Consider the following 115,343-nt stretch of genomic DNA (forward strand, 5'->3'; position numbering starts at 1 on the left):
TTGTATCTCGGGGAATTTCATTGGCTTGCCGTTATTCACAATAACATCAATGATCCCAACTCCAATTTGTAGCGATTGAATAGTAGTCCCTTTATTTGTGATTTCTATCATACTTCTCTTCTCCCTCTGTGATCTTCTATTGAGTATAGCAAAAAAGTTATCCTAAACTCAAAAAACACCGTTTAACAAAATTTCTAATAATTTAGTATTGACTTTAATTATCAGAATACTGTAAAGTATACTAATAGTAAACCTAGTTCACTATTAGTGGAATTGGTGGAAGTCGTTTTACTAGCTTATTGGGAAATACGAGAAAACAAAACCATAAAATATACTTATTTAGGAGGTTGTAACGATGAGTAATGATAAAAATAATCCAATCATTGTAATAGGCGGGGGTATTGGCGGGTTGGCGACTGCCTTGGGACTTGCGGAAAATAAGAAGTACGTCAAGGTATTGGAGCAAGCTCCAGAATTTTTGGAAATAGGGGCTGGAATCCAGCTTGCAGCAAATGCAACAAACGTTTTACAGCGTTTGGGAGTAATGGACAAAATCAATGAGATCGCTGTTTTTCCTAAAAGGCTAGTCCTGATGGATGCTTTTACGGGAAAAGAGCTTTCAGCACTCGAACTTGGAGATGTCTACAAAGAAAGATACGGAGCTCCTTACATCGTATTGCATCGTTCTGATCTTCATAAAGCTTTATATGATACATGTGAAGTAAGCCCTTACATCGATTTAATCACTGATCAATCAATCGTTCAGACAGAGGAAACAGAGGGCATAGTCACCGTCACTTCTGCTAATGGCGATGTACATACAGGTTCTGCGGCGATTGGAGCTGATGGTCTTTGGTCAAATGCTCGTAAGCTCTTTGTCGATGATCAACCGGTTTGTTCTGAATACGTTGCCTATCGTGGAGCAATCCCAATGGAAGATGTGAAAGAAGTGGAAAATCTTGATGATGTCTTTATGTGGATCGGTCCGAATTTTCACCTTGTTCAATATCCTGTACGACGCGGTGAACTATATAATCAGGTCGTTGTCTTCAAAAGTTCTGATTATCGTAAGGAAATTCAATTTACGGATGAATGGGGCACGCCGGAAGAAATGGACCGTGTTTTCGCAGGGACATGTGGCTTAGTACAAACTGCCCTTTCGTTCATTCAACGTCAAAAAAGATGGCCGATGTATGATCGCGAGCCAATTGAAAATTGGACAAAAGGACGTATTACATTAACGGGTGATGCAGCCCATCCGATGCTTCAATATTTGGCTCAAGGCGCGTGCCAAGCGTTTGAAGATGCAGCCTATTTGGCCGATATGGTTGAGAAGTACGATGAGGATATTGAGACGGCATTTCAGAAATACCAGGAAGAGCGTATTCCAAGAACAACCTATGTTCAAAACAATGCTCGGCTTTGGGGCGAAATTATTCACGCTGTCACGCTAGAAACGATTCTGCTACGCAATACAATTATGGAAGGCCGGACGTCACAGGACTTTACATTCATCGATAAATTCCATGGTTACAATAAAAGTAAGGTGACGAATTAATGAAGAGACTTTAGCTGAGTGCTACAGGTAGATGATTACAAAAAATATCAAAATGATTTAAAAAGGGAGATTCATATGAAACTTATTACTTTTACAAGTGCAGGTTTTTCACGAATTGGTGCACTTGTCGATGGAGAGAAAGTAGTCGATTTAAATTATGCTTACCAGGCACAACTTCAAAGTGAAGGGAAATATCGCTACGAAGCGATTGCAGAAGCGTATGTGCCTGCAAAAATGGAAGGTTTCCTGCAAGGTGGAAAGGAAAGTTTAGAAATTGCCAAGTCAGCGATTAACTATGCATTAGACCATCGAGATAGCTTCAAGCATAAGCTTGTTTACGATAAAAGCGATGTAAAAGTGGAAGCGCCTTTGACGCAGCCCGGAAAGATATTTTGTGTTGGGCATAACTACCGTGAGCATATATTGGAAATGGGGCGTGAAATTCCATCGCACCCGGTATTATTTGCCAAATTTGCGAATACAATTATTGGACCTGAGGATGATATTCCGTTTTATCCAATCTCAGAACAGCTTGATTACGAAGCAGAATTTACATTTGTCATTGGCAAGCAGGCACGCAATGTTTCCGAAGAGGAAGCGCTTGATTATGTAGCAGGCTACACGATTACCAATGATGTGACATACCGTGATATTCAGCGGCGTACGCTTCAGTGGTTGCAAGGGAAAACGGTTGATGGAAGTGCACCGATGGGCCCTTGGCTAATTACATCAGATGAATTGACGAATCCTTCGGGTCTTGACGTAGTGCTAACGGTTAATGGGGAAGTGCGACAAAAAACCAATACAGAAAATCTTGTTTTCTCTGTTCCGAAACTCGTCTCCTTCTTATCGAATCTTGTAACACTCGAGCCAGGTGATGTCATTTTAACGGGAACACCAGGTGGCGTAGGTGTTGCGATGAATCCGCCTTCATTTTTAAAAGATGGCGATGTCGTGAAAATTGAAATCGATAAAGTGGGGGTTCTTGAGAATAAAGTATCCCAACAAAAAGGAGGAAATTAAATTGACAGTAACAGCGGTTAACAAATCAATTCAAACGATCAATGACTCCATTGACGCAATTGTGAGCAGTGTAGAAGAACTACCAGAAAAGACTATTCGTTGGAATCCAACTGAAGAAGAATGGTCTATCTTGCAAATTGTTTCTCATTTGAATGAAGCAGTTCCCTATTGGCTCGGCGAAGTGGAGCGTGTCATTGCGCAACCGGGATCGAAATGGGGACGTGGTTTGCTAGATGTCGACCGGCTTGCAGCAGTTGCTAGTCCTGATGAATTGAACGTTAATGAAGAAATAACGGTGTTGAAAGGGCATAAACTGCAAGTGGCGAATCGTTTGGGGACTGTAAGCGAAGCCCAACTAGATGAGGAAAACCCTCACCGAAACTTTGAAAAGTTTGGCAGCAAGCCGGTCTCGTTCATCATTGATCACTTCATCGCAGAGCATTTAGAAAAACATGATGGTCAAATTCAACGAAATCTCAGTAAGCTCAATTGAAACGGATGAGGTCAATCACATACATGACAAAAGAAAAGGATGTGTTTTGAATGGCAGAAGCGAGGGAAGACGTCAAAAAATTCATGAGCAGTGATACGGTAAAGGACTTTACGAAAGATATCCAACAGTACAACCTCGGACCACTTTGGGAAGCAATTCCAGAAATTATGAACAAAACTCCGAAACCACAAGCGGAGGCTTATTTATGGAGCGGAGAGTTATTGAATAAAAAGCTGATGGAGGCAGCCGAAATTTTCACGCCCGACCGTGGTGGGGAACGACGTGCAATCTATTTTCAAAATCCTGGATTGACATATCGTCAGCCATGGGGCTGGGCGTCTACAACGCAGACATTATATGCGGCAGTTCAGCTATTGCTGCCAGGTGAGGAAGCTCCTTCACATCGCCATACGCAAAGTGCTCTTCGTTTTATATCGGAAGGCGAAGGTGCGTATACGATTGTTCAAGGTGAGCGGATTTACATGCAGGAAGGCGATTTCTTGACGACACCGAAAAATCTTTGGCATGGTCATGGTCACGTTGGCGAGAAACCGATGATCTGGATGGACGCATTGGATATTCCGACAATTTATTCGATCGGCGGAACCTTCTTTGAGCCATATGCAGATGGACTTCAGCAGCCTGATGTTCCCGATAATTTCTCGGAACTCCGTTATTCAGGTGGTATGGTCCGACCAATAGGTGACGGCAAATATACGGTGGCTCCTTTAGCTAACTTTAAATGGAATCGCACTGTGGATGCCATTAAGGGGCTTATGAATTTCGATCCGGATCCTTATGAAGGGTTTGCAATTGAGTACATTAATCCATCGACGGGTAAATCAGCCAATCCGACTATGGGAACACGGATGCAGCATCTTCCGAAAGGATTCCATACAAAGGCACATCGTCATACACATTCAGTTATCTATCATGCGCATAAAGGGTCAGGTTATACGGTTATTAACGGCGTACGCTTTGATTGGAAGAAAGGCGATTATTTCGTTGTACCAAACTGGGCATGGCATGAACATGTGGCGTCAGAAGATGCGTATCTGTTCTCTGTGAATGACCTGCCAATTATGGATCGCTTTGAACTAGAACAGGAGCAAGTTTATGACTCGAATAATGGGTATCAAGATATAACAGGAGAATTCAAGGCGGCATTCCGGTGAAATATTGAGTGATCACTCCCCCATTTAGTAAGGAAAGCGTAGTAATAGGATATGGCAGTGTTTTAAATATTTATTCAAAATAGAAGATTTAGAAACTTGATTGACTTTGGCATAACAATATAATAATATGTTGTTAATATTCTAGAGATTGTATGATCGAAAAAGAAAGCGATTACAAATGATGGGGGAGTTTATAATGCTAAATCATTTACAAGAGAAAAATTCAGGGGTTGTTCGTACGGTCCTTGGTCCGGTGCCAGCACATGAACTAGGTGTTGTGCTTATCAATGAATCGCTTCTTTCAGTTTATCCAGGGGCGGAATTAGCACCTGAAATTAATATGGATAAAAGCGAAATTTTTGAAGTGTTAAAACGTAAGTTAAATGATTTCCGTCGACAAGGCGGGAAAACAATCGTAGATGCCAGTGGGATGTTCCATGGTCGCGATGTATGGCTTTACCAATCACTATCAAAAGCTACAGGCATACATATTATTGCTACGACGGGCTTAGGACCTGAAAAGTTATTGGGTGGTTATTTCGTTACACCGCAAACAAATCCTCCTACTCCGTGGCAAGCAGAAAAATTTGCAGGTTTATTCACGAAAGAAGTTGTTGAGGGGGTTGTTGTCCCACGTGTTGAGCGTTCAACAGCTGCTGGCTTGGTCATTTCAATCGCTAGCAAAGAAGGTACTACGGAGAAAGAGCAGAGCCTTTTCCAAGGGTCTGCTCAAACAGCTCGTGATACAGGCGTCGCGGTTTCGGTACAATATGGCGCTGATGCAGTTGCAGATTTAGAACTTTTATTAGCTGAAGGTGTCGACCCAAGTCGAGTCATTATTGGAAGTATCGACCGTCAAGCCGCGGTGGCAAGTAAAGCGTATGTAGAAATTGCCCGTCGCGGTGCGTATGTAGCAATCGACCATATTGGTTGGGGTTCAGAGGACGGTTATGTGAGTGATGCAGAACGTGTGAAATTAGTTGTTGAATTAGTAGAAGCTGGTTTAGATGACCGGGTACTTTTATCAACAAGTGCGGTAGGTGTCGCAAAAGGCCATGAGGCAAAAGATCTTGCATTTGATTACGTACTTTCGACTTTTATTCCTTTATTACGTAAAGCGGGTGTGACGGACGAACAAGTGCGTACATTGTTAGAAGAAAATCCACAACGTGTATTGACTGTAGATACGTCAGCTGAGCTGAAAATTAGAGAGTTTTCTCCAACTGCTTGGAAAGAGTTATTCTCTCCTGTCGATCATTAAGTGAGGCATATGCATGTTGTTAAAAGTCTGAAACATTAAAAAATTATGCTTGCTTCATAAAAAGTGAAAACAAGGAGTGAATGGAATGGGTAAGGTTAATACAGTTCTAGTCCCGATTGCAACAGAAGATTTAGGGATTACATCATTGCATGAGCATATTGGGTTTGGTTTGCCAGGTTGCGACTTAGACACACAATGGTGGAAAAAACCGGATGAAGCGTTTGAAGTAACAATTGCGAAGTTACGTCGCTTCCGTGAACATGGTGGTAAAACATTTGTGGATTGTACAGGTATTGGCAACGGGCGTGATCTTGAGTATTTTCAAGTGTTATCACGCAGAACTGGCGTTCATATTGTTGCTGTAACTGGCTTCGTAGCCGGAGACTCCGCATTAGCTTACTTCCGTGAGAAATCAGTTGACTATTTAACAGATTTATTCGTCCAGGAAGTAACAGTTGGTATTGCGGGTACGAGTGCAAAAGCGGGTGCCATTAAAGTTGGCGTTAGTCGCGGCGGTAAGTTAAGCGAACTAGATAAAAAGATTTACCGAGCAGCTGCGCGTGCCGCAGTGAAAACAGGTGCTCCAATCATTACACATTTAACAACAGACCCAGACACAGCTATTGAAATTTTTGAATCGGAAAATCTTCCATTAAATCGAGTATTAATGGGGCATGCCGATGTAGGTCAAGACGTAGATGAAGTGCGTGATTCTGTCATCGCAAACCTGGGCGGCTATGTTGGTTTCGATACAATTGGTTATGACTTAGATATGGAGAATCCACCGTATTGGGGACGTTATCGTAAAGATCGTGTGGACCATTTCATGCGATTTCTTGAAAAAGGATTTTTAGAAAAAGCGGTAATCGCAGCTGATGCGAACTGCTGTGCATTAGGATGGCCGGGATTAAAAGGACATTCTGTAAATTATTTATTTGAAGAATTTTTACCAGATATTCGTAAAGCGGGTGTAACAGAAGAGCAAATTGAACAGCTTTTAGTCCACACACCTGCAACATTCTTAACGATGCAAGAACCTCGTTAATGCGAAAAGTCATCACGTTATATATGTTGAACTAAAGAATCCTACTAACAACGCTTGACTACCCCAGTTAGACGCCTTCGCTGGAGAGTCGATGGCATCATTAGTTCAAAATATATAGATGTCGATTGCAGAGGTAAGATAAGTGGTTGAACGAGATTAGCGAGGAGGTTAGGGCAGATGAGCATAAGAGGAATGGCTTATATTGCGGGTGCGTTTGAGCACCCATTACGTAAAGCTCCCGATACATCTGTTGCAGCGCTACATGCAGAATGTGCGAAAGGAGCACTAAAAGATGCGGGGCTCACATTTCAAGATGTAGATGGCTACTTTTGTGCGGGTGATGCTCCTGGCGGTGTCCTGTCTATGGTCGATTACTTGGGTCTGAACGTACGCCATCTAGATTCTACTGAAATTGGTGGTTCATCATACATTGCGCAAGTTTCACATGCCGCGCAGGCAATCGCGGCAGGTAAATGCAGAGTCGCCTTGATTACAATGGCAGGTCGTCCACGTTCAGAAGGCAGAAGTGGCGTTAAACAGAAGGTTGTTGGTGCGAATGTACCCGACGCACCGTTCGAGCTACCTTTTGGGCCGACTGCTGTGAATGAGTATGCGATGGCTGCGATGCGTCATATGCATGAATTCGGTACGACTAGTGAACAACTTGCATGGGTTAAAGTTGCAGCCTCACATCATGCACAATACAATCCAAACGCAATGCTACGAGATGTGGTAACAGTAGAAGATGTTCTTGCCTCTCCTATCATTGCGGATCCGTTACATCTTATGGATTGCTGTGTAGTGAGCGACGGGGGCGGCGCGTTAGTTGTAGTAAGCCCTGAGATTGCCAAAAGTCTGAAGCGTCCACTTGTCCGCGTAATGGGTGGTGGCGAAGCACCTAAGGGCCAGATGGGTGGCAAAGTGGATCTTACTTATACGGGAGCCGTTTGGTCAGGACCTGCGGCTTTTGAAGAAGCTGGGATTAAGCCGGATGATGTTAAATATGCCTCTATTTATGATAGCTTCACAATTACTGTGTTAATGCAACTTGAGGATTTAGGTTTTTGTAAGAAAGGCGAAGGTGGTAAGTTTGTCGCTGATGGGAACCTAATTTCAGGAGTTGGCAAGCTCCCTATCAATACGGATGGTGGCGGTTTGAATAACAATCATCCAGCGGGTCGGGGCGGCATCATAAAAGTAATAGAGGCAGTTCGCCAGTTGCGCGGGGAAGCAAACCCACAAGTACAGGTGGAAAATTGTGACATTGCATTAGTTCACGGTACTGGCGGCGGGCTCGGAAGCCGTCATGGTAGTGCAACACTTATCTTGGAGAGGGTGTAAAGCATGGCAACTCCGTATCAAGACAGAACGATGGCAGTCCCCGAAATTCATCCGGAATACAAGGAATATTGGGACGCCACCGCAGAAGGTAAACTATTGATAAAACAGTGTGATTCTTGTGAGGAATACCATTACTATCCACGCGTGCTATGCCCCTATTGCATGAGTGATAAGACGTCGTGGATCGAAGCGAAGGGTACTGGCAGTATTTACACGTACAGTGTCATGCGACGGGGTGTACCATATGCCATCGCCTACGTTACGCTCGATGAAGGTCCGAAAATGATGACAAATATTGTCGATTGCGACCTAGATGAGGTGCGCATAAATCAAAGGGCAAAAGTAGTATTCAAGCAAAGCGGAGATCAAGAAAATCCAGGTTCTTTTATACCGTGCTTCACACGAGTTGAGGAGTAGCGGGAATATTGTCAGAAGGATTTAAGGGAGGAGCAAATTTACATGATAATTACGAAGGATGAACGCATTGAAATGCGTGACGGTGTACATATTGCTGCAGATATTTACCGTCCTAAGGGCTCGGGAAAGGTACCTGCATTACTTGCGATTAGTCCATACGGTAAAGAACTACAAGCACAAGCACTTACGTTACCTCCACAAGCACGCCCAAGCCATCTTTGGAACGGCGCAATTGAAGCTGGGGATATTACGGAAGTAGTGTCGCGTGGTTATGCTCATATTATCGCAGATACGCGAGGTACAGGTGGCTCTGAAGGACAAATGTGTGGTAACTATAACTCTGGTGGTCATGGCGATGGCAAGGACATTTATGACCTCGTTGAATGGTTAGCAGAACAGGATTGGTGCGATGGCAATATTGGGATGATTGGTATTTCATATTTTGCTTCCGTTCAACTGTTAGGGGCAGCAGAAAAACCGCCACATTTGAAAGCGATTTTCGCAAATGGGGGTCACTTCGACCTTTATGAGCTTTGTTATCACGGCGGAATTATGTGGTTAATGCCACGTGCTTCTCGTGAGGGACGCGGCGGTGACAGTGGTAATGCATTTAATAACGTAGCAAGTAAGAGCTCGAAAGTATTCACGCCAGAAAAGCTTAAACAAAAAACGCAAGAACGTTTAAACGATCCAGATATTGCGCATTGGTCAGACTTTGTTCACCTCTTACATTATCAGGATCGTCACGAACTGTGGATGGATTACTTACTAAATCCACTAGATGGTCCGTTCTGGCAGGAAAACAGTGCAATTGAGGTAGCCCATAAAGTGGATATTCCGGTTTATTTCCAAGCGAAGTGGGGGCGTGGTTGGAATGTGGAGGGGACATTAGAAGGATTCCATAAAGTATCCGGTATTAAAAAGCTCGATATCCAAGCGCTTCCGCCGATGTTAGAGCGCCCATTCCATGAAAATCATGACGAAATGTTCCGTTGGTATGATTACTGGCTAAAAGGTATTGATACAGGCATTATGGATGAACCGTCCGTTCAGTTCTCGGTAGAGGGCTCCTACAAATGGCGCGGTGAAGATCAATGGCCGCTACCTTATGAAGAAAAGAAAGAGTTCTACTTACGTCCACGCCATAAAATGAGCGAGAAACCAGAGCCACTAGCTTCTCAATATGCACATCCGGATGGTTTCTATCAAGCTCCATTAACGGTCACAACTAAATCTGAAACGATTAAGTGGACGAGTGATAAATTCATAGAACCTGTAGAAATGACAGGTACAGGAGCATTATATATTCATGCAGAAATCGATACAGATGATACGAATTTCATCTCGAAGCTCTATGATGTAGATCCTAGTGGAAAACGGACATTAATGACATCGGGTTATTTAAAAGCATCCCACCGTGAACTAGACGAAGAAAAATCAACATACGGTGAGCCTTGGCATCCACACAACCGTGTGGTACCCGTAATTCCTGGTGAAATTAATGAGTATGCGATTCGCCTATATCCCTTCTCATTTTTAATCAAACCAGGGCATCGCATTGAATTGGAACTTGCCTGTAACGAACCACTGGATGGAGAAGATGCAAAATTATTACCACCGGATAGCTACCACTTACCAAGTGGACGTGCGACAATGCACAAAATTTATCGAGACAAGGATCATCCATCTCGTTTAGTGTTACCGGTTATTCCAAAAGAGTTCAACGTGCTGAATAAGGAGAATGAAAAGTAATAGCGTGCCGAGCTGGCTGAATCTCTTAAATTAAGCATTGTAGAAGCAACTTGATGAGAGGAGTGAACAACTTGACAAATTCAGTGCGCGTTATTCCGATTGAATGTAAATTTGGTCCGACCTCAGCGTATGCCTACTACATCGACGCGCCAGAGCCGGTACTGATTGATACAGGTATTGCATCATCAGCTTCACAAGAAATTGAGACAGTTCTTGCTGAAAATGGTTTAAGTATTGGAGCTATTCGTTGGATTCTTTTAACCCACGGTCACGTAGACCATCTTGGCGGCGCCAGAGCAGTTTGGGAGAAAACAAATGGCCGTGCTGAGGTTGTGATTCCCCAAAAGGAAGCCTATTTACTACGTAATCGAAGTGCACATCTAACAGACTACAAACAGCTTCAAGGAAAATATGTCGATGCCGAGATTCAGGAAAAGCATGTAGCGATGCTGATGAACGATATTGGAGAAGACCTCGTACCGACAGTTGAAGTGGTTGGTGGTGACCGTTTATCATTTGGTGGTGACGTATCGATGACTGTAGTGGAAACGCCAGGGCATTCAATTGGGTCAGTGACCTATGTTCTTGAAGGTGTTCAGTGGGCATTTGCAGCCGATGCTGTGCAAATGTATGGTGGTGCGCTGAGTGGGATTCCTGTAATTGAGCAACCAACGCTCTATCGCAAAAGTTTACAACATCTCCTAGAGGAAGTGCGTCCAAATCGTTTATATTTGGGACATCATTTTCGAGATGCAACGGGTGTGATTATTAGCCCAGAAGTTGAAGGGGATGCAGTTTCTGCTATGCTTCAAGCGAGTCTTGAGATGGATGCGAAGTTAGTGGATATTGTCGGGCGTCACCTATCCAAAGATGTACAGTCCACCGAAAGTGATAGCCTATATGGACCGTTTGGATCGATTGCTGATGAAATTGGCTATACAGGTGATCCACGGAACTTACCTTGTGCCTTCTTTGTAACGATGAATGCCTATAAAGAAGAACTTATTGGTGAAAAGGATAAATGAGAGGAGGGAAATCCAAATGATTCAGAAAAAGTTTGAAAGTACAGCTCAAGCTGTCGCCGATATGCAGGATGGCGCAACATTGCTCGTTGGCGGATTTGGCGGAAGCGGACTACCCTCACATCTCGTAGCTGCTCTAGTAGAGCAGGGAGCTAAGGATTTGACGGTTGTATCCAATAATATTGGTGCGGTTAGTGATGGTGTTGCGGCACTCATCAGCAATAATCAAGTACGAAAGATTATTTGTTCTTTCCCTGTTGGTCCACATGCTGATGAGCTAATCGAGCGTCTTCAGAATGGAACGATCGAGTTAGAAATCGCCCCACAAGGAACATTAGCGGAGCGTATTCGTGCAGGAGGAGCGGGCATACCGGCGTTTTACACGCCAACAGCAGCCCACACTGAGCTGGGAGAAGGCAAGGAAACACGAGCGTACAATGGCCGTTTACATGTCTTGGAAAATGCAATCACAGGTGATTACGCTTTTATCAAGGGACATCAGGCGGACCGCTGGGGGAATCTTGTTTACCGAAAAACACAGCGTAACTTTAACCCGGTGATGGCGACGGCTGCAAAAATAACAATCGCCGAAGTGGACGAAATCGTAGAAGTCGGGGAAATCGATCCCGAATCAATCGTAACACCGAGCATCTATGTACATCGTTTAGTACAAGTTGAGTCGCAGCACGAAGGGAGGATGTTAGTGAATGAGTAAAGACCAACAACAAGCTATTGGATGGGCAATGCCAGACTTAGCTTCAAGAGTAGCTCTTGACCTAGAAGATGGATGGTTCGTGAACCTGGGGATTGGCTTACCGACACTTGTAGCTGATTTTATTCCTGAAGGTCGGGAAATCATTTTGCATAGTGAGAACGGTCTGCTCGGACTAGGTCCGAAACCTGAACCGGGTGAAGAAGATCCAGACCTTGTCAATGCAGGAAAAGAACCCATTACATTAAAATCAGGCGGCTCCTACTTCTCACAATCAGAATCTTTTGCAATGATCCGTGGTGGACATCTCGATGCAACAGTGCTTGGCGCATTCCAAGTCTCGCAGTATGGTGATCTTGCCAGCTGGAAGCTGCCAAACGCCACCCTTGGACGTGTTGGGGGTGCAATGGACTTAACGGTAGGTAGTAAGCGCGTTTTCCTGTTTATGCAACACACGAGTAAGCAGGGACCAAAAATTGTAGATGAATGCACGTATCCGTTAACGGCTCCTCGTTGTGTGGATCGTATCTATACAAACCTTGCAATAATCGATGTAACAGATACTGGACTTGTTGTTCGTGAACTTGCTCCGGGTGTGACGTTTGAATACGTACAAGAACATACGGCGGCACCACTTAAGCTACATGCTGACGTACAAAAAGAAACTATAGGAGTAGAGCAATGACTAGACACGCACTAAAACATACCATTGATCGCCAATCGCCGATTCCATTATATAAACAAATCAAGGAAATATTGATTAGAGAGCTACAGGCCGCTGCAATTGAGACGGGTCGTCCCTTCAGCACCGAGCATGAGCTAGTTGAGCGTTTCCACGTGAGCCGGGCGCCTGTTCGTCAGGCACTAAAGGAGCTTGTCGATGAGGGCTATGTTTACAGAGAACGAGCAAAGGGCACCTTCCCTGTTCAAGAACTGCCGGTAAGACCTCTAGGGCTTGAGTTAGGAGGGCTAGTTGGTTTTCTACGCGAGCAAGGGATGGATTGTAAGTCAAAAATATTAAGTGTTGATCGGGTATTACCGACAGAAAATCTGTGTGAGATTCTCCATATTGATCCGAGTGAGGAAGTTTTGAGAATCTCTCGTTTAATTTTGCTCAAAGGGAAGCCGCTCGTATGGGCGCAGACCTACCTGCTCGTCTCAGAGGATTTTCAACCGACTACACGGGAGCTTGAGGAAGCTGAAAGTGTCTTTATGCTGCTTGAGAGGGAACAAGGTATTTTCATTTCTCGAGGTGATCACCAAATCCATGCATCTGGTGCAAGCCAGATGGAGGCAGAGGTTTTGGGTATTAAAGATAGAGGCCCCGTTCTTGTAACCGAAACCAAATTATATACCCGTAATGATAGGCTAATAGGCTGGAGAAAGGCTATCCATATAGCCGATGATTACAAGTTATCTTTTTCAGTGAATCGTTGAGATAGAGTGAGGTTTAGAAGTTCATAGTTATGTAAGCGCATTAAAACAAAACCAAACTGGGGGGAAATGTTTATGAAATCAAAAGGGGAATTAAGGATTGCAATTATTGGCGGGGGTATTGCAGGCGCATCAGTTGCCAACGCATTGAAAGCAAAAGGGATTCGAGCAGATGTCTATGAACAAGCAACGTCGTTTGGCGAGGTAGGCGCCGGTATTGGTGTCCGACCACCAAGTGTAAGATGCTTTAAAGAGTGGGGTCTTTACGAAGCACTAGAGAAAGTAACAACAAGAAGTAATCATATGGAAATCATTGCTGGAGATGACCATCTCCTCATTAAAGAAGCATGGCCAGTATTAACAGATGACAAAACAGAAGCATATGCCCGTTTGGTTCATCGTGCAGATTTATTAGATACGCTCATAAATGGTATTCCAGTTGATCAACTTCACCTAGATCATCGTTGTGAGTCTGTCATCGATCATGGTGATTATGCAGAAGTGAAGTTTGCGAACGGAAAAACAATCGAAGCTGATATCGTCGTTGCAGCAGACGGTATTCGTTCACCTATTCGTAATCAGGTATTCGAGTCTGTTGAACCGGTATACTCTGGTTATCTTGCACACCGTGTACTCATCGATTTCGATCAAGCCCTTGGTATGGCTTCAGATGAAAACATCCTACGTATTTACGTAGACGGCGACAATTCATGTTATTTCTTGCCACTTCAAGACCGTAACCAAGTATCTGTAGACATTACAGTGCCGGGTGAGTTCGCATGGCGTCCAGAATTAACGAAAGAAGAAATTATGGAGAGTATGAAAGGCTTCGGCCCAACAATTCAAAAGGTTGTTGACAATATCAAGTTAGAAGATATTGTAACTCGTCCTTTATGTGATCTTGATCCAATTAACAAGTGGACAACGAATACAGTAACGTTAATTGGTGATTCTGCTCACGCAATGCTTCACAACCAAGGCCAAGGTGCTAACATGGCAATGCAAGATGCTGAAGTGCTGGCAAAAGCAATCGTTGAGTCTGAAACAGTCGCTGAGGCTTTAAAAAAGTACGAAGAGCAGCGTAAGCCAATTACGAAGCTTTACCAAGAATTATCTCGTTTATTCCCATCAGATCAAGCAGAAACGGCCTTCCCAGAAAAAGCGCACTTGGAAGCTGGCAACATGTAAAAAAACAGCTTGAACTGCCAAAATTTTAAAAGGAATGAAAAAAGGAGGTTCTTACAGATGCCTGTGCATCCAGAGATAAAAAAGATTTTAGATTCGATTCCACCATATAACCCTAATCATAAAGTCATTCCAGAAGAGCATCGGAAAATGTTCGATGCACCGATTTTACCTGTTGAACAACGCGTGCAAGTTTATGCTGTTGAAGATAAAATCGTTTCTACACCTGAAGCGGATGTACCAGTGAGAATTTATACGCCAGGGGAAAGTGACTCGTATCCCGTTCTCCTCTTTTTCCACGGTGGTGCATTCTTCTCGGGAAGTTTAGAAAGTCATGACGAAGTGATTCGTCCGATTTGTATGGAGTCTGGCTATAAAGTAGTTTCAGTTGGTTTCCGCTTGGCGCCTGAGCATCCGTTCCCAGCGGCATTAAATGATTGCTACAATGTCACAAAATGGGTAACAGAACATAAGGGCGAATTACAATGGGATGGGCGGAACCTCGCTCTTGCAGGGGATAGCTCTGGCGGTAACTTAGTTGCTGCAGTTTCGCTAATGGCACGTGAAAAAAAAGAATTTACGCTCACGAAGCAGGTGCTGCTCTATCCGTCGTTAGATCTCGATTTCAGTAAATTCCGCTACCCATCATTAACAGAAAATGGAACTGGCTATTTCGTAGAAAGTGCCCAATTAGCTAAACTGAACGGCTTTTATTTACGGGGCAATGTGGATACGGATCATCCGCTTGTTTCACCAATTCGAGAGGATCGATTGGAAAATCTTCCGACAGCATTCGTCCTCACAGCGGAATACGATCCATTCCGAGATGAAGGTGAACTATTTGCCGAGAATTTATCAAAATGTGGCGTACACGTTGAAACAAAACGATACGAAGGGATTACGCATGGCTTCTTAGGTAAGTTTACGCATCTCGATGAATATAAAGATGTTTACAAGCGTATTGGTAACTTTTTGAAAAAAAGCGTTGTAAGAAGTTGAGGCTCATCTGAAAAAGAAATCGTTCGCCAAGATCTGTATAGAAATGCAAAGAGTTTTACGATAGGTCATTTGAAATGAAGTGAATGAAACTGTTTAAAATTCAATTGTCATAATAATATACAGATGTTGGACGGCGATTCTTTGGAGTCATTTAGGCTGTCGATACTTTTCGACAGCCTATTTGGCTACTAAACTAGTTGACGTAGTAATTATTGAAAGGGGGTGTTCACGTAGTTGTAAATAACTAAATATTCAGAGGAGGATGATATTATTGGAAGGTAAAAAATCGAGTCTTTTAGTATTCACGGTTGTTTTGTCGATGTTCTTTCTATTTGGTTGTGGCGGTGACAATGAAAAGACAACAGGAGAAGCATCAGGTCAAGATATTTCAAATGAACAAGAAGCAGTGGCTGGTACAGCGGACAAAACGGAAACGTACAGTCCCAAGGTAGCACCTGTAAGAGAAATTCCTGATGGATTTAGAGTGACTACAGTCGGGATAGGCTCTCCGTCAACTTATAATACAAAAACTTGGTCATCTACACTGGTTGAATACAAAGATAAAAAGTTCCTCGTTGATTGTGGCTCTGGGTGTACAAATGGACTGGCAAGAGCGGGTGTGCAACCTTCGGAAGTGAGTAATATTTTATTTACTCATCATCATGCGGATCATAATACAGATTTCTTAACGATTTTAATTGCTGGATGGGCAACGCATGCACCAAGACCCGAATTAAATTTGATCGGCACAGAGGGTACAAAAAAATTCTATGATTTCGCGATGGATTTTTATGGGGAGGATATTCAATACCGTATTGATGCTGGATTTACAAGTCCAAAAGGGATTATTGAAGACGTGGAGATCACGGAAGTATCCGGCGGAGAGGAATTTGAACTGGACGGCGTGAAAATTTCCACGCTGAATGTCCCTCATACAATCAAAACGGTAGCCTACAAATTTGAGGCTGATGGTAAGACGGTGGTTATTACATCAGACACTTTGTACAATGAACCTCTGATTGAATTCTCGAAAAATGCGGATCTTGTTGTCATGGATGGGATGCTTACGGAAGTAAAAGAAGGTGATCCGAATTATGGGATGTTTAATAAATTGAAGCCTAATTTGGAGAAAGGGCATTTAAGTTTGGAGGAGGTCGGTAAAACGGCAGCACAGGGAAATTATAAAAAGATGTTACTCGTTCATTTATTTAATGGGGAAATGGATGAAGAGCTTACTACTGAAATATTGCGAGAGCAAGGTTATGAGGGGGAAGTGATTATTGCGGAATCCCTAAAGTCATATGACATTGAATGAATCGAAGTTCAAAATTGTAAGCGCTATACTTCGGAGAAATCGATAAAAAGTATCCTGATTAAAAGGATAAACTTGAAGGGGTGTTGAGAGTATGGAAAAGAAAAAATTTTGGAATTATGAAAATAAGTTAGTCATCATTTTCTTCTTCACGATTGGGTTCGTATTCTTTGACCGTTTGGCGATTAACTATTTATTTCCAATGATTTCTGTAGACCTTGGATTAAACTATACGCATTTAGGTTTACTAGGAGCAGGTCTTGCATTAACTTGGTCAATTTCCGGTCCTTTGGGCGGATTCATCTCGGATAAAGTGAAAAGTAAAAAAACAATGCTTGCATTCTTAGTCATTGCATTCTCTATCATTTCGCTATTACATGGTTTTGCACAAACATTTGCGATGCTATTTGTGCTCCGTCTATTAATGGGTATCGTAGAAGGTCCAATGATTCCCCAAACACAATCCATTTTAGCAATGGAATCATCGGAAAATCGTCGCGGATTTAACCTAGGTTTCACGATGAACACAAGTAATGCTTTATTTGGTAGTATTTTAGCGCCTGTATTACTCGTTGCATTAGCCACAAAGTTTGACTGGCATATGGCATTCTATTTAACGATTATTCCAGGGATTATTCTAAGTTTATTCATCTTGAAAACAGTGAAAAATCCAGATTCAAAGAAATTCCATGCGATGCATGCTGTCAAATCCACTGAAAAAGTCAAAGTGAAAGATATTCTTAAACACCGAAATATTTGGCTATCAATTGTTGTTTTCAGCTTAGTAATGACAACACTTATGGCATTCCAAATTTTCGGTCCAACCTATTTAGTACAGGCAAAAGGTTTGTCTGGTACAACAATGAGTTTTGTAATGGCTTCTTTCGGTGTTGGTTATGCAATCTTTGGGTTCTTAATCCCAACTATTTCAGAGAGAACGGGGCGTAAACCCGCTTCTGCATTTTCGGGTTTGTTATTAATTCTTGTACCCTTATCAATCGTATTCGTGGATTCAATTCCATTAATGATGATTCTTTTATTCATCGGTTCGGCTGGTTCAGGTGTCATTGGTATGTCGATGTCAGTCATTCCGGTTGAATCTGTTCCATTACAATATTCCGGTCTTGCAATTGGTTTAACAATCGGTATTGGCGAGCTTGTCGGCGGCTTCTTAAATCCAATGATAAATGGTGCTTTAGCAGACATGTACGGCATACAAACACCTTTATTTGTTGCCGCGGGGGCTGCAGTGCTTGCATTTATCTTCACGTTATTCTTTAAAGAAACTGTACCAGCTAAGCTTGCAACGAGCCCAGAAGTAAATAATGAAGTAGAAAACCTTGCTTAAATGTATTTTGGTAGGAGTGTAATTAATTGAGGAAGGTGATGATTATCACCGTGTTTTCAAAAAGGATAGGTCAATCCGCTGAAAAAAAAGACGTCTTCTATAATGTATAACTGCGCTAACAGTCATACAGAAGACGCCCTTAAAAACAACCATGATAATTCTATCAGATTACAGACAGATTGAAAACAAAATAGCTGGGATTTTATAAATCTAGTTTGTAAGAAATGACTTAGTTCACCTCTCAAGTAGAGAAGTGGACTAAGGTATTTTATTTTGAAAACCAATTTTTATTAATAAAAAATAAAGAAGGTGCATTACATGTCAAAAAAGCTTCAAGAAATTATAAACAATGTAGAACTTATTCAAATGTCGTTTACCGAGCCCACTACTGTAAACATAACAGATACTGAGAAGTTTCTTGTCCAGCGATTAGCCAGTTTTGATACGTTAGAAATTCCTGTCGGTACCCCAATTGAAGGTTTTTTGACCCAGCCTATGGAAGAATCACTAAAAACGGGTAAGGTGAATAGTTTAGAATTTAAAACAGATGATGAAAAAAGTCCACCCTTAATTATTACCTGGAATCCAATTATAGAAAATCAACAAGTGGTCGGTTTACTCATTACAGCTACTTCTACGGAAAAAATAGATAACTTAAGAAAGATCGCATCGTATTTAACAGAGGCAGTTGGGAAAATGATTGATACGACAGAAGAGCTGGTAGAGGTTTCGAATGTCATCGCTGCTAAAACGCATGAAATCTCGAGTGATTCAGCCTTTGTCATGAACCTGATCAAGGAGGCCAATCAGGTCATCCAGTCCATTCAAAATACCGCCAACCACTCAAAGATTTTAGGTTTAAATGCATCTATTGAAGCAGCTAGAGCCGGAGAGTACGGGAAAGGTTTCTCGGTTGTTGCGCATGAAATTGGAAGGATGGCGGACCAAAGCAAAGTGTCGGCTGTCAATATCATCGACTATCTTGAAAATGTCACTGCTGCAATAAATAAAAACAATAATTCCATCCAAGAAATTGGTGCAACTGCCGAAGAGCATTCCGCAAGCGTTCAAGAGTTGAAAGATTCCTTTACGTTAATTGATACAACGGCTGAAGAACTGATGAATTCCACAAGGGTAGCAGCACTAAACTCGAACTAATTGACTCAATGACATTGGGAATCACAAAGTCCTCGAATCTCGTATGATCTGAGGACTTTTTATTTTTATAGAAGTGGAGAGACTTGAGGGGAGTCCATCGATGAGGATGCCTGAAATATGAAAGCAAGTATTTTCAGAAAGAAAAAGTGTTGACTTATAGAGATTTTTTTTGCTATTATGATAAACAGACCGGTTGGTATGGTGGAGGTGTGCTACGGAAATGGATACAAAATCGCTGATAATCGACATCGCGACAACGCTTTTTCAACAAAAAGGATATAGAGGCGTAGGACTAAACGAAATTATTAAAGCATGTGGGATTTCAAAAGGTGCGCTCTATCATCATTTTTCGAATGGAAAAGAAGAATTACTAATCGCTTGCCTTCAATCTCTGAATGAAGCGATTACTGAGGATATCGTGGAAATTTTTGAACGGTATCCGAGTACGCAAGAAGCTACACATGCAATGGTTTCAAAATTAATCGTTAATTTTGAAACAGAAGGAACGATTACGGGGTACACAATTAGCAGTATGGTTAGCGAAATGGCCTCGCTAAGTGATCCAGTTCGAATGGCATGCGCTCAGCTGTATCAAAAAATGCAAGATATTTATTTTCAAAAGTTAGTAGCGGACGGATTTTCAAAAGATGCGGCTTATTCAATAGCACTTATGATGACCGCTTCTATCGAAGGTGGAATAATGCTTTGTTTAACACAAAAAGCAAGCGAGCCACTAAAAACTATTTCGCATATGCTATCAAAATTATTGAAGGAGTTTTAATAAGTGAATACACAAACCAATACGGCAGCAAAAACGAAACAACCAATCAAAACAGGACCGATAATGGCGGCTCTTTTAGTAGCTGGCTTTGTCGGGCTTTTTAGTGAAACGGCATTAAATATCGCCTTTGTAGAATTAAGTCAAATTTTCACGATTGATTCTACAACGGTTCAATGGTTAGCGACAGGTTATTTTTTAACGTTGGGTATTTTAGTTCCCGTAACAGGGATTCTGATGCAAAAGTTCTCCACGCGTCAAATGTTTATAACCTCTGTATTGCTAATTCTTGTCGGTACAATTATAGCGGCAGTAGCGCCTGTATTTGGTGTACTACTCGCGGGACGAGTCGTTCAAGCGGCAGGGCTGGCGATTAGTTTACCTTTAACACAAAATGTTATTTTTACAATTTTCCCTCCCAATAAACGAGGCGCTGCAATGGGGGTTATGGGGTTAGTGATGTTGGCTGGTCCATCACTAGGTCCAACAATCGCAGGCCTTATTTTAGATACACTATCGTGGCATTGGATTTTCTGGGTTACAGTACCTTTCTTGCTGTTTTCTCTTATTTTCGGGCTTGTTTATTTACCGAATGTCAATGAGATTCGCAAGGTATCGATTGACGCATTATCTGTAATTCTTTCGACCATTGGTTTCGGGGGGATTGTCTACGGGTTTAGTGTATCTGGCGTCGCTGGCTGGACCAGTACAACTGTCCTTGGCACAATTATCGTTGGACTCATAGCACTCATCATTTTTGCGATTCGACAAATGAAAATGGAAGATCCTATGCTGAATTTACGAGCATTCCGCTACCCGCTTTTTGTTATTGGCGTCATTATGAGCTTCATAACGTTCTTTAATATGTTGTCGATGCTCGTTATTTTGCCAATGTATATGCAAATGGCATTAGTCATTGCCGCTTTTACAACAGGACTCATCCTACTACCAGGTAGCTTGTTGAACTGTATATTAGCACCAATTATTGGTCGTTTATTTGACAGGTATGGTCCGAAAGCAGTGATTACACCTGGCACAATTTTGGTGGCCATTGGTTACGTAATGTATGCACAATTTGGTACAGACACAGCTTTATGGGTGATTGTATTATCCTTTGTTATTATGATGTTAGGTGTAGGGGCGGTGCTCGCTTCTGTCCAAACAAACACGCTGAATTCTCTGCCAAGAAGGTTCTATCCAGATGGAATCGCTATCACTCAAACGATTCAGCAAGTAGCTGGTGCCGTTGGTATCGCAGTAATGGTGTCACTCTTAACTGCAAAACAAAATAGTTACCTAGAAACTGTTGCGAATGAGCCAGCGCAAGCCGCGGCTTCGGGATCATCATTGGTCTTTACAATCAGTTTAGCATTAGCGGTGATTAATATTGTACTGTCTTTATTTATGAAAAAGCCTGGCTCAAATATTAAGTGACTGTCATCGTCACCCTGTATAATGAAAAAGACATCAATCACTCAAAAAGTTTGAGTGGTTGATGTCTTTTACTTTTCTTCCACCTTAAAATCGAAAACTTTGTCTACTGGCTAATTGAGAAGAATTTGGCGAACACAACGTCTATCTCTTTTTGAAAACGTTCTTTTCGTTTGATTTGGTGACCTAATAAACCTGGAAATAATGAGATGGTAGCGCTACATATATTCTTTGTATTACTGCTTTCATAGTTAGGAAAGTTTCTAGAACTTTAAAGTACGGAAAAGTATGCGTACCAATGCGGATTGAAAACTCAGACAACTTTTGTGACCAAATTACATTCTAATTGAAAGCGATTTCAATTATAGTCTAAACAGAGGAGGCACTAAACATGTTGGAAAGTAGAAGCTCTAATACATTTCACCAATTAATGCAGTTACAGCCAGTACAACTTCCTTGGTTTATAAATAAATTGAATTTGTCTACACGTCAGTTTCAATATGATATTGATAAAATTAATGATTTTCTAATCGATAAGAAATTACCGCCGGTTCAAATTTCGAATGATCGTATTCGGATACCCTTAGAAGTTATTAATGATTGGAAGAATCATGGTGCAGAATTTGTGGCTAAACAATTTTCTTTCGACCAAGAAGAACGAGTAATCATTATTTTATTATATACATTTATCAGGCGCGAGCCACTTTCTAATTTTCATTTTCAAGACTTTTTCGGTATTAGCAAAAACACCGTAAGTGCTGACGTGAAACGAGTCAATCAGTTTAGTACAGATTTTCGCGTGGAGGTCGGTTATACGCGAGAACGAGGCTATCATTTAAAAGGGTCAGAAGAAGATAAGCGGAATTTGATACTCAAAGCAATTTCGGCGTTAAAGACGAAGCCGTATGCACACGAGAAACTGACGTTCATTTTTCATGAACAACGGTTTGAAAATCAGTTTGATATTTACCAACAGGTATTGAAGGAGCTTGAACAGCATTATTCACTCAAGTTCATCGAAGAGCGCTTGGTAGAATTCATCTATTTACTGCAAATGCTCCATATTCGCCAGCAACAAATGAAATGGGTACTCATTTACCCAGACACGGTGACTTATTTAGAAAAGAAACAAGCCTTTGAAATTTCTACGCGCATTCAGGAACGGTTAGGATATACAACCCGACCAGAAGAAATTGCTTTTCTTACGATTCAATTACTTGGTATATGTCAGGGTGAAGTTAACCCCAAAGGTACAGATGCATTGCTTGCGATTACGGAGCAAATTATTGAGGGCTTTGAACGTTACGCATATATTCAGTTGGCCGACAAAAGCAAGGCAGTTGAAACGTTATATTTACACTTTAAGCCAGCTTATTATCGAATGCTCTTTAAAATACCCATTACGAATTCTTTATTAGTTGAGATTAAAGAAGAGCATCAGGACTTGTTTACCGTAGTGACTGAAATATTAAAACCGATTGAAGAAATATTGAATATTACCATTCCGGAGGACGAAATTGGTTTCCTAACCCTTCATTTTGGTGGGTTACTTAAACAAGAAAATGAGAACCACAACAAGGTATTCAGAGCACTAATTGTTTGTCCAAATGGAATTAGCTCAAGTCTAATGTTGGAAAATCAATTGAAATCGCTTTTCCCGCAATTTCAGTGGACTTCATCATTGTCATCTTATGAATTTCAACAACTCGCTGAAGCAGAGTATGATCTTGTATTTTCCACGGTTTTATTAAAAACAAAAAAACCGCTATATATGATTAGACCGATTATGAGTGAAATGGAAAAAAAGGAACTTGTTCATACGGTCAAAGAGGCTGCATTTCAACGATCCTATCATTCGCCAACTTCAGATGAATTATTGAAGATTATCCGTCAATATGCCGATATCAAGCAACCAGAATTATTAAAGAGCGCATTGCAACGGGCTTTGTTTCAAAGTAATGCCTCGGTTTCAAGGAGGAATCAACCAGTGTTAAAAGATTTATTAATCGAAGAAAATATTCAATTTGTAGATGCCTGTGCTGACTGGAAAGAGGCAATTTCTAAAGTAGCGGAACCGTTACTTATAAATGATTCGATTACACAACAATATATCGATGTCATGATTGAGAATGTTGAAAAACTTGGGCCGTACATTATCATCGGTGAGCAAGTCGCAATTCCTCATGCACGCCCAGAATTCGGCGTTAACAAATTAGGAATGAGCTTGCTCAAATTAAAAAAAGCTACACATTTATTAAATAGTGAAGCCAATCAAGTGGAAATATTCATTTGCTTATCGGCAATTGACAATCAAACACACTTGAAAGCATTGGCACAATTAACGAGGTTGCTAAGTAATCCAGATAAATTGAAGCTCTTAAAGGAGGCGGAGACAACGCAGGATATTCTTTGTTTGGTAGAGGAGTACTCGATTCAATAGGTGAAGTAATGAAATTAGTTGTTTAGAAATAGAATTAAAAACTACCCAATTATAGGAGGAGAAGAAAATGAAAATACTAGCAGTGTGTGGATCAGGATTAGGAAGTAGCTTTATGTTATCAATGAATATTCAGGAGGTGTTAAATGATCTTGGAGTCGCTGGGATTTCTGTTGAACATATCGATTTAAGCTCAGTTACGCCTGATATGGCCGATTTCTTTGTAATGGGAAGAGATATTGCTGAAGGCGCATTGGGCTTGAAAGAGAAGACTGTTGTTCTAAATAGTATTATTGATCGGGTTGAATTGGTAGAGCAATTGAAGTTGAAATTAGCGGAATTAGGAAAACTATAAGAGGAGTTGAGCGGAATGATTAATGAAGTATTAAGATTGTTCATGGATGTTTTAAGCCAGCCTGCTGTGTTAATCGCTTTGATCGCTTTTGTTGGACTAATGATTCAGAAGAAGCCTGCGAGTGAAGTGATTAAAGGAACGACAAAATCATTTTTAGGATTTATTGTTATCGCTGCGGGTGCTGGGATTCTCGTAGGTTCATTGGAGCCATTCGGCAAGATGTTTGAACATGCCTTTAATGTAAATGGTGTAGTACCAAATAACGAAGCGATTGTTGCAATGGCGCTTACGGAATTCGGATCAACCACTGCTTTAATTATGTTTTTTGGGATGTTGGCGAATATTTTAATTGCTAGATTCACAAACTTGAAATATATCTTTTTAACGGGTCACCACACACTTTATATGGCTTGTATGATTGCAGTTATTCTGATGGTGGGTGGTTTAGAGGGGACTATGCTTGTATTGATTGGTTCGCTTGCACTGGGGCTAATTATGGCCATCTTCCCTGCAATTGCGCAACCTTTTATGAAGAAAATCACGGGCACGGACCAAGTTGCATTTGGTCATTTCAGTACACTTGGTTATGCTTTAGCCGGTGTGATTGGGAAAGCTGTTGGAAAAAAATCGAAATCAACGGAAGAGATTAATTTCCCGAAAGGATTAGCATTTTTGCGAGATAGTTCAGTAAGTATTGCACTAACAATGACATTATTGTATGTAATTGTAGCTTTATTTACAGGGGCAAGCTTTATCGAAAGTGAATTAAGTGGCGGTACTCATTTCATTGTTTACTCGGTTATTCAGGCTGTTACATTTGCGGCTGGTGTGTTCATCATATTATCAGGTGTTCGTCTTGTATTGGCTGAAATTGTTCCTGCATTTAAAGGAATCTCTACGAAGCTTGTGCCAAATGCGAAGCCTGCACTGGATTGCCCAATTGTATTTCCGTATGCGCCGAACGCTGTGTTAATTGGGTTCTTCTCTAGTTTTTTAGGCGGAATTGTCGGAATGTTTGCACTCGGGGCCTTTGGCGGAATCATAATTTTACCAGGTGTCGTGCCACACTTCTTTACGGGGGCAACGGCTGGAGTATTTGGTAATGCAACTGGTGGGGTACGTGGTGCAACAATCGGTGCCTTTGCCAATGGCTTGTTAATCACATTCCTACCAGTATTCCTAATGCCTGTTCTTGGAGACTTAGGCTTTGCGAATGCAACGTTCTCTGACGCTGACTTTGCGGCATCTGGAATTTTATTGGGGAATGCTGCAAAATACTTTGGAGCAACTGGTTTAACAATCATCGTAATTATCGCGGTACTAATTCCAGTCATTTGGAGTATTGTTCGTAAAAATAAACAAGTTTCTGGGGCGGATGTCTCAGCATAAGGAGTAATCATATGACTAACATAGCAGAGCTAACTCATTTTAGGGATCAGATCAGATTATGGACATTAAAAGAGCTTCATCATTTGGGATTCGGTCATTATGGGGGCAGTCTTTCTATCGTGGAAGCCCTTGCGGTACTCTATGGAGATGTGTTGAATGTTAATCCAAATCAGCCCGATGATCCAGAGCGTGATTACTTTATTTTATCGAAAGGGCACGGGGGACCAGCATTGTATGCAGCACTCGCGGTGAAGGGATTCTTCGATCGTGATTGGCTCTATACGTTGAATAAAAATGGAACGAATCTTCCGTCCCATCCAGACCGTAATAAGACACCTGGGGTAGAAATGACGACAGGCTCACTAGGGCAAGGTATTTCCGTTGCTGCGGGGGTAGCCTTTTCAAACAAACTTGCCAACAAAAATTCCTATACTTACACAATTGTTGGTGATGGTGAATTAAATGAAGGGCAATGTTGGGAAGCAATCCAGTTTGCTGCCCACAATCAGTTATCCAAGTTTGTTGTTTTAGTGGATGATAATAAAAAGCAGTTAGACGGACTGACTGTAGATATCTGTAATCCATTTGATTTTGCAGAAAAGTTCCGTGCATTTGGCTTTGAAGCTACTCACGTTGACGGACGTGATTTGAATGCAATCCGTGAAGCGATTTTGAAAGGGAAGCAACAACATGATAAGCCTGTGGCAATCATTTTAGATACGGTGAAAGCGCAAGGCGTTCCATTCCTTGAGGAAAAGATGGATAACCATCATGTGCGACCGAACGAGGATGATTTAGCAGCAATTGAAGAAGCAATCGCTCAACTAGAGGATAAGTTGTCACAAGAGGGGGTATTCTCATGACTCAGACAGAACTATTGCTTGAAACAGATCAAATGGAAATGCGACAAGCGTATGCAGAAACACTTTTAGAACTAGCATTGTCGGATGCAAAAGTAATCGCGCTAGAGGCAGACTTAATGAGCTCGATTAGTACAAATAAAATCCAAGAGCAAATCCCAAATCAACTTGTCAATATTGGGATTATGGAAGCGAATATGATGGGTGTTGCCGCTGGTCTAGCATTAACAGGTCGAATTCCATTCGTTCATACATTCGCTCAGTTTGCGACAAGAAGAGCATTTGACCAACTCTTTGTTTCTTGTGGTTATGCCCAACTGAATGTCAAGATTCTTGGGTCAGATGCAGGAGTCACTGCGGAACATAACGGTGGGACACATATGTCGTTCGAAGATCTAGGTTTGGTTCGCCTCATTCCAAATGCGACCGTATATGAGGCAAGTGATAGCACAATGCTTAAAGCGCTTTTAAAACAGTCTTATGAAGAATACGGCGTACATTATATTCGAACAATCCGCAAAAATGCGGTGAAACTGTATGAGGAAGGTGAAACATTCCCGAAAGGTAAAGGGAAAGTGTTACGTGACGGCAAAGATGTTACACTTGTAGCATCAGGCCTGATGGTAGCAGAGGCGCTAAAAGCTGCTACAGAATTGCAGGAGCAAGGTATTGATACGATGGTTATTGATATGTATTCGATTAAACCAATTGATACGGATTTACTAGTTCAGGCGGCAAAACAAACAGGTAAAATTATTACGATTGAAAATCATAATGTGATTGGTGGACTAGGCAGTGCTGTTGCCGAGGCTTTATCTGAAAATTACCCAGTCCCAGTTAAACGGATGGGAGTGCGTGAGCAATTCGGCCAAGTCGGACTTACAGAGTATTTGAAAGAATACTATCAGTTAACTGCATCTGATATTGTCGAGGTTGCACAAACATATTTTAAATAACTAGAAAAGTAGGTCAGTCAACACTGTGAAAATGCAGGGGGCTGACTCTTTTCGTTGTAATGAACAAATTTCAGAAGGAGTGAATAAAGATTATGAAGTATTTACTTGATTATCATCACCATACAAATCATTCTTTTGATTCGACTGCTACAATGGTCGATGTCTGCAACACCGCAGTTGACAAAGGGATCAAAGAAGTCTGTTTTACCGAACATTATTCCGTTAATCCAGTCGCACCAACATATGGGCATATTGTATTTAAAGACTACTTGAAAGAGATTGCTGAGTGCCGAGCACTATTTAACAATCAGTTAATCATTAAAGCTGGAATTGAACTTTGTGAACCACATCTGCTCAAAGATCAATATGCCGCAAGTTTGGCACCATTGAATTTAGATTTTATTTTAGGGTCAATTCATAATCTAAATGAACAAAAGTTAAGAATATATCTTGAAAACCACGGAGAAAAGGTAGCCTACACAAACTATTTTCTAGAAGTTTTGAATATGGTTCGTCATGCAGACATAGATATCATCGCCCACTTGGATCTACTAAAACGTTATGCATTTCCTCTTTATGGTCATTATGTATTTGAGGAATATAAGGATATAGTGGCAGCGATTTTAGAAACAGCAATTGAGCGCAACATTGGAGTAGAAATCAATACTTCAGGATGGAGGACTACGTTAAATGCACCACTGCCTTCGATTGAAATACTTCAGCTATATAGAGATTTAGGCGGAGAACTACTAACGATAGGTTCTGATTCCCACGCTGCCACTACAGTGGGGAGTCATCTTGAGGAAGCTGTTTTATTGGCAAAGAGTTGCGGATTTAAACATGTGTATAAATATGAAAAAAGAAAGCCGAGTCCCGTGATCTTGTGAAATTTGTTAGTAAATAAAGAGTTTCTACATACAATTTTGTACACCATATGCAAAAGGATTCGACTGCTATAAGCAACGAATCCTTTTTATTTAAATCGAGCCTAAAATAGAGCAGGTAGAAAATTGCGATGACGTACATCATCATTGCTGGCAATTATAAATTTGTCTAATGTCATTTGGAATGTCCCGGAATTCCACTGTTTTAAGAAAACCATTGGATTGCATCTTTTGAAGAAACTCCACTAGTTCGATTTTCATTTGATGTAATTGCATATCTCTACAATCAAAATTTAATTGCTCGTTTGCTGTCTCCATGGGTACATTCTCACTCCCTTCGAAAGAATTCATATACGATTTAACACATTAGAAATCACTTTATAATACCCAACCCGCATTTCATTAACGCTACATCAACTAGTACTTTTATCTACTCTCTATCCTCGTAGGTTTTCGTAAAATATGTACATTCAATTCGCACGCGAGTGATTCTTTTTTCTTATCAATTATAAACATACCACGCCTAAAGCTAGAGTTATATTTATTTAGGTTGGGACATTTTTTTCTAAAACAAGCATTATTTTAGTGGTTTCGAAATTAATTTCTCACATTAAAATGGTATGATTAGCATTACATATGTACTATGCTATAAAAGAGAGGGATTTACTAATGAAAGTTGGTCATTTAATAAGGGCAGAACGAATTAGACAAGACATGAAGCAATTAGTACTAGCAAAAGGAATCTGCACGCCTTCTTATCTATCTAAAATTGAACGGAATTTAATTTTCCCTAGTGAGGACATCATTGGTCTATTATTCAATCGATTAGGCATAGATTCATCGAAGTTACAAAAGAATGATCAGCAAACTGAAATTGATTTTGAGAAAATGTTAGAGGCTACTTACAAAGAAGTGATTACAAATCGGGACGGAAATTTTACTAAACAAAAGCTGGAGTATTTAGAACAGCATAGTCCATTATTTGAAAATCAAACCCTTTACTATACGTATCTTCTAATTATGTTAAGGTTTCGGATTATGACGGGGAAAAATTCAGAGGAACTAAAAAAAGAAATTGCTGATCTTGAAGAACTTAGTAAAGACTTTAATCCACGGCAAAGCTATTTATTTAAATTAAATAAGGCGATGTACTATTATTCTACAGAAAGTCGCAATAAATCGATTGAATATTTAGAAGACGTGTTATTATTAGTTGATGCTATTTCATTAGAGGCTTGGGAATTAGCAGAATTGAATTATATGGTAGGGGTGGTTTACACAGCAGACAGTCGTATTTTCGTCTCAATTGAATATACAAGAAGAGCCCTTGATTATTTTAGAGAAAAATTTTTAATGAAAAGAGTGTTGGAATGTTATATTCTTATTGGGATTACTCAGAAGAAGAGTGAACAATTTCAAGATGCGTACGACTCCTACTTTAAGGCAATGCAAATATGCGATGAGTTTAATTTACGTCACGAAAAAGGAATCGTTTACCATAACCTAGGGGCGTTATCTAGTATAATGGGCAATAATGAGGATGCAATTTCTTACTATAAACAAAGCATTGACTACAAAACTTATGAAGGGGATCCAGTTATTTCGATATATTGCTTAGTGATTGAGTATTCAAAAATGAACGAACGGGAGTTTGTCAATGATTGGTGTGATAAGGGAATTTCATTACTTTTACAGTTAAAAGATAATAACTTCACATCATATCACCATCATTTTAAAATTTTTAAATCACTTCATAGTGAACAAGGTTTATCCGAAGAAATTACTGAAGAGGCAATTAAATATTTCATAGCTATACAGGATTATAGGTATGTTCACAAATACTATTTAGTACTTGCCGAATGGCATTTTAGTAATCGAAAATACAAACTATCATCGATGTGCTATCAAGAAGCAAATAAGTATGAGAGTATTTTCAGGAAAATAAAAAATTGGGAGGATTTATAATGAAGAAATTTTTATCTATTCTTTTACTTGTAGTAATTTTGAGTGGGGTTGCAGGTAATCAAGCCTTCGCATCCGAAGATAAAGTGCCTAAACTATTCGGAACAACTAGCGTTCCAATTAATTTCTAACAGTAAGCAAGGAAAAGGGCTGTTCAGCAAGTCAGTGAAAACTGATTTTCTGGACAGCCCTTCTTAGTTCATAGAGCCCCCCAGTTGACATCCACTCTATACATGCTATATTAATATATATATGAGTATATGTTCATATATTGGTATTTGGGGGTGAAACAGTAAATGAAGCAAGGAGAAACAATCATCCATCATGAATCCCATTTAGACGAAGAAACACTATTTGTGGTGTCTCAAACATTTAAGGCGCTAAGTGATCCAACAAGAATACGTATTTTAAACTTATTATGTGCGGAAGAGCACTCCGTTAACGATATAGCAGAAGCTTTAAATTTGGGCCAGTCTGCCGTCTCTCATCAATTGCGCTTCTTAAAAAATTTACGATTGGTGAAGTTCAGAAGAGAGGGCACGACGATTTATTATTCAAAAGATGACGATCACGTGATGAATTTGCTTACACAAGCTATTGAGCACGCGGCGCATAACTAGAGGGGAGGGATTAGCATGGGGCACGACCATGATCATACACATGGCGCCAACAAAAAAGTATTGCTCATCTCATTTTTCATCATCACCAGTTATATGATTGTCGAGGTCATTGGTGGTTTTGTAACAAATAGCTTGGCCCTCTTATCAGATGCAGGGCATATGTTAAGTGATGCTGTATCACTAGGGATTGCTTTGCTTGCTTTTACATATGGTGCGAAGGTAGCGAGTCAAAGTAAGACATTCGGCTATAAACGATTTGAAATATTAGCAGCTGTCTTAAATGGTGTGACGTTAATATTCATTGCCTTGTTCATTTTTTATGAAGCGATCCAACGATTTTCCAATCCCCCTGAAGTAGCGACAACAGGGATGTTAATCGTCAGTAGTATTGGTTTAGCTGTCAATATTTTGGTTGCGTGGATTATGATGCGTGGTGGGGATGTGGAAGATAACCTGAATATGCGAGGGGCATATCTACACGTCATTAGCGATATGCTAGGTTCAGTTGGAGCCATAATTGCCGCACTGCTCATGATGTTCTTTGACTGGGGCTGGGCGGATCCGTTGGCGAGTGTCATTGTTGCTGCACTTGTTTTACGCAGTGGTTATTATGTGACAAAGTCTGGACTACATGTGCTAATGGAAGGTACACCGCAAAATGTAGACATGGACGAAGTAATTCAAACGATTCAACAAACACCAGGCGTAAAAGGTATTCACGATTTACATATTTGGTCAATTACGAGTGGTTTAAATGCGTTATCTTGCCATATCGTTGTCGATGATCAAATGACAATTGCCGAAAGCGAATTCTTACTGCGTAAAATTGAACATGATCTTGAACATAAAAATATTCAGCATGTGACGATCCAACTAGAAACGGCTGCACATCAGCATGACAATTCAATATTGTGTACGGTAAAAGCTGAATCATCGGGGCATCATCATCACCACTAATTCATAGTAAGGGGTACCAAGAAATTAACAAGCCGTACGAAGATAGCATAGTCTATATGGATATCAGTTTGATTCGTTACGGAGGTAAAGGAATGAAAAATTTTCAAGCTTTTAACGGCGTTGTCACGATGATTGATGATTTTTCAGTCGGGCAAAATAATGAAGCAGGTTGTTATAAACTGTTCTCCGTAGATGACGGGTATGGAGCATCGGTCAATTTCGTCGTAGCACCCACGACTTACTTTGTAGATCATGTCATGATGGAGTTGGGGGATAGGGTGACTGGTTTTTATGATGCTGACGCGCCTGTCCCTCTCATCTATCCTCCACAATTTCGAGCACTCGTTATGGCGAGAGACACGGCTTATCAAAGCGTCAAAGTAGACTATTTTAATCGCCAATTGGAAAGTAGAGACGGTACATTAAGATTAAATATATCACCGTATACTAGGATTCTATTGGAGAATGGGCAAGCCTTTACAGGCAGTATTGCCAACCGCAATTTAATTGTTGTTTATGGTGCGACGACCAGAAGTATCCCAGCTCAAACGACACCTTCTACAATTATTGTCATGTGCTAGGCGCTCATTAGGTATCCCTGGAAATTGGAAAGGTCTCTTGATTAGTGATGAATCAAGGGGCTTTTTCGCATTCAATGTGGGATGATTATCTGGACAAGCACAATGCCCGAGAATTTTCACCACACATGATAAAATAAGAAGAAATAATTACCGGAGTTATACGAATGGAAATTCATTTAAAAGGAGGGAATGCGATGATTCGATTTGACAATGTTTCCAAGCGGTATGATAACGGTCGGCTTGCAGTGAAGTCGTTGAATTTGGAAATTGGCAAAGGGGAGTTCTTTGTTATTATTGGGCCAAGTGGCTGTGGAAAAACGACTCTGCTTAAAATGATAAATCGGCTAATCCATTTAACAGATGGAACGATTACAATTGAAGGGAAAAGAATAAGCGACTATAACTTGCATGAGCTTCGCTGGAATATTGGCTATGTGCTGCAGCAAATTGCGCTTTTTCCGCATATGACAATTGAAGAGAATATTGCCATCGTGCCAGAATTGAAAAAGTGGAAGCCTGAGCAAATTCAGCATCGAGTGCGTGAGCTGTTGAATATGGTCGGACTGGATGCAGACATCTACCGTCATCGAAAACCGAAAGAGCTTTCAGGTGGAGAACAACAAAGGGTCGGTGTTATTCGTGCATTAGCAGCAGATCCTGAAGTTATTTTAATGGATGAGCCATTCAGTGCTCTTGACCCAATTAGCCGGGCGAAATTACAAGATGACTTACTCGAATTGCAACGAACGATTCGTAAAACGATTGTTTTTGTGTCGCATGATATGCAAGAGGCTTTGAAATTAGGCGATCGAATCTGTGTGATGAAGGACGGGGAAATTGTTCAATTAGGCACGCCCCAGGAAATTATCCAACATCCGGCGAATGATTTTGTTCGTGAATTTATGGGATTGACCAAGGATTTTGATATTCAGCAGGTGATACGACCTGCTGTAATGAAGGAAGGTAATCTTCAGCAGAGTGTGTCTGGTCATGATTCATTACAAAGTATATTAAGTAAGTTGGCTCAGCATGATTGTTTAACTGTACTTGAAGAAAATGCGGTAGTAGGGATGATTACTAGGGAATCAGTCATTCAGTTTTTAGCCAATGACTCTGTGGTAAGAGGTGATAGTCATGACTAACTTATTAACTGCTTTTACTGAACGAAAAGGGCAACTGTTAGCCTCTTTACTTGAACATATTCAAATTTCTTTTATTGCACTCTTTTTTGCGGTAGTCATTGCAATCCCTATTGGCATTTATTTGACCAACCAGAAGAAAATAGCGGAAAGTATTATCGGGATTAGTGCTGTGCTGCAGACAATACCGTCATTGGCGTTGCTCGGTTTACTCATTCCGTTATTTGGTATAGGAAAAGTACCTGCCATTATTGCATTAGTGGCTTATGCCTTATTACCGATTTTACGAAATACATATACAGGCATCAATGAAGTGGATTCATCTTTGAAAGAAGCAGCTACAGCGATGGGGATGAATGCGTATAAAAGGTTAGTGAAAGTAGAATTACCCCTCGCCATGCCTGTGATGATGGCTGGGATTCGTACGGCGATGGTATTGATTGTTGGAACTGCAACATTGGCTGCGCTAATTGGGGCAGGGGGATTAGGGGATATCATTTTACTCGGAATCGACCGTAATAATCCAGCGCTTATTGTATTAGGGGCAATACCTGCAGCGTTATTGGCATTGCTATTCGATTTCTTATTGAAGAAATTAGAGTCACTGTCCTTTAGAAAAACGATCACTGTATTGGGGGCAGTGAGTGCTACGGCGTTACTCATTATTCTTCTTCCCCTTTTCAATAGCGGGGGAAAAGAAGAAATTGTGATAGCGGGAAAATTGGGAGCAGAGCCTGAAATATTGATAAATATGTACAAGTTATTGATTGAAAACGAGACGGAATTGGAGGTTCGATTAGAGCCTGGTTTTGGCAAGACAACCTTTGTATTCAACGCACTGAAATCAGGAGATATTGATATCTACCCGGAATTTACAGGGACAGCCATTTCCGAGTTTTTAAAAGAACAAGCGATTAATAATGACGCGGAGGATGTCTATGAGCAGGCGCAAGCGGGGATGTTGGAGGAATTTGGTATGACGATGCTTGGTCCTATGCAATACAACAATACCTATGCATTGGCTGTTTCAAAAGAAATCGCTGATACATATCAATTAACAACTATTTCAGATTTACAAGCCATTCAAAAAACGATAAAAGCTGGATTTACATTGGAATTCAATGATCGTGAGGATGGCTATCTTGGCATTCAAAAGCTTTATGATATTCACTTTTCGAACGTTGCGACAATGGAGCCAAAGCTGCGCTATCAGGCCATAGCGAGTGGTGATATACAAGTACTGGACGCCTATTCAACAGATAGCGAAATCCGCCAGTATCAATTGGTTGTTTTGGAGGATGATCGACAGCTATTCCCACCTTATCAGGGCGCACCTTTACTAAGGAAGGAAACGTTGCAACAATATCCTGAAATCGCACAAGCACTCAACCAATTAGCTGGTCAAATAACAGATGCTGATATGCGCGAATTAAATTATCAGGTAAATGTCGAGGGCGAAAAAGCATTAGAAGTAGCACGAGAGTATTTGAAGAAATTAGGTTTGTTGTAGTTATTCGAATCGCCTAGCAAGGGAAGCTATTCCTTGTTAGGCGGTTTTTTATTTGATTCAATAATGAATTGTGGTTCTTCGACATACTTCTTATGTGGATATATAGCATCTGTTATCCGAAGCTTTCACTTAACAGAAAAATCCCTGTACAAATCAAAAGAATATATGTAAGTACTCTGAAAATCCGTTGGTTCAACCATTTGAAAATAATTTGCCCTATAAACAAACCAAGAAATACAAGTGGAATGGCATAGAAGCTGGATTGCCATATGATTTTGTTAGTCCCAGTAAATATAATTTGTGTTAGTAGACTGACGAAATAAATAAAGAGATAAAAAGCTAACGTAGTTGCACGTAACTTCCCTTTTTCGGTATCCGTCCCAGTAAAATAAAGTAATAAGGGAGGGCCTGGCATACCGATGCTTGTTGTTAAAATACCCGAAATCCCTCCGACTATGAAATCTCGGACTGGCGTTGATTTGATTTTCACATTGGCTATTAACAGCAGAGTCAATAGTAAAAGAAGTATGCCGATGCCTAACTTTAAAGCATTTATATTCATAGACATAAAAATGAAAATCCCTAATGGCACACCAATCATACTGCCTATAATAAATCTTTTTAATAACACAAAATCAATGTCGTTTCGAATTTTAAAAATTAATAATAGAGAGATGAGTAACGACAAAATAATATTTATTTGTATAGCTTCCTGTGGTAGGAATAACATAAGTAAAAATGGTGTCGCCATGATAGAAAAACCAAAGCCTGTACTTGATTGTAGTATAGAAGCCACTATTATTATGCATATAAAAATTAAGCCAGTCCCCAAAATATACCTCCGATTTAACACATTCACTTAATCATATTTTATCATTATAGGGGTAGAAAAGCAGTAGTAGCTGTCACTTTTAAAAGGCGGAGAGAATAAGTTATTCAATCTATGCCGACTAAGTGAAAGGATGTAGTCCAATCCCTCTTTAAGCATCGTAGTGAATTATAAAGATTTTTTATTTCATTTAAATAAAACCTTGAATTCTAGATTTAATTCTTGCAACTCTATCACTTGCGTGGTAAAGTGATAATAAGGTTAACAACAAGGAGGCGAAACAAGGTGCAGAATCATACGATTGGCTCGCTCATTTGGTTACGCTTAATGCGTTTTACGAATCAAAGTAACCAGCTGTCAAACGACTTTTTAAAGCGGTTTGATTTAACAACTGCCCAATTTGACGTACTTGTACAAATTCAAACATACCAACCCCTTACACAAAGTGAATTAGCTGACAAAGTGATCGTGACGCAAGGTGGAATATCCCGCATGCTTGCTCGACTTGAAAAAGAAGGCTATATCGTCCGTAAGCAGGATTGGAAAACAAAAATGATTAGTCTTACGAACAAGGCTGAGATTATTTTAGATGAAGCTATGCCAGCTCAACTAGCATTTCAAACTTCATTTTTTGAAGATGTATTAACAAGGGATGAAGAGAAAACACTTTATACATTGATGACACGTATCCATAAACATAGTTTGAAAAAAGAATTACCACCCGAGTGATTTTTTTACGCCATCACTTGACTAATCAATTAAAAATCCAAGGAGGAATAATCATGTACAAAATACCAGGACACCACCATATTTCAATGATCACAAAAAATGCAGGGACGAATAACCACTTTTATAGAGAGATATTAGGCTTACGCCGTGTGAAAAAAACGGTGAACCAGGATAGTCCATCAATGTACCACTTATTTTATGGAGATTTAACAGGAAGCCCGGGAACAGAGTTATCCTTTTTTGAAATGACGAATGCAGGAAGAACGGTTCGTGGTACAAATGCCATTACCCAAATCGGCTTACTTGTGCCATCACTCGAGAGTTTAACGTATTGGAAACAGCGCTTTGAGCAATTAGATGTGATGCACGGGGAGATTACAACGTATGCAGGTAGAGAGGCATTACCATTTGAGGATTCAGAAGGCTTACGGCTGATTTTATTGAACAATAATGGTGGGGAAACACCTGACTTTTGGGCGACTTGGGAAGGTTCAAGCGTCGAGCAAGCGCATCGTATTTTAGGGATGGGGCCAACGGAAATCACTGTGCGTCATTTGGAACGAACAGCTAAAACGTTGCGAGATCTATTTGGTTATGCAGAAGTGGCCTATTTTGAAGAGGAAGCGATCTATCAATCTGTTGAAGGGCAAGCATTTGGTGAAATCGTTTTGAAGCAGCTTGAGGGACCAAGTGAAAAACCGGGACGAGGCAGCATTCATCACTTAGCCATACGTGTGAAAAATGAGGAAGAATTACGTTATTGGGACGGAGTTGTGAAGGAGCGCGGCTTTGATTCATCAGGGGTGATTGATCGCTTTTATTTCCAAAGCTTATACTTCCGCGATGCGAACGGTATTTTATTTGAAATTGCGACAGATGGACCTGGTTTTACAAAGGACTCCACTGTTGAAGCGTTAGGGACAAAATTAGATTTACCGCCATTTTTAGAAGGTAGACGTGCGGAGATTGAAGCGAAATTACAACCGATTGACTAAGGTCTTAATCAAGAGAGACAAATATCTACGAGCATCCTATTTATGACCGTCATGAGTAGGTTTATGCTCGCCATGAGTCGCGTTATGACCGTCATGAGTAGGTTTATGCTCGCCATGGGCCGTATTATGACCGCCACTGGTTAATTTTTGTAGTGTATAGGAAGTAGCCGAGTTAGTACCTACTTAGTTTTATAGAAAAGGGGAGAGTCATTATGGAGAAATACCGTATTGATACGACTAAAGGGATGGAATTTGGTTTATATTCGATTGGGGATCACTTACTAAACCCTTTCACAGGAAGTAAAATTAGTGCTGAGCAACGCATTCAGGAGTTAATAGAGGCGAGTAAGCTGGCGGATGAAGCGGGATTGGATGTTTTTGCAGTTGGTGAAAGCCATCAAACGCATTTTACAACACAAGCACACACGGTCATTTTAGCCGCGATTGCCCAGGCGACAAAAAATATTAAAATTGCGAGTTCAGCTACCGTGTTAAGTGTATCGGATCCTGTGCGTATCTATGAAGATTTTGCGACACTGGATTTAATTTCAAAAGGTCGGGCGGAAATAGTTGCGGGGCGTGGCTCACGAGTTGGGGCTTATAGCTTGCTTGGTTATGATGTCCATGATTATGAGGAATTATTTGAAGAGAAGTTAGAGCTGCTGATGAAGATTAATGATGAGGACAGCGTAACGTGGCAAGGACAGTTTCGTGCTCCTTTGAATAATGCGCAAATTTTACCACAGCCACAAAACGGTCATTTACCAATATGGCGTGCGGTCGGTGGACCACCTGCAAGTGCGATTAAGGCGGGATATGCAGGGATTCCGATGATGCTGACAACATTGGGTGGTCCTGCGGTCAACTTTAAGGTGGCAGTGGATGCCTATCGTGAGGCGGCGCAACGCAGTGGTTTTGATCCGGCAGTCCTACCCATCGCGACGACGAGCTTATTCTATACAGCTGAAAATTCTCAGGATGCACTGCGTGAATTTTATCCACATATCGACACAGGTATGATGGCGTTAAGAGGCGGTGGCTATCCAAAGCAGCAATTCGCACAGGCGACAGATACGCGTGATGCGTTAATGATCGGTAGCCCGCAGCAAATTATTGAGAAAATGCTTTATCAGTATGAATTATACGGTCAACAACGGTTCATGGCGCAAATCGATTTTGGTGGCGTACCGTTTGATAAAATAATGAAAAATATTGAGTTAATTGCCACGGAAATAATGCCGGCGATTAAGAAATACACAACAGAGAAATAAGGAGGCGTCATGATGAAAATCGCATTATTATCAGGCTCTAAAGTAGGGTCTAAAACAAGAACAGCGATGGATTATACGCTTAAAATAGCGCAAGAAAAATACCCGGATGCAGAGATTACTTTGCTGGATTTGGCTGACTTTGACGTGGTCTTTAGTGACGGGCGTAATTATTTCGACTACGAAGGTGACACGAAATATGTGACGGAAACATTGATGGCGGCGGACGCAATTATCATTGGTACACCGACGTTTCAAGCCTCTATTCCGGCTACGCTGAAAAATGTCTTTGATTTATTGCCAGTCAATGCGTTTCGAGATAAAGTAGTCAGTATGCTGGTTACGGCAGGCAGCGCCAAGCATTATATGATGGTGGAGCAGCAGTTAAAGCCAATTTTAGCGTATATGAAGGCTCATATTGTCCCGACATATGTCTTTATAGAAGAAAAAGATTTCAACCGTAAAGAAATCGTCAACGATGACGTTCACTTCCGCATGGAGCGTTTAGTGGAGGACACTGTAATGCTTGTCGAGGCTTATGCAGGGATTCGGGAAAAGAAAGATGCGGAATATGGGTTTTGATTAAACAAGAACAACACCGTTTAGAGTGATGAACGGTGTTGTTTTTTTGTGTTGAATAAATGAATAGAGTGTAGTGGATTATCGAGGTAGCTCAGTTTTCCGGGTGCGTATTCGAGTTTCCGTTTTCCGTAGTTCAGTTTCCGGCAAAGGTAGTCGAGTTTCCCCGAGGTAGCTCAGTTTTCCGGGTGCGTATTCGAGTTTCCGTTTTCCGTAGTTCAGTTTCCGGCAAAGGTAGTCGAGTTTCCCCGAGGTAGCTCAGTTTTCTGGATAGGTAGTCGAGTTTCGCCAAAGGAGAGCCCGCTTCCCCACGGGGATAGGCTATCATCGATAGAATGATATAGGCAAAATCCCACTCGCTTCATATGTGACAAAGAGAGTGGGATTTATAATGATGTAGTCTTCAGACAAGTGCCTGTATCACTTTTTCCGCAATTACATGCGCGTCCAAATCTCGCTGATAGGATTCAGCCGATACTTTACCATCTTTAACAGCTTCCAAGAAAGCAGCGATGATACCATGAAATCCACGTTTTTCAAGTGTTGGCTGCCAATCATTACTGCCGTAAGTGAGGCTGTTTTTGTCAATATGAGAAATCACTTCATTGACATCTATGACCTTACGAGTCTCGGTAGCGCTCATGACTTCCACCTTTTCTTCGGTTGTACCCGCCTCGCGATTCATAATACCAATGGCCGTTCCTTGTGTCGCTTCAAGCTGTAGAACGACGTGATGAAGCAAGCCGTTTTCCTGCTTCCCTCGTATACGAATGTTGTCAATCGGATAAGGGAACAAGTAGAGCAGTGTATCAATCACGTGAATAAAATCATCGAAAACAAACTGTCGCGCTTCGCCTGCGTGATGCCCACGATTTTTCTGCACGACAACCATATTTGGTTCAGCTAATTCCTTTAATTTCATATAAGGGAGTGCGTATCTCCGGTTGAAGCCAACCATTAAGAGCAACCCTTTACTCTCGGCTTTTTTCAATAAACGTGTCGAGGATTCCAAGTTATTGGTGATAGGTTTATCCACATAGACGTGAATGCCGTTGTCGAGTAGCTTATCAATGATGCCTTCGTGGGACTCTGTTGATGAATGAACGAATGCTGCTACGATTCCACTTGCTAGCCACTGGTCGATATCCTGATAAAGATGCTGAATCGAATATGTTTCAGCCATATCTCTCAATGTATCCTCATTTCGAGTGCAAACATGGAGTTCAATCCCCTTCGTTTGCGATAAAACCGGTAAGTAAGCCTTCTTTGCAATATCACCAATACCGATCATTCCGACTTTCACACAATCACCCCTGTTATATTGTTTATCTTCATTTTACAGCATAACAAAAATCCTGCACTCTCGTTGAAGTTTCAACAAAAGTACAGGAATCGGTAGGAATTCGTTATGAGAGAAGCTTGACCTTTTTCTCGTTTTTAAACAATAGATAATGAGCATTGCCCACTTTCTCCTCTATATAGTCGAGTGAATAATGCCCATGTGAATCTGCTAAATCTCCAATGGCACGAGATAGATTGTCGATTGCAAGATGCAGCGTTTCCAATTGTCTCTGCTCATTACCCCGATTCATCTCATCCATAATTTCATGAGCAAGGTGCTGGATTCGACGCAAGCGTATTTCCTTAGACTGCATGATATCCTCCTCCATCTATCAACTAATACTGCCTAACTATATGGCTGGTGGGGGGTGTTTATGACTGGATGGAAAGGGGTATAGAGTACTGTGCACTCTGTCAATTTATATGATAATATAGTGTATATATCTTGGTATACCTACCGACTATAAACATATAGTCTTTTAAATGAGGTGAGGGTATGAAGCAAGATAATGATAAGCTATCTGAAAGTACAAATAATGAACAACAGATGGGGGAGGATCATATGGTAGTGGATAATAATAAGTTGAAGGAAATGGAAGATCTTCAACGGAAAACAGATAAAGATAAGCTACGTGAAAAACTTCTCCAGGAATCTGTAAAAGAAAATTATGAACTGCTGAAACGACTTTCACGGACGTAATTATGGTGAACGGGATTATATATTTGGATAAAGAAGATATTTTGATGGCTCATCAGTCGGGTTTTCAGCAATTTGGTGGGACAACAATATACTCGTTTGAGGATTCATGTGTTGAGAAGCGTGTTGTTGAACCTCAGACATCTTACTGAGGTGCCGAACAGTATCCAGGTTTATTTAGAAAAGCTGCTGTTTATTTGTATCGCATTACGATTTCTCATTGCTTTGCGGATGGTAATAAGAGAGCCGCGTTTCTTTGTACAGATTTATTCCTAAAATATAATGGATTTAAGTTTTCTGCATCTACGGATGAACTCTATGATTTCTGTTTAAGGATAGCAAATCACGAAACAAGACCAGAATTGAAAGTTATTGAAGAATGGATTCAATCACATACACAACCATACAGTATCAACTAGGTGAGTAGATAGCCGATAATCATTGAACTTTGTTAATATATAGTGAAAACTCAGCCAAGAAGTAAAGCTGAGTTTTTTTATAATCCCTGTATTATAAACCCTTCAAAAATCCAATATCCCCATCCATCAACCCTTGTGCTAATGGCAGGTCTGGATTTCCATAAGTCGCGGCACTTCCTTCGTGATCCCCAGGTGGTTCCTTCAAAATATGATTCATATTGCCCGCAATAAACAGTTCGGTATCTTTATTCGTATTATTTCTTTTCTATTTCCATTGATTTGAAATATTCATCGACTATTGGTTTGATATCCGGCTCAGTATGATAATAATTTCCGTTGATTTGGCTTAGTCCAAACTGGAAAGTCTGTTCACCATTTTGGAAAAAAGTAATGGAATATATAAAGCCATCTCTTTGTTCTTGATTTTCATCAGGGATAAATTTCACATTCTCTAACTGGCTCGTAAAATCTTTAATTATGTTATTATCCGTACTAGTTACATGGTAGCCTGTACCACCATCAACAATCTTCATTTCAGTTACTTCATTTAAATTTCCATCATAAAATTCTCGAAGTGTCTGGGTTTCTAATCTACACGCTGTCAGTAAACATAAACAAACTATCAATAGTAGAATACCTTTCATGAATTTCGCCCCCTATAGACCTAATTGAGTATATTTACATTTATTGTATCATCGCTTAGCCAATATAGTTTGGATTTCGGGTGCAATTTCTGTGAAATGGTGTGTGAATTAGAGAATTGGGTTTTCAACATTCATTTTTCGAATAGACTCTCATTCATACAATCGAATTTACTTATGATTGAAAGATGAATATGCTAGTCATATAGAGAGTTTGACCGAAAGAAGGATGTCCTATGGAATACGTTATGCTATATTTTATCGGCTTTGCTGCAACGACGCTTGGTACGTTAGCGGGGGGCGGGGGACTAATCAGTTTGCCAGCCATGCTACTGATGGGGTTACCGGTTCACTCCGCGATTGGAGCCAATAAGGTAGCCAACACGGTGAGCTCATTTTCAAGTTTTTTTGTCATTTATAAAAATAAAGAAGTTACGGTCAAAGAAGCGCTGACGGTTGTCCCGCTCAGCTTAACCGGAGGAATTACCGGTGGAGTGATAGCTTCCTTTTTGAAAGAGGAATGGATGATTGTCATAGCTGTTGTACTACTAACTTTCGCATTCATCACTTCATTTCTAGGCAAAGCAGATTTTGACGGTAGTGAGCCGTTCCGCGTTACGAAGAAGAGTGCGACCTCATTATACGGAATTGGTATTTATGATGGTGTATTTGGTCCCGGAAGTGGAACATTAGCGTTGTATGTCTATGCTCGATTGAAGATCTCTTATTTGAGAGCTGTTGGACTATCTCGTATCATGATTTTTTCAAGCTGTTTCGGGGCGTCCATAAGTTACATCTCGACTGGGAAAATCATTTGGCCACTAACCATCGCGCTCATGCTAGGCTCAATTAGTGGGGCGCAGCTCGGCGTTCGCCTTGCGCGGAAATTAAAAGCGAAGCATGTGAAACCGATTCTGCGGGTTGTGACAGTACTATTGATTGTGCAAATTGTTGTGGAGTATTTTGGATAAACTAAAAACAGGCTATTTCAAAAGTCGTTTGTCATCGATTTTTGAAATAGCTTTTTTTAGGACTTAAAATAGTTCCGAAGTAAGTAAGAAATCCATTTACAATGGGGATGACTGCGAATATTTTCAAGCAATCCATTTACAAGCGCAGGGCTTAATGTTGGTTCAATCAGCTGTTGCTTGAGTAACAGTAGCGATTCCTTCTCAATCGATTCTTCAATCTCATTGATATTTTTCTCAATGATTTCGAGGATTTGATTTTTTGTCGCTTCCCCATTCGTAGGTTGTTGACGCATTTGGACTAGTTCAGTTGTAATAAACGGGACTGTGATATGTCTTGCTAGTACATTTGTTTTTTCGACAAGCGACCTAGCAAGCAAATCTAAATCTAAAGGTAAGTCATAGAATAAAAATAGCTCCGAATAGGTTTTCATAAAGCCTTTAATACAGTACATGACATCGTGCTTTGTCTGTTTGACCTCATCGCCATATAAGCGCTCAACCATTGATAAAATTACCTCATCCATCGATAAATCATAGGCACGCATTTTGATGATGAATTCTTCGTTAAAGGACCGCATTTGTTCTTTGATAAGGATTTTGGCGAAATCAGAATGCTGACGGAAGGAATCAAAAATGGTGTAATAAAATTTTTGTAAAAGATCATCGTCGTTTTTCGTGTTATTGACCAAGTAGTCAATATCTGAAACAAACTTCATCATAAAGTAGTCGATTAATGCTAAAATCAATTCGTCTTTTGATTTGAATGATAGATAGAAAGCGCCTTTTGAAATGCCGCAATGCTCGGTTATTTGTTGTACGGAAGTTGACTCAAAGCCTTTTTCTGCAAAGAGCTCTAAAGCCTTTTCCATGATTAGTTGTTTTTTTATCATCGCTATAGTATCGCTCCTAGGGTTTATTCATTGACATCTGACTTGTTAGTCATTAGTATAAGAAACTGAATGAGATTAGTCAAATAGGGGAAGGTGTAAGAGTGAAAGGATTAGTAAATTTTGTCCTAAAGAATAAATTAGCAGTATGGTTGCTGACAATTATCGTCATAGTGTCTGGTATTTATGCGGGTACTCGCATGAAAACGGAGACTCTTCCAGATATTTCAATTCCGTTTTTAATGGTGATGGATGTGTATCCAGGAGCCACTCCTGAACAAGTTATGAATGATGTTTCCATTCCGTTAGAGAAAGCAGTGGAAAATCTAGAACATGTGAAATCTGTTTATTCGAATTCGTATTCAAATATGTCAAATATTCAAGTGGAATACGAATATGGTATCGACATGGATGAGGCGAAACGTGCATTGGACTCTGCGCTAGATGCAGTATCTTTACCTGAAGGCGCACAAAAGCCAACAATTACAGCAATTAGTATGAATATGATGCCGGTTGTGGCATTGAGCGTCAGTAGTACGACAGAGGATATTGTTGAACTCACATCCACGGTCGAGGAAATTTTACTTCCGAAAATCGAGAAGATCAATGGAGTAGCATCCGCTACTATTACAGGTCAGCATATTGAAGAAGTACAACTAACGTATGATGAAGATAAGATGGCTGAACTTGGTATCACGCCAGATTCAGTTAAACAAATGATTCAAGCAAGTGATTTAGCAGTCTCTTTGGGTCTTTATGAATTTGAAGAAGGCGAGCAAGCTGTTGCAGTAGACGGCAAGTTCATGACAGCTGATGAATTAAAGGGAATGCTTATTCCTACTACACCGTCTGAAACAAATCCATTACCATTTGTGAAGCTTGGCGATATCGCGACAATTGAAGTCGTCGGTAAAGTACAATCGGTTTCACGAACAAATGGTGAAAATGCCATTGCCATTCAAATTATTAAAGGGCAACAAGCAAACACAGTGGATGTTGTAAATGCTGTGAAGGAATTAATTAAAGATGAAGAGAAAGTAATCGATGGTCTTGTTGTCGATGTATCACTTGACCAAGGTGCTCCAATTGAAGAATCGGTATCAACGATGGTTGAAAAAGCGTTATTTGGTGGAGGAATTGCGATACTCATCATTCTTCTCTTCCTACGTGATATTAAATCAACGATTATTTCAATCGTATCTATCCCGGTTTCTATTTTCATGGCATTACTGTTACTAAACTGGATGGGGATTACGTTAAATATCATGACGCTTGGTGCGATTACCGTTGCCATCGGTCGTGTTATCGATGACTCGATTGTCGTCGTTGAAAATATTTATCGTCGTTTGCATTTAAAAACAGAGAAATTATCAGGTCGAGCGCTTGTACGTGAAGCGACGATTGAAATGTTTAAACCTATTATGTCCTCAACATTAGTAACGGTTGCGGTATTCGCGCCACTTATTTTTGTTGGTGGTATGGTTGGCGAGTTGTTCATGCCATTCGCTTTAACGATGACGTTTGCGCTAGGCGCCTCGCTACTTGTTGCGATTACAATTGTGCCAGCATTATCTCACTTCTTATTTAGGAAAAAGCTATATAGTGAGAAGACGACTAGCCGTCATAAAGAGGTTGGTAAACTAGCAACGTGGTATAAGGGTATCTTAGCCTGGACACTCAACCATAAGTGGATTACTTCAATCCTTTCCGTTATCTTATTAGCTGGAAGTGTGGCGTTGACGCCATTAATTGGGTTTAGTTTCTTGGGTAGTGAAGAAGAGAAAGTGATGTACTTAACGTATACGCCGGAAACAGGCGAGCTAATGGAAGATACGTTAGCAAACATTGAAGTAGTGGAACAAGAGCTGTTAAAACATGAAGATATTGATATTGTTCAATTATCGGTTACGGATGCTGGAGATCCAATGGCAGCCATGATGGGTGGAGGCTCAAATGGTGCGTTAATGTATCTGATCTTTGACCCGGACATGAAGAACTTCCCAGAAGCTCGAACAGAAATTGAAGATTATATCTTCAACATTGAACAAACAGGAGAATGGAAGACCCAAGATTTCAGTTCGATGGGCATGTCGTCTACTAATGAAGTGAGCTACACGTTCTACAGTGAAAATTTAGATCGACTAAATGAAGCTGTGAAAATGGTAGAAGACGTTATGCATGATAACAATCGTCTTGAAGATGTTTCTTCAAGTGCAAAAGATGCATATGTTGAATACAAACTTAAAGTGGAGCAAGATGAATTACTGCAGTATGGGTTAACAACAGGGCAAATCGTCATGATGTTAAATCCGATGCGTACGGAAGATGTTTTAACGACAATTGAAAAAGACGGCAATTCATTAAAAGTAATTGTGCAACAAGAGGAAGCTGTGCAACCCAAATCAATTGATGATTTATTAGCAACAGAGGTTCCGACAGCGCTAGGCACGACAATGAAACTGTCTGACCTTGTTGAAGTTGAAGAAGGAACGACGCTGAATGCTCTTTCTCGCAGTAAAGGTGAATACCACGCAACGGTGTCAGGAACAATTGTGGATGCTGATATTTCAAAGGCGACATCTGAAATTGATAAAGCAATTGATAAATTAGATTTACCGAAAGGTGTTACTGTCGACGTTGCGGGTGTTGCTGCGGATATGACAGAGACATTTACACAACTGATTGTAGCAATGCTTGCGGCTATCGCCATTGTGTACTTCATCCTAGTGGTTACATTCCGTGAGGGTGTCGCACCATTCGCGATCTTAGTGTCATTACCATTTGCGGTCATTGGTTCATTCGTGGGTCTATTAATCGCAGGTGAAACGATCTCTGTATCTGTTATGATGGGTCTACTGATGTTAATCGGGATCGTTGTAACGAATGCCATCGTACTTGTAGACCGTATCATCCGTATGGAACGTGAAGGTTTGAAAATGCGTGAAGCGGTTCTGGAGGCTGGGGCAACACGTTTGCGTCCAATCCTGATGACGGCAATCGCGACAATTGGTGCGCTCATTCCATTGGCAATGGGAACAGGCGGCGGTGGCGGCTTGATCTCTAAAGGTCTTGGAATTACCGTAATCGGTGGTTTGATCAGTTCAACGCTATTGACGTTGATTGTTGTACCAATCGTTTATGAGATTCTGTCTAAGCTGTTCAAGAAAAATCGTATTGAAATAGAAGAAGATTGATTGAAAAGCTCTACAAGGAGGTTAGACTCCTTGTAGGGCTATTTTCTATAAGCTTGTTGATTAACCACTTAGTTGCAATTACAACTAGCAAGCAAGAAATATAAAATGACCTGTTTACTAGACATTTCCGGTTTACTTTCGGCAATAGATGGACGACAGAATAACCGCAGAAGTTGTGTTGTCAGCAATGACTTCGTCATTACTGACAATACCGTTCTCGATTATCTTGTTGTCTATCATTGCTTGTCGTAAACCTCCAATGCCCAAGTGAAAAATGCAGGCATTTGGAAAGAAAAGAATAGATGACATTGTTAAAGCGTGTAAGTTCCCGAAGATACAATTTCGGGAACTATTGTGCATGAACAAAGTATTATCTTCTTAATTTTGCATAACTTTTCTAAGGAAGTAATAAGATCTGGAATAAAAATGGGGAATAGGATTGAGATAGCGGTAGCCGCTAAAATTGCATCTTTGGCGGCTTTTATAAAGTTAGAAGACCTCTATTCTTTTATTCCTAAAAAGTATTGGTGTTTTATGTAGTATTTCCTTTGGAAAGCGCCGGATGAACGGCTGCCATACGATTACCGAAAAAATGATTGGGGATGTGACCCGGTCACATCCCCAATCATAAAATAGCCCGGCTATTGTATTGTAGCTGTTCATTCCAAAGCATTCCAAAGGGATAAAATACATTAAGCATCAACTATCTAATTAAGTTGTTCTTGGTTAATCAACAGACGTGGTTTTTTCACATTTTTAATTCACTTCATTAGGATGGCGATTTACCCGAAGGTTTTGATCTAATGTGGCGATTTTCTCCATGTCTCCTTCGGTCAACTCGAAATCAAAAACGTCAAGATTTTCAATAATTCTTGAAGGTGTTACGGATTTAGGAATGGCGATGACGCCCGTTTGTAAATGCCAACGTAGAATGATTTGTGCTGGTGTTTTCTCGTGTTGAGCTGCGATTTCTTGAATGACTTCGTTTTGTAATGCATCTTTCCCGTTCATAAGAGGACTGTATGCCTCTAGCATGATGGAATGCTTATCGCAAAATGCTTTAAGTTCCTTTTGTTGTAAGTAAGGATGGCGTTCCACTTGATTCACTGTTGGAACGATTTCGCATTCATCCAAAATTCGTTGTAAGTGTTCAATTTCAAAGTTGCTGACACCGATTGCTTTGACGCGTCCATCTTTATAGAGCTTTTCTAATGCTTTATATGTTTCCACATATTTATCATGTAAAGGTGTTGGCCAATGGATGATATACAGATCTACATAATCCAAGCCGAGTTTTTCGAGGCTCGCATCAAATGCTTGCAATGTACTTTCGTAGCCATGGTCGGCATTCCATAATTTTGTTGTAATGAATAATTCTTCTCTTGGAATTTTAGTATCCGCAAGCGCTTTTCCGACACCTACTTCATTACGATAAATCATAGCCGTGTCAATCGAACGATACCCTGCTTCCAGTGCGTGTTCAACTGTAGTTTTTGCAATTTCATCCGGAACCTTCCATACTCCAAATCCAAGCTGCGGCATTTGTAGACCGTTATTTAGTGTAACATTCTCCATGTCATCCTCACCCTTCCGACTATTCTGAATCTAGTTTAGCATACTATTCGATTATTTTTATTGAAAATGAACAGCGTAAATAGAGAGTCATTGTATAAACACCAAGTATTTGTTATATTATAAGCAATAGACAATCTTTGATGTGACCGAGTAAATAAGAATTGTGAACCAGAGAGTATAGCGATTTGCTGAGAGCTAGACCACCGCTTCTTATTGAAACCTACCACGGAGATGTTATGCCAACATAACCGAGTCGTTTTCGTTATCAAACGTTTTAGAGGGTTTACCAATTCGGTGAGCTAAACTAAGGTGGTACCACGTCCATTCAGCACAAAGACGTCCTTAATATGAGGATATCTTTGTGCTTTTCATTATTTTAGGAGGGGAAATAAATGACTAATCTACAAAAAAGTGATTTTTCGAAATGGTATATCGACACGATTCAAAAGGCGGATTTAATGGATTACACACCAGTTCGCGGGTGTATCGCGTTTAAACCGGATGGCTACGAAATTTGGGAGCATATTCAAGCGGAGATGGATCGTCGTTTTAAAGAAACAGGGCATCGGAATGCGTATTTTCCGATGTTAATTCCAGAGTCATTTTTCGAAAAAGAGAAGGATCATATCGAAGGTTTTTCACCAGAGCTTCCTTGGGTAACAGAAGCAGCAGGTGAAAAATTAGAAGAACGTCTAGCATTACGTCCAACTTCTGAAACGATGATCGGTCATCTTTATTCTGATTGGATTAAAAGTTATCGTGACCTCCCTGTGCTAATTAACCAGTGGGCGAACGTTTTCCGTTGGGAAAAGAAAACATTACCGTTCATTCGCACATCTGAATTTTTATGGCAAGAAGGGCATACAGCTCACGTAGATGAAGAGGAAGCGCGTGCAGAAACGATGCAAATGCTGAACATTTATAAAGAAGTTGTTGAAGAGTTGCTAGCCATTCCAGTATACGATGGTCAAAAAACACCTTCTGAGCGTTTCGCAGGTGCTGTCGATACGTATTCCATCGAAGCAATGATGAAGGACGGTAAAGCGGTTCAAGCGGGAACTTCACATTACTTGGGCACAAAATTTGCAGAAGCCTTTGATATTAAATATTTAAATAAAGAAAACAAGCATGAATTTGTTCACACAACTTCATGGGGAACATCTACGCGCTTAATTGGTTCTGTCATTATGACGCACGGTGATGAGCAAGGTCTTGTATTGCCACCACGTATTGCGCCGACACAAGTTGTGTTAATTCCAGTAGGTCCTTGGAAGAAGAATCCTGCGATTATGGAAAAACTAGATGAGGTTTTCGCGGCATTAAAAGCACAAGGCATTCGTGTCCGGTTGGATGATTCCGATCAATCTCCAGGCTATAAATTCAATGAGTGGGAACTAAAAGGTGTTCCTGTTCGCGTTGAACTAGGGCCACGTGATTTGGAGAATAGCCAAGCACTCATCAAAGCACGTGATGAAGGCGAAAAAGAAGCTGTCGAGCTTTCTGCGATTGTTGCGCGCATTGAAGAAGAATTAGTGGCGATGCAAGCACGTCTACTCGAAAAAGCACGCGCATTCCGTGAACAACATTCGCATACGCATGTTGATTCAATTGAGCAGTTATCGAGCCATATTGCCGACTCAACTGAAAAAGGGGAAATCCCAGGTTGGGTTCTTGCAGGTTGGTGTGGAGATGATGCTTGTGAGGAACAAGTGAAAGAAGAAACGAAATTCACAACACGCAACATTCCATTCAACCCACCAGCAGAGAAATCTAGCTGTATCAATTGTGGCAAGGAATCGAAGCATACGGTGTGGTTTGGCCGCGCTTATTAAGAATAGGAAAACGCTCCACTCGGGTAATTGAGTGGGGCGTTTTTCATATTTGGAAAACATTTTGAAACTTTGAAAGCTTGGTCAACGTATAGATTTCAAGAGGGGGGATGGAAAATGGTCTCATTTTTACTTTTTTATGCAATCGGCATTCCGGTATCTGTGCTTTTGCATGAAATAGGTCACGCCATCGGTCTAGTCTTGTTTTCAAAAGAGAGAGCACTAGTTTATCTCGGTCCACCTAACGTATCGAATAGGGAAAACATTCGAATTGGGAGAATGCACTTCCATATCCGGTGGTCTTATTCAGGCTTTTGTAAGCGGGGCACAAGAAATACCGATTTCTCAGGCTTTCAAAGTATTATGATGTCAGCAGGTGGACCAGTAGCATCTCTTATGTTGGCAGTTACTGCGTTTTTTATTTCAACTGATTTAACGCATCTGGGAGCAAAGAACTTTTTAAATGGAATTCTATTCTATAATTTTCTCTTGTTTATCAGTACGAGTATCCCTGTTGTCTATCCGAAATGGATGGGGCCTCTTGCGGGACATCCGTCAGATGGCTATCAGATTTTGAAGGTATTCAAAAAAATAAGATAGAGTCATGACTCCATCTTATTTTCAAATATCCTCATTTGCTTTTTGTTACATCACGTCTAAAATATTATCGATGTGAAAGACATCCATCAGTTGTCTTTCATTATTTCATCAAGTTGTCTGAAGGCATTCCTGATGAACTCCTTTGGTACATCCGTATACAGATCACCTATATTGACCTCAAAAGCACATGTCGTTTCATCGATTTTTTTTAAATAGCCTGTTATGCCAATACCTGTTAGCTGTTGAACTTTTGTCAGAATAAGTTCCATTTGTTCTTTCGCTTGATGGATGTGGACATGAAACATATTTGAAACAGGAATGAGAGGTATGGTTGAAATTCCATGGCAGGAGTTAAAAAGCCCAGCTAGCTCCTTTGCATCTTCATAATACTGCTGCATTTTGTGTGACCGTAGCTCAAAATAATAATTCGCTGAGATGATATAGGGATACAAGCTTATCAAATCACCGCCATAGCGCCTTTTCCAAGTTGTAGCTTGAGTTATGAAATCTTGATCGCCGGCTAAAATTGCCCCTGCTATCCCTCCAATTCCTTTATATAACGATAGATAGACGCTGTCAAAAAGGGAACAAACTTCGGCAGCGGACTTTTGGTAATAGGGCAGTACTTCCAATAAGCGAGCACCATCAAGATGCAATCTAATGCCATTATCGCGACAATGCTTCGAAATTAGTGTAAGTGTTTCAAAGCTTGGCAACTGCCCTCCTATTTCGCGCTGAGGCAATTCCAACAACACACACGCAACGCCTTCTTCCATCTCCAGGACCTCATCGAGTTCTATTACACGGTTTTTGTCACCGAGCAATACCGTTTCAATGTTATGTAATTCTTTTAACCCGTCTTGTTCGTGAATTTCTAAATGGCTCAATGGATGATAAGCAACTTTTCTTATTCCTTTTTCGTCACACCAGATGCGTAGAGCGATCTGCTGGGCCATCGTTCCACTAGGGAGAAAAATTGCTTTCTCTTTTCCTAGTAATAGAGCCATTTTATCTTGAAAATCTTCAATGATCTGTCCTTTTCCATATATATCGCTTTCCAGATGACCCTCCATCTCCTGAAAAGCTTTTTTTAAAACTTCAATATTGCGTTTTCCGTGATTGGCCAATTGGTATTTACTTTGGCTGTATGCATCTTGTAATGGACTTGTTTGATTCATAATATGTGCTCTCCCGTCCTATTTCAGAGTACTTGAATTATACTATATACTATCAAATTGCTTAAGACACTTTGGCTGATATGTCAATCGACTTGTGGGAATACTTCAATTTTTCCGTAACCAAGTGTACAATGGAAATGATTACATAACGATGTTGTCCGATCCACATACATAATTTCATGAGCAGATGGGAAGTGAAAGAGTTGCTAAATAATATTTTCCAGAAAAATAAGCAGCAAAATAGAGAGGCAGAACGCATCATTTTTGAACAATACTATAAACGCGTCTATTATGCGGCTTATTATGTTATTAAAGATCAGGATTTGGCGGAGGATATTACCCAAGAAACGTTTATGAAAGCATTTAAAAACTTACACACTGTACAGGATGTAGAAAAAATGGGTGCCTGGTTATCAATAATTGCCACGCGTACGGCAATCGATCATCTTCGTCGTTTGAATAAATGGAATGATTTCACGACTTCGGACGTCTATATAGATACAGGGGCAGATACGACACGATTGGATTATGTCTCGACGGTGGAAACAGGACTTGAGAAGGCTTATGTGAAGGAGCTGTTACTTGAGGAAATTGATAAGTTAAAGCCGGATCATAAGGAAGTACTGCTATTGTTCTATCATCATGATTTGACGTATGAGGAAATTGCCGCGATATTGGATGTTCAACTGGCAACAGTGAAATCCCGAATGTTTCGTGCGAAAAAGAAGTTAAAAGAATCGATTGAACAGCAGCCTGAATTGATGGAGGTGATATCGCATGGCTGAGTCCAAACAGCAGAACTTAGATCAACTGATAAGGGAAGTGTTAGATGAAAAAATGGAGGAATTTCCGCCACCAAGATTATCTACTTCTGAAGCGTGGCGAAAAATGGAAGATGAGCATCAAGTAGCATACGGTATGCCTAAGAAAAATCGTTTTCCAAAAAAGACTATTTTGGCTGTTGCCTCTATCTTCTTGGTACTGATTGTCGCTGCGTATCCGCGAGAAGGGGGAGCTTATAGTCGGTGGAGTGAGATATATCATAAGGTACAAGGCTCCGTTGTGCAGGTGTTTGGAGGTTCGGGTGAGTATACCGACACTGAAAACAGTGACTCTGGTATGTTTGTCATTGAGGATTCAGAGCCTATTTTTGGGGAGATGAGCTTAGAAGAAGCACAGAAAGTAACGAGTTTTGCTATTAATATCCCGGAAGTCCCTACAGAGTTTCAATTAGAAAAGGTTATTGTAATGCGAGAAGGCGATCAAATGAGTAACGAAGTTTACTTGAACTATGTTAGTGACGATAGGGAATTTGTAGTAGCTGAGAAGAAGCTAGGTGGGCAATATGCTTTTGGAGGAGTAGCAGATAGTGAAGATACTGTGGTAGAAGAAATTTTGATACATGGCCAAACAGCAAATATGCTGTCTTTTAAAGATGGTATACGTAGACTAACTTGGCTAACACAAAGTAATTATTTTTACATTGAAGGAATATTGACAAAGGAAGAAGTCGTGAAAATAGCTGAATCGATGTGAACGTGCTGTTTCAAAAGATGGATTTACTCCTGAAGTATGCATAATAAAAAAATGCCGAAACGTTGAATTAACAATGTTTTGGCATTTTTCAATTCGATTAATTTTATTGGAAAAGGGACTTATTAGACAGCGCCGTTCTAATTTACATAAATCTGGTTGGATATACTTGTTAATTTTTCAATAATTCCATTATGGATAGTCTCATGCTGTGCTCTAATCCGATAGGAGTAGCCGCGAATCACTTGAGCTTGCTTAGAGTATGAAACGGAACTGGAACCATAATTTGTTGCGGGACCGATCGTTAAAACATCTACCCATTTGCTTTGAGAGGGATTCCATTGTTGTAGGTATAGAACCACCTTAATCGTATTAACAGGAATATAGGCATTGGTACTTCCGCTTACCCTAAGGGTTGACTCCGTAAGAAGTTCCAATAATGAATGGCCGCTCCTGATGTGTTGAGTAGAAAAAGGTGCGAAATCAATTGGGAAATTTACGAGTCCATCTCCCGAATAGTCTGTTGGAATGACTTTGGGAGGCATAGTAGGTATTGAATCTTTTTCAGCAGCCAAACTGTCATGTGCGGTCCAGCCCATTGTCACAATTGCAAATAGTAGTAAAAATATTGCCCGATTTAATAATTTCATTGCTCTCTCACTCCTTTAATTGTTGTTATATAGTTAACGAACAGAATAGAAGAATTGTTCCGAGAATATAATTTGGAATTTGGGAACAATGAACTAAAGTAATCCATCTTTTACATACGAGGAGCTACGCTTGTTGCTTTTTTGACTTGGGAATAGATGAGATTTTACGAAATAAATTTTCTCAAACAGCCCGCTAGTTATGTGTGGTAGTGTTACTTATGAAGCTTATCTTGTGTGCAACTTTAATTTTAGTACCACAAATAATTTGAGACAGCAAAAGCCAGGTTCCGTGTTAAGAACCTGGCTTTTGTCTGATGATCTACATTATTTTTTGCTTGGTTTTAATTTTAAGGCTTTGCTCAATTTCTGCGTGAGAAAATAAGAAATGGCGGCTGCTGCAAGAATCGTTAGCACTGGCATGAAGGCGCCTAAATTATAGACAACATCATTCTTTACTGAAGTAACATCCGGCTTGTACAGCGTCGTTAAAATGGCTCCTACTGAAACTTGAAGGGCCAAGTAAAGTACCATGAAAATGACAAGAAAGATTGCGTACTTTTTCAACATAATTTTCCCCCAAGTCTTTGGTTAAATTTCTTTCAAAACATTTTTAATCAGATGGACAAAAGCATTGCGTGATTTAGCAGCAACGGCAATCACATCTTCATGGCTCAAAGGTTCGTCTAAAATGCCAGAGGCCATATTCGTTAAGCAAGAGATTCCCAATACTTTTAGTCCAGCATGAGTTGCGACAACAGCTTCAGGTACTGTTGACATTCCAATCGCGTCTCCACCTAAAATGCGAATCATTCGGATTTCAGCAGGTGTTTCGTAAACAGGGCCACTCCACCAGCCGTAGACACCTTCACGTAATGTAATATTATGCTCCTGTGCCACCTGCAACGCTGTATTTCTTAACTCTTTGTTATAAACCTCGGAAGCGTCCGGGAAGCGTGTCCCTAAATCATCATTATTTTTACCAATCAACGGATTGATACCAACTAAATTAAGGTGATCGGTGATTAACATCAACTCACCTGGATTAAAATCTGTATTAACTGCTCCACAAGCATTCGTAATCACTAGTTTTTCGATGCCTAATGCTTTCATGACGCGTACAGGGAAGGTTACTTCATCTAACGAATAGCCTTCGTAAAAATGGTAACGCCCTTTCATAGCGACAACAGTTTTTCCTTCCAATTGACCAATCACTAACTCATTGGCGTGACCCACAGCATCTGATTTCGAGAAAAAAGGGATGTCTTCGTAGGGAATGACAACACTATTTTCGATTTCATCTGCAAGACTTCCTAATCCAGATCCTAAAATAATCCCTATTGCAGGAGTAGCTGTTGTTTTGCTAAGAATATAATTTTTTGCCTCTACAATTTCTTCTGTTTTATGCACGGGAGTGCCTCCTTTTTATACTACAATAGCCATTGATTGTTTTGCCTACAATCAACTACGTAATCTATATACACAATACCATTTTGAATCTGGTAAATAAGTAGATACCACTTACCCATCAAAAGCTTATAGTACTTTCCGGACGGTAGATAAGGATTTTCCAACCGCGGACTTCTTTCTGGCATAGTCTCCAGTGAATTTGCCTGTTTTTGAAAATCAACAATTAAGTTTAGAGCAGCTTGTTCATTTACTTGGGCTAAAAAGCGAGAGTGGGATACGAGCATTTGCGTGGCGCGTTCCGAGACAATAACAATATGTTTCTTGTTATCGTTTTCCATCCAACACTTCCTGCACAGCTTTTTTCATCATTAAAGTAACATCATCCACACTATATCCAATTCTACCGGAAAGTCGATCTTCTTCTACTGCGACCAGATTTTCACGCAGCTTTAACATGCTTTCACGCTTTGCAAAGGCCGTAATGTCCATCACAACAAGATCACCTTCACCATTTTTTGTAAGATATACAGGTTCTCCAGTCTCTTTACATAGTTCTGAAATTTGGTTGTAGTTTTTGCGAATTGCAGCTGAAGGTTTTATATTCAACATAAGTCATCACTCCTTTTCGTGGCACTATTGTATACCTATTGTATGCTAATTATACCACAATGAATGGTTAATACCTTGTTTTTAAACCTTCAGATTACTTGCTCAACCATTGCCTGTACTAACTCCTCAGCAGTCACTAGCTGTTCCCCCCCACCTTGTACAAATGCATCATTACCGCCGCCTTTTCCGTTAATAAGGGGAAGTGCAGCAGCTGAAACTTGCTTCATGCTTGTTTCGATGGAAGCTCCGCGTGCGGCAACAAATTGCAGTCGGTCTTCATTATCAGCGACGAGAATTGCTATGACATCCTCATCGTCTGTCACCAGCAGTTTAGCAAGCTTTTGTAATTGTTGAACAGTACGTCCTGTAAAGACTGCTTTGACAATGCCTTGCTGCCGGGTATTCAACAGCTCCTTCGCTTCAAATGTTAACAACGTGTCTTGCGCTTCCTCTAGCGATTTTTCAAGTGAATGATTGGTAGCTAGCAGTTTCTCAATAGCTCCGGCAACGCCGTCTTCAGGTGCACTTAACAATTGGGAGGCTGCCGTCAGCTGCTGATTTTTTTGATGTAATTGCTGCAACACACGCCCGCCACAAACAAAATGCACACGCACTTTGCGCTTTTGCTTTTCTGTCGATAAAATTTTCAGGGCGCTTACTTGCCCCGTGGAACTTGGATGTGTACCACCGCAGCCGTTATCATCAAAGTTCGGAATGATAACTAACCGAATTTCATCCGTCACAGTCAGCTGCTTCCGAAGTGAATACTGGTCAAGCTCGCCCTCCGTCACCCATTTAGTCTCAATGAGCCTGTTTTCAAGGATGATGTCATTCGCCAATCGTTCCGCGGCAGCCAGTTGTTCAGGTGAAACCTCTTCCACGTCCAAATCAATCGAAACCATCTCTTTTCCTAAATGAAAACTAATCGTTGGAAATCCGAATAACTCGACAAAGGCAGCTGACAAAATATGTTGTCCCGCGTGCTGCTGCATATGGTCAAAGCGACGCTCCCAGTCAATAACACCCTCCACTTCACTTGCCGAAGTAAGACTTTCCGCCACCATATGTCGAACCTCACCACCCACCTCTTCTACATGAAGCACCGAAATGCCATTCAATGTCCCCGTATCAGCGGGCTGGCCCCCACCCTCAGGATAAAAAACTGTATTGTCTAATACGACATAAGGTCGTCCTTGCTCATCTTGTGCAGCTTTAATAACGTGCGCTGTAAACGATTTACAATAGGCATCTATGTAATACAACCGATTTTTTAACATCTCATCGACTCCCGTTAGTTGTTTTGTTTATTTTACCACGGATGAAAAGATTTGATTCGAAATCATCATAAAAACACATAGCCTTTAGCATGAAGCTTGCTAAGGACTATGTGTTTAGGATGATAGGCGTTTATTTTTAGAAAAGGAAAGCTTTATGAGTAAGGTCTCATACTTCTCTGGCCACACGTTTTTCATCAGCAGTGTTAAAAATAGGAGGCCTATTAAGAGCGTAGTAGAGAGGATGCTTATTAATTTAAAGAAAAGTGTTTCTTGAAATCCGCCATAGCTGATGGAGATTATAACGCTACTTATTACAATGAAGGATAGAACGGGTATTAATTGAAAAAATATGTCACAGTTTTTATTACGGAGAAACTGCATCATATATGGAGAAATTAAAAAAATCAATCCGATATAAAGCAAAACGACAAGGACGTCTATGAAAACTATGAATTTGTCCATTACTCTTCAGTGCCTCCTTCTAGTAAATCATGTACTAAATTTATACCCGTTCATATATGTTATTATGCATTCTGCTAGTATTAAATTTGAACATCTGTCAAGCATAAAACTGCCCATGGCGGTTATAAAGCTCTTCATGACAACCGCAGGCGAATTAATAAAGGAGAGCTGATTAGGTAAGCTCTCCTTTGCTTATTATTCAACAATCTCAAAGCTCTTTAGCATATGATGGAATCTTGCACCATGGCCTTCTGCGGCTTCGAGGAAGTAGTTTTCTGTAATAACGAAACTGCCTTGCTTGCCATTGCTGATGACATAGGCGGTGACGACCTTACTTTTAGCATCGTTACCTGCCAAACCGTGCAACCAGAACCCTTGAATCGGTTCAGTCACTGTTTCGACTGCTCGCAGCTCTGGAAAATCTTCTTTCAATTCAGCCTCTATTTTAGTGACGAGGTCTTCAGGTTTTTCATCTGTAACTTGTTTAATTTCCATCGTTACTTCCGGATACTGTGCTGGAAGTGGCTCGATTGTTGTGATAATGTCGCTATCCTCACCGTTCATCATTTTGTAACGCGTTTCATCGAGGTAAATCACGTAATCAGCGTTTGTTCCTTCGTTCAAATGAACGTCGGTTTCTTCATCTTGACCTTCAATGCTTTGAATAATCTCTTTTTCAGGAACAAATAAATCTTTAATGCCTTTCATAAATGCTGTTCCCGTATCCGTTGTGAAACTGAATACGATGGCAAGGGCTGCTGCCGCTGTTAGGATAATCGGAACTATACGATTTTTCTTCTTCATTTTCTTCACATCTCCTCTGTGTACAACAGGCTCTTCGCTGAATAATTTTTGTTCGAGGCTGTTCCAAATTTCATCTTGCAGGCCATCAGTTTGTTGTTTGGTCTGTTTGTCCAAAGCTTCCTTTGCTTGTTTATCGACAGGATTCATTGTGAATCACCCTCCTTTTCCGCTAAATTCAACTGTTCTTTTAACCGTTTTCTTCCTTTGAATAACCGCGACTTCACAGTGTTATGATTCAGCTCAAGAATGTCTGCAATTTCTTTTTCAGTAAAACCCTTGATATATTTTAAAATGAGCGGAATCCGGTGCAGATCATCTAACGATTGAATCGTGTCGTATAAGACAGATAGATGATCGAAGGATTGTTCAGCAAGGGCTGGGTCATTTTCTAAATCAGGATGCTCGAACTTGGAAAGAGGTGACTCTTTCTTTAGTAATCGGAGGCATTCATTCGTCAAAATCCGGTAAAACCATGGATCGAATGGTAGCTCCGGATTATAGCTATTTATTTGTCGATACACGCGGATGAACGTTTCCTGTACGGCATCTTTCGCCATTTCACGGTTGCGGGTCATGGCATAAGCTATTCGAATGGCGTAGTCTGAATAGGCTTCGTAAAAATAGCGGAAGGACTCTTTATCGCCAGCCTGAATGTTACGGATCCAGTCGTTGTTTTTCACTTTAGCTTCACTCCTTTCAGAACGGCTGTATTTTGCCGCTCTTACTATACATACCCTTATAAGCTTGAAAAAGTTTTCGAAGGGGGAATATTTTATCACCTGAGCGTAAAATCGTATGCTAATCGATGAAGTTGTGTAGAATAAAGGTTATGAATAAAAAACTTACAGGGGAGAGATACATATGAAAATTGTAGCGCTTGTGGGAAGTTTACGAAAAGGTTCATTTAATATGCAGTTAGTGAAAACGATTGAACAGAGATATAGCCATCTGTTTAAGCTAGAAATTGCGGATATCGGCAGTTTGCCACATTATAATGAGGATGATGAAAAGACTCCATCTGAGGTAGTGAAGCAATTTAAACAGCAGATTGCGGAGGCAGATGCTGTTATTATCAGTACACCTGAATTTAACTGGTCTGTGCCAGGAGTGCTACAAAACGCATTGGACTGGACCTCAAGAGTGGACCGTCCGCTTGTTGGAAAACCAGTTTTACCAATGGGAGCATCCCAAGGAGTGCTAGGTACTGTAAGAGCACAATTGCATTTACGCCAAGTGTTGATGAGCATGGGTGTCAACGCCAAAATAATGCCACCTGCAGGTAATGAGATTTTCATTGGAGCGGCGGGGCAGAAATTTGCGGATGGTGCACTGACGGATGAACCGACATTACAATTTTTGGATCAAGTGATTGATAGATTTGTCGCTTTTGCAAAAGAACAGTAAGCCAATTGTTTTTTCAATAAATAAGGAAAACCGTACTTTGATTTCGAATGACGAAATCGAAGTACGGTTTTTGTTTAAACCATTTTCACCATATGATGAAACGGCTCACCTATGATTGTCCACGGTGATACGATTTCGTAGCCGAGGCGTTTGTAGAGACGGATGGCAGGTTCTTTTTGTGTTTCGACATTCAAGGAAAGTTTCCTGATGTCCTTTTGCCTTGCAACGTCTTCCGCATAGGCAAATAGTTGAGAGCCAATTCCTTCGCCGCGAAACGCAGGATCGATGCAGACCGTGTCGATATACAATTCATCCACCAATGATTCAGCGTCGATTTTAGTGTTCGCAGCACCTTTTTTAGCAAGCCAATCACTTAAGTTTCGATCGAGTGCAGGGGCGTCTTTACCTGGGTACAAGACTATAATCCCTGCAACTGTACCGCTTAGTTCCGCTATATATGTATAGAGGTAGGAATGCCGATTGTCATTCTGCCTAAATAATTCACATAGCCCTTGCTCTACCAAATCCCATTCCGTTTCACCTGTCATACGTTTTGCGATATCCCCAATCGCATCGATAATGAGGGGCGCGGCGCTCTTGGCATCGTCTGGCTGTGCTTGTCGTATTGTAATTTTCAACTGTAAAATCTCCTTTGTCTATCATAATTATTGTAACAAAGTGACTGCGTTTGAGAAAAGTAAAACAGCCCACCGCAAAATGCAATGGGCTGTTTAGCTATCGGGTATATTTCAATCGCCGCTGTGCCAGTGTTGGTAATGTCATGCCCACCAAGATAACGAGGATGCCGACAACTTGGAGAGCAGTGAGCGTTTCACTCAGTAAAATGACAGAAACAGTGACAGCTACGGGTAATTCCATTGCGCTTAAAATCGACGTCATCGCTGTGCCTACTTTTGGCACGGCAATGGAGAAGAGGTAAATCGGAATGACAATCCCGAACAGACCGAGGATCAAACCGTAGATCCATAAGCCCCCGGCGAATAGCGTACCATTCCAAACGATTTCCGGCGTTTGGAAAAAGAAGATAGCAATTGCTGCAAAGAACGACGTGAACAGCAGTCGGGTTTCAGTGTCCATGCCTTCAATTTGCCGCTGGTTAATCATCACAAATGACGCAAAGCTAACAGCCGAAGCCATTCCCCATGCCCAGCCTTGCCACGGAATACCGCTAAGATCTGCATCAATCACACCTGCGGCCAAAATTGTTCCGGCGAAAAGGAACAGCAAGGAAATGACTTCAACACGTTTTGGAAGACGTCGCCTCGCAATACAATCGAACAACATGCCAATCCAAGTGAATTGGAATAGCATAACAACAGCAAGTGATGCAGGCATATATTCAATCGCTTGCCCATAAACAGTCCCCGTCGTTGCCGTAAATAAACCCGCGAGAAGTAGCGTATAGCCACCTCCGAATTTTGGAACCTTATGTCTAACGATCATAAAAACAATAAGAGCTATGAAAAAACCGACGAAGTATTGGCTTGTCACTGCTTCCGCAGCGGTAAAGCCATCTCGGATTGCTAGTTTAATAATTGTTGAAAGAATTCCGTAGCAGCTCGCCGCAAAGACGATGAGTAACGGGTACATCCATTGTTTCATAAAAATCCCCCATTCTATTCCATTCGCTAGTATAGCACGGTTTGGTGAAATTAAGCATGTCTGAAGTCTGACCTCTCTGAAATGGAGCCAACGATGGATTGACCCTTCCTGTAAATCGTGTTCCATGATACGATGGGAAAAATGAATTTATCTAAATTCAGCAGATGTATTTGTACTGAAAGCGAAGCGTCAGCTACAGAAGGCCCCCACGATCCATAAGTGGCGGGATGAATGAAAAAAACCTTTCATTCAGCGGGAGTCCAAACAAATGCTGAATCGAGATAAAGCCTCCGGCGGATGTCACGGATTTTTTAGGGTAGCTTTTCGAGCAAGCTCGAAAAAAATCCGGACGCAATCACGCCGAGGCGTGATTGATAGGGGAGTATTGTTATGATGGATTCAAAGAAAAAGCATGTATTGATTTACGGCGATGCGTTTGTTGATTATATAGCAGAGGATCAGTCGAATTCGGCGTTCGTCACATTTCTTGGTGGAGCCACGGTAAATGTAGCGGCGGGCATTTCGAGACTGGGCGCAGCTTCTGCATTCATTACGGTGACAGGGGATGATGAGACATCGAAGTTTGTGCGGGATGAATTGAGCAAAGAAGGCGTTGATTTGTCATTTGCAAAGCTGAAAAAAGACAAGCGTGTAAGCGGGGTTTATATACATTTGACGGAAGGCAATGATCGTATTTTCCACACTTATGTTGATGAAACGCCAACTATCCAAATAGAACCTTCTGATCTAACTGATCAGGCATTTCAAGAGGCCTCCGTTCTGCATATTTGTTCGGGGACGATGTTTCAACCGACGGCTTTAAAGACGACACGGGAAGCCGTCCGATTGGCAAAAGCAACAAATCTATTGCTGTCGTTAGATGCGAATATTCGTCCGCTCCGTTGGGAAAGTGAAGCGATGTGTCGTGAAACGATTATGTCATTCATCACCGAAGTCGATTTATTGAAATTAACCGATGAAGAACTGTTTTTCTTAACGGAGACAACGACGCTTGAAGCTGGAATTGCTAAACTGGCAACCTATCAGGTACCGGTTATTCTAATTACAGCTGGGGAAATGGGGACATATGCGGTCATTGATGGTGTTCACACACATGTGGCTGTTGAACCCGTGGTACCTGTCGATACGACGGGAGCAGGGGACGCTTTCATTGCAGGTATCTTGCGTCAAATCCACTTGAAAGGCAAGCCTGTAAATCATGATGAGTGGATAGACTACATTTCATTTGGCAATAAACTTGGTGCACTTTGCACGAGCAAACCAGGCGCTCTATCGGCCATGCCACGGCTTGAAGAAATTGAAGAATGACGAAAACCTCCCTTTTGCTGGGAGGTTTTTTGTGTTACACGATCCTTTTATGTTATTCATATCTATATTTGTTCTATGAAATATAGAACAACTCTGTTATACTAGGGATATAGCAAAATAAAGAAAGGATGTGGAGTGAATGTCTGAACTTGCAAGTATTCCGTGGAATCTCATACTACCGTTAATTGTCCTTCAATTTATCTTGATGGTTGTTGCACTCATTGACGTTATCCGTCATCAGCGGACGAATGGACCATTTATCATGTGGATTTTTATCATTGTCCTTGGTAATTTAATAGGGCCCATTTTGTACTTTATTTTTGGGAGGCGGCAGGCATGACATTTTTGCTTCAAATAGATCACTTGACGAAGAGATACGGGGAATATAAGGCGGTAGATACTGTATCTTTTGAGTTGGAAGAACATACATCCACTGCCTTGATAGGACCCAATGGGGCTGGGAAAACGACGACGCTGTCTATGCTTGCAGGTCTAGTATCGCCGACAGAAGGAACAATTCAGTTCCAAGGAGATGCCAAGCAAGATATCCGGTCAATCATTGGATTTCTACCACAGTACCCAAAGTTTTTTCCCTGGCTATCTGCGCTAGAATTTACAGAAATGGCTGCGCGGTTAAGTGGTGTTGCCGCGAAGCAAGCGACAGTGGAAGCGAAAAAGACCTTGGAGTTTGTCGGACTTGGTGAGGCGATGCATAAGAAAACAGGTACTTTTTCGGGTGGGATGAAGCAACGGCTTGGGCTAGCACAGGCCATTGTTCATAAGCCCAAATTGTTGTTGCTTGATGAACCTGTATCCGCATTGGATCCAGTGGGACGTCGCCAAGTAATGGACTTACTGAAAGAATTGCAACAGCAAACGACCATTTTGTATTCGACGCATATTTTGAATGATGCAGAAGAAATGACGGATCAACTGTTGTTTTTACGCCAGGGGAAGTTAGTTGAGCATGGCTCGCTCGATGAAGTGCGTTCCCGCTATGCGGAACCACGGCTTGTCATTGAGTTTGAACAGCTGGGGGAATTGCAACGTTTTACAGCCATCGCCAAGTGGCAAATGATTGTAAAAGGGTTAACTGTCTCTATTGATATTGGAGCAGAAGGAGTAGATATGTCAGAGATGCTGTCACTGTTAAGTAGTGGAGCATTTTCAGTGCGGAAAGTTGAGCGGCAGACGGCAAGCCTTGAAGATATCTTTATGAAAGTGGCGGTGATCTGATGACTGGATTTGGCGTATTGTTACGGAAAGAATGGCGCGAACATATACGGAACTTCAAGGTTTTATGGATTCCACTCGTCTTTATTATTTTTGGTGTACTGGAACCAATTACTAATCATTTTTTACCGGAAATTATGAAGAGTGTTGGCAATATGCCTGAGGGAATGGATTTCCAATGGCCGGAATTTCGAGGCGAGGATATTTTTGCTTCTTTACTTGGTCAGTATCAGTTCATTGGCATTCTTATTATCGTACTAGCTTTCATGGGGACAATTTCGGGTGAGCGGAAAAATGGAACAGCAACACTGCTTTACGTTCGTCCCTTATCATTTCTAGCTTACTTTTTAAGTAAATGGATTATCGTTAATGCACTTGTTCTAGGCAGTGCATGTCTGGGATTCATGGCGTCATGGTATTACATTGACATTCTTTTTAGCGCTGTTGATGTGGGCTCAATATTTGCTTTTATTGCAACGTATAGTTTGTGGCTCATCTTCGTTGTCACGGTTGTTTTGGCGTTGAGTGCATGGCTACCAACAGGTGGTGCGGCAGGCTTGGCGATTGTGATTACGCTTATTTATCAAGTGATTGATTCACTGATTGGTGCGTATTGGGCGGTGTCGCCATGGAAATTAGCGACTTATGCAACATACTGGTTCCAAGCGGATACCGATATGTCAGATTTATGGATGAGTGCTGGTGTAACAGTCGTAGTCATTATTGTACTGATCCTATTTGGCATTTTTATGTCGAAGCGCAATGCAGCAAAAACAACGGTGTAATCATGCTTCCGTGGTATAATCCGTAAAAAGGACTCTACCGACCGGAGGGATTTTGATGAGTGGACGCAATTCTGATCGTTTCATTATCGCATTTAATCGCATTGAAAAATCGTTGGAGAAGATTAGTGGGTTAAGTAGCTATATGCCTTTCTCACGTTTAATTGATAAAACGAAGAATTTGAATGCGGTTGTGCGTAAGTTTGAAGTGGATTTACGAGAGTGTGCTGATTTACGCAATGCGATTGTCCATCGTCGAACGGATGTCGATTATGCAATTGCTGAACCGCATGATAATATAGTTGAACTCATCGAGTATATTGAGCGGGAATTATCAAAGCCTATAATAGTTGGTGATCTGTTCCAAAGAAAAGTGCATACACTACAGGCTTCCGATACGCTTGCAACAGGCTTGAAACTGATTCATGATAAAAGATTCAACCAAATTCCAATCTATGAAAACCGGAAGTTCGTAGGGTTAATTACAGCGACAGGCATTACGTATTGGCTTGCGGATAAAGGGACAGATGAAATCATTTCCCGGGAAATTCCGACGCTCCTCGACATTCATTATCATGAAAAACAAAAGAATACGTATCGTTTCGTTGAAAGAACATTATCCGTCTATGAGGCGGAAGAATATTTCAAAAAGGCTGTTGTTGGAGGAAAACGCCTTGAAGCACTTCTGATTACGGAGAATGGCAGGTCTGAGGAAAAGCTACTTGGCATTATTACTCCGCTTGATTTGATGAGAATTAATTGAACAAAGTAGTGCCCTCGTTCATTATGTGACGAGGGCACTACTTTGTTTCAAAAATATTAATTATGAGTAAAGATACGCAAAAATGTCCGAATATTATGTATAATAGTGTGGACAAGCTTTCTATATTTAGGAGGGGTTGGAATGATAAGAAAAGGTCGATTTGCTTTATGGCGGAATAAGGAGTTTGAGCTTATTTCTTACCAGCGCTCTTACTATTTACGGTCAGAAAATCCGTCCGATAAGGAGTGGGGATTTAGAGGAGTGAAGGGTGATGAGTGTACTTTCATCAAACCGGTTTCAATTGAGGAACTGGAGGATGCATACGAGGTCATTCCTTACACGATGATTTTGGGTTATCGTTTTGCATTTGCAGGATGTGACGTGGAAACGGGTAAGGCTATACTTGTGACAGTCAATCCGTTTGTACAAGATAAAATTGACGTCCGCCCATATGGGAAATTTGAATACATAATTGAAGTTCCTCTTGAGGAAATCAAAATAGAGGAAGATCGAGTTCCGATACTGGGATTTGAAGAATCTTACCAATGAAAAGGACCATTCTATCCATCGCTGATGAGGGATAGAGTGGTCCTTTTCATTGGCGTAATAGTTGCAAAACTGCATAGCCTTGTTGCATATGCATGGCGAGCATTTTACAACCCTATTAGTTTTAATAGTTAGTTTTTATATCGGTTATTTCAAAAATAATGAACCAGATATTTAGCTATGTTAAAAAGGTTAAGAATGATGGGTATAGTAAGTAAGGAAATGAGCGTTTGAAACGGAGGAAACAGAATGATTGAGAATTTTAACGTTCGGAAAGAGTTGTTTGAAGACACTCAACATGAAACAGTGCACTTTGGGTTGACATTGGATGGTAGGGAATACCAAGGATATTATAAAGATGGTGAAGTAAATTGGTTTCAAATGCAGCCAAACCAAGAAAATCATGAAATGTCGCTGGAGGATTTAGAAGTTGAGGTAAGACGGAAATTTGGAGAATGGACAGTGGAATAAGTGATAAGCCACCTTATTAGAGGTGGTTTTCTTTTTTATTGGACAGCGTATGATGGGATTTAGGTTGTTATAATTTAGGAGGATGGAAAATGAAATCGAAGCGTAAGGTAGGCACGGACGGCCAATAAAGTGCCCTTTATCGACACAGAAACTCTAGTTACACAGTATTACTCGGAGCTGTATAACATCGGGAAAGGTTTGGACATGTTAACGGAAGTAGCAAAGCTATCAGACTACGGCTTATATATTTATTTGGAACCAGATGTGGTATAGGTGAACGATGGTATGCGCGTGCATGGCGATCAGTCCATCAGTCCATTCGGGAAGACAATAACCACGAACTCAAGAAAATATTTGATGAAGCAGGTGTCAACTATGTCGTTGTAAGCGATAATTACGAAGAGCGTTTTGAAACTTGCGGGGCTCTGGTGAAAGGGATTATGAAGTGAATAGGGGAAGCTTTCCGCAAATTGGGAAGCTTCTTTTTTATGGTCAAAAGTGCATTTTAACAGATTGAAAACTATAAAAAAGTCCAATGTTGTATGAAAACTGGTTAAGAATGCCATGCTTTATTCTATGTGAAAGATAGTTATACAAAGGAGGATGAAAGATGGCAGAAGATAAAAAGGGATTGTCAAGGCGGGATTTCCTGAAGACGACTGGGATTGCGACGGGGGCTCTCGTAGGAGGGGGGCTCATTGGGGGACTTGTCGGTTATAACGTCCAAAAGGAAGGTCAGGTTGCGGGGACAGGTGGACATAAAGGGGCAGGCGGTGAGCCGGCTGCTGTTAACAATCGAGGCTTAATGTTCTTTACGAATATGGCTGAATTCAATGTATTGGCCCAGGCAGTTGAACGGATATTTCCGGAAGATGATCTTGGTCCGGGTGCTATTGGATTAGGCGTACCATACTTTATCGACAATCAATTGGCCGGAAACTACGGGAGCAATGTGAAAGAGTATATGCAAGGTCCCTTTTTTGCGGGCGAATCAACGCAAGGCTATCAAAGTAGGCTGACGCGTGGAGAGATTTTTAGACAAGGGATGATCAGGATGGATGAGGAGGCGAAGAGACGGTTTGAGAAAAACTTTGTCGACCTTGAGGGACAGCAAATGGATGAAATCATTACAGCATTCCAAAAAAATGAAGTCGATATGAAAGGAGTATCCTCGGAATTCTTCTTCAAGCTTCTGAGGCAGGCAACATTGGAAGGCGCCTATGCAGATCCCATTTATAACGGCAATGTGAATATGGATGCCTGGCGCATGAAGGAGTTTCCAGGCAATCAAATGACGTATATCGCCGAAATTGAAAATGAAAAGTTTGTGAAATATGAACCAAAATCATTAAGCAGTATGGAACATTAAGGGGGAATCACAAATGGTAACCACATTGGATAAGGTAGATGTCGTGACGGTAGGCGTTGGCTGGACAGGCGGTATTATTGCTGCTGAATGTGCAAAAGCGGGACTGAAGGTCGTCGGATTAGAACGTGGTAAAGACCGTAACACGGCCGACTTTTTAATGGTGCATGATGAATATCGATACGCCATGCGCTACGATTTAATGCAGGATTTATCAAAAGAGACGATTACTTTTAGGAATCATCGAAAGATGCGGGCATTGCCGATGCGACAAATGGGGTCCTTTCTGCTCGGAGAAGGGCTTGGTGGTGCAGGCACACATTGGAATGGACAAACATGGCGCTTTTTGCCGTATGATTTTGAAATAAAGTCGATGACAGACAAGAAATATGGCAAGAACAAGCTGTCAGCCGACTACCAGCTTCAAGATTGGGGCATTACGTACGATGAGCTGGAGCCTTATTTCGATAAATTCGAGAAGACAGCCGGTTTATCGGGGGAGGATAAAAATCCATTCGCAGGAAAACGCTCTTCTCCTTATCCAACACCCGCTATGAAAAAAACACCTATCTTAAAGAAGTTTGAGACGGCGACCAGTAAACTCGGCTATACACCTTTTATGTTACCATCGGCAAATTTGTCAGAGGCTTATACAAACCCTGATGGTGAATCCATTTCAGCATGTCAATATTGTGGATTTTGCGAACGATTTGGCTGTGAGTATGGTGCGAAGACATCACCGGAAATAACGGTTGTTCCGACTGCAAGAAAAACGGGGAATTTTGATGTCCGTTTCCATGCGAATGTCGTAGAAGTGATGAAGCAGGGGAATAAAGTGACAGGTGTAAAGTATATTGATACCCAAACGGGAGAAGAATATATACAACCAGCAGAAGTTGTTGCGCTCACGAGTTATGTCATGAATAATGCGAAGCTTTTAATGGTTTCAGATATAGGAGAGCAGTATAATCCGGAAACTCAAAAAGGAACACTCGGTAAGAACTATGCTTATCAAATTCTTCCTGGGGCTACAGGTTTTTTTGATGAACAAATGAATGTTTTTATGGGAGCAGGATCTCTTGGCATGACGATTGATGATCTCAATGGGGATAACTTTGACCATAGTGATTTGGATTTTATTCATGGCGGGAGTATTTCCATCACGCAAACAGGTACTCGTCCAATCCAAACGAATCCGATTCCACCCGATACGCCAACATGGGGAGCAGAATTTAAGAAAGCGTCTATTTATAACTATACAAGAACACTAAATGTCTCGACAGAGGGGGCTTCGATGCCGCACAAGGAAAACTTTATGTCGCTAGATCCGGACTATAAAGATGCGTATGGTGTTCCGCTGCTCCAGTTAACGTACAATTTCACCGATCAAGATCGAAATTTACACAAGTATTTAACGGCAAAGACAAGTGATATTATGAAGGAAATGGGTGCGAAGACGGTGATGGCGGGAAGTCCCATTACAAACTACGATATCGTTCCTTATCAGACAACGCATAACACAGGCGGAACAATTATGGGAGCCAGCCCCGACAATAGCGTCGTCAACAATTATTTACAACATTGGGATGCCGATAATCTCTTTGTAGTCAGCGCTGGAAACTTCGCGCACAATAGTGGCTATAATCCAACGGGAACAGTTGGTGCTCTCGCCTATCGAGCCGCCGAAGGGATTATCAACTACAGTAAAAATGGTGGATCACTCGTATAAGTATGAAAGGAGACAGTCGAAATGAGTTTAGCAAGTATCGGTGTTCCTGGTTTAATTATCATCCTTGTGATTGTTCTCATCTTGTTTGGACCGAGAAAGCTGCCAGAAGTGGGTGCAGCGGTCGGTAAAACGCTCGCGGAATTTAAAAAGTCGGCGCGGGATATTATAGATGATGAAGAGCCAACCCTGAAGGACTTAGAAAAAAAGCGCATTGATAAGTAGGTGATGGTATGGATCCATATGGAGACCACAACCGAAAAATTTTAAGTCCATTGGATAAAATAAGTGTTGTGAAGCAGGAAGATGTGGTGGTTGAAGTAAAGGAAAGTGTTGTCGAAATTGTTCATAAAGAACCTGCACTAGACTTGGAAAGTAACCCATCTCTTGTCGATCACTTGACCGATTTGAGGAAGCAGCTAGTTAAAGGTGCAGCTGTTTTTCTGTTCTTTCTCATCGTCATCTTTTCGACCATCAATTTCTGGTTCCCTTACGTCACCCGAGGGCATGAACTAATTATTCTTGGACCACTGGAAGTTGTGAAATTTTATATGTCGATTTCAACAGCGCTGGCTTTTGGATTAACACTGCCATTCCTTAGTCATTTTCTTTGGCAATTTGTGGAGCCAGGGTTGAACGAACGGGAAAGTCGTTTTCTAAGTTTGTATTCGCCTGTCATGTTCCTGCTATTTCTTGTCGGCGTCGCATTCGGTTATTTTGTCGTCAATCCACTCAGTTATCAATTTCTTGTTGCACTTGGAGCAGTCAATTTCAATGTGATGGTATCGGCGCAGGAATATATCGGCTTTCTGCTAATGACAACGATGCCCATTGGCCTGTTATTTGAGCTGCCCATTGTGACGCTGTTTTTGGCGACCATCGGCTTGCTTACTGCAGGATCGATGAGAAAAGTACGTAAATGGTCGTATCTTGCGATTGCGGTTGTTTCGGCTTTGATTACGCCGCCCGATTTTGTCAGTCAGCTCCTCGTACTCATTCCAATGGCTTTGCTGTATGAAGCAAGTATTTATATTGTGATGTATGCAGAGCGACGGAGTGCGGTTGCAAATGAAACCTTATAAAGAAATCGGCACCCTAAATGCGGGTTGCCGATTTTTTAAGCGCTTTAAGAATTTTTTTGCATACTGCTTTTAGGAGCGAGCGATTCAAACTGCTTCATCAATTTGTCCCTGGCCCCTTTATTTCTCATTAAATAAGCTGCGCCGAGCCCGAGTGCTGCCATCGCTATTTTGTTCATAGGTATTGTCATCTCCTTGTCGCTGTATTTTTGAATCATCTTACTATGCCCGAGTTCCGGAATGCTAATCAGAAAAATGTTAAGTTATTTGTTCCGATTGGTATACTAAGCTCTCCGTATTCTATGGGAGTAAGAACAATTCAAAGCCTAGACACAATTACGCAGAGGGGTGACTGACTAACTAGAACTTTGGGGACCTCATTCGTTTTGCAACGGATAATTAAAAGGATTTGGCAATGCTTATCTCGAATCTTTAATTTATAAGAATTTTGGATTTGGGAAGGAAATAGAGTTTACGATGGGTTCAGCTGATTTTCAGACGATGAGGAAGGTGTGACGATTTTCAGTACATGCATTAAAGTGAATGAATGGATGTCGAAATTCCATGGGAAATGGGGAATCGCTGGTGGTTGGGCGATTGATTTATTCATTGGCAAAGAAACACGTATCCATTTGGACATAGAAATTGCCCTATTTCGAGAAGATCAACATATGCTGAAAAAGGCATTACCAGATTGGTCATTTGAAAAAGCTGTGAAGGGTGAATTGATCACTTGGGAAGAAGAGTGGTTGGAATTGCCGATTCATGAGATTCACGGTGTTCATAAACAGGTAGGTGAACGGTTAGAAGTATTGCTGAATGAAACGAAGGATGACGAGTGGATATTCAGAAGGGAATCATCGATTTCATTACCGGAGAGCTCACTTTTTCTTGATTCAAATGAAGGAATTCCTTATCTGCATCCGGCAGTTGTTTTGCTATACAAAGCGAAAAATGCACGTGAGAAGGATCATGCTGATTTTAATGCAGCGAAGGATTTGCTGAAGGTGGAAGATAAAGAGTGGTTACGCAAGGCGCTTGTGGTCCACGTTCCTAGACATGAGTGGATTCATGAATTATGAATTGTGGCACCGATTCTTCTTAAACTAACGGGGCAGGTTAGTTTAAGTGAAACTATTATAAAATTTATTCGTATAGGTGTATTAAGGGGATTATTAGTTGACTAAGGAGGATTAGTTATTTTGTCGGATAAACCTAAGTGTACTGTATGTGATAAAGAAATTAAGGAAGATGACGTTGTTTTTGTAAAAATGCGTTACCCAAAGCGAAAGGGTTTTACTGAGATAAAAGCTTATTTAAAAAACGAAGGAAAATTCATTTGTGAAGACTGTTTTAGTAATAAATCCTATTAAACTTTATTCAACTAAACGGGTGCTTTAATTCAAGAGCATGACTGTCAATAGACGGTCTTTTTTTATCCCCCTTAGGTGCCCTAACTTGCCTTAAGGTGAGTTAATGTGAGGTGCCGTAAATTATGAGAAAAGGAGCGGCAGTATGAATAAAATCATGGTCATCGGGGTGTCTTCTGGTGCTGGGAAATCGACGTTTGCGCGCCGATTAGGTGAATTGACAGGTATTGAAGTGACGCATTTGGATCGGTTATATTGGAAACCGAATTGGATAGAGGCCCCGTCAGAAGAGTTTTCAGCAGCACAGCAACAAGTTGTCCAACAGGAACGCTGGATTATGGAAGGGAATTATACAGGGACAGTCTATATTCGCGAGCCGCACGCAGACACCGTTATTTACCTCGAACTTCCATTGAGGGTTTGCTTGTACAGGGTGTTAAAACGGAGAGTGCAGTATCATGGGAAAACACGACAAGATATTGCTGATGGCTGCAAGGAAAAGATGGACATGGCGTTTCTAAAATTCATCGTCACGACATATGGCGCGCGGAAAAAGGCCATGATGAAGCGAATGGATCGTTATGCGGAAGAAGGGAAGACTGTGCATTACTTGAAAACACCTGCACAGATTGATGGTTTTTTGGCGACGTACGTACATAAAGAGAAGTAAAGCCGATTGTATTGAAGGTTAATCGGCTTTAACTTTTTACAATGGTTTCTTGCTCAATCCACGTTTTTGACCAGCTTTCAATTTCTTGCATAATCGGCGTGAGTGACATGCCTTTTTCAGTTATAGAGTATTCAATTCGTACGGGTGTTTCTGGATACACATTACGGATAACAAAGCCTTGCTGTTCGAGGTCTTTCAATCGCTCTGTTAATGTTTTGCCGCTGACACCAAGTTTGTCGGTCATTGTACAAAAACGCTGTGGCCCTGTCATTAATTGATACAAAATAAGGGTGGTCCAACGTTGGCTTAGGATAGAAACGGCTTTTTCGAAGCGGGGGCATAGTTCAAATTCGTTCATCTACATTCAACTCCTTTTGTTGTAAACTTTCTTGTTGACAATAGTTATTATAACATATAAAGTTAGTTACATAAAGTAAGTTACTTACGGAACGTGAAAAAAGGAGGAATATAAATGAACTTTCATACAGCACCGATTATTTACACAGGGGAAGTACATCTTAATGTTTTAGATTTGGAAAGGTCAGTCCAATTTTACAAAGAAGTGATTGGTTTTAAAGTACTTGAGGAAGCTGCGGATAAGGTTGTACTAACGGCGGATGGTAAGACACCGTTGCTAATTGTCGAACAACCGGAACATGTTACGCCGAAAGAGGCACATAAAGCTGGTTTGTATCATTTTGCATTGTTACTGCCGAAGCGAGCTGATTTAGGTGCAATTATTAAGCATTTTATCGAGCATCAGGTACGAATTGGGGCTTCGGACCATTTGGTGAGTGAGGCGCTTTATTTGTCAGACCCAGACGGTAATGGCATTGAAATTTACATTGATCGTGATCCTGCCGTTTGGAGTTGGGACGCGGGTAAAGTCGCGATGAGTACAGATCCATTGGACGGTGACAGTATTGTTGCGGAAAGTGGAAATCAGACGTGGGATGGACTTCCTTCTGGGACAGTTATGGGTCATGTTCATTTGCACGTAGCTCACTTGCCTGAAACGGAAACATTCTATAATGCACTTGGCTTTGAAGTTGTTACGAATTATCCACAAGCATTGTTCATGTCGAATGGCAAATACCATCATCATATTGGTTTGAATACGTGGAATGGCGTAGGAGCACCGCGTCCAGCTGAAGGCAGTGTTGGACTTCAATCCTTTGCGCTCGTTTATCCGACTGAGGCAGTGTTGAATGAAGCACTTGCGAAAGTGGAGGTGTTAGGGGTGAACGTGGCGTCTAGAGGCAGTGAGTTTGTAGTGGAAGACCCTTCTGGCAATCGAATTGTGCTACGGGTTGGGTAAGATTTTATAGGTAAGGAACAGGGACTTTGAACCGTATTGGTTTGAGTCCCTTTTTTTCTACTTTCCAAATGTTTCTTAGTATACATGAATAATTTGAAACTTCTTTCGACGTCATCCGTATAACAGCGTATACTTAAAAATAATGAAACGGAATTATGTTGTGTATAAGAGGAGTGAAATATGTGACGAAGAAACTGTGGTTTCAAGTAGGTGTCGGGATACTACTTGCGATGCTAATCATTAAATACTTTATGGAGATAAAAGGGATTTTTACGCCTTTGGTCATTGTTGCACAAGCCATATTCTTACCGTTATTACTTGGTGGCGTACTTTACTACATTACTGAGCCAATTCAACGATTTTTGGAAAAGCGTAAAGTACCTCGTTGGGGGAGTATTCTTACGATAATTATAGGTTTGGTTGGGGTTATATGGCTTGTGATTTCCTTCGTCGGACCGATGGTAACACAACAAGTGAATACTCTCGTTGATAATGCACCAAAACTCGTCAAGGAAGTAGAGGCAATGACAGATTATGCATGGAGCCATAAAGATCAGATTCCTGAAAGTTTCCAGGAATCAATCGAAAGTGCTACAGCAAAAGTGCAATCAATTGCAGTCGGTTTTGGTAAGTGGATCGTCCAGTTTCTACAATCGTTCCTGCAAGCGGTGTTCTTACTTGTTCTCGTTCCGTTTTTCTTTATCTTTATGTTGAAAGATCACGAGAAATTAGCGCCTTTTATCTATAATTTCTTTTCAGGCGAACGGCGTGAATGGATCCGGAAAACACTTCAGGACATCGATCATGCTCTTCGATCTTACATTCAAGGACAAATGCTGATTAGTTTTATTGTCGGTATCATGTTGTTAATTGGCTATTCACTCATCGGGCTACAATATGGACTTTTACTCGCGATATTCGGATTATTTATGAATCTCATTCCGTTCATCGGGCCATGGATTTCAGCTGTGCCTGCTATCATTATAGGCTTTATCCAGGAGCCAAAAGTCGGTATTCTTGCCGCGGTTGTTATGGTTGTTTCCCAACAAATTGAAAGCAACCTGATTACGCCAAATGTCATGGGGAAATCATTAGATGTCCATCCCCTCACTGTCATCACCGTTATTTTGGCGGCCGGTAATATCGGTGGTTTCCTTGGCATCATTCTTGCTGTTCCGACATATGCAGTCGGCAAAGCAATTGTGAAAAACATTTATGAGAGACGGCGAGATATCCAGCAAGCCGCAACGAAAAATGTATAGTGAAATAAGCCCTTTGACATAGACATGTTAAGGGCTTATTTTTTGATGTTAACTTTATAGGACAGCCATTCAGCTCGTCTAATCCTTTCCCTCGAACTTGAATTATACTCAGTCCCCATCTTCACAAATGTATGAAATCACCTGCAAACTGGATAAGCTATTGGGAAAAAGGATGGATGTTATGTGGACTGAATTTCCGGTTATCCATACAAATATTTGGGATGCTTTTTGGGCGATACCTGCTATTCTTCTAATTATCTTGCTGTTGAGAGTGTTGTTCAAACTACCTGAAAGTTGGTTTTCAACCGTTGCTACCTTTATTGGCCTTATTTTATCCATTTTCATCAGTCACCCTGGAAATTTACCGGCCGGTATTTTCATGGGATTTTTCTATGGCGCTGCGGCGAGTGGAACGATTTATTCAATGAAGGTCTGGTATAAGTCTTACCGAGAGAAATGAATTCATTTTAGTGGGCAAAATCCACATTGCATGAGGCCAGGAACATCCTTTGAGAAGCAGCATGTTGTTCGAACTTCGGTATTCAGCAATGCAGATGGTTCGCGTCCTTTTAAATAGGTGGCAAATAAAGATCGGGGGGCGATACCTTCCCACAGTGCGTCGTCTTTCAGCATGTTAAGATCAGCGCGGGCTTCTTCAGCGGTACCTGGATTCGACAGCAATACATGGTATTGCCAAAGAAGGAAACCGAAAATGTTTTCCCATAATGTTAGCGGGGATACGGATGCGATGGTGCGAAGCTGTTTGATAACAGCGTTACACTCTTCGACTAAAATGAGTCTGATGATATCACGACGCTCATTGTCCTCTACATATCTCCAATCTTCCGCAAAGGCAAATGTACTAATGGCCAACTTTCCATACTCTTCTTTGGCACCGAAAACAAGACGGTCTTTTTCTCCGTCCCACACTTCGTCATAGGTAGCTAGATTGGTAAATTGCATGGCAACGAACATGCCGAGGCGGCGCATGAAGTATGAGGCGGCGACGGTCTGATTTGGGCTACTACTTACCGCTTGGATAACATTCAAAACATCTTCTATTTGATTCACATCAAGTAGTGTGTCAAATGTGAACAGTTTTCGATTAGGAGATTCCGTATAGACACTGTACATATTTAGTTGTTTGAGTTGGTCCACAGTTAGGTTTGTCATGCTTTCATTATATGTGCGTCACATTAAAACGACAAGTTGAGTGTGTAATTATAGTAGCGTCTTATGAAATCCGCGGAGACTCCAAGCTCCATGGATTTTTTTGTTTCAAAACCACCAAAGATAGCCGTTCCTCCGCGCTTGCCCAACACACTTTTTTAGGCAGACACATATTATTTGAATGAAGAGGTGGTGAACGTTGAAAAGAGATGACAGGCCTATGCGATATGATCCATATGAAATTGAACAGCGTGAATGGAGACAGAGGCAAACAAAGGAACGGTTGAAACAAATGTTGACAATCGCCTCGCCGGTATTTCTACTTTTGTTGTGGGAATTCATGTCGAGGACGGGAATACTTGATATTCGCTTTTTCCCGCCACCTTCCGCTATTGTCAGCACGTTTTTCGATATGATTGCCAGTGGTGAAATGGCCAATCATATTGGTGTGTCGTTATATCGGATTTTCGTTGGATTTCTGCTCGGAGTTATACCGGGCGTTATTATCGGGTTGCTAATGGGGCTTTATTCGCCGATTCGACATTTTGTGTCTCCAATTGTGATGGCGCTTATGCCGATTCCTACACTTGCTTTGCTCCCCATTATTATCATTCTTTTCGGCATCGGGGATTTGTCGAAAGTCGTAACAATCGCAGGAAGTGTCTTTTTTCCTGTCGTTATTAACACGGCTGCTGGCGTCATTAACATCGACTCAATCTATTTGGATGTGGCAAAAAATTATGGAGCAGGAAGAGTGAACTTTTTCCTGAAAATTGCTTTGCCAGGAGCTATGCCAGTTATGCTGGAAGGCATTCAAATGGGGCAGGCGATTGCACTTCTCACAATTGTAGCTGCGGAAATGATGGGGGCTACGTCTGGAATTGGCTATCTGATTTGGACCTCCTACAAGGCATTCCTACTTCAAGAAATGTATGTAGGTCTTATCCTCATTTCGTTTTTTGGCTATCTGTTCTCGTTAGTGCTCCGAGGCATTCAGAAGAAAATGTTACCGTGGAGGTGAGCAGATGGGGAGGAAAACAAAGATTATCATCCGCAATTTAACGAAGGCTTTTTATAAAAAACAAGCGAGTGTCACAGCGCTCGATGATATCAATTTAACGGTCGAGGATGGGGAGTTTGTCTGTCTTGTAGGTCCGAGTGGTTGCGGGAAAACAACACTTCTCCGTATTTTAGCAGGCCTCGAGCATCCAAGTATTGGCGAATTTACGATTGCAACAGATGGCGAGGAGCGTCCGCTTCAGTCGATGGTGTTCCAAGAAAGGGGCATCATTCCGTGGCTAACTGTAAAGGAGAATGTAGCGTTTGGTCTGAAAATGCGCCATATGCCGAAGGAAGTCATCAAAGAGCGGACAGCGTACTATTTGAAGAAAACGGGGCTTGAAAAGTTTTCATCTCTTTATCCAAAAGAATTATCCGGGGGAATGAAACAACGGGTGAGTATCGCGCGAGCATTTGCAAATGATCCGGAAATTCTATTGATGGATGAACCGTTTGCTGCGCTTGATGAACAGAATAAATTCATCCTACAGGAGGAATTGCTGTCGATCTGGTCTGAAACAGGGAAGACGGTTCTTTTTATTACCCATAGTATCGATGAAGCATTATTGCTGAGCGATCGCATTTTGCTTATGAGTTCGCAGCCGGGGAGAATTATTCGGGAAATCAAAGTTGATATGCCACGTCCGCGAAAAATGGAGGATATTCGGGCAAATCCAGTTATGGCAGGACAGTTTGTAGAAATATGGCAGCACCTGCAAGAAGAAGTACAACGATCAAGGTTGGAAAATGAATGACAAGGAGAGATTCCATGGCGAAGTGGATGAAAAGTGGATGGTTGATGGCGTTATTCGCAGTTACGTTAGTTGCTGGGGCTTGTTCTCCAAAAGAGACGACGAAGCCAGTGCCAGGGGGCAAAGCGCCGGTTACGGTGACGGAGGACTATCCTTCTGGTGATTTGGCGCCACTTGACGAGCGGGTAAAAGTTATTATTGCAGAAGATGGTGCGGCTTCTGGTGCGGGTTTTTATATCGCGAAAGAAAGAGGATATTTTGAAGACTATAATATTGAGGTAGAGTTTGCTCAATTCGCCAATAGTGATGATATGCTACCTGCACTTGCAGCAGGTGAAGTGGACATTGCAGGCGGCGTTTCAACAGCATCATTTTTCAATGCGATTGCACAAGGGATTGACGTCAAAATTATTGCTGATAAAGGGCATAACGTGCCTGGTAAATCCTATTTCACATTTGTTATCGGCAATCATATGGTCGATGAAATAAAAGAGTATAGTGATTTTAAAGGGAAGAAAATTGCTGTATCATCACGCAATTCGATTGACGGCTATATTTACGAGGAAATGCTTAAGCATGCTGGTTTAACCGAAGATGATGTCGAATTCGTACTCATGGGAGACTTCGGCAGTATGCTAGGGGCAATTAATGGAGAAACAATCGATGCCGCACTCAATATTGAGCCGCTTATCGCACAAGGTGTTGATCAAGGTTTCCATGTCCGATTTGGTGATACAACTGACTATGCGCCAGAATCTCAAATTGCAATGGTGCTCGGCTCTCCCCAATTTATGTCTGAGGAGCAGGATGTTTCATTACGGTTCATGTCTGCCTACTTGAAAGGTGTTCGTGATTATAACGATGCCTTTATTAAAGACGTTGGTAAAGACGAAGTGGTCGAAATTATGACGAAGCATACGGCATTGAAAGACCCTGCACTTTGGGATAAAGTGAACGTTACTGGACTTGATCCAGACGGAAAAATGTTCATTGAAGACATTAAAAAGCAGTACGATACGTATAAAGCGAACGGCGCGATTCGTGGAGATGTCGATTTAAATAAAGCGATTGACACATCGATTACGGAGAAAGCAGTCGAAACCATTGGGGAATATGAACGTTAGGAAATAAAAAATTGCCTGTACCTTTGATTAGGTAACGGGCAATTTCTTTTTTGTAATAGCAGTTTGAAAGCTATGTAGTGCCATTCCAGCAATGATGACGCCAATCCCCACGAGTGCAATTGGGCCGGGAAGTGCAATCCCGATAATAATCATTTCACCAATCATTGCAAAAATGAGCTCGGTCGATTGAGTGGCTTCAACTGCAGCAAGTTTTCCTTGGTCATTCCTCGCAAGATCAGTCGCCATGAAAAATAACGTCGTGGCGATGACACCTGAGCTGACGGCAACGATGAATGATTGACTGAGCTGGCTGATGGAAGGGGGACCAACTGTCATGAATGCATAGATGGCCACACCAACCCAAACAGGCATTGTCATAAGTGTCATCCCAAGAACACGCTGAAATGTATCAAGCCGTCCTCCTAGCAACTCCATCATCTTTCGATTTCCAAGTGGATAGGCAAACGCAGCGACGATAACGGGAATGATGCCGAGCCACAACGTTCGAATATCAACACTTTGAGCATGTGGGATTTGAATGAACACAACGCCGACAAGAATAATAAGTGAAATACAAAGTGAAATAGCAGGAACCTTCTGTCGGATTTTCTGCTCCCCGGACTTCGTTTTGACGATAATTGTAAAAAGCGGCGCAAGTAAAACACCGGCCACAATCGTTAATTGCCAAGTGCCAGCAAGAAGCCAGCCTGGACTATACGCTGCTGCATATGTAAGTGGCGCATAAAATAAAACAAAAGCCACCACGCTCCAAATAAAGAATGGTGCAGGTGTTGCAATCATTTCTTTTTTCGTATCGCTAAGCCCTTTACGATAAGCGACAATGGCAATCAAAAATGGAACCATAAAGAAATATCGGAGGGAAGAGCTCCAAAGCCAGCTTCCCCCCGATAATTCCATCGTTCGATTTAAGATGAATGTCACTGCGAAAAACAAAGAGGCTAGAATTCCAATCCAAATCTCCCTCATACGCTATACCCCTTACTTATGCACGTTGTTCGAATAATTTCACTGCTTCAATGATCACATTCGTTGCCTTGACCATATTATCGACGGAAATATATTCGAATTTGCCGTGGTAGTTTTCACCGCCAGTGAAAATATTCGGCGTCGGCATGCCCATATAGGACAGCTGCGATCCGTCTGTACCGCCTCTAATTGGTACGATATTTGGCTCAACATCGATGTTTTTGAAAGCATCGGCCATAATATCGACAATCTCCATGACTGGCTCAATTTTTTCGCCCATATTGAAATATTGGTCTTCAATTTTAAGGGTAACGCTGTGCGCCCCGTATTCCTTTTTCAATCGGTTCACTGTGTCCAGCATTAGCTGTTTGCGTGCTGCAAATGTTTCGCGATCAAAATAACGGATAATATAGCTAAGTGTTGTTTCTTCCGTGTCCCCACTGATATTCATAAGATGGACAAATCCTTCATAGCCGTCTGTTTTCTCAGGAATTTCATCTGCCGGCATGGCAACCTGGAATTTGTTGGCGATTAGGATGGAGTTCACCATTTTATTTTTAGCAGAACCCGGGTGAACACTGACGCCGTGGAAAGTTACTTTCGCACCAGCTGCATTGAAGCTCTCATACTGCAGTTCACCAAGTGGACCACCATCCATTGTGTAAGCATACTTTGCGCCAAATTTTTCAACGTCAAATTTATGAGGCCCACGACCAATTTCTTCGTCCGGTGTAAAGGCAATACGTAGCTTGCCATGCTTAATGTCTGGATTGGCGATCAAATATTCCATTGCCGTTACGATTTCAGCAATCCCAGCTTTATTATCAGCACCGAGAAGCGTTGTGCCATCTGTCGTAATGAGGGTGTGCCCAATGTAGTTTTTTAATTCTGGGAAGTCATTCACTGTCATGACTGTATTAACATTCAGCCGTATGTCAGTGCCATCATAATGGTCGATGCGCTGTGGTTTGACGTTTTTCCCTGTATAATCGGTTGCTGTGTCGACATGTGCAAGAAATCCGATGACAGGAATGTCACGCTCCGTATTGGCAGGAAGTGTCGCAAACAAATAGCCGTTGTCATCTAGCGTGATGTCTTCCAATCCAATGTCTGCGAGTTCTTTTTGCAACTCATGAAGCAGGTCCCATTGTCCAGCTGTAGATGGAGTTGACGAGCTAGTGGCATCCGATTGCGTGTCGATTTTTGCGTATCGTACAAGGCGATCAATTAATGTCTCTTTCATTTCCGAAAATACCTCCTATGATAACGATCTGATACAACTATCTTATCAGATTGTTCCGGTTTACGGAATACTTTACAACACGACTACCGATACTCGCTGCAATGAAAACCTGCGCAGCATAATAGGATATCATGACAAGTGCATCACGATGCGGAATGGCCTGAACAAATCGGTCAATCGCAAGTACAGAATCAGAAAAAATGAAGAGTAGCGCGCCGATAATGGATAGTGGCATGCGTGTACGAATCGCCATCCAGCCCATTGTTGTAATGGCACAAATATAAGCGATAATAGCAATGCCAAGTACAGTTTGCCCAGTTGTGAATTGCGATCCAGCGAGCCAAATGGCCATACCTGTTCCATAAAGAATAAGTAGAATAGCGGCCCAAATGGGCATAGGTTTTCGAGCCATATGACGAAATGCAACAATATAAAAAACATGTCCAATGAAAAATGTAACGAGTCCAATCATGAACCAATAGAGAACGCCGTCTGCAATCATGCAGACAAAAAGCCCCATAGTAACAATCTGTTTATATGTACGAGAAAATAATGATCTTGTTGTCAGTGCAAACAGAAGGATAAGTGCCATTGGAATTAGCTTCATGAAAATCTTAAAGCCAACTGGATCTGATGGAATGAGGAAGATATAGATGGCTCCCGTAATCACAATGGCAGTGAGTAATAATTTTTGAATCATTCGTGCAACCCCTTTCCCTAATACCTTTCGAGAAATAGGAAAGAAAATCCTGCCTGGATGATAGGATTCTGTTGAGAAGTAGCTGCGTATTCAATTTAGGTAGTCGAGTTTGCGTCAGAGGGATCCAGTTTGCCCAATTGGTAGCTTCGGTTTGCTCCAAACCTTTCCAAAATAAAAAATTGCCTACCACTAGAAAAATTTCCCGGTGGTAGGCAGTTAAAAAATCGTCAGACGACTGAATAGTTCTTGTGTGCAACAACAGTTAGATTGGATGCGGCCCCAATGAGTTCAGCATCCTTTGAAGAAATCTCCACAATGACAGAGTTTTCGAGAATTTTAAAAATCGTACCATTTACTTCATGGTCGTTACGGACAAACGAAATCTTTTCATCGATTCTGCGCGCTGCGACAAAATCCGATACATCTTTTTCCTTACGTGGAAAAGCCATTCGAATTCCCCCTAGTGTTTATTTTCATCTTTGCCCTTTATAAAGTAAAAAATGCTTAGGTTAAATCCTAAGCGAGGCATAAAAGACGAAACACAACTCAACGAAAATGATAGATCACAAGTTGTCTATTAACTAGTATACCATATTTTGACGGAATTTGCAGGAATGTCGATTCCAACAGGATTTCGAGCGTATCTCATTACGTTGTCGATGATTGAAATATAGATTTTTCATCGACAATCATTTCTTTTTAAACACCGCTGAAACTCGCTTCTCACTACCTACTTTCATCCGTTGGAAGTTCTCGATATGCTTCCAAATCGCAAGCATGAATAATACAATTGCAATGACAATGGGCCAGTAGCCTTCTGACCAAAATGCTAGGGTCAAGAATGTCACGTATAACATCAAAACGCCAAACACCAGAAAGTTAGTCGTAAGTGCAACGACAACCAACAAGGCAAATCCAACGAGCCCGAAACGCCAATCGAGAGCGAGTAATACGCCGATGACCGTAGCAGTTCCTTTGCCACCGTTGAACTGCATGTAAAACGGAAAGTTATGTCCGGCAACAGTTGCGGCACCTACCAAAAATAGTAGTAATGCGACATCATCAGCAGGTAATCCCGCATTCCCTGAAAAAAAGTGTACAAGCAGCACAGCAAGTGCACCTTTCCCGATATCAATCGCCGCCACAAGCGCACCAAACTTTTTCCCCAAGACAATCGTAGCGTTCGAAGCACCGGCATTTTTGACCCCAGTTTCTTTTAAATTAACACCTGAAATCTTCGTTGCAACAACCGAACCATGTAAGCATCCGATTAAATATCCGCACAGTAGCACCGCTATAACCCACAGCCACATACTAATTCCCCCAAACTAGTGATTATCCAATCCCCAAGCTTTGTTGGGAAGACTCTTTATGTCAACATCTATAATGATAACATTATAGAGTAAATACAAGTTTCAGAAAAATTTTTCAATAAACACTTGACATTGTATTGAGAATTCGCCTATACTACTTCACAAGATGGAAAACTAAATCAATCAAACTCTTATCAAGAGCGGCGGAGGGACTAGGCCCTGCGATGCCCGGCAACCGGCAAGTGACTAACTTGCACAGGTGCTACTTCCTACAGATTCGTGTAAGCGGTCTGAAAGATAAGAGGAGGAATAAGCGAAAGCGTAACCCTCTTCTTAGCGTTAAGCGAAGGGGGTTATTTTTTATTCCTGATTTATCCCCGACGCCTCCGCACTTATCCAAAAAATATCCATCTAAAAAACTTCTGGAGGTAATGACAATGACAAAACTTCAACCCGAAACACTTCTTCTACATGGTGGCCAAGAGCCGGATCCGGTAACAGGATCACGCGCGGTGCCGATTCACAGAACAACCTCTTTCGTATTCCGTGACACGGAGCATGCACAAAATTTATTTGCTTTGAAGGAAGCCGGCAATATTTATTCTCGTATTATGAATCCAACGGTCGATGTTTTTGAAAAGCGCGTTGCTTTATTAGAAGGTGGAGCGGCAGCAGTTGCTCTATCTTCAGGAATGGCAGCTATTGCGTTTTCGATTTTAAATATCGCAGGTGCTGGAGATGAAATCGTAGCAGCAAGTAATTTGTACGGAGGTACTTATAATTTATTCGCGGTATCACTTCCACGCTACGGCATCAACGTGAAGTTTGTGGATGCGACGGACCCTGAAAACTTCCGTGCAGCCATTACAGATAAAACAAAGGCGATTTTCGCTGAAACAATTGGTAACCCAAGCCTTCATGTGCTCGATATTGAAGCAGTTGCAAACATCGCACACGACAATGGGCTTCCACTACTCATCGATAATACATTCCCATCACCGTATGGCTCGAATCCTATCGACTTTGGCGCAGACGTTGTCATTCATTCTGCAACGAAATGGATTGGTGGACACGGGACATCTATCGGTGGTGTGGCAATCGATGCTGGTAAATTTGACTGGACACAAGGACGATTCCCTGGCTTTACGGAGCCAGATGAAACGTATCATGGAATCCGTTATGGTATTGACGCGGCAGGTGCAGCATTTGCTACGAAACTTCGTGTTCAAGCACTGCGTGACTTCGGTCCATGCTTGAGCCCAGACAATGCATTTGCTTTCCTACAAGGGCTTGAAACATTGCATTTACGTGTGGAAAAGCATAATGCCAATGCGCTTAAAGTGGCAGATTATTTGAAACAGCATCCGTCAGTGGAGTGGGTAACGTACACGGGTCAGGAAGACCATCCATCGGCTGCCAATGCGAAAAAATATTTGAAAAACGGCTTTGGATCGATTATCGTCTTCGGTATTAAGGGTGGGCGTGAAGCGGGTCGTAATTTGATAGATAATGTTAACATTTGGTCGCATGTTGCCAACGTTGGGGATGCGAAATCACTCATTATTCACCCGGCTTCAACAACGCATCAGCAGCTATCGGCAGAGGGGCTTGAAAAAGCAGGCGTCAAAGAAGAATTGATTCGCCTATCAGTTGGACTGGAAGCGGTAGAAGATATTATCGCAGACCTTGCACAGGCCATTGAGAAGGCAGTACCAGTAACAGCATGACCTTAACTTCTATCTAGCAGGATTTTTACCCTCCCGCTGATTAGTAAGCAATTCATGGAGGTGGCGGTATGTCGTCAATCAAAGTCGCTATACTCGGTTTTGGCACTGTAGGCGAAGGAATTTATAGGATTTTGAATGAAAGAAAAGAAGACATTCAGCAAGAAACGGGTCATACGATTGACATCGTGTCTATTCTCGTACGTGATACGTCGAAAGAACGATTGGCAACACCAGAAACAAAGTTCACAGATGATGTCCAAGAGATTTTGTCGAATCCCGCTATTGATGTCATATTTGAAGCAATTGTTGGTGAAGAACCGGCATTCCGCTATTTAACAGAAGCAATTGACAAGGGCATTCATGTCATTACGGCCAATAAAACGATGTTTGCAAAGCGTGGTCAGGAACTTGCCAGACACGCGGAATCTCGTGACGTTCAAGCGCGATATGAGGCGACAACAGCAGGTGGCGTTCCAATTATCCGGACGATTACGAGCTTGTTGCCAGCAGATCGTGTACGGCGTATTCGCGGAATTTTGAATGGTACATCGAATTTTATCCTCACGAAAATGCGTGAGGAGGAAGTATCATTCGAAGTAGCATTGAAAGAAGCGCAAGCGCTAGGCTATGCGGAAGCAGATCCAACGGATGATATCGGTGGTAAAGATGCGTTCCGCAAACTGATGATTTTAAGCGGCTTGGCATTCGGCAGCCAGCCAGATTGGCAAGATGTTCCGATTGTTGGCATCGACGAGGTAACGATTGAAGGTGTGAAGGATGCGGCAGCGGGGAATCTCCGCTATCGCCATGTTGCTGACATTATAGTAGATGACAGTGGAATGTTGTCCGGCAGTGTTGGTCCTGTACTTATCGGTGCGGATCACCCGTTGTACAGCGTTGATGGGGTAGACAATGCAATTATTGTAGACACAGACCATCTCGGTTCGTTGACACTTATTGGTCCTGGCGCGGGTATGTATCCAACCGGCAGCGCAATGGTTGGCGACTTTTTGCAGATTATAGGGAAACGTCAAGCAGTAGTCGTCACAAGTTGAAAATAAAACGAACCGTCGAAGGGGATTAGCCTTTGACGGTTCGTTTATTTTGTAAGTGCTTATAGAAATGCTGCCACGATTCATTTTTCAATCTTCATCTTTTATATCACGATCTGGAGGTAGTGGTTCATTACGCCAGTCGTCGATTTGTTGTTTTAGTACTTCAAGCTGTTCAAAATAAAGAGTAAATTGGGATTTATTAATCAAAAATTGTTCGCCGTCATGGACGGAGCGAATGCGACCTTCTAATACATACTTTTGAACTTGTCCAATGGGCATTCCCAAGTGTTCGGCAGCTTCTTCAATGGTAATATACATTAGGTCATCTCCCACTTAAAAATCCCTACTGAATAAAGTTTAGATAAGCTTCTCGAAGTTTAGTCGTTTATTCAACGCAAGTATAATCGGAATCCCGACAATCATAACGACAAATTCACCTACTGCTACGGTTAACCAAGTAAATAGAAATGGTAATTCTAAAGCAAGATTCAATTCAAATGCAATAATACACATTAAAAATGTGAACACCGCGGTATTGAATAACATACGTTTCACGATCCCGCCAATAAATTTCGCAGAGAAAATCGTAATCGTCAGCGCGATGAGCGATTGAGCTACTCCGAAAAATAGGTCGTATAATCCAAGTGGTGAAAATAAATTCGCTACAAAAACACCAAGTACAATAGCAAAGATGAACTTCTTATTAAAGACAACGAGATGGTTGAACATCTCTGATATGCGGAATTGCACATTTGTAAATCCGAATGGTGCCACTAGCAAAGTGACGGCAACATATAGAGCAGCAATTATTCCGCTTGTTGCCAACGTTTTAACCTTCATTATTCAATTCCTCCTAGTTTTTTTACGTGGGATGGTTGATGAACCACGTGGTGCTATGCACAAGTAAGTAGTTTAGGATACTTATGCTAGTTATGTCAAGTGAAATTAAAGTGTTGGAAAAATTAGTTTGTATGGTATCTTCTAATATAAAGAGAAGGGGGATTCGGATGTCACAGCGTATTTCATATTTGGTTGTCCTGTTCGGAGCAATCCTTTGGGGGACAACAGGCACCGCACAGACGTTTATGCCACAAACGATTCATCCGTTAGCAGTGGGGGCGTCGAGACTAGCAGTTGGCGGATTTGTATTGCTCATCATTTTACTTGTCCTGCGTAAAATCAATTTCCGAAATTGGCCGTGGAAATCGACAATATACGCAGCTATTTCGATGGCAATTTTCCAGTATTTATTCTTTTCATCCGTCCGACTTACCGGCGTGGCGATCGGTACAGTCGTCACCATCGGTAGCGCGCCCGTTTTTTCTGGCATTATTGAATGGTTAGTAGTAAAGCGTCGCCCAACAAGAGTATGGCTGCTGGCAACAGCACTTGCCATTATCGGCTGTGGACTACTCTTTTTAAATAAAGATGGCATCGTCGTCAATCCGCTTGGCGTCGCAATGTCATTAGGGGCAGGGCTGTTGTTTGCATTCTATACGCTCGTCAATAAAGACGTACTCGCTAAGGTAGATGCTGTACCCGCAGTAGCAGTTATCTTTTCGATGAGCGCAATAATGTTGCTGCCGTTTTTGTTTATTTTCGAAACGGAAGGTTTACTGACAGGTCGTGGTATTTCAGTCGTGTTATATCTAGGAATTGCCACGACAAGTATTGCGTACATTCTGTTCTCCGCGGGATTGAAACGAATTCCATCGTCATCGGCAGTTACGCTATCATTAGCAGAACCATTGACAGCCGCTGTGTTAAGTGTGCTTGTGGTTGGTGAGCATTTAAATGTGACGTCGTGGATGGGCGTTGCGTTGTTGCTTGGAGGCATACTTGTTTTAACATTGGGTGGGAGAAAAAATAACAGACAGGGAGCATGATTAGCTCTCTGTCTGTTTGTGATATTGCGATATTGCATACAGTCTTGTGGCGATAAAACCTGCAAGGATGAGCACGGTCGATAGGATTCCGCCTTCTAGACCAAACGTGCCACCTGTCAACCAATCACGTCCTTCAGCAATTTCTACGACATAGATGCCATTTGGTGTCGTGCCGCTTACCGCGAATCCAAAGACATTCCCCTGAAAGTAATTCCATGTAATATGATAGCCGATGGGTAGCCAGAGACTCTTTGTAGCGTCAAACATATAGGCAAATAAAATCCCTACCAATGCGATATTGACTAGTCCTATGATACTCACATTTGGATTTGCACCATGTGCGACGCTGAAAATCACAGCGGATGCTACATAAATCACCCACTTTTTATTCCCTCGGGCTGCCATTGTAGACATGACATAGCCCCTAAAGAACATCTCTTCGAAGACACCTACAAGAATAAATAGAAGTAGAAAAGTGATTGTAGACACTGAAAACTGCGGACTGGATAATGGATTGATAAGCTTTACATTAACAGTCGCCGTCAAGACAATAAAAATCAAAGTAATTGAAATGGCCCCGAAAAAAAGTCCAAACCATAAGTCATTCAATGAGCCTCTGAAGCCTAGTTGTTTCATAGTTCCTTTATTTATAAAACGCCATAACAGGAACGTGATGAGGATGCCGCCAGCCGTACCACCGCCTTGCATCAAGAGGTAAATCCATGGATGTCCATCAAGGGCAGTGAGTATGTCGGAATAACCAGATGCCCCATGAAAAGGTGCTTCGGTGACAAACAATAGAATAATACCGGGAAGTGCAAATAGCTGTTGAACAATTAGCATAGCAGCAAAAGCCAGTGCAATGAGCCAGCCAGCTCTCACTTGACCCGATTGGTTTTTAAACATTCCATCCCTCCAAATTAAAGAATGGTTTCACATTGAGTAGTCATGAGTATGGGGTGTTTGACGCGGTTCCCCACGCCGAATAGCCCCCAGTAGTAGAAGAAATGCGATATCCATAATCAAGCGACCTACGGCAAGGGCGACGACAAAAGTAACCCAAGGATATTCGGGCATGTTCATGGAGAAAGACATGAGAAAAAGCGAAGCTAAGTGAATAGTGATATAAAACGTATAGACACTTTTCGTTCGCTGTATGAGCTTTTGATTACCATAGTCCGCGACAATGATTTTTAGAACGTCAAATAAAAAATAGGCGACAATTAATTTGAGGAAAAATAACGATACGGAATAGAATTCCCACATGCCAAGATGAGGTGCTGAGAGATCAACAAAAACAGCTGGAATCGTAATGACTGCGCCAATCAGCGCCACAATTCTTGCGTTTTTAGCCTGTGGATATTGTTTGATGATGAGCAAACATCCTGATGCAATCAGCAAATAGCCAAGAGGATCAGCAAACCAATCAATCCCAATTTGAATGCGGAAAAAGATGAAAAGATATCCCCAGAATAGATACTGCAATGCTTTATTCATCAGTATCCCCCTTTGTTTTTGACTCGATAATAGCTTTGACGTCCTGTTTATCTAAATAAGGTTGTGTGATAATGCCAGATGTTGTAGTGAAGTCTTTGCCTGATTCGGTTGTGCCTTTTATATAAATACTTACATTCAAAACCTTCCTCGAATTTGTAGGAGATTTTCTGTGGATACTGAGTCTATCATGCTCTTGTAAAAGAATGGGGAATGAAACATTCTCTAAGTCGAGTCCAGGTATATCGTTCCACTGACTATTCATTTGATCAGGAAATGCTGCTTCCGATGCTTTTGATTTCAATTGACCTTTCGGTGTATTCAGTTTAATGAGGAAATCGTCCTGTAAGTCCTCTTGGAATGAGTATTCAACGGCTTCGATTGTCAGTGGTTCAAGTGCGCGATAGTAGTTTTGTCCGGTGTTATCGCTACTGCTTCCACTACTTGTGTGTTCAAGAGGTCTTGTATCCCCAGTTGATGGGTGAGTCATGATATGGCCGATAGGAGCGGTGACGACTCTACCATCTGAAAACACAACATCCATTTCCGTTGCAGAATAATCTAGTCGATCTCCATAAGGGTTGTAGAACTCTACATTGACACTTCGTAACACGTAACGACCGAAGTCCTGGTGATTATAAATTTGATTAGTTTCATTAAAAAAGCCATAAGACTGTTCTGGATAGGCTCTAAGATCACCGGCGTTCATGGAGCTTATAATAGATGTATCATTTCTATTGGTCAGATAGAAAAACGTTACATATAAATTATCCTGATAGGTCATGTCGATATAGTGATCCAAGAAAATAGGCTCATCTAGCTGCTTTGAATAGGCGTACATAGAATTTACAATCCAACTTACGCCAATCAAACTGAGCGCCACCCAGAAAAAACGTCCTTTCATGAACTATTCCCCCTTTCATTCGTTCAAGTATAACAAATGGATAATAGTTCCTCTACCTCGATTATTTGGGTTTACAATCCATCTTAAGAATTTCTTCATAATTACAATGGGTGAATGTTAAGATTTGGTCGTTACAATTGGTATCATAGAGTTAGGAAAAGTGAGGTGCGGATGATGGCGAAGTTCAAAGTACTTGTGGCGGATGACGATCAGGATATCCGTGATGGTATTGAAATTTATTTAAAAAATGAAGGCTATGACGTATTAAAGGCGGCAGATGGACAGGAAGCACTCGCATTATTAGAGGCGAATGAAGTCCATCTACTCATTCTTGATATTATGATGCCGAATATGGATGGTATTACGGCGACATTCAAAATTCGGGAGGCGCGCAATATCCCGATTATTATGCTGAGCGCCAAGGCGGAGGACTCTGATAAGATTCATGGTTTGTCTGTCGGTGCGGACGATTATGTGACGAAGCCGTTTCACCCAATGGAGTTAATGGCGCGGGTCAAATCGCAATTACGGCGTTATGTTCAGCTCGGTACATATGAGGGGCAAAAAAACATCGAAGTTGATGGGCTTGTGTTGGATGAAGAAGCGAAGGAAATCACGCTCGATGGTAACCCGGTGAAACTAACACCGATCGAATTCAAAATTACAGAATTACTCATGAAAAATGTCGGTCGTGTCTTTTCTATTAATGAAATTTATGAGCGTGTTTGGAATGAGGAAGCGTACAATGCGGAAAATATCGTCGCAGTCCATATTCGTAAAATTCGTGAGAAAATCGAAGCAGACCCGAAAAATCCAAGATACGTAAAGGTGGTGTGGGGCATTGGCTACAAAATCGAAAAGTGATTATACCATTGTTTGGTCGATAATTGCACTGGTGATTGCGGCTGTTAGTATTGGCTATTGCTTTTCCTACATCATCGACATGGTGGGGAATGGTGTGGAACGTTCGGGTCGAGCAATCGCTTATCTTACGCGGTTGATAAAGGGGAGTGTGTAACGGTGAAAAAGAATTATAGTATGCAAATAATTATATGGACTTCATTAGTAACTGTGTTTTTAATGGCATTGCTATCATTTACAGGTGGTAACTTGCGCTATATTGGAAAAAGTTATGTAGAATCAAATGAATTCCAATGGGAAATGAATAATTTTTATGAAAATCTTACTAAAGCTGTTTTGAATCCGATTGACATAGAGGCGGAGAAAAAGCGGATTACTGTTACAAAATCTGAAATCGAAGAGCACCGAAATTATTATGGAACGCTTTCTGAGCAGATTGGCAATATTGAAGAGCAATATACACAACGAATTGCTGATGCAGAAGCAGGGAAAAGTGACAAGCTGAAAGCAACATTGATAGAAGAGCGCGATACGAAAATTGACGACATTCGGAAAAATTTTGAATCGGATGCGCATGTAGAGGCGAAAATTCGTGTGAATAAAGAACAACAGCTAGAAGAAGAGTTACAGCGTCGCATCCAAGGTGCTAAGGAAAATCTTTATTTTCCTGTTGTTTATGAATTAACGGATAGTCAGACAGGGGAAACGTTTACTTCGGGAGATATCAATGTAACGACGGGCTATATAGAGACTTTCAGTGCAGAGGAAGGTTATTTCCGAGCAGCGCCAGGTCAGACCAATGACTTTCATTATGACAGGTATCAGCCTGAGGACTATGAAAGTGGAGTGTCGGCGTTTAGAGATACAGTTGCCACTGTGACTGAAGAGGTATCTACAGAGCATGCACAAGGCGCTGCTTTGGAGCCTAGTCAGCCACAAACGATGAAGAAGTTTGAGGGAACTGTAGTTGTGCCACAAAGTGCATTGAAGAAAGGCTCGCTAGGTATAAATGTAGAACGACATAGCCGAAAACAGCTAAGTTTATATATTATTTGGACGCTTGGTGCGCTTGCATTAGGGGCTTTGTTGACGGTCATACGTTTCAACAAAGAATGGGTCACGACAAGTCGTTTTGTAGAACGTTATCAACAGCAAAAGATTGACCTGAAAGCAGCGTTGCTATTGTTTTCAGCCAGTGTTGTCTGGATTTTAGTAGGAGAAGTTGTAGGCCGCTATTCAGGATTCTTTTCTCAATATAGACTAGAAAGTGGAGTCATTCTAGGAATACAGCTAGTTATCTTGATGTGTATCTTGTGGGCAACAGTATTTCAACTGGTCCTATTCGTTGAACGTTTAAAGGTTGAGGGAGCGTTGGAAAAGGATAGTAAAGAGAGTTACAGTATGAGATTCTTATTCGCTTTGCAAGGCATGTTTTTAAATAGGAAGATCGGTATGCAAATGTTCGTCTTGCTGATTGGCTTTTTCTTGGCGGGAATAGGATTGTTTGGTGTTGCGATGTATCCACCGTTAATTATCATTTATGCTCCACTTGCTTTGTTTGTCGGATTTCCTTTCATCTACATTTTTGTGAGAAGAGCAGCGTATTTGAATCGTATTATGGCGGCGACAGAAGCGATGGCGGATGGTCGGTTACACAAGGAAATTGAGATTGAGGGAAAATCCCCGCTGGCAGAGCATGCCAAGAATTTGAATAATCTGCGTGAAGGTGTCCGCAATTCGATGAGCGAGCAAGCCAAAAGTGAGCGCTTGAAAACGGAATTGATTACAAATGTCAGTCACGATTTACGAACACCGCTGACATCAATTATTACGTATACGGATTTATTGAAAAATGAAGACATTACAGCGGAAGAGCGTACAAAATATGTTGATGTGTTGGATAAGAAGTCACAGCGTTTGAAGACTTTGATCGAGGATTTATTTGAAGTATCGAAAATGGCAAGTGGTAACCTGGAGTTACAAAGACAGCGTGTGGATCTGGCACAATTGTTGCAACAAGCACTTGCAGAGCATGCAGAAGAAATTTCGAAAACAGGATTAGATTTCAGGGTCAGCATGCCTGATTCGGCGCTTGTGGCTTATGTAGATGGCAAACGCTGGTGGCGCGTGCTCGATAACTTAATCGTCAATGCCATTAAGTACACATTACCAGGCACACGCGTGTATATTACGCTTCGAAAAGTAGAAGATCGTGCTGAGGTCGTTGTGAAGAATATAACAAAGTATGAGCTCGGTGAGAATACGGATGAGTTGTTTGAACGTTTCAAACGAGCGGACACATCACGTCATACAGACGGTTCAGGACTTGGCCTTGCCATCGCACAATCCATCGTCGATCTGCATAATGGCAATATGACAATCGAAGTCGATGGGGATTTATTTAAAGTGACCGTCACCGTACCGGCTTGATGAATAAAAAAAGAAAGCTGTGCGCAAGTGCGTACAGCTTTTTTAATAGAAGTAAAGTATATATACCCCGATGAGCAAAACACCGACATCGGCAAACATGTGAATGGTCCATGAAGGTAAAATCGTTCGACTTCGTTCATTGGCTAGCTGAAAAATAATTCCGCCAATCCAAAGTCCTGTAACGGCAAGTACGAGAAGTGCAGGACTAAACCAAGGCAGGAAAATTGCGATATGGTAAATAGCAAAAAAGAAGGACGGCAAAAAAAGACGGAGATGAGATTTTACGAAAAAATTCGGTAACAAGCCACGAAAGAAAAACTCCTCCAATAATGAATTGCCAAACAGGATATAAAGAGCGACGAACGGGAATACTGTTGGTGTGATACCAGCATCTGCAAGGTCAATAAGAAGTGCGTCGATATCGATGAATGGCAATAAAATGACGAATGCTCCAATGATAATTCCTGTAATGGTTAGCCCCGAACCAATTGCGATGTTCATACTTTTTTTATCAGTTTGGCGTAGTTTTAGAAAGGGAAATCCAACTTTTTTGAATAAAATAAGTGGGATGATTAAGAAAAAAATCACCTTCGCTACCGTTTTCCACATGTATTCAATTTCTAGTCCTTGTTCAATCCAAATCAGCATGGTAATGCTGATAACTGGTAGCGCAAAGCCGATGAGTTTGTTCAAAAAATCACCCCCAAGTTTAGAATAGGACGATATAGGGTAAAAATGGTTTCGATAATTTTTGAAAAATAGGTTTAAACTAATCCATTTAAAGGAATAGAGTAAGAGGGGAATTGACTTTACTTAGCGAATATATAGAGAGAAGGAGGAGTGTATGATGACAAAATCAGATGGAAAGTATCCGAACAAGGAAGATTTTGAACCAAAAGTGGCTGGAGTGGGTAAGTCAGATGAGTTACCACTTGCAGACCCATCCGATTCAAACGTAACCGAGGTATTTAGGAGAAATGAACAGAAAAAAACAGGAGAAAACGAGCCGTCTGCTTTTGCCGCGAACAAGATAGACAGTGGCTATAACAAACCGAAGTCAGGTGAGCGCTTCCCTTTCGGGGATAAAGAAGAGTACGATCGTGAATTTAACCAAGAGTCGCATGATAAGTGGAATGGAGAGAAAACGAATAATGTCCCTGCCAAACCATAAAGTATAAGCAACCATCCCATCGCGGAGCGGTTGCTTTTATTTTAGAGTGAGTGGCGCGCAGGCACCGTATTCTCTTTTATTTTACTCCACTAACTCGTGCTTAAACGCATAAATCACAGCTTGCGTCCGATCTTGCACTTCAAGTTTAGCTAGCAAATTACTGACATGTGTTTTCACTGTTTTCAGCGCAATAAATAGCTCATCTGCAATATCTTGATTGGTCTTCCCTTGCGCCAACAGTAGCAAAATCTCAAGTTCGCGTTCTGTTAACTCATCGTGCAACTTTCGTTCATTGCCTGCGCGCATTTTTTTCATCATTTTAGTTGTGACCTCAGGCTCCAACACTGTTTGACCTTTTAAGGTTTCTCGGATTGCCTCTGCAATGCGTTTCGCATTAGAAGTCTTTAATATGTAACTAATCGCGCCTGCTTCGAGCGCAGGATAGACTTTGTCATCATCTAAAAAGCTTGTGACAATGACGATTTTTGCTTCCGGCCATTCTTTAATAATGGCAGCAGTTGCTTCGGCACCGTTCATTTCCGGCATGACCATATCCATTAAAATGATATCAGGTCGTAGCTCCAGTGCTTTCCCGACAGCTTCGCGTCCATTTACTGCCTCACCAACTACTTCCATGTCAGGCTGTACCTGCAAGTAAGCTGATACGCCAATCCGTACCATTTCATGGTCATCCACTAATAAGATCTTGATCATTTACTTCCTCTCCCTTCCGCGCAGGCAACTTCACTTCGACAATCGTTCCTTGCGATGGAATAGAAACGATTTTGCACGTTCCGCCTATTTCAATCGCGCGTTCTTTGACGTTCTGCAGGCCGTACGAACCGCCTTTGCCATCACTGTCTTTAAATCCTACCCCGTTATCCTGCACCCGGAAAATAGCGAGTCCATCACGTTCGACAAATAAGACGTCCACTTCTGTTGCTTGCGCGTGACGTAATGTATTGGATAATGTCTCCTGTGCTATGCGAAATAAATGATCCTCCGCGCCTTTGGACAATGTCACTTCTTCTAAGCGAAATCGAATATCGAACAGAACCTTCTCCCGTAATTCTACTAATAATTCTTCAAGCCCTTCGGCGAGTGATTTATTATTTAATGCGGCAGGGCGTAAATGCAGCAACAATGCCCGCATTTCAAGTTGCGCTTGCTGCACCATGCGCTCAACCTGTAGCAATGGTTTTTGCGTTTCCATATTGTCATTACTTTCCGTAATCGAGGATAACAGCATCGAGGCTGCAAAAAGCTGCTGCGACACGGAATCATGCAGTTCACGTGCAAGTCGCTGCCGTTCTTGCACAATGCGTTCTTGAATCAGTTGATCTTGTGCTTCAGCACGCTCGTCAGTAATACGTTGCAAACTTTTGCGCTGTGTTTGAATAACCGTCGATACTGTATCGATGGCTCGATCCATACGTGGTGTGAACTTTTCTTTGGGAAAATCATCCCGTTCCGAGTCAATCAAACCAGATAATCTTTGCTCAAGGGCTCTCTCTTTTGAGCGTCCTAGAGAATTCGTCCAAATGGCGATTCCCCAGCCGAGCAAAAGTGTAGTGTTTAAAATCCACCAACCGAGTGGTACGTCGGCAAATTGTAATTCGTAAAAGGCAAACCAACTTTCATCTAACGGTAAATCGAGAAGAAAGTAGATATAAACTGCGGCAATACTAGTAAAAAGGAATGATAGAAATAACCCGCGTCCTATAACTGCCTTCATTTTCGTGTCACCTCGACATCTCCAGCCCATGTAGAAAGCGTAATGATGAGCTCTGCACTATCCTTCTGTTTCCCTTCATAACTGTCTTTCATATGAAGGGACTCATTAATGAGCCGCTTTCGGTGGGTATCGAATAATCGGACATCGCCGAACAGTGTTGTGTAATGGATACGTACTGGAATTTCATACGGTAGGTCAATTTTAATTTTTCCAATTCCTTGTCTGACAGAAATTAAAGAAGTTCCTTTTGGTAACACGGTATCCGTTACATCGATGTGAAGATCCCCGAACATCCCTTGGATGTGAATATCCTGCCATTCATAAGATGAAAAAGGAGAGGATTGGATAGAAAATAGTTTATTTTTCCAGATAGCATTCGGTGTTTCTTTTTGGAATTCCTTGAGGGGGCGCATAATTTCTTCGGATGGTACGCCTTTCCATAACCGAACAAGTATATAAACAATCGCTGCAAAAATAAGAAGGCGTAAGCTCCATAACGTGAAAAGTGCCATGGCGATAAAGAAAAAGCCAAGCAGAAACATCCACTTCGAGCGTTTACGTGAACCATAATAAAGAAGTCCGGCACCAAGAAGGACGAACACGATATTGCCATTATGGAATATGACTGCTTCGAAAAAAATGAGCAGTAGGAAGGCGAGTGCCCAAAATGTGATTTTATTTGTATCTACACGTTGCATATTGAGATTCTCCCTTCTTGATGTCAGACATAACTATTAGAAAAAAAGGAAGGTAGGTACCTTCCTCCTCATTGTTTCTATTTTACACAATTTGTTCTTCTTTTGCCGATTCTTTTTCAAGAATGGGGGCAGTATTTACTTTCTCAAGTGATTCCAAACGGCGTTCCATGGATGATGTTTCGTATTCCTGCTCGATTTTACCGCCAAGATTCTCGATATACTTTTTCATCTCTCCAACGGATGCTACACGGCTATCCGCATTTTCGGGGGAGATGACTTGGTCCATACGGTGGTGTGCACGCGTGACATTCTCTTTGCCCATCAATTGAAGCTGCCTTACCTTCATGTCTTTCACTTTATGTTTCATTTCCTCAAATTTACGCTCTAACGAATTTAATTCATAAGCTGTTTCTGTCACGCTTTCCGCCAATTCAGCAGAGCGTGTGTCGTATGCTGCAATTTCCTCTGAAGCGAATGCAACGAGGTCTTCTTCACCAGCAGCTTGTGCGAGTTCAAGCTGGTTACGACGTTTGTCGGACATTTTTTCTGCTTCTGCCAATTCTTTTTCAAGTTCTATTTTCAATTTACTTTGACGTTCAAGTAACTTTCCGATAGATTCTGTTTGTTTTTCTGCCTCGCGAATGTATTGATTCAACATTGCAATCGGGTTTTTATTTTCCTTTTTGTCGAATAAAGTGTGAAGATCAGCCTGTACTGAATATTTAAATCTGTTCCAAAGTGAGTTCATAGTGAATTCCTCCTCATTATTTTGTGATTTCGTTCCATTGACGTTCGAAGTTTACGAAGGGATCATCTGAGACGTTAGTGATGATGCTGTTACTTTCTGTGCCTTTCCATTTACGCCACACATACAGCACACCAATGAGTGCGATGATGCCGAAGAAAGCAGGTACATTCGAAATAGCTGAGAATAAACCGATTAGTAGAACAGCTCCCCAGAATATTTTTTTGAATGTAGACTCGCTCTTTCTATAGTAGTGGAACCCCGCATAGGCGATTAATGCGGAAAGGGCAAGAGCAAGTAGTGATCCAAGATTTGCTAGGACGACAATTGCTGCTGTGATACCGAGTACTGCAAGACCAAATTTTTTCATTTGTAGTTCCTCCTTTCGTTTGTAGATTAATCTTATAACGATTTTCAGTTTGTCCAAACGGGCGGGGAACGGATTTTCATCTAAGACTTGGGGCTGATATCGTCTAAGTGAAAATTGGTTTATCTTCATTGTGGAAGTTGTAACCGCTTTCATGTATTCTATTAATATAGAAAAATCTTTTTATTCAGTGAACTAAAGGCATAAATAGAGCCGAGCATGCGTATCGTTCATAATTAGGGTAGTTGCAATGCTGATATTATCATTCGATGAAAAGGGAGATGTCTATTATGATGCAAACACCGCTTTTATTATCGTCATTTGTTAAACGAGCAGAACAATTTTTCCCGGACAAGCTAATCATTTCGCGGACGGGGGAAGACACCATTCACCGTATTCCTTATCGGGATTTCGCAAAAAGATCACGCAAGCTTGCAGACGCGTTGACAAAGCTTGGGATGCAGCATGGAACGAAAGTCGGTTCATTCGCCTGGAATCATCATCGCCACTTGGAAGCTTATTTTGGTGTTCCATGTACAGGGGCAATCCTTCATATGATTAATATTCGCTTGTCGCCAGAACATATTGCGTACGTGATCAATCATGCGGAAGATGAAATTTTGCTAGTAGATGACAACTTATTTCCGCATCTTGAAAAACTAGCTCCATTCCTCAAAACGGTAAAACATTATGTCATCATGGGAGATAGTAAGGAAATTCCAGAAACATTATTAGAAAATGTTCATTCTTATGAAGCACTTCTTGAAGCTGCATCCGATGATTATGTATTTCCTGATGATCTTGATGAAAATACGCCTGCTGGTATGTGCTACACATCTGCGACGACGGGCAATCCAAAAGGTGTTATTTATACGCATCGTGGTTTAGTGCTTCATAGTTTTGCACTTGGACTTGCGGATGCAATGGGGCTGAGGGAACAGGACGTCATCTTGCCCGTAGTACCGATGTTTCACGTCAATGCATGGGGGATGCCGTTCGCCGCTGTTTTCTTTGGGACAACACAAGTTCTTCCAGGACCCGGCATGAATCCAAAATTACTGTTGGATTTAATTGAACAGGAAAAAGTGACAATCACTGCTGGTGTGCCGACAATTTGGCTCGCTGTGCTAAAGGAGCAAGAGCAAAATCCGAGAGACCTGTCGTCGCTCCGGGCTATTGTCTGTGGCGGTTCAGCATCACCAAAAGGTTTGATTCGCGCATTTGAAGAAAAACTAGGTATTCCATTTATCGTAGGTTATGGCATGACCGAAACGACTCCGCTCGTCAGCCTGTCCGTTTATACATCGGGTATGGAGGACTTGACGATGGATGAGAAAATTGATATTCGTGCACTACAAGGCTTGCCGATGCCTGGTCTTGAAGTCCGGATTATCAATGAAAACGGCGATGCGCCTTGGGATGGAAAAACGATGGGGGAATTGGCGATTCGTGGACCGTGGATTGCGAGTGAGTATTATAAGGATGAACGGACGGAGGAAGCGTTCCGAGATGGTTGGCTCTATACGGGTGATATCGCGGTGATGATGGAGAACGGCTATCTGAAATTGACTGACCGCACAAAAGATTTAATTAAGAGTGGTGGTGAATGGATATCGTCTGTCGACTTGGAAAATGCACTAATGACTCATGATTCTGTTTTTGAGGCGGCAGTTATTGCTGTGCCGCATGAAAAATGGTTGGAGCGCCCACTTGCCTGCGTAGTCTTGCATGAAGGACAAACCGGGGATGAGGAAATGAAACAGCAGTTACTAAGCTATTTAGAAGGGCAGTTTGCGAAGTGGTGGGTTCCGGACGATATCGTTTTCCTGGATGAAATTCCGAAAACATCCGTAGGGAAATTTCTAAAGGCTGCCTTGCGTACGAAACTGAACGAGCATTATCAAGAAGCGTAAATGATAAAAGGACTCTGAATCCATAATGGGTTGGAGTCTTTTTTAGATGAAGCGGATAGTGTGGATATCTTTTTTTGAAGAAACGGAGTTAATGACATCAAAAAGCAGTTTTGGGTAGAAAATTCAGAAATTATAAACATTTTTATAAGTTATACACGAAGAACTGTGGGTAACTCGGTTTTCTTAAAAGTTATACACAATTTTAAAATGAGATAAAAAGTCATAATAATGGAATGGAATGCGTAAAGTAATCGAAAACAAGGAAACATTTACTTATTCAATAGCGTCCATTCTTTGTGAGCTGGTGAGTGCTTTTTAAATTCTTGTATAATTTCTGCAAAGAGCACAGAAATTATACAAACCGAACCCTTCGCTCCTTTGTTAGTCGGTGAGTGCTTTTTAAATTCTTGTATAATTTCTGCAAAGGGCGCAGAAATTATACAAACCGAACCCTTCGCTGTTCGGTTTGCACTTATATTAGGTATTTAGTAAAGTTAGAGGAATACTAGTTATTCACGTGGAAAGAGAGTGTAAAAACATATGGAATTATTTGAATTGATCAAGGCGTTGATTCTTGGATTTGTAGAAGGAATGACGGAGTTTGCACCGGTGTCTTCAACGGGGCATTTGATTATTGTCGATGATATGTGGCTGAAGACAAAAGATTTTCTTGGAGACCGTTCGGCTTTCACATTTAAGATTGTTATTCAATTGGGTTCAATTTTAGCTGTTGTTATCGTCTTTTGGAAGCGTCTATTCAGCTTGGTAGGACTTTATAAGATAGACGGACAAAAAATGAATTCGAGCTTCAATTTACTGCATGTCATTATTGGGATGCTACCGGCAGTTATTATTGGCTTTGCACTGAAGGACTTAATTGATGAACAACTTTCAGGTGTAGAAACGGTGATTTTTGCACTAGTTGCAGGGTCTATTTTAATGATTGTGGCTGATAAATTCGGTCCGAAAAAGCCATGGGTTAACACATTGGACCAAATTACATACAAGCAGGCGTTCACAGTCGGTCTTGTACAATGTCTATCTTTATGGCCAGGATTTTCCCGTTCTGGTGCGACGATTTCAGGTGGTGTGCTGTTTGGGATGAATCATAAGACGGCAGCCGATTTTACATTCATTATGGCGGTTCCGATTATGGCAGGCGCAAGTCTCGTATCAGTGGTGAAAAACTGGGAAGAGCTTTCAATGGATGATCTATCTTTTTACATCGTGGGATTCATCAGCGCATTTATCTTCGCTCTGATTTCCATCCGTTTCTTCTTAAAGCTCATTTCACGTGTCAAGCTAATGCCATTCGCAATTTATAGACTAGTCTTGGCAGCCATACTAGCGATCATTATCTTTTTATAAGAACTTGAAACGACTTCCGCATGTGAATGTGCAGAAGTCGTTTTTTTATTAATTAGCTTTGGTTAGAACCAAGCTTTTCAGATATTCTTTTACCTGTTTCTATTACTTTTTTAATGAGAAATTCCATTCGATCCTCTGTCAGATTAAAGCTGACAAATCCTATACTTACTGCTCCGACAACTTCTCCTAATCCGGTCAAAACGGCAACTGCGACAGAGGAGGTACCTTCTGTTCTTTCCCCATGACTCACAGCGTAACCTTGTTTTTTTATCTGTTTTAACGTTTCGTCAATTGCAGGCAATTGTTCCAGAGGAAGAAGTTTCTCCAATATCGATTTCGATTTAGTAGTAGACATATGGGCGAGCATGGCTTTGTTTGCTGCGCCGATATGCATAGGGATACGTAAACCAAGCTGGTCATAAATTCGAATAGGGTTGTTCTCGCTGTCAATTCTCTCAATAATGATGGCTTCTAGCCCTGTAGGCTTGCTGAGGTAAACACTTTCTTCTACTTCCCGCATTAAGCGTTCGAGCTCAGGTCTTATTTTATTCACATAGTCCATCGAATCATACACTTTTAAACCATATTCCAACCAAATGGTACCGAGACGATAGCATTTGCTGCGCTCATCTTGTTCGACCATACCTTGTTTGATCATTGCTTTTAGTAATCTGTGCATAGTGCTAAGGGGTAGCTCACATTGTTTGGAAAGGTCTGAAATGGATAGACCATTGTCCGTTGCGTGTGTTGCCAAGACGCTTGCTACGGTCATGGCACGGTCAATCGATTGCATATACAACACCGCCAATCTTAAAAATACGCCATATAGAATTAATTATTCTAAATACATTGACATTATATCATGAATCGAATATATTTTACATATAAACTTTCCGATAAACGGAAACGTTTTCCACTAGACGGAAAAGGGTGAAGTGAAATGACGTATTGTTCATCAATGTATAGTTCCCTAGAACGAGTGATTGTGAAAAATCCAACGGAAGCTTTTCGCAACCAACATTATCTTGCAGAACAATGGCAAACCTTTAATTATCTTGAAGAACCAAACTTTGAAGAGGCTGTTCGTGAATTTGCAAATTTTATAGCAATTCTTGAACAACATGTACCACAAATTGATTATTTACCAGCATCTACTGAAGTGGGGATGGATTCGTTATATGCGCATGATCCAGTGAAATTTACGCCGGCGGGTGCGATTATTTTAAAGTCGGGTAAAAAGCTTAGGCAACCAGAAGCAGCTGTTTATAAAGAATTTCTGGAAGAAAAAGCAATTCCGATTATTGGAGAGTTGACGGGAGATGCAGTATCAGACGGCGGTGATATTGTCTGGTTGGATGATCGAACGATTGTCGTGGGTCGCGGCTACCGCACAAATGATGAGGCTATTCGACAATTGAAAGAAATGACCGCACCATTTGTCGATGAATTCATTGTGGTTCAGCTACCGCATGATCAGGGCGAAGCAGAATGTCTCCATCTAATGTCGTTTATCAGCATGGTGGACCATGATTTGGCAGTTGTGCATTCTCGTCTGATGCCGGTATTTTTCCGTCAGTTGCTAATCGAACGAGGGATTGAATTGATTGAAGTACCTGAGGATGAATACCATACGCTTGGTTGTAACGTATTGGCGCTGGCACCTCGGGTTTGTGTAATGGTGGATGGAAACGCTTCCACGAAACAGCAGCTTCTGGATGTAGGGGCGACAGTATATGAGTATAAAGGCGAAGAAATAAGCATTAAAGGAACAGGCGGACCAACGTGTCTGACGAGTCCAGTTGTAAGGAACTAAACTTGAGGAGTGGAATTGGAATGAGTTTATTTAAAAATGTCATCGTAAAAACACCAGGGGAAAGTTATTTGAATGGATTGACGACATCTGATTTAGGAACACCGGTATTTGATAAGTTGCTAGAACAGCACACTAACTATATAGAAGCACTGAAGAAATGCGGCGTAACGGTTACACATCTTCCAGCAAGTGAAGAGTTTCCAGATTCAACATTTGTGGAGGATGCGGCAGTATTGACCCCTAATTTTGCGGTCATTACAAATCCAGGGGCAGATTCGCGTAACGGTGAAATCATAGAAATTGAAAGCGCATTGAAAAGCTTTTATAACAAATTTTATTATATAACAGCACCTGGGACACTAGATGGCGGTGATATTCTTCAAGCAGAGGATCGATTTTATATAGGTATTTCTGAACGAACAAATGAGCAAGGGGCTCTTCAGTTAAAGGAATTATTGGAAAAGGAAGGCTTTGAAGCAACGATTATTCCATTGAAAGAGTTTTTTCACCTGAAAACAGGAATTGCTTATCTCGGAGATAATCGGATGGTTGTAGCAGGCGAATTTGTGGATCATCCAGCGTTTGAAAGATATGACAAGATTGTGATTGGAAAGGAAGACGAATACTCGGCTAACTGCATTCGCATCAATGATTATGTCATTCTACCAGCGGGCTACGAGGCAACAAAACGTAAGTTTAATGAAGCGGGATACCAAACGATTGAACTCGACATGTCTGAAGTTCAAAAGCATGACGGAGGACTAAGCTGCTTGTCATTACGATTCTAAAACAACGTAAGGGAAAAGGGGAGGGAATTTCATGTCCGTTAATGGGGAACAACCGCTACACAATCAGTTGAATCGTTCCATGAAAAGTCGCCATTTGTTTATGCTTTCTTTAGGGGGTGTCATTGGGACAGGCCTGTTTCTAAATGCCGGCTATACGATTAATCAGGCAGGAGCAGGGGGAGCTTTACTTGGTTACTTATTCGGGGGCCTCATTTTGTATATGGTAATGGTTTGCCTTGGAGAGCTGGCTGTTCATATGCCAGTGACAGGCTCTTTCCAGACATATGCAACACGTTATATTAGCCCATCAGCAGGATTTTCACTTGGCTGGATGTATTTTGTAGGTTCGGCTGCAACAGCCGGGGTTGAATTTACTGCCGCAGGAATTCTCATGCAGCACTGGTTCCCGGATTCTCCTATCTGGATTTGGTGCTTAATCTTTATGGTTCTGCTATTTGGATTGAATGCATTGACAACTAGGGGATTTGCGGAAGCAGAGTTTTGGTTTGCAGGTATTAAAGTACTGGCAGTCGTCCTTTTTATCATCATTGGGTTTGCGGCTATTTTCGGTCTTATTCCGCTAGAAGATCGAGCGACACCATTTTTAACAAATTTAGCGCCGACAGGGCTATTCCCAGCGGGGATTGCGATTGTCTTTATAACGATGATGAATGTTATTTTCTCTTACCAAGGCTCGGAGTTGGTCGGGATTGCAGCAGGGGAAACGGAAGAGCCAGAAAAGAATATTCCGAAAGCAATTCGAACGATTCTTGTTAGAATTGTCATCTTCTACATCGCTTCGATTATCGTCTTGTCAGCTATTTTCCCAGCATCTGAATTAGGCTTATTGGCGAGTCCATTTGTCACCTTGATGGAAATCGCGGGTGTTCCTTATGCGGCAGGTATTATGAATTTTGTTATTTTGACGGCTATTTTGTCAGTAGGAAATTCTTGTTTATACGCATCGACACGTCTTCTTTGGGCAATGGCGAATGAAGGGATGGCTCCTAAAATATTTGGCCGCCTTTCTAAACGTAAAGTTCCGCTTATGGCATTGATTTTCACAATGTCCTTCTCCTTGTTATCCTTGTTGACAAGTGTTATGGAAGCGGACGCTGTATTCATCTTACTGATGTCCATTGCAGGGATTTCAGTGACAATTTCTTGGATGGGGATTGCATTTTCCCAGTTTATGTTCCGACATCGTTATTTGAAAGCGGGTGGGAAACTGGAGGATCTAAAATATAAAGTTCCGTTTTACCCGTTTGTCCCATTATTTTGTATTTCGTTTTGTCTATTTATATTAGTCTTTTTGGCATTCGATCCAACGCAGCGCATTGGCTTGTACTATGGCGTAGGGTTTTTCATCGCATGTATGCTGTTCTATAAGTTTAAATTAGAGAAAAAGCATCAGGTTGATCAAGAGTTTAAGTGAAACTTGTGGAGGAGAATGGTTATGAATGAACTCAGATGGGGTACTCCATCCACACTTCGAGCGTTATTATGCGAGCTTGTGAGTTGGGATAGTCGCACGTTGACGAAGGGAGAGCGTACATTTGCGCCGAAAGTTGCTGAAAAGCTGAAGGAGCTAGATTACTTCCGTGATCATCCTAGTCACTTAGAATTGCATGATGCAGGTTTGGGTCGTCAGGCAGTTACGGCTTTGTACAAACATCCAAAGGCGATAGAGACGATTGTTCTTATTAGCCATTTCGATACGGTGTGGACGGAGGAGTATGGCATATTAGAGCCGCTTGCCTTTCATCCGGAAGAGCTGACGAAGAAGTTGCTGGAGCATAAGGAAGATTTGCCCGAGTCTGCTCGTATTGACCTAGAGTCGGGGAAGTATCTGTTTGGGCGGGGAACCATGGATATGAAGATGGGGCTTGCTCTCCATATGCAGTTGATTGAAAAAGCGAGTGTCGAGCAATGGCCAATCAATCTTATTTTGACGACGGTTCCAGATGAAGAAGTGAACTCAGCAGGTATGCGTGCAGCGGTGACAGAACTCGTTCGTATTCGTGAAGAACATCGTTTGACGTACAAATTATTTTTAAATAGTGAGCCCTCTTTTTCTCAAAAACCGTTTGATATAGAAGAATATATTTACACAGGCACGATTGGGAAAATCATGCCTGCTGCATTGTTCTACGGAAAGGAAACGCATGTTGGTGAGCCGATGAAGGGGATGACGGCAAACTATATTGCATCCTTTTTGACACAGCGTATGGAATGGAATCCCTTATTCCGTGAAACGGATCTTGGGGAAAGCACACCATTACCAGTTTCGTTGCAACAAAAAGATTTAAAACTAGAGTACTCAACACAAACACCTTATCGGGCAGTTGCGTTGTACAATGTTTTTTTACTGAAGCGCACTGCAACTGAGGTCATGGACTTGTTCGAGCAAGTTGCAACTGAAGCGATGGCTGCTTGTAATGACAGCTACCAGATCATTTGTGAGCGGGAACAGGTGACAGGTGTAGGAAAAGTGAATGTGTTGCGCTATGAGCAATTGCTCGAACATGCGGTTAAAAAATTAGGGGCAGCAGAAGTTGAGCGACTAAAAAATGAAGCTCTCCAACAAGACAACTGGGATGATCGTGAGAAATCGCTCCGCATCGTCGATCATTTGATGATTCACTGTCAGGAGCTGGCACCAGCAACAGTATTGCTATACGCACCGCCTTATTATCCGGCTGTTAACACATCGAATGATCCACTTGTCATTCAATCAGTTGAGTTAATGAAGCAAACAGCACTAAGCTTTAATAATAAAATTGGTCAAAAACATTATTTTAACGGTATTTGCGATTTGAGCTACGTCAATTATGGTGATAATGCAAACGGCTGGGCGGCATTTGAACGCAATACGCCGGTATGGGGCGATACGTATAGTATTCCTTTTGCAGACATGGCGAAGTTAAAAGCCCCCGTTTTGAATGTAGGACCGTTTGGTAAAGATGCACATCAACGCACAGAGCGTTTGCATGTGGACAGTGCATTCGTTGAAATGCCAGTGATGTTAGAGACGTTGATTAAGAGTATGTATCCATGCCAATGAAAATGAAGGATTAGGATAAACAGGGATCTTCGTGAATAGCGAAGGTCCCTATTCTATGTCTACATCTGTTAAGATGAAAGAAAAAAGTGGCAGGTGAGTTGAATGAAAGAGCAAATATTGATTATCGAAGATGAAGAGAATATTGCACGCGTTCTTCAGCTTGAGCTTGAATTTGAAGGGTATGGAACGGGGATTGCGCATACAGGGCCGGACGGTCTTATTAAATATCGTGAGCAGGCGTGGGATTTAGTGCTTCTTGATTTGATGTTACCTGGTTTGAATGGACTTGATGTGCTTCGCCGGATTCGTGCAACGGAAACATCTACTCCAGTCATTTTATTGACAGCGAAAAACGATGTAGAGGATAAGGTCGCGGGGCTTGATCTTGGGGCGAATGATTATGTGACGAAGCCTTTTGAAATCGACGAACTGCTAGCGAGAATTCGTTCAGCACTACGATTTTCAACGAAGTCGGTTGTTGAAAAAGACAAAAATCTTCATGAGTTTGCGGGTCTATCCATCCATGAGCAAACACGTGAAGTAAAGCGAGCTGGTCGTACGATTGACCTAACTCCGCGCGAGTTTGACCTCATGCTTCATCTACTTAAGCATCCGAACCAAGTATTATCGCGTGAACAATTGCTAGATGCGGTTTGGGGATTTGATTATTATGGGGATACGAATGTTGTCGATGTCTATATTCGTTATGTTCGTAAGAAGATAGATGCGGGTGAAAAGAGTTCACTTATTCAAACGGTTCGTGGCGTTGGTTATGTATTGAAGGAGCAGGTTGTTAATGAAGCTTAAGTCGAAAATCCATTTGTATTCAACACTCCTTATGCTTGTTATTCTGATTATAACGAATATCGGTATTTTTATTTTATTTGAAAAGATGGCGCATGATACAGAATATAACCAACTGCTGATTCGCTCCAAGGAAGTGACCACTTCGCTGAGTAAAATGACGGAGGAAATGGACGCGGGTACAGTTGTAAGGGCTCATCTTCCACCAAATGGAGCGATACGAGTTGTTGATGATAAGGGCAAGTCGAAGGTTACGACGGAATCCGAGCTTGGATTGGAGAAAGAGCATTTTGACATACATCCAAAAGAGCGTTATACAATCGGTGATTTTAATGGAACGCAGACCATGCTCATCCGTGTGCCTATTATATGGACGAATGGGGAAGTTGTACAACTGGAGATGGTACAGGTTTTAGAGGACTTGGAAAACAATTTAGGCTTGCTTCAACTGGTACTGATCGGGATGACGATTCTCGCGATGATCCCGATTGCGGCATCTAGCGTGGCGCTAGGGCGAATTGTGACGCAACCTGTTGAAAAGCTGATTTCGACAATGGCGACAAGTCAACGGTCTGGTACCTATGAAAAAATCCAAGTATCCGTTGATGGGAAAGATGAGCTAGCACAAATGGGCCGAACGTTTAATGACATGATGGAGCAGCTTGAACAGAATTATAAAAAACAGGAACAATTCGTTTCAAATGCTTCTCACGAATTAAAAACACCCCTTACAGTCATCGAAAGCTACGCACGCCTACTGACACGTCAAGGTTTTGATAATCGTGCAGTTGCATTAGAGGCTGTTGAAGCCATTCGAAGTGAAACGGGTCGCATGAAAGAAATGATTGCACAAATGCTAGAACTGGCAAAGAGTAACGAGCATCTGACGTTTGAATTTATCGAGACAGATCTTCAAATAATATTGGAGAAAACGATACAGTCAATGAGGCAAGCGTATGCGAGAGAATTCATAATAGAAGGAAATCCGTCGATACTGCTCATAACGGATGCCAATCGGCTCAAGCAATTGTTATTTATCCTGCTAGATAATGCACGTAAGTACAGTGACAGGGAAATTAAAATAGCCGTTCAAGAACAGGAGAAAATGGTTGCGATTTCTGTAATGGATTATGGCAACGGAATTTCCGAACAGCATTTGCTTCATATTTTTGACCGCTTTTATCGCGTTGATCAGGATCGTAATCGAAAAACAGGTGGAACAGGATTGGGGCTTGCGATTGCCAAGGAAATTGCAGCAGGTCTCGGGGCGGAGCTGAAAATCGAAAGCATTGTTGGAATGGGGACGACAATTCGTATTTTGATTTCCAAAGAACGGATTCTCAGCGATTTTTAATGTTGGCCGCGTATGCTTGAGGGAAGGAGGGGATGTCTTTGAAAATCATTAAAAAGCCTTGGTTTATCCCTATCGTATTGACAATTGTTATTTTGGCAGTTGGTGGGTATTATACGAAGCATCTAGTATCCAATGCAGAGACCTTACCTGAAAATGAAGTTCGCAAGCAGCTTGAAGAAACATACGGTGGAAAAGTGGAGCGACTGTCCTTAGATGGGACAATGTTTGAAGTGGAATTGTCTCGCAATAAGGATGCCTATTTAGCGACGGTTGACGCTGAAACTGGAAAAGTACTTTCGATGATTCAAACAAAAGAAGTGATAGAGAAAGAGATGCCAATTGCATCTGCAAAGCAAGGTGATAGTACAGAAGATAAGGATTCTGTCACTGAAGCTAACAATACTGAAACAGTCGCGCAAGACAAAGCACCAACAGAACCAGAGCAGCCAGCACCATCTAAACCTAAAGTGACAACAGCAGAGCCTAAAACAGCAGTGACACCCGAAACTAAGCCTAAAACCAGCACTAATCAGACGACACCGCCTAAAACCTCGACAACAGTACTCATTTCAGAAAATCAGGCGATAAACATTGCGCTAGGTCAACTGAAAGGGGAAGTGGAAGACGTTGAGTTTGTGCAAACAAGTGACGGCGGCTACTATTTAGTTGAAATTGATGACAACGATCAAGATGACGAAGCTACTTTTCAAATACATGCGATTTCGGGCAAAATCTTATCCGTTACGCGGGATGATTAACAGGGAGGAATGAAGTTCAAGTCCTCCCTGTTAAGCCTCCGGCGGATGTCACAGATTTAGAAGGGAGTTAATTGCGCTTATCTAAGTGCCTTAATTTCAGCAAAGAACGCAGAAATTAAGGCAAATCGAACCCTTCGCTGTTCGATTCGCAACGACTGCAGACCCGCATCCTGCGGGCACAATTCAAAATCTGGACGCAATCACGCCGAGGCGCGATTGATTCTCTCACCAAATTCTAATAATCCTCTCAATCTCCTCTCATAATTGAGCTGTATTATGAAGGTAATAAGAAAAGCGAAGGGCGCTCGATAGACGCGATAAGCGCTTGTAGCTGGACAATAAGAAAGGGAGGCATTCAATTATGAATAAGTGGATGATCATTCCTGCACTAGCAGGAGCAGTTGTACTAGGTGGAGCAGCGTTGGCAAACGGTTTAGGAACTAGTGAGGCGCATGCGGCGGAAAGTTTTCTCTCTTTAAAAGAAGCGAAAGCATTGGCGGTTCAAGAAGTCGGTGGAACAGTTACTGAAATTGAACTAGAAAAAACAAGAACGGGTTTTATCTATGAAGTTGAAGTGAAATCAAACGGTGTAGAATACGATTTAGATATTGATGCACAAACGGGAAAAGTAGTGATTGAGAAACAGCAAGCTAAGAAAGTCGTCCAAGTAGAACTACCACGAGTAGCGGATGCGAAGCTTTTAACAAAAGACCAAGCAATTGCGATTGCACTGAAACAAGCAAAAGGTACAGTGACAAAGAATAAATTGGATGACGACGATGGTCGTAAACACTATGATATCGAAATCAAAGACGGCACATATGAATACGATATCGAAATCGATGCGATCACAGGTAAAATCCTTGAGTTTGAAAAAGATCGTGACGATGATGGTGAAAAAGTAAACACACAAGCAGCTACTACGAATAAAAATCAAACGATGTTAACAAAAGACCAAGCAATTGCAATTGCACTGAAACAAGCAAAAGGTACAGTGACAAAGAATAAATTGGATGACGACGATGGTCGTAAACACTATGATATCGAAATCAAAGACGGCACATATGAATACGATATCGAAATCGATGCGATCACAGGTAAAATCCTTGAGTTTGAAAGAGATCGTGACGATGATGGTGAAAAAGTAAACACACAAGCAGCTACTCCGAATAAAAATCAAACGATGTTAACAAAAGACCAAGCAATTGCAATATCACTGAAACAAGCAAAAGGTACAGTGACAAAGAATAAATTGGATGACGACGATGGTCGCAAACACTACGAAATCGAAATCAAAGACGGCACATATGAATACGATATCGAAATCGATGCGATCACAGGTAAAATCCTTGAGTTTGAAAAAGATCGTGACGATGATGGTGAAAAAGTAAACACACAAGCAGCTACTACGAATAAAAATCAAACGATGTTAACAAAAGACCAAGCAATTGCAATTGCACTGAAACAAGCAAAAGGTACAGTGACAAAGGCTAAATTGGATGACGACGATGGTCGCAAACACTACGAAATCGAAATCAAAGACGGCACATATGAGTACGATTTCGAAATTGATGCGATGACAGGTAAAATCCTTGAGTTTGAAAAAGACCGTGACGACGATGGTAAAAAAGTAAACATTCAAGTAACTGCTACGAGTAACCAGAACAAGTTGCTAACAAAGGACCAAGCAATCGCCATCGCCCTAAAACAAGTAAAAGGTACAGTGACGGAACTAGAACTCGACGACGACGATGGTCGCAAGCATTATGAAATCGAAATCAAAAATGGCACTTACGAATACAAATTTGAAATTGATGCGACTACTGGAAAAGTGTTGAAGTTTGAAAAATATCAAGACGATGACGACCAAGATGACGATCAAGACAACGATGATGACCAAGATGATGACCAAGATGATGATTAATTGACTACGAAAAAGGACTGTCCCTGGAAAACAAGGACAGTCCTTTTAGCTTTCACTTAGAAAACCTCGTACATCTTTCCAACTTCGGCAATTTCACTAGGACCATCATAACTCTGGCGTGTGGCCTCAAGAATCTCTTCAATTTGTCCATGTAAAGGCAAGTGCGTGAGGACAAGTTGTTTTGCACCAGATAAGCTAGCTAATTTCCCTGCTTCACTTCCGCCCATATGACCTGGCGCCTTGCCGACATGCTCTTCATACAAATTTGCCTCGCTAATTAACAAATCAGCTCCTCGTGCGAAATCGACAAGTTCATCTCTCCATTCGGTGTCGGCAGTTAGTACAATCGAGTGGCCAGCGGCGCTAAACTTCATGGCAAGGCAGTACACAGGGTGGGTTGTCTGACAAAATGATACTTCAAATGGACCGATTTGGATGATGTCATCTTCAGAAATCGCAACGCCTACAGTCTGCTCTTTATATGTTAACTTATCGAAGTTATCTTGATCTTGAACATGCCCGTAAATCGGCAAAGCAGGTGCTGGCTTGCCGAGATAGAAATTAATGAGTCGACTAAATTGCAAACTGCCGATATCCGCAATGTGATCCGCGTGATAATGGCTGATGACAACTGCATCCAATTTTTCCAACGGCAAATAATTTTGCAGAGAGGAAAGTACCCCACTCCCGCAATCGATTAAGCAATAAAATCCCTCGTGTTCAATTAGAAAAGACGATGTCGCGCTGTTAGCTTTCGGATAACCGCCCCAAATGCCGATAGGTGTGATTTTCATACGTTTAATAACCCCCTTCATTTACTACAAGTGTACCGTGGAGGTGGGGTATTGGAAAGTGAGGGACATAAAGCTTTAAATATGGAAAAATATATTTTCGTTAGTGGGATGAAAAAATACTGGTCTACGATAGAAATTAATTCAGTATTACGCGATTTTTACTTCGAAAAAATATCACCCGAATTGAATGTTGAAAAATAAAATTGACCGAACAGGAAATAAACCGTATAATTTATTCAAATAATTCGAGTAATTTTTGACGGCAATTTAAACAAAAAAGGAATGTGACATACGAGTGAAGGATTCCACGCTAGAGCAGCTTTGTAGTTTATACACTGAATTGACAGAGGAAGACATTCGTATATTAAAAAATACTGCATCGACTTTGCAAATGTACGCGGATTTGTCGGATGCCTATATGTTTATCGATTGTAAGATGAAAGATAGTGAGAATGCAATCGTTGTGGCGGAGGCTTTTCCAAAGTCGGTGGAATCTGTATACGAAAACTCTGTAGTGGGGAAAATAGTTTTCGATACTTTTGAACCAGGTGTTTTTTATAGTTATCGTCAAGGGAAAAAGTCGGTCATTCGCCAGGCGGTAACACAGGAAGGTAGATCTGTGGAACAAAGTGTTGTGCCCATTAAAAATGATTTACATCAGGTTATTGGTGTTCTTATTCAAGAAAAGGAAGTCGATTATCCGGCAGCTAATCAAAATAATCAACAAAAGGACTCGTTAGGTCAAGGATCGATAGACTATGTGATGGGCGATAATAGTAATGATATGCCGATGGTTTCTGACTTGCTAATGGAGATTTTTTTATTAACTGAT

123 protein-coding genes, 1 pseudogene, 2 riboswitches and 1 other annotated feature (2 of these 127 running past the window's edge) are annotated in these 115,343 nt (G+C 41.4%); of the genes and pseudogenes, 85 read left to right on the forward strand and 39 right to left on the reverse strand.

What is annotated here, in order from left to right; genetic code table 11:
* On the reverse strand, positions 1–111 hold the beginning of the coding sequence (locus tag R2B77_RS04690) for an IclR family transcriptional regulator (RefSeq protein ID WP_203247362.1). Its footprint begins 639 nt before the window's first position; 111 of the gene's 750 nt are visible here — the first part of the coding sequence; its start codon is at positions 109–111; its stop codon lies beyond the left edge, outside the window.
* A gap of 244 nt (positions 112–355) precedes the next feature.
* On the opposite strand from R2B77_RS04690, the gene R2B77_RS04695 reads away from it, so the two are divergent.
* From R2B77_RS04695 to opuFB, 33 genes are all read left to right on the forward strand, one after another.
* On the forward strand, positions 356–1,558 hold the full coding sequence (locus tag R2B77_RS04695) for an FAD-dependent monooxygenase (RefSeq protein ID WP_203247363.1): 1,203 nt from the start codon (positions 356–358) through the stop codon (positions 1,556–1,558).
* Between the two features lie 75 nt (positions 1,559–1,633).
* The gene (locus R2B77_RS04700) at positions 1,634–2,581 is read left to right on the forward strand and encodes a fumarylacetoacetate hydrolase family protein (protein WP_203247364.1); all 948 of its coding nucleotides are present in this window, start codon (positions 1,634–1,636) and stop codon (positions 2,579–2,581) included.
* A gap of 1 nt (position 2,582) precedes the next feature.
* Positions 2,583–3,074: a DinB family protein gene (locus R2B77_RS04705; RefSeq protein WP_203247365.1), complete on the forward strand. Its 492-nt coding sequence runs from the start codon at positions 2,583–2,585 to the stop codon at positions 3,072–3,074.
* A 50-nt stretch (positions 3,075–3,124) separates the two neighbouring features.
* Positions 3,125–4,249 (forward strand): cupin domain-containing protein, encoded by a 1,125-nt coding sequence (locus R2B77_RS04710; protein ID WP_203247366.1) that lies wholly within the window; start codon positions 3,125–3,127, stop codon positions 4,247–4,249.
* 196 nt (positions 4,250–4,445) lie between these two features.
* Positions 4,446–5,510, forward strand: coding sequence for a phosphotriesterase family protein (locus R2B77_RS04715; RefSeq protein WP_212391435.1), 1,065 nt, complete (start codon positions 4,446–4,448; stop codon positions 5,508–5,510).
* An 85-nt stretch (positions 5,511–5,595) separates the two neighbouring features.
* Entirely contained in the window at positions 5,596–6,555 is a 960-nt protein-coding gene (locus R2B77_RS04720) for a phosphotriesterase family protein (RefSeq protein ID WP_203247368.1), read from the forward strand.
* A 177-nt stretch (positions 6,556–6,732) separates the two neighbouring features.
* Entirely contained in the window at positions 6,733–7,896 is a 1,164-nt protein-coding gene (locus R2B77_RS04725) for a thiolase domain-containing protein (protein WP_212391437.1), read from the forward strand.
* A gap of 3 nt (positions 7,897–7,899) precedes the next feature.
* Positions 7,900–8,313 carry a Zn-ribbon domain-containing OB-fold protein gene (locus tag R2B77_RS04730; RefSeq protein ID WP_203247369.1) on the forward strand — a complete coding sequence of 138 codons (414 nt, stop codon included), beginning with the start codon at positions 7,900–7,902 and terminating at the stop codon, positions 8,311–8,313.
* 42 nt (positions 8,314–8,355) lie between these two features.
* Complete coding sequence (locus R2B77_RS04735) at positions 8,356–10,065, forward strand: CocE/NonD family hydrolase (RefSeq protein ID WP_203247370.1); 1,710 nt, start codon at positions 8,356–8,358, stop codon at positions 10,063–10,065.
* 71 nt (positions 10,066–10,136) lie between these two features.
* Positions 10,137–11,090 carry an MBL fold metallo-hydrolase gene (locus R2B77_RS04740; RefSeq protein WP_203247371.1) on the forward strand — a complete coding sequence of 318 codons (954 nt, stop codon included), beginning with the start codon at positions 10,137–10,139 and terminating at the stop codon, positions 11,088–11,090.
* Between the two features lie 16 nt (positions 11,091–11,106).
* On the forward strand, positions 11,107–11,802 hold the full coding sequence (locus tag R2B77_RS04745; protein WP_203247372.1) for a 3-oxoacid CoA-transferase subunit A: 696 nt from the start codon (positions 11,107–11,109) through the stop codon (positions 11,800–11,802).
* Positions 11,795–12,484: a 3-oxoacid CoA-transferase subunit B gene (locus R2B77_RS04750; protein ID WP_212391439.1), complete on the forward strand. Its 690-nt coding sequence runs from the start codon at positions 11,795–11,797 to the stop codon at positions 12,482–12,484. The genes R2B77_RS04745 and R2B77_RS04750 overlap by 8 nt, the downstream gene beginning before the upstream one ends.
* A complete protein-coding gene (locus R2B77_RS04755) occupies positions 12,481–13,236 on the forward strand; it encodes a GntR family transcriptional regulator (RefSeq protein ID WP_203247373.1) in 756 nt (251 codons plus the stop codon). The genes R2B77_RS04750 and R2B77_RS04755 overlap by 4 nt, the downstream gene beginning before the upstream one ends.
* 72 nt (positions 13,237–13,308) lie before the next feature.
* Complete coding sequence (locus tag R2B77_RS04760) at positions 13,309–14,421, forward strand: FAD-dependent oxidoreductase (protein ID WP_203247374.1); 1,113 nt, start codon at positions 13,309–13,311, stop codon at positions 14,419–14,421.
* A 57-nt stretch (positions 14,422–14,478) separates the two neighbouring features.
* A complete protein-coding gene (locus tag R2B77_RS04765) occupies positions 14,479–15,417 on the forward strand; it encodes an alpha/beta hydrolase (protein ID WP_212391441.1) in 939 nt (312 codons plus the stop codon).
* Positions 15,418–15,688: 271 nt separating this feature from the next.
* Positions 15,689–16,732, forward strand: a complete 1,044-nt coding sequence (locus R2B77_RS04770) for an MBL fold metallo-hydrolase (protein ID WP_203247375.1) — start codon at positions 15,689–15,691, stop codon at positions 16,730–16,732.
* A 91-nt stretch (positions 16,733–16,823) separates the two neighbouring features.
* Entirely contained in the window at positions 16,824–18,077 is a 1,254-nt protein-coding gene (locus tag R2B77_RS04775; protein WP_203247376.1) for an MFS transporter, read from the forward strand.
* A 318-nt stretch (positions 18,078–18,395) separates the two neighbouring features.
* The gene (locus R2B77_RS04780; protein WP_203247377.1) at positions 18,396–19,235 is read left to right on the forward strand and encodes a methyl-accepting chemotaxis protein; all 840 of its coding nucleotides are present in this window, start codon (positions 18,396–18,398) and stop codon (positions 19,233–19,235) included.
* 220 nt (positions 19,236–19,455) lie between these two features.
* The gene (locus R2B77_RS04785; protein WP_203247378.1) at positions 19,456–20,016 is read left to right on the forward strand and encodes a TetR/AcrR family transcriptional regulator; all 561 of its coding nucleotides are present in this window, start codon (positions 19,456–19,458) and stop codon (positions 20,014–20,016) included.
* Between the two features lie 63 nt (positions 20,017–20,079).
* Positions 20,080–21,447: a DHA2 family efflux MFS transporter permease subunit gene (locus R2B77_RS04790; protein ID WP_212391477.1), complete on the forward strand. Its 1,368-nt coding sequence runs from the start codon at positions 20,080–20,082 to the stop codon at positions 21,445–21,447.
* Between the two features lie 388 nt (positions 21,448–21,835).
* Positions 21,836–23,884 carry a BglG family transcription antiterminator gene (locus tag R2B77_RS04795; protein ID WP_203247380.1) on the forward strand — a complete coding sequence of 683 codons (2,049 nt, stop codon included), beginning with the start codon at positions 21,836–21,838 and terminating at the stop codon, positions 23,882–23,884.
* 67 nt (positions 23,885–23,951) lie between these two features.
* Entirely contained in the window at positions 23,952–24,236 is a 285-nt protein-coding gene (locus R2B77_RS04800; RefSeq protein WP_203247381.1) for a PTS sugar transporter subunit IIB, read from the forward strand.
* Between the two features lie 15 nt (positions 24,237–24,251).
* On the forward strand, positions 24,252–25,625 hold the full coding sequence (locus R2B77_RS04805; protein ID WP_203247382.1) for a PTS ascorbate transporter subunit IIC: 1,374 nt from the start codon (positions 24,252–24,254) through the stop codon (positions 25,623–25,625).
* 11 nt (positions 25,626–25,636) lie between these two features.
* Positions 25,637–26,488, forward strand: a complete 852-nt coding sequence (locus R2B77_RS04810) for a transketolase (RefSeq protein ID WP_203247383.1) — start codon at positions 25,637–25,639, stop codon at positions 26,486–26,488.
* Positions 26,485–27,441: a transketolase family protein gene (locus tag R2B77_RS04815; protein WP_203247384.1), complete on the forward strand. Its 957-nt coding sequence runs from the start codon at positions 26,485–26,487 to the stop codon at positions 27,439–27,441. The genes R2B77_RS04810 and R2B77_RS04815 overlap by 4 nt, the downstream gene beginning before the upstream one ends.
* A gap of 92 nt (positions 27,442–27,533) precedes the next feature.
* The gene (locus R2B77_RS04820; protein ID WP_203247385.1) at positions 27,534–28,328 is read left to right on the forward strand and encodes a histidinol-phosphatase HisJ family protein; all 795 of its coding nucleotides are present in this window, start codon (positions 27,534–27,536) and stop codon (positions 28,326–28,328) included.
* Positions 28,329–28,994: 666 nt separating this feature from the next.
* Positions 28,995–30,290 carry a helix-turn-helix domain-containing protein gene (locus tag R2B77_RS04825; RefSeq protein WP_203247386.1) on the forward strand — a complete coding sequence of 432 codons (1,296 nt, stop codon included), beginning with the start codon at positions 28,995–28,997 and terminating at the stop codon, positions 30,288–30,290.
* Positions 30,290–30,418 carry a hypothetical protein gene (locus R2B77_RS04830; RefSeq protein WP_322555655.1) on the forward strand — a complete coding sequence of 43 codons (129 nt, stop codon included), beginning with the start codon at positions 30,290–30,292 and terminating at the stop codon, positions 30,416–30,418. The genes R2B77_RS04825 and R2B77_RS04830 overlap by 1 nt, the downstream gene beginning before the upstream one ends.
* A 165-nt stretch (positions 30,419–30,583) precedes the next feature.
* Positions 30,584–30,907 carry an ArsR/SmtB family transcription factor gene (locus R2B77_RS04835; RefSeq protein ID WP_203247387.1) on the forward strand — a complete coding sequence of 108 codons (324 nt, stop codon included), beginning with the start codon at positions 30,584–30,586 and terminating at the stop codon, positions 30,905–30,907.
* A 15-nt stretch (positions 30,908–30,922) separates the two neighbouring features.
* A complete protein-coding gene (locus R2B77_RS04840) occupies positions 30,923–31,864 on the forward strand; it encodes a cation diffusion facilitator family transporter (RefSeq protein ID WP_203247388.1) in 942 nt (313 codons plus the stop codon).
* 92 nt (positions 31,865–31,956) lie between these two features.
* Positions 31,957–32,445, forward strand: a complete 489-nt coding sequence (locus R2B77_RS04845; protein WP_203247389.1) for a hypothetical protein — start codon at positions 31,957–31,959, stop codon at positions 32,443–32,445.
* A gap of 194 nt (positions 32,446–32,639) precedes the next feature.
* Positions 32,640–33,587, forward strand: coding sequence for an ABC transporter ATP-binding protein (locus tag R2B77_RS04850; protein WP_203247577.1), 948 nt, complete (start codon positions 32,640–32,642; stop codon positions 33,585–33,587).
* Positions 33,580–35,094 carry an ABC transporter permease/substrate-binding protein gene (opuFB, locus tag R2B77_RS04855; protein ID WP_203247390.1) on the forward strand — a complete coding sequence of 505 codons (1,515 nt, stop codon included), beginning with the start codon at positions 33,580–33,582 and terminating at the stop codon, positions 35,092–35,094. The genes R2B77_RS04850 and opuFB overlap by 8 nt, the downstream gene beginning before the upstream one ends.
* 112 nt (positions 35,095–35,206) lie before the next feature.
* Here opuFB and R2B77_RS04860 read toward each other — a convergent pair whose 3' ends face one another.
* Entirely contained in the window at positions 35,207–35,926 is a 720-nt protein-coding gene (locus tag R2B77_RS04860) for a sulfite exporter TauE/SafE family protein (RefSeq protein ID WP_203247391.1), read from the reverse strand.
* Positions 35,927–36,208: 282 nt separating this feature from the next.
* Here R2B77_RS04860 and R2B77_RS04865 point away from each other — a divergent pair, with 282 nt between their 5' ends.
* The 4 genes from R2B77_RS04865 (at position 36,209) to R2B77_RS04880 (ending at position 39,497) form a co-directional block, all read left to right on the forward strand.
* Positions 36,209–36,652, forward strand: coding sequence for a MarR family winged helix-turn-helix transcriptional regulator (locus R2B77_RS04865; protein ID WP_203247392.1), 444 nt, complete (start codon positions 36,209–36,211; stop codon positions 36,650–36,652).
* Positions 36,653–36,705: 53 nt separating this feature from the next.
* Positions 36,706–37,647 (forward strand): ring-cleaving dioxygenase, encoded by a 942-nt coding sequence (locus R2B77_RS04870; RefSeq protein WP_203247393.1) that lies wholly within the window; start codon positions 36,706–36,708, stop codon positions 37,645–37,647.
* Positions 37,648–37,859: 212 nt separating this feature from the next.
* A complete protein-coding gene (locus R2B77_RS04875) occupies positions 37,860–38,918 on the forward strand; it encodes an LLM class flavin-dependent oxidoreductase (protein WP_203247394.1) in 1,059 nt (352 codons plus the stop codon).
* Between the two features lie 12 nt (positions 38,919–38,930).
* Positions 38,931–39,497, forward strand: a complete 567-nt coding sequence (locus R2B77_RS04880; RefSeq protein WP_203247395.1) for an NADPH-dependent FMN reductase — start codon at positions 38,931–38,933, stop codon at positions 39,495–39,497.
* A gap of 400 nt (positions 39,498–39,897) precedes the next feature.
* Here R2B77_RS04880 and R2B77_RS04885 read toward each other — a convergent pair whose 3' ends face one another.
* Both R2B77_RS04885 and R2B77_RS04890 read right to left on the reverse strand, forming a co-directional pair.
* On the reverse strand, positions 39,898–40,797 hold the full coding sequence (locus tag R2B77_RS04885; RefSeq protein WP_203247396.1) for a Gfo/Idh/MocA family protein: 900 nt from the start codon (positions 40,795–40,797) through the stop codon (positions 39,898–39,900).
* Between the two features lie 103 nt (positions 40,798–40,900).
* Positions 40,901–41,149 (reverse strand): hypothetical protein, encoded by a 249-nt coding sequence (locus tag R2B77_RS04890; protein ID WP_203247397.1) that lies wholly within the window; start codon positions 41,147–41,149, stop codon positions 40,901–40,903.
* A 182-nt stretch (positions 41,150–41,331) separates the two neighbouring features.
* Between R2B77_RS04890 and R2B77_RS04895 the strand changes: the two genes are divergently transcribed.
* Positions 41,332–41,535, forward strand: a complete 204-nt coding sequence (locus R2B77_RS04895) for a hypothetical protein (RefSeq protein ID WP_203247398.1) — start codon at positions 41,332–41,334, stop codon at positions 41,533–41,535.
* A 167-nt stretch (positions 41,536–41,702) separates the two neighbouring features.
* Positions 41,703–41,951 (forward strand): annotated as a pseudogene (locus R2B77_RS17965) (type II toxin-antitoxin system death-on-curing family toxin); the annotation flags it as partial.
* A 254-nt stretch (positions 41,952–42,205) separates the two neighbouring features.
* Here R2B77_RS17965 and R2B77_RS04900 read toward each other — a convergent pair.
* Positions 42,206–42,595, reverse strand: a complete 390-nt coding sequence (locus R2B77_RS04900) for a hypothetical protein (protein ID WP_203247400.1) — start codon at positions 42,593–42,595, stop codon at positions 42,206–42,208.
* 233 nt (positions 42,596–42,828) lie between these two features.
* Between R2B77_RS04900 and R2B77_RS04905 the strand changes: the two genes are divergently transcribed.
* On the forward strand, positions 42,829–43,563 hold the full coding sequence (locus R2B77_RS04905) for a sulfite exporter TauE/SafE family protein (protein ID WP_203247401.1): 735 nt from the start codon (positions 42,829–42,831) through the stop codon (positions 43,561–43,563).
* Positions 43,564–43,619: 56 nt separating this feature from the next.
* Here R2B77_RS04905 and R2B77_RS04910 read toward each other — a convergent pair whose 3' ends face one another.
* Complete coding sequence (locus R2B77_RS04910) at positions 43,620–44,453, reverse strand: TetR/AcrR family transcriptional regulator (RefSeq protein WP_203247402.1); 834 nt, start codon at positions 44,451–44,453, stop codon at positions 43,620–43,622.
* Positions 44,454–44,554: 101 nt separating this feature from the next.
* Between R2B77_RS04910 and R2B77_RS04915 the strand changes: the two genes are divergently transcribed.
* Positions 44,555–47,644: an efflux RND transporter permease subunit gene (locus R2B77_RS04915; RefSeq protein ID WP_203247403.1), complete on the forward strand. Its 3,090-nt coding sequence runs from the start codon at positions 44,555–44,557 to the stop codon at positions 47,642–47,644.
* Positions 47,645–48,400: 756 nt separating this feature from the next.
* On the opposite strand, the gene R2B77_RS04920 is transcribed toward R2B77_RS04915, so the two are convergent.
* Positions 48,401–49,219, reverse strand: coding sequence for an aldo/keto reductase (locus tag R2B77_RS04920; RefSeq protein ID WP_203247404.1), 819 nt, complete (start codon positions 49,217–49,219; stop codon positions 48,401–48,403).
* A 128-nt stretch (positions 49,220–49,347) separates the two neighbouring features.
* Positions 49,348–49,566: a binding site (T-box leader), on the forward strand.
* 45 nt (positions 49,567–49,611) lie between these two features.
* Here R2B77_RS04920 and proS point away from each other — a divergent pair.
* Together proS and R2B77_RS04930 are read left to right on the forward strand one after the other, a co-directional pair.
* Entirely contained in the window at positions 49,612–51,051 is a 1,440-nt protein-coding gene (proS, locus tag R2B77_RS04925; RefSeq protein WP_203247405.1) for a proline--tRNA ligase, read from the forward strand.
* A 114-nt stretch (positions 51,052–51,165) separates the two neighbouring features.
* Positions 51,166–51,648, forward strand: a complete 483-nt coding sequence (locus tag R2B77_RS04930) for a hypothetical protein (RefSeq protein WP_203247406.1) — start codon at positions 51,166–51,168, stop codon at positions 51,646–51,648.
* A gap of 86 nt (positions 51,649–51,734) precedes the next feature.
* Here the strand turns inward: R2B77_RS04930 and R2B77_RS04935 are convergent, their stop codons facing one another.
* Entirely contained in the window at positions 51,735–52,826 is a 1,092-nt protein-coding gene (locus R2B77_RS04935; RefSeq protein ID WP_203247407.1) for a threonine aldolase family protein, read from the reverse strand.
* A gap of 203 nt (positions 52,827–53,029) precedes the next feature.
* On the opposite strand from R2B77_RS04935, the gene R2B77_RS04940 reads away from it, so the two are divergent.
* Complete coding sequence (locus R2B77_RS04940; protein ID WP_203247408.1) at positions 53,030–53,611, forward strand: RNA polymerase sigma factor; 582 nt, start codon at positions 53,030–53,032, stop codon at positions 53,609–53,611.
* Positions 53,604–54,362, forward strand: coding sequence for a DUF4367 domain-containing protein (locus R2B77_RS04945; protein ID WP_203247409.1), 759 nt, complete (start codon positions 53,604–53,606; stop codon positions 54,360–54,362). Before R2B77_RS04940 ends, R2B77_RS04945 begins: the two co-directional genes overlap by 8 nt.
* Positions 54,363–54,499: 137 nt before the next feature.
* Here the strand turns inward: R2B77_RS04945 and R2B77_RS04950 are convergent, their stop codons facing one another.
* From R2B77_RS04950 to R2B77_RS04985, 8 genes are all read right to left on the reverse strand, one after another.
* Positions 54,500–55,009: a hypothetical protein gene (locus R2B77_RS04950; protein WP_203247410.1), complete on the reverse strand. Its 510-nt coding sequence runs from the start codon at positions 55,007–55,009 to the stop codon at positions 54,500–54,502.
* A 324-nt stretch (positions 55,010–55,333) separates the two neighbouring features.
* Entirely contained in the window at positions 55,334–55,576 is a 243-nt protein-coding gene (locus tag R2B77_RS04955) for a hypothetical protein (protein WP_203247411.1), read from the reverse strand.
* Positions 55,577–55,597: 21 nt separating this feature from the next.
* Positions 55,598–56,416, reverse strand: coding sequence for a purine-nucleoside phosphorylase (locus R2B77_RS04960; protein WP_203247412.1), 819 nt, complete (start codon positions 56,414–56,416; stop codon positions 55,598–55,600).
* A gap of 20 nt (positions 56,417–56,436) precedes the next feature.
* A complete protein-coding gene (locus R2B77_RS04965) occupies positions 56,437–56,754 on the reverse strand; it encodes a type II toxin-antitoxin system RelE/ParE family toxin (RefSeq protein ID WP_203247413.1) in 318 nt (105 codons plus the stop codon).
* The gene (locus R2B77_RS04970) at positions 56,741–57,025 is read right to left on the reverse strand and encodes a type II toxin-antitoxin system Phd/YefM family antitoxin (RefSeq protein ID WP_203247414.1); all 285 of its coding nucleotides are present in this window, start codon (positions 57,023–57,025) and stop codon (positions 56,741–56,743) included. Before R2B77_RS04970 ends, R2B77_RS04965 begins: the two co-directional genes overlap by 14 nt.
* 89 nt (positions 57,026–57,114) lie before the next feature.
* Positions 57,115–58,302, reverse strand: a complete 1,188-nt coding sequence (locus R2B77_RS04975) for an alanyl-tRNA editing protein (protein ID WP_203247415.1) — start codon at positions 58,300–58,302, stop codon at positions 57,115–57,117.
* A 657-nt stretch (positions 58,303–58,959) separates the two neighbouring features.
* Positions 58,960–59,715 (reverse strand): hypothetical protein, encoded by a 756-nt coding sequence (locus tag R2B77_RS04980; protein WP_203247416.1) that lies wholly within the window; start codon positions 59,713–59,715, stop codon positions 58,960–58,962.
* Positions 59,712–60,248 (reverse strand): RNA polymerase sigma factor, encoded by a 537-nt coding sequence (locus R2B77_RS04985; RefSeq protein ID WP_203247417.1) that lies wholly within the window; start codon positions 60,246–60,248, stop codon positions 59,712–59,714. Before R2B77_RS04985 ends, R2B77_RS04980 begins: the two co-directional genes overlap by 4 nt.
* A 181-nt stretch (positions 60,249–60,429) precedes the next feature.
* Between R2B77_RS04985 and R2B77_RS04990 the strand changes: the two genes are divergently transcribed.
* Positions 60,430–60,972, forward strand: a complete 543-nt coding sequence (locus tag R2B77_RS04990) for an NADPH-dependent FMN reductase (protein ID WP_203247418.1) — start codon at positions 60,430–60,432, stop codon at positions 60,970–60,972.
* 74 nt (positions 60,973–61,046) lie between these two features.
* Here the strand turns inward: R2B77_RS04990 and R2B77_RS04995 are convergent, their stop codons facing one another.
* Both R2B77_RS04995 and R2B77_RS05000 read right to left on the reverse strand, forming a co-directional pair.
* Complete coding sequence (locus R2B77_RS04995; RefSeq protein WP_203247419.1) at positions 61,047–61,610, reverse strand: GNAT family N-acetyltransferase; 564 nt, start codon at positions 61,608–61,610, stop codon at positions 61,047–61,049.
* Positions 61,611–61,707: 97 nt separating this feature from the next.
* Complete coding sequence (locus R2B77_RS05000) at positions 61,708–62,595, reverse strand: EamA family transporter (protein WP_203247420.1); 888 nt, start codon at positions 62,593–62,595, stop codon at positions 61,708–61,710.
* A 390-nt stretch (positions 62,596–62,985) separates the two neighbouring features.
* Here R2B77_RS05000 and R2B77_RS05005 point away from each other — a divergent pair, with 390 nt between their 5' ends.
* The 11 genes from R2B77_RS05005 to tatC all read left to right on the forward strand — a co-directional run bounded on the left by R2B77_RS05005 (position 62,986) and on the right by tatC (position 71,893).
* Positions 62,986–63,924, forward strand: coding sequence for a carbohydrate kinase family protein (locus R2B77_RS05005; RefSeq protein ID WP_212391444.1), 939 nt, complete (start codon positions 62,986–62,988; stop codon positions 63,922–63,924).
* 139 nt (positions 63,925–64,063) lie between these two features.
* On the forward strand, positions 64,064–64,264 hold the full coding sequence (locus tag R2B77_RS05010) for a PLDc N-terminal domain-containing protein (protein ID WP_203247422.1): 201 nt from the start codon (positions 64,064–64,066) through the stop codon (positions 64,262–64,264).
* The gene (locus tag R2B77_RS05015; RefSeq protein ID WP_203247423.1) at positions 64,261–65,160 is read left to right on the forward strand and encodes an ABC transporter ATP-binding protein; all 900 of its coding nucleotides are present in this window, start codon (positions 64,261–64,263) and stop codon (positions 65,158–65,160) included. Before R2B77_RS05010 ends, R2B77_RS05015 begins: the two co-directional genes overlap by 4 nt.
* The gene (locus R2B77_RS05020; RefSeq protein ID WP_203247424.1) at positions 65,160–65,942 is read left to right on the forward strand and encodes an ABC transporter permease; all 783 of its coding nucleotides are present in this window, start codon (positions 65,160–65,162) and stop codon (positions 65,940–65,942) included. The genes R2B77_RS05015 and R2B77_RS05020 overlap by 1 nt, the downstream gene beginning before the upstream one ends.
* A 55-nt stretch (positions 65,943–65,997) precedes the next feature.
* The gene (locus R2B77_RS05025; protein ID WP_203247425.1) at positions 65,998–66,702 is read left to right on the forward strand and encodes a CBS domain-containing protein; all 705 of its coding nucleotides are present in this window, start codon (positions 65,998–66,000) and stop codon (positions 66,700–66,702) included.
* 141 nt (positions 66,703–66,843) lie between these two features.
* On the forward strand, positions 66,844–67,251 hold the full coding sequence (locus R2B77_RS05030) for a hypothetical protein (protein WP_203247426.1): 408 nt from the start codon (positions 66,844–66,846) through the stop codon (positions 67,249–67,251).
* Positions 67,252–67,497: 246 nt separating this feature from the next.
* A complete protein-coding gene (locus R2B77_RS05035; RefSeq protein ID WP_203247427.1) occupies positions 67,498–67,719 on the forward strand; it encodes a DUF5342 family protein in 222 nt (73 codons plus the stop codon).
* Positions 67,720–68,329: 610 nt separating this feature from the next.
* Positions 68,330–69,088, forward strand: coding sequence for a gluconate 2-dehydrogenase subunit 3 family protein (locus tag R2B77_RS05040; RefSeq protein ID WP_203247428.1), 759 nt, complete (start codon positions 68,330–68,332; stop codon positions 69,086–69,088).
* A 13-nt stretch (positions 69,089–69,101) separates the two neighbouring features.
* A complete protein-coding gene (locus R2B77_RS05045; RefSeq protein WP_203247429.1) occupies positions 69,102–70,814 on the forward strand; it encodes a GMC family oxidoreductase in 1,713 nt (570 codons plus the stop codon).
* A 21-nt stretch (positions 70,815–70,835) separates the two neighbouring features.
* A complete protein-coding gene (tatA, locus tag R2B77_RS05050; protein WP_203247430.1) occupies positions 70,836–71,036 on the forward strand; it encodes a twin-arginine translocase TatA/TatE family subunit in 201 nt (66 codons plus the stop codon).
* 8 nt (positions 71,037–71,044) lie between these two features.
* Entirely contained in the window at positions 71,045–71,893 is an 849-nt protein-coding gene (gene tatC, locus R2B77_RS05055) for a twin-arginine translocase subunit TatC (protein WP_203247431.1), read from the forward strand.
* 44 nt (positions 71,894–71,937) lie between these two features.
* Here tatC and R2B77_RS05060 read toward each other — a convergent pair whose 3' ends face one another.
* Positions 71,938–72,069: a hypothetical protein gene (locus R2B77_RS05060; protein WP_322555656.1), complete on the reverse strand. Its 132-nt coding sequence runs from the start codon at positions 72,067–72,069 to the stop codon at positions 71,938–71,940.
* Between the two features lie 333 nt (positions 72,070–72,402).
* On the opposite strand from R2B77_RS05060, the gene R2B77_RS05065 reads away from it, so the two are divergent.
* From R2B77_RS05065 to R2B77_RS05075, 3 genes are all read left to right on the forward strand, one after another.
* A complete protein-coding gene (locus tag R2B77_RS05065; protein WP_203247432.1) occupies positions 72,403–72,972 on the forward strand; it encodes a nucleotidyltransferase domain-containing protein in 570 nt (189 codons plus the stop codon).
* A gap of 117 nt (positions 72,973–73,089) precedes the next feature.
* Entirely contained in the window at positions 73,090–73,263 is a 174-nt protein-coding gene (locus tag R2B77_RS05070; RefSeq protein ID WP_322555660.1) for a Fe3+ hydroxamate ABC transporter substrate-binding protein, read from the forward strand.
* 142 nt (positions 73,264–73,405) lie between these two features.
* Positions 73,406–73,930 (forward strand): P-loop NTPase family protein, encoded by a 525-nt coding sequence (locus R2B77_RS05075; protein ID WP_203247433.1) that lies wholly within the window; start codon positions 73,406–73,408, stop codon positions 73,928–73,930.
* 28 nt (positions 73,931–73,958) lie between these two features.
* Here the strand turns inward: R2B77_RS05075 and R2B77_RS05080 are convergent, their stop codons facing one another.
* Positions 73,959–74,288, reverse strand: coding sequence for a winged helix-turn-helix transcriptional regulator (locus R2B77_RS05080; protein ID WP_203247434.1), 330 nt, complete (start codon positions 74,286–74,288; stop codon positions 73,959–73,961).
* A 114-nt stretch (positions 74,289–74,402) separates the two neighbouring features.
* Here R2B77_RS05080 and R2B77_RS05085 point away from each other — a divergent pair, with 114 nt between their 5' ends.
* The 3 genes from R2B77_RS05085 to R2B77_RS05095 all read left to right on the forward strand — a co-directional run bounded on the left by R2B77_RS05085 (position 74,403) and on the right by R2B77_RS05095 (position 76,970).
* Positions 74,403–75,248: a VOC family protein gene (locus R2B77_RS05085; RefSeq protein ID WP_203247435.1), complete on the forward strand. Its 846-nt coding sequence runs from the start codon at positions 74,403–74,405 to the stop codon at positions 75,246–75,248.
* Positions 75,249–75,430: 182 nt separating this feature from the next.
* Complete coding sequence (locus R2B77_RS05090; protein ID WP_203247436.1) at positions 75,431–76,510, forward strand: AI-2E family transporter; 1,080 nt, start codon at positions 75,431–75,433, stop codon at positions 76,508–76,510.
* A 181-nt stretch (positions 76,511–76,691) separates the two neighbouring features.
* Positions 76,692–76,970: a hypothetical protein gene (locus R2B77_RS05095; protein WP_203247437.1), complete on the forward strand. Its 279-nt coding sequence runs from the start codon at positions 76,692–76,694 to the stop codon at positions 76,968–76,970.
* A gap of 2 nt (positions 76,971–76,972) precedes the next feature.
* Here the strand turns inward: R2B77_RS05095 and R2B77_RS05100 are convergent, their stop codons facing one another.
* Positions 76,973–77,668 carry a hypothetical protein gene (locus R2B77_RS05100; protein WP_203247438.1) on the reverse strand — a complete coding sequence of 232 codons (696 nt, stop codon included), beginning with the start codon at positions 77,666–77,668 and terminating at the stop codon, positions 76,973–76,975.
* Between the two features lie 232 nt (positions 77,669–77,900).
* On the opposite strand from R2B77_RS05100, the gene R2B77_RS05105 reads away from it, so the two are divergent.
* The 3 genes from R2B77_RS05105 to R2B77_RS05115 are packed head-to-tail and all read left to right on the forward strand — an operon-like array spanning position 77,901 to position 80,615.
* Complete coding sequence (locus tag R2B77_RS05105; RefSeq protein WP_203247439.1) at positions 77,901–78,701, forward strand: ABC transporter permease; 801 nt, start codon at positions 77,901–77,903, stop codon at positions 78,699–78,701.
* Positions 78,702–78,705: 4 nt separating this feature from the next.
* On the forward strand, positions 78,706–79,494 hold the full coding sequence (locus R2B77_RS05110) for an ABC transporter ATP-binding protein (protein WP_203247440.1): 789 nt from the start codon (positions 78,706–78,708) through the stop codon (positions 79,492–79,494).
* Between the two features lie 26 nt (positions 79,495–79,520).
* Entirely contained in the window at positions 79,521–80,615 is a 1,095-nt protein-coding gene (locus R2B77_RS05115) for an ABC transporter substrate-binding protein (protein WP_212391487.1), read from the forward strand.
* Between the two features lie 27 nt (positions 80,616–80,642).
* Here the strand turns inward: R2B77_RS05115 and R2B77_RS05120 are convergent, their stop codons facing one another.
* The 5 genes from R2B77_RS05120 to R2B77_RS05140 all read right to left on the reverse strand — a co-directional run bounded on the left by R2B77_RS05120 (position 80,643) and on the right by R2B77_RS05140 (position 84,858).
* Positions 80,643–81,602, reverse strand: a complete 960-nt coding sequence (locus tag R2B77_RS05120) for a DMT family transporter (RefSeq protein WP_203247442.1) — start codon at positions 81,600–81,602, stop codon at positions 80,643–80,645.
* Between the two features lie 16 nt (positions 81,603–81,618).
* On the reverse strand, positions 81,619–82,845 hold the full coding sequence (gene pepT / locus R2B77_RS05125) for a peptidase T (RefSeq protein WP_203247443.1): 1,227 nt from the start codon (positions 82,843–82,845) through the stop codon (positions 81,619–81,621).
* 37 nt (positions 82,846–82,882) lie between these two features.
* A complete protein-coding gene (locus tag R2B77_RS05130; protein WP_203247444.1) occupies positions 82,883–83,545 on the reverse strand; it encodes a lysoplasmalogenase in 663 nt (220 codons plus the stop codon).
* Positions 83,546–83,772: 227 nt separating this feature from the next.
* A complete protein-coding gene (locus R2B77_RS05135; protein ID WP_203247445.1) occupies positions 83,773–83,994 on the reverse strand; it encodes a DUF2187 family protein in 222 nt (73 codons plus the stop codon).
* A gap of 240 nt (positions 83,995–84,234) precedes the next feature.
* Positions 84,235–84,858 carry a glycerol-3-phosphate acyltransferase gene (locus R2B77_RS05140; protein WP_203247446.1) on the reverse strand — a complete coding sequence of 208 codons (624 nt, stop codon included), beginning with the start codon at positions 84,856–84,858 and terminating at the stop codon, positions 84,235–84,237.
* A 188-nt stretch (positions 84,859–85,046) separates the two neighbouring features.
* Positions 85,047–85,162: riboswitch (SAM riboswitch) on the forward strand.
* Positions 85,163–85,295: 133 nt separating this feature from the next.
* Between R2B77_RS05140 and R2B77_RS05145 the strand changes: the two genes are divergently transcribed.
* Both R2B77_RS05145 and R2B77_RS05150 read left to right on the forward strand, forming a co-directional pair.
* On the forward strand, positions 85,296–86,585 hold the full coding sequence (locus R2B77_RS05145; protein WP_203247447.1) for an O-acetylhomoserine aminocarboxypropyltransferase/cysteine synthase family protein: 1,290 nt from the start codon (positions 85,296–85,298) through the stop codon (positions 86,583–86,585).
* A gap of 68 nt (positions 86,586–86,653) precedes the next feature.
* The gene (locus tag R2B77_RS05150; RefSeq protein ID WP_203247448.1) at positions 86,654–87,640 is read left to right on the forward strand and encodes a homoserine dehydrogenase; all 987 of its coding nucleotides are present in this window, start codon (positions 86,654–86,656) and stop codon (positions 87,638–87,640) included.
* 87 nt (positions 87,641–87,727) lie between these two features.
* Here the strand turns inward: R2B77_RS05150 and R2B77_RS05155 are convergent, their stop codons facing one another.
* Together R2B77_RS05155 and R2B77_RS05160 are read right to left on the reverse strand one after the other, a co-directional pair.
* Positions 87,728–87,958, reverse strand: a complete 231-nt coding sequence (locus R2B77_RS05155; protein ID WP_203247449.1) for an excisionase family DNA-binding protein — start codon at positions 87,956–87,958, stop codon at positions 87,728–87,730.
* Between the two features lie 39 nt (positions 87,959–87,997).
* Positions 87,998–88,480, reverse strand: a complete 483-nt coding sequence (locus R2B77_RS05160; RefSeq protein ID WP_203247450.1) for a QueT transporter family protein — start codon at positions 88,478–88,480, stop codon at positions 87,998–88,000.
* Between the two features lie 7 nt (positions 88,481–88,487).
* Positions 88,488–88,533, reverse strand: a riboswitch (PreQ1 riboswitch).
* A 114-nt stretch (positions 88,534–88,647) separates the two neighbouring features.
* Here R2B77_RS05160 and R2B77_RS05165 point away from each other — a divergent pair.
* Complete coding sequence (locus R2B77_RS05165; protein ID WP_203247451.1) at positions 88,648–89,526, forward strand: DMT family transporter; 879 nt, start codon at positions 88,648–88,650, stop codon at positions 89,524–89,526.
* On the opposite strand, the gene R2B77_RS05170 is transcribed toward R2B77_RS05165, so the two are convergent.
* The 3 genes from R2B77_RS05170 to R2B77_RS05180 are packed head-to-tail and all read right to left on the reverse strand — an operon-like array spanning position 89,527 to position 91,924.
* Positions 89,527–90,432 carry a CPBP family intramembrane glutamic endopeptidase gene (locus R2B77_RS05170; RefSeq protein ID WP_203247452.1) on the reverse strand — a complete coding sequence of 302 codons (906 nt, stop codon included), beginning with the start codon at positions 90,430–90,432 and terminating at the stop codon, positions 89,527–89,529. It lies immediately after the preceding gene.
* Positions 90,433–90,459: 27 nt separating this feature from the next.
* Positions 90,460–91,023: a hypothetical protein gene (locus R2B77_RS05175; protein WP_203247453.1), complete on the reverse strand. Its 564-nt coding sequence runs from the start codon at positions 91,021–91,023 to the stop codon at positions 90,460–90,462.
* Positions 91,016–91,924: a hypothetical protein gene (locus R2B77_RS05180; RefSeq protein ID WP_203247454.1), complete on the reverse strand. Its 909-nt coding sequence runs from the start codon at positions 91,922–91,924 to the stop codon at positions 91,016–91,018. The genes R2B77_RS05175 and R2B77_RS05180 overlap by 8 nt, the downstream gene beginning before the upstream one ends.
* Positions 91,925–92,098: 174 nt before the next feature.
* Here R2B77_RS05180 and R2B77_RS05185 point away from each other — a divergent pair, with 174 nt between their 5' ends.
* Genes R2B77_RS05185 through R2B77_RS05195 form a run of 3 tightly spaced genes read left to right on the forward strand, consistent with a single transcriptional unit; the run spans position 92,099 to position 95,215 of the window.
* Positions 92,099–92,788, forward strand: coding sequence for a response regulator transcription factor (locus tag R2B77_RS05185; protein ID WP_203247455.1), 690 nt, complete (start codon positions 92,099–92,101; stop codon positions 92,786–92,788).
* Positions 92,766–92,942 (forward strand): hypothetical protein, encoded by a 177-nt coding sequence (locus R2B77_RS05190; RefSeq protein ID WP_203247456.1) that lies wholly within the window; start codon positions 92,766–92,768, stop codon positions 92,940–92,942. Before R2B77_RS05185 ends, R2B77_RS05190 begins: the two co-directional genes overlap by 23 nt.
* A gap of 2 nt (positions 92,943–92,944) precedes the next feature.
* The gene (locus R2B77_RS05195; protein ID WP_203247457.1) at positions 92,945–95,215 is read left to right on the forward strand and encodes a sensor histidine kinase; all 2,271 of its coding nucleotides are present in this window, start codon (positions 92,945–92,947) and stop codon (positions 95,213–95,215) included.
* A gap of 42 nt (positions 95,216–95,257) precedes the next feature.
* On the opposite strand, the gene R2B77_RS05200 is transcribed toward R2B77_RS05195, so the two are convergent.
* Positions 95,258–95,908: a CPBP family intramembrane glutamic endopeptidase gene (locus R2B77_RS05200; RefSeq protein ID WP_203247458.1), complete on the reverse strand. Its 651-nt coding sequence runs from the start codon at positions 95,906–95,908 to the stop codon at positions 95,258–95,260.
* 154 nt (positions 95,909–96,062) lie between these two features.
* Between R2B77_RS05200 and R2B77_RS05205 the strand changes: the two genes are divergently transcribed.
* Complete coding sequence (locus tag R2B77_RS05205; RefSeq protein ID WP_203247459.1) at positions 96,063–96,386, forward strand: hypothetical protein; 324 nt, start codon at positions 96,063–96,065, stop codon at positions 96,384–96,386.
* Between the two features lie 81 nt (positions 96,387–96,467).
* On the opposite strand, the gene R2B77_RS05210 is transcribed toward R2B77_RS05205, so the two are convergent.
* The 5 genes from R2B77_RS05210 to R2B77_RS05230 all read right to left on the reverse strand — a co-directional run bounded on the left by R2B77_RS05210 (position 96,468) and on the right by R2B77_RS05230 (position 99,934).
* A complete protein-coding gene (locus tag R2B77_RS05210; protein WP_203247460.1) occupies positions 96,468–97,100 on the reverse strand; it encodes a response regulator transcription factor in 633 nt (210 codons plus the stop codon).
* Positions 97,075–98,121, reverse strand: a complete 1,047-nt coding sequence (locus R2B77_RS05215) for a sensor histidine kinase (protein WP_203247461.1) — start codon at positions 98,119–98,121, stop codon at positions 97,075–97,077. Before R2B77_RS05215 ends, R2B77_RS05210 begins: the two co-directional genes overlap by 26 nt.
* Positions 98,118–98,819, reverse strand: a complete 702-nt coding sequence (gene liaF, locus R2B77_RS05220; protein ID WP_203247462.1) for a cell wall-active antibiotics response protein LiaF — start codon at positions 98,817–98,819, stop codon at positions 98,118–98,120. Before liaF ends, R2B77_RS05215 begins: the two co-directional genes overlap by 4 nt.
* Positions 98,820–98,901: 82 nt before the next feature.
* Positions 98,902–99,567 carry a PspA/IM30 family protein gene (locus R2B77_RS05225; RefSeq protein ID WP_203247463.1) on the reverse strand — a complete coding sequence of 222 codons (666 nt, stop codon included), beginning with the start codon at positions 99,565–99,567 and terminating at the stop codon, positions 98,902–98,904.
* Between the two features lie 16 nt (positions 99,568–99,583).
* Positions 99,584–99,934 (reverse strand): lmo0954 family membrane protein, encoded by a 351-nt coding sequence (locus R2B77_RS05230; RefSeq protein WP_203247464.1) that lies wholly within the window; start codon positions 99,932–99,934, stop codon positions 99,584–99,586.
* Positions 99,935–100,221: 287 nt separating this feature from the next.
* Between R2B77_RS05230 and R2B77_RS05235 the strand changes: the two genes are divergently transcribed.
* Entirely contained in the window at positions 100,222–101,844 is a 1,623-nt protein-coding gene (locus R2B77_RS05235) for a long-chain fatty acid--CoA ligase (RefSeq protein ID WP_203247465.1), read from the forward strand.
* A 540-nt stretch (positions 101,845–102,384) separates the two neighbouring features.
* Positions 102,385–103,212: an undecaprenyl-diphosphate phosphatase gene (locus tag R2B77_RS05240; RefSeq protein ID WP_203247466.1), complete on the forward strand. Its 828-nt coding sequence runs from the start codon at positions 102,385–102,387 to the stop codon at positions 103,210–103,212.
* Positions 103,213–103,264: 52 nt separating this feature from the next.
* Here R2B77_RS05240 and R2B77_RS05245 read toward each other — a convergent pair whose 3' ends face one another.
* Positions 103,265–104,005: an IclR family transcriptional regulator gene (locus tag R2B77_RS05245; protein ID WP_203247467.1), complete on the reverse strand. Its 741-nt coding sequence runs from the start codon at positions 104,003–104,005 to the stop codon at positions 103,265–103,267.
* Positions 104,006–104,152: 147 nt separating this feature from the next.
* Between R2B77_RS05245 and R2B77_RS05250 the strand changes: the two genes are divergently transcribed.
* The 8 genes from R2B77_RS05250 to R2B77_RS05285 all read left to right on the forward strand — a co-directional run bounded on the left by R2B77_RS05250 (position 104,153) and on the right by R2B77_RS05285 (position 113,717).
* A complete protein-coding gene (locus tag R2B77_RS05250) occupies positions 104,153–105,025 on the forward strand; it encodes a dimethylarginine dimethylaminohydrolase family protein (RefSeq protein WP_203247468.1) in 873 nt (290 codons plus the stop codon).
* Between the two features lie 20 nt (positions 105,026–105,045).
* Positions 105,046–105,813, forward strand: a complete 768-nt coding sequence (locus R2B77_RS05255) for a dimethylarginine dimethylaminohydrolase family protein (RefSeq protein WP_203247469.1) — start codon at positions 105,046–105,048, stop codon at positions 105,811–105,813.
* A 31-nt stretch (positions 105,814–105,844) separates the two neighbouring features.
* On the forward strand, positions 105,845–107,248 hold the full coding sequence (locus R2B77_RS05260; protein ID WP_203247470.1) for an amino acid permease: 1,404 nt from the start codon (positions 105,845–105,847) through the stop codon (positions 107,246–107,248).
* Positions 107,249–107,269: 21 nt separating this feature from the next.
* Complete coding sequence (locus R2B77_RS05265) at positions 107,270–108,877, forward strand: M20/M25/M40 family metallo-hydrolase (RefSeq protein ID WP_203247471.1); 1,608 nt, start codon at positions 107,270–107,272, stop codon at positions 108,875–108,877.
* A 102-nt stretch (positions 108,878–108,979) separates the two neighbouring features.
* Positions 108,980–109,684: a response regulator transcription factor gene (locus tag R2B77_RS05270; RefSeq protein WP_203247472.1), complete on the forward strand. Its 705-nt coding sequence runs from the start codon at positions 108,980–108,982 to the stop codon at positions 109,682–109,684.
* Positions 109,674–111,035, forward strand: a complete 1,362-nt coding sequence (locus R2B77_RS05275; protein WP_203247473.1) for a sensor histidine kinase — start codon at positions 109,674–109,676, stop codon at positions 111,033–111,035. The genes R2B77_RS05270 and R2B77_RS05275 overlap by 11 nt, the downstream gene beginning before the upstream one ends.
* A 38-nt stretch (positions 111,036–111,073) precedes the next feature.
* The gene (locus tag R2B77_RS05280; protein WP_203247474.1) at positions 111,074–111,793 is read left to right on the forward strand and encodes a PepSY domain-containing protein; all 720 of its coding nucleotides are present in this window, start codon (positions 111,074–111,076) and stop codon (positions 111,791–111,793) included.
* Positions 111,794–112,154: 361 nt separating this feature from the next.
* Positions 112,155–113,717, forward strand: a complete 1,563-nt coding sequence (locus tag R2B77_RS05285; RefSeq protein WP_322555657.1) for a PepSY domain-containing protein — start codon at positions 112,155–112,157, stop codon at positions 113,715–113,717.
* Positions 113,718–113,773: 56 nt separating this feature from the next.
* Here the strand turns inward: R2B77_RS05285 and R2B77_RS05290 are convergent, their stop codons facing one another.
* Positions 113,774–114,511, reverse strand: coding sequence for an MBL fold metallo-hydrolase (locus tag R2B77_RS05290; protein ID WP_203247476.1), 738 nt, complete (start codon positions 114,509–114,511; stop codon positions 113,774–113,776).
* A 51-nt stretch (positions 114,512–114,562) separates the two neighbouring features.
* Here R2B77_RS05290 and R2B77_RS05295 point away from each other — a divergent pair, with 51 nt between their 5' ends.
* Positions 114,563–114,712 carry a hypothetical protein gene (locus tag R2B77_RS05295; RefSeq protein ID WP_203247477.1) on the forward strand — a complete coding sequence of 50 codons (150 nt, stop codon included), beginning with the start codon at positions 114,563–114,565 and terminating at the stop codon, positions 114,710–114,712.
* A gap of 94 nt (positions 114,713–114,806) precedes the next feature.
* Positions 114,807–115,343, forward strand: the start of a protein-coding gene (locus R2B77_RS05300) for a sensor histidine kinase (protein ID WP_203247478.1). It continues 921 nt past the right edge of the window; only the first 537 of its 1,458 coding nucleotides appear in the window; the start codon lies at positions 114,807–114,809; its stop codon lies beyond the right edge, outside the window.

It is taken from the genome of Sporosarcina beigongshangi, from assembly GCF_033485195.1.
In the GTDB taxonomy this organism is placed as follows: Bacteria; Bacillota; Bacilli; order Bacillales_A; family Planococcaceae; genus Sporosarcina; species Sporosarcina beigongshangi.

What these genes read in the sequence shown, in the direction of transcription:
- R2B77_RS04695 (WP_203247363.1), top strand. Translation starts at nt 356, where the DNA reads ATGAGTAATGATAAAAATAATCCAATCATTGTAATAGGCGGGGGTATT.
- R2B77_RS04700 (WP_203247364.1), top strand. Translation starts at nt 1,634, where the DNA reads ATGAAACTTATTACTTTTACAAGTGCAGGTTTTTCACGAATTGGTGCA.
- R2B77_RS04710 (WP_203247366.1), top strand. Translation starts at nt 3,125, where the DNA reads ATGGCAGAAGCGAGGGAAGACGTCAAAAAATTCATGAGCAGTGATACG.
- R2B77_RS04715 (WP_212391435.1), top strand. Translation starts at nt 4,446, where the DNA reads ATGCTAAATCATTTACAAGAGAAAAATTCAGGGGTTGTTCGTACGGTC.
- R2B77_RS04720 (WP_203247368.1), top strand. Translation starts at nt 5,596, where the DNA reads ATGGGTAAGGTTAATACAGTTCTAGTCCCGATTGCAACAGAAGATTTA.
- R2B77_RS04725 (WP_212391437.1), top strand. Translation starts at nt 6,733, where the DNA reads ATGAGCATAAGAGGAATGGCTTATATTGCGGGTGCGTTTGAGCACCCA.
- R2B77_RS04730 (WP_203247369.1), top strand. Translation starts at nt 7,900, where the DNA reads ATGGCAACTCCGTATCAAGACAGAACGATGGCAGTCCCCGAAATTCAT.
- R2B77_RS04735 (WP_203247370.1), top strand. Translation starts at nt 8,356, where the DNA reads ATGATAATTACGAAGGATGAACGCATTGAAATGCGTGACGGTGTACAT.
- R2B77_RS04745 (WP_203247372.1), top strand. Translation starts at nt 11,107, where the DNA reads ATGATTCAGAAAAAGTTTGAAAGTACAGCTCAAGCTGTCGCCGATATG.
- R2B77_RS04750 (WP_212391439.1), top strand. Translation starts at nt 11,795, where the DNA reads ATGAGTAAAGACCAACAACAAGCTATTGGATGGGCAATGCCAGACTTA.
- R2B77_RS04755 (WP_203247373.1), top strand. Translation starts at nt 12,481, where the DNA reads ATGACTAGACACGCACTAAAACATACCATTGATCGCCAATCGCCGATT.
- R2B77_RS04760 (WP_203247374.1), top strand. Translation starts at nt 13,309, where the DNA reads ATGAAATCAAAAGGGGAATTAAGGATTGCAATTATTGGCGGGGGTATT.
- R2B77_RS04765 (WP_212391441.1), top strand. Translation starts at nt 14,479, where the DNA reads ATGCCTGTGCATCCAGAGATAAAAAAGATTTTAGATTCGATTCCACCA.
- R2B77_RS04775 (WP_203247376.1), top strand. Translation starts at nt 16,824, where the DNA reads ATGGAAAAGAAAAAATTTTGGAATTATGAAAATAAGTTAGTCATCATT.
- R2B77_RS04780 (WP_203247377.1), top strand. Translation starts at nt 18,396, where the DNA reads ATGTCAAAAAAGCTTCAAGAAATTATAAACAATGTAGAACTTATTCAA.
- R2B77_RS04785 (WP_203247378.1), top strand. Translation starts at nt 19,456, where the DNA reads ATGGATACAAAATCGCTGATAATCGACATCGCGACAACGCTTTTTCAA.
- R2B77_RS04790 (WP_212391477.1), top strand. Translation starts at nt 20,080, where the DNA reads ATGGCGGCTCTTTTAGTAGCTGGCTTTGTCGGGCTTTTTAGTGAAACG.
- R2B77_RS04795 (WP_203247380.1), top strand. Translation starts at nt 21,836, where the DNA reads ATGTTGGAAAGTAGAAGCTCTAATACATTTCACCAATTAATGCAGTTA.
- R2B77_RS04800 (WP_203247381.1), top strand. Translation starts at nt 23,952, where the DNA reads ATGAAAATACTAGCAGTGTGTGGATCAGGATTAGGAAGTAGCTTTATG.
- R2B77_RS04805 (WP_203247382.1), top strand. Translation starts at nt 24,252, where the DNA reads ATGATTAATGAAGTATTAAGATTGTTCATGGATGTTTTAAGCCAGCCT.
- R2B77_RS04810 (WP_203247383.1), top strand. Translation starts at nt 25,637, where the DNA reads ATGACTAACATAGCAGAGCTAACTCATTTTAGGGATCAGATCAGATTA.
- R2B77_RS04815 (WP_203247384.1), top strand. Translation starts at nt 26,485, where the DNA reads ATGACTCAGACAGAACTATTGCTTGAAACAGATCAAATGGAAATGCGA.
- R2B77_RS04820 (WP_203247385.1), top strand. Translation starts at nt 27,534, where the DNA reads ATGAAGTATTTACTTGATTATCATCACCATACAAATCATTCTTTTGAT.
- R2B77_RS04825 (WP_203247386.1), top strand. Translation starts at nt 28,995, where the DNA reads ATGAAAGTTGGTCATTTAATAAGGGCAGAACGAATTAGACAAGACATG.
- R2B77_RS04830 (WP_322555655.1), top strand. Translation starts at nt 30,290, where the DNA reads ATGAAGAAATTTTTATCTATTCTTTTACTTGTAGTAATTTTGAGTGGG.
- R2B77_RS04835 (WP_203247387.1), top strand. Translation starts at nt 30,584, where the DNA reads ATGAAGCAAGGAGAAACAATCATCCATCATGAATCCCATTTAGACGAA.
- R2B77_RS04840 (WP_203247388.1), top strand. Translation starts at nt 30,923, where the DNA reads ATGGGGCACGACCATGATCATACACATGGCGCCAACAAAAAAGTATTG.
- R2B77_RS04845 (WP_203247389.1), top strand. Translation starts at nt 31,957, where the DNA reads ATGAAAAATTTTCAAGCTTTTAACGGCGTTGTCACGATGATTGATGAT.
- R2B77_RS04850 (WP_203247577.1), top strand. Translation starts at nt 32,640, where the DNA reads ATGATTCGATTTGACAATGTTTCCAAGCGGTATGATAACGGTCGGCTT.
- opuFB (WP_203247390.1), top strand. Translation starts at nt 33,580, where the DNA reads ATGACTAACTTATTAACTGCTTTTACTGAACGAAAAGGGCAACTGTTA.
- R2B77_RS04870 (WP_203247393.1), top strand. Translation starts at nt 36,706, where the DNA reads ATGTACAAAATACCAGGACACCACCATATTTCAATGATCACAAAAAAT.
- R2B77_RS04875 (WP_203247394.1), top strand. Translation starts at nt 37,860, where the DNA reads ATGGAGAAATACCGTATTGATACGACTAAAGGGATGGAATTTGGTTTA.
- R2B77_RS04880 (WP_203247395.1), top strand. Translation starts at nt 38,931, where the DNA reads ATGAAAATCGCATTATTATCAGGCTCTAAAGTAGGGTCTAAAACAAGA.
- R2B77_RS04890 (WP_203247397.1), bottom strand. Translation starts at nt 41,149, where the DNA reads ATGCAGTCTAAGGAAATACGCTTGCGTCGAATCCAGCACCTTGCTCAT.
- R2B77_RS04895 (WP_203247398.1), top strand. Translation starts at nt 41,332, where the DNA reads ATGAAGCAAGATAATGATAAGCTATCTGAAAGTACAAATAATGAACAA.
- R2B77_RS04900 (WP_203247400.1), bottom strand. Translation starts at nt 42,595, where the DNA reads ATGAAAGGTATTCTACTATTGATAGTTTGTTTATGTTTACTGACAGCG.
- R2B77_RS04905 (WP_203247401.1), top strand. Translation starts at nt 42,829, where the DNA reads ATGGAATACGTTATGCTATATTTTATCGGCTTTGCTGCAACGACGCTT.
- R2B77_RS04910 (WP_203247402.1), bottom strand. Translation starts at nt 44,453, where the DNA reads ATGATAAAAAAACAACTAATCATGGAAAAGGCTTTAGAGCTCTTTGCA.
- R2B77_RS04920 (WP_203247404.1), bottom strand. Translation starts at nt 49,219, where the DNA reads ATGGAGAATGTTACACTAAATAACGGTCTACAAATGCCGCAGCTTGGA.
- proS (WP_203247405.1), top strand. Translation starts at nt 49,612, where the DNA reads ATGACTAATCTACAAAAAAGTGATTTTTCGAAATGGTATATCGACACG.
- R2B77_RS04930 (WP_203247406.1), top strand. Translation starts at nt 51,166, where the DNA reads ATGGTCTCATTTTTACTTTTTTATGCAATCGGCATTCCGGTATCTGTG.
- R2B77_RS04935 (WP_203247407.1), bottom strand. Translation starts at nt 52,826, where the DNA reads ATGAATCAAACAAGTCCATTACAAGATGCATACAGCCAAAGTAAATAC.
- R2B77_RS04945 (WP_203247409.1), top strand. Translation starts at nt 53,604, where the DNA reads ATGGCTGAGTCCAAACAGCAGAACTTAGATCAACTGATAAGGGAAGTG.
- R2B77_RS04950 (WP_203247410.1), bottom strand. Translation starts at nt 55,009, where the DNA reads ATGAAATTATTAAATCGGGCAATATTTTTACTACTATTTGCAATTGTG.
- R2B77_RS04955 (WP_203247411.1), bottom strand. Translation starts at nt 55,576, where the DNA reads ATGTTGAAAAAGTACGCAATCTTTCTTGTCATTTTCATGGTACTTTAC.
- R2B77_RS04965 (WP_203247413.1), bottom strand. Translation starts at nt 56,754, where the DNA reads ATGGAAAACGATAACAAGAAACATATTGTTATTGTCTCGGAACGCGCC.
- R2B77_RS04970 (WP_203247414.1), bottom strand. Translation starts at nt 57,025, where the DNA reads ATGTTGAATATAAAACCTTCAGCTGCAATTCGCAAAAACTACAACCAA.
- R2B77_RS04975 (WP_203247415.1), bottom strand. Translation starts at nt 58,302, where the DNA reads ATGTTAAAAAATCGGTTGTATTACATAGATGCCTATTGTAAATCGTTT.
- R2B77_RS04980 (WP_203247416.1), bottom strand. Translation starts at nt 59,715, where the DNA reads ATGAATCCTGTCGATAAACAAGCAAAGGAAGCTTTGGACAAACAGACC.
- R2B77_RS04990 (WP_203247418.1), top strand. Translation starts at nt 60,430, where the DNA reads ATGAAAATTGTAGCGCTTGTGGGAAGTTTACGAAAAGGTTCATTTAAT.
- R2B77_RS05000 (WP_203247420.1), bottom strand. Translation starts at nt 62,595, where the DNA reads ATGAAACAATGGATGTACCCGTTACTCATCGTCTTTGCGGCGAGCTGC.
- R2B77_RS05005 (WP_212391444.1), top strand. Translation starts at nt 62,986, where the DNA reads ATGATGGATTCAAAGAAAAAGCATGTATTGATTTACGGCGATGCGTTT.
- R2B77_RS05010 (WP_203247422.1), top strand. Translation starts at nt 64,064, where the DNA reads ATGTCTGAACTTGCAAGTATTCCGTGGAATCTCATACTACCGTTAATT.
- R2B77_RS05015 (WP_203247423.1), top strand. Translation starts at nt 64,261, where the DNA reads ATGACATTTTTGCTTCAAATAGATCACTTGACGAAGAGATACGGGGAA.
- R2B77_RS05020 (WP_203247424.1), top strand. Translation starts at nt 65,160, where the DNA reads ATGACTGGATTTGGCGTATTGTTACGGAAAGAATGGCGCGAACATATA.
- R2B77_RS05025 (WP_203247425.1), top strand. Translation starts at nt 65,998, where the DNA reads ATGAGTGGACGCAATTCTGATCGTTTCATTATCGCATTTAATCGCATT.
- R2B77_RS05030 (WP_203247426.1), top strand. Translation starts at nt 66,844, where the DNA reads ATGATAAGAAAAGGTCGATTTGCTTTATGGCGGAATAAGGAGTTTGAG.
- R2B77_RS05035 (WP_203247427.1), top strand. Translation starts at nt 67,498, where the DNA reads ATGATTGAGAATTTTAACGTTCGGAAAGAGTTGTTTGAAGACACTCAA.
- R2B77_RS05040 (WP_203247428.1), top strand. Translation starts at nt 68,330, where the DNA reads ATGGCAGAAGATAAAAAGGGATTGTCAAGGCGGGATTTCCTGAAGACG.
- R2B77_RS05045 (WP_203247429.1), top strand. Translation starts at nt 69,102, where the DNA reads ATGGTAACCACATTGGATAAGGTAGATGTCGTGACGGTAGGCGTTGGC.
- tatA (WP_203247430.1), top strand. Translation starts at nt 70,836, where the DNA reads ATGAGTTTAGCAAGTATCGGTGTTCCTGGTTTAATTATCATCCTTGTG.
- tatC (WP_203247431.1), top strand. Translation starts at nt 71,045, where the DNA reads ATGGATCCATATGGAGACCACAACCGAAAAATTTTAAGTCCATTGGAT.
- R2B77_RS05060 (WP_322555656.1), bottom strand. Translation starts at nt 72,069, where the DNA reads ATGAACAAAATAGCGATGGCAGCACTCGGGCTCGGCGCAGCTTATTTA.
- R2B77_RS05075 (WP_203247433.1), top strand. Translation starts at nt 73,406, where the DNA reads ATGAATAAAATCATGGTCATCGGGGTGTCTTCTGGTGCTGGGAAATCG.
- R2B77_RS05080 (WP_203247434.1), bottom strand. Translation starts at nt 74,288, where the DNA reads ATGAACGAATTTGAACTATGCCCCCGCTTCGAAAAAGCCGTTTCTATC.
- R2B77_RS05085 (WP_203247435.1), top strand. Translation starts at nt 74,403, where the DNA reads ATGAACTTTCATACAGCACCGATTATTTACACAGGGGAAGTACATCTT.
- R2B77_RS05095 (WP_203247437.1), top strand. Translation starts at nt 76,692, where the DNA reads ATGTGGACTGAATTTCCGGTTATCCATACAAATATTTGGGATGCTTTT.
- R2B77_RS05105 (WP_203247439.1), top strand. Translation starts at nt 77,901, where the DNA reads ATGCGATATGATCCATATGAAATTGAACAGCGTGAATGGAGACAGAGG.
- R2B77_RS05110 (WP_203247440.1), top strand. Translation starts at nt 78,706, where the DNA reads ATGGGGAGGAAAACAAAGATTATCATCCGCAATTTAACGAAGGCTTTT.
- R2B77_RS05115 (WP_212391487.1), top strand. Translation starts at nt 79,521, where the DNA reads ATGAAAAGTGGATGGTTGATGGCGTTATTCGCAGTTACGTTAGTTGCT.
- R2B77_RS05120 (WP_203247442.1), bottom strand. Translation starts at nt 81,602, where the DNA reads ATGAGGGAGATTTGGATTGGAATTCTAGCCTCTTTGTTTTTCGCAGTG.
- pepT (WP_203247443.1), bottom strand. Translation starts at nt 82,845, where the DNA reads ATGAAAGAGACATTAATTGATCGCCTTGTACGATACGCAAAAATCGAC.
- R2B77_RS05130 (WP_203247444.1), bottom strand. Translation starts at nt 83,545, where the DNA reads ATGATTCAAAAATTATTACTCACTGCCATTGTGATTACGGGAGCCATC.
- R2B77_RS05135 (WP_203247445.1), bottom strand. Translation starts at nt 83,994, where the DNA reads ATGGCTTTTCCACGTAAGGAAAAAGATGTATCGGATTTTGTCGCAGCG.
- R2B77_RS05140 (WP_203247446.1), bottom strand. Translation starts at nt 84,858, where the DNA reads ATGTGGCTGTGGGTTATAGCGGTGCTACTGTGCGGATATTTAATCGGA.
- R2B77_RS05145 (WP_203247447.1), top strand. Translation starts at nt 85,296, where the DNA reads ATGACAAAACTTCAACCCGAAACACTTCTTCTACATGGTGGCCAAGAG.
- R2B77_RS05150 (WP_203247448.1), top strand. Translation starts at nt 86,654, where the DNA reads ATGTCGTCAATCAAAGTCGCTATACTCGGTTTTGGCACTGTAGGCGAA.
- R2B77_RS05155 (WP_203247449.1), bottom strand. Translation starts at nt 87,958, where the DNA reads ATGTATATTACCATTGAAGAAGCTGCCGAACACTTGGGAATGCCCATT.
- R2B77_RS05160 (WP_203247450.1), bottom strand. Translation starts at nt 88,480, where the DNA reads ATGAAGGTTAAAACGTTGGCAACAAGCGGAATAATTGCTGCTCTATAT.
- R2B77_RS05165 (WP_203247451.1), top strand. Translation starts at nt 88,648, where the DNA reads ATGTCACAGCGTATTTCATATTTGGTTGTCCTGTTCGGAGCAATCCTT.
- R2B77_RS05170 (WP_203247452.1), bottom strand. Translation starts at nt 90,432, where the DNA reads ATGTTTAAAAACCAATCGGGTCAAGTGAGAGCTGGCTGGCTCATTGCA.
- R2B77_RS05175 (WP_203247453.1), bottom strand. Translation starts at nt 91,023, where the DNA reads ATGAATAAAGCATTGCAGTATCTATTCTGGGGATATCTTTTCATCTTT.
- R2B77_RS05180 (WP_203247454.1), bottom strand. Translation starts at nt 91,924, where the DNA reads ATGAAAGGACGTTTTTTCTGGGTGGCGCTCAGTTTGATTGGCGTAAGT.
- R2B77_RS05185 (WP_203247455.1), top strand. Translation starts at nt 92,099, where the DNA reads ATGGCGAAGTTCAAAGTACTTGTGGCGGATGACGATCAGGATATCCGT.
- R2B77_RS05205 (WP_203247459.1), top strand. Translation starts at nt 96,063, where the DNA reads ATGACAAAATCAGATGGAAAGTATCCGAACAAGGAAGATTTTGAACCA.
- R2B77_RS05210 (WP_203247460.1), bottom strand. Translation starts at nt 97,100, where the DNA reads ATGATCAAGATCTTATTAGTGGATGACCATGAAATGGTACGGATTGGC.
- R2B77_RS05215 (WP_203247461.1), bottom strand. Translation starts at nt 98,121, where the DNA reads ATGAAGGCAGTTATAGGACGCGGGTTATTTCTATCATTCCTTTTTACT.
- liaF (WP_203247462.1), bottom strand. Translation starts at nt 98,819, where the DNA reads ATGCAACGTGTAGATACAAATAAAATCACATTTTGGGCACTCGCCTTC.
- R2B77_RS05225 (WP_203247463.1), bottom strand. Translation starts at nt 99,567, where the DNA reads ATGAACTCACTTTGGAACAGATTTAAATATTCAGTACAGGCTGATCTT.
- R2B77_RS05230 (WP_203247464.1), bottom strand. Translation starts at nt 99,934, where the DNA reads ATGAAAAAATTTGGTCTTGCAGTACTCGGTATCACAGCAGCAATTGTC.
- R2B77_RS05235 (WP_203247465.1), top strand. Translation starts at nt 100,222, where the DNA reads ATGATGCAAACACCGCTTTTATTATCGTCATTTGTTAAACGAGCAGAA.
- R2B77_RS05240 (WP_203247466.1), top strand. Translation starts at nt 102,385, where the DNA reads ATGGAATTATTTGAATTGATCAAGGCGTTGATTCTTGGATTTGTAGAA.
- R2B77_RS05245 (WP_203247467.1), bottom strand. Translation starts at nt 104,005, where the DNA reads ATGCAATCGATTGACCGTGCCATGACCGTAGCAAGCGTCTTGGCAACA.
- R2B77_RS05250 (WP_203247468.1), top strand. Translation starts at nt 104,153, where the DNA reads ATGACGTATTGTTCATCAATGTATAGTTCCCTAGAACGAGTGATTGTG.
- R2B77_RS05255 (WP_203247469.1), top strand. Translation starts at nt 105,046, where the DNA reads ATGAGTTTATTTAAAAATGTCATCGTAAAAACACCAGGGGAAAGTTAT.
- R2B77_RS05260 (WP_203247470.1), top strand. Translation starts at nt 105,845, where the DNA reads ATGTCCGTTAATGGGGAACAACCGCTACACAATCAGTTGAATCGTTCC.
- R2B77_RS05265 (WP_203247471.1), top strand. Translation starts at nt 107,270, where the DNA reads ATGAATGAACTCAGATGGGGTACTCCATCCACACTTCGAGCGTTATTA.
- R2B77_RS05270 (WP_203247472.1), top strand. Translation starts at nt 108,980, where the DNA reads ATGAAAGAGCAAATATTGATTATCGAAGATGAAGAGAATATTGCACGC.
- R2B77_RS05275 (WP_203247473.1), top strand. Translation starts at nt 109,674, where the DNA reads ATGAAGCTTAAGTCGAAAATCCATTTGTATTCAACACTCCTTATGCTT.
- R2B77_RS05285 (WP_322555657.1), top strand. Translation starts at nt 112,155, where the DNA reads ATGAATAAGTGGATGATCATTCCTGCACTAGCAGGAGCAGTTGTACTA.
- R2B77_RS05290 (WP_203247476.1), bottom strand. Translation starts at nt 114,511, where the DNA reads ATGAAAATCACACCTATCGGCATTTGGGGCGGTTATCCGAAAGCTAAC.